A 115,343-nucleotide genomic window follows, 5' to 3' on the forward strand; every position below is an offset into this window, starting at 1 on the left:
TACTCCACCTTGCGGACTACCTATCTCGGTATGCTGCCACTCTCCATCAACCATTACGCCACTTTTCAGGAACTGTTTGATGAGCTCCAGTACGCTACTGTCTGTGACTCGTTTCTTAATGCTTTTTAGAATAAGCTCATGATCGAGCTTATCGAAGCACTTCGATAAGTCCATATCTACGACGTGTTGCATTCCGTATCGACGGATGAACATCGTCGCTTTGTTTATAGCATCGTGACAACTTCGATTCGGTCTATACCCAAAGCTGGATGGGTGAAACTGCTCTTCGAAGATTGGGGTTAATAGATCATTTAGAGCTTGTTGGACAACTCTATCCCGTACTGTTGGGATCCCAAGTAATCGCACCCCACCATCATCTTTCGGTATTTCTACCCGTCTGACGGGTTGAGGGGTGTATCGCTTGGTTTTGAGTTCCAGAAGAAGTTGATCTAGGTTATCACTCAGATTTTGGGCGTAGTCGCTTAGGCTCTGCCTATCTATTCCGGCCGCGCCTTTCGCTTTCCACACTTTTTTAAATCCTTTATAGAGTCGCTCTTTGTGGAGCAAGTGACCATATAAACTGTAGTAAACTCTCAACTTTTTCCTTTAGATTGTGTGCCGTGTGGGGACAAATGCTCTCTCACAGTGTTGGTGTATTTCACTCCACTCTCTAGCCTTCTAGCTCAATGGCAATTTACTAGAGTGAGTCAGAGTTACTCCCTTGTACGGTTTCTCGCTTCAGTGCTTTACTTTCACAAAGACCGAGACGGAATACCTCGATAGCTAATCAATTTGTATACCACTGAAAAAAAACATCTGCTCATCACAGACTTAAAATGTACTTCATCCCTTCGCAACACCAGATTGCTTTTGGCAAAATGTTGTCCCATCAGACGTGTTACTGATGGTCAGCTCAGTTTTATCCTCCACACCATTACTGGGCTTCACAGGCTGGGCTTTACTCACTACTACGGATTCATCTGCCACCTCGCACCAACATAGATCTTGGCTCTCGCCTTGAGTTTATGCTTCCGACGTTTGCTCGGATGTGGTGTCAGGCTTCCCCAGTTACTGCACTGGCTCCCTGTTAACAATGCCACCCTCAAGCACAACCTAGGTCTGATTGAGTATCGGGCTTCACGCTATTTTGCACGCTTACCCACCTAAATTGCCGAATCAGGTTCACTTTCGTTGTGTACTGTTAACTTCCTATCGCTTCCTTCAGACCCTGCCGTTGGCCAGCAACGCCCTTGCGATTCGGATTATCTTCCCCTCAATCAGGGTGATTTAGGCTTCTTTCAGCCTAATGGGTTTGCCAGCTTCGCTGGGCAAACAAAAAAGGCCGCCACTAGGGCGACCCTTTTACTAGTGTTACGGATATTACTCCGTGTTATCTGGTGTTCTATAAATCTGTAACCAATGTCTACCCGCAGTACTTGTCGGTGGTGCTAATTCGTGGTCACGAATAGTACAGTATCGACCATATTTAGTTACAACCGTATGACTTGTCGTGTTCATTTTACACTCTTGAAAAGAGCCCCCATCTCGCCCGACTTTATTGCCAGGCGCTACATAAATAGCCATATCAAAACCCAACCAGTTAAATAGCAACATTGCTCATATGAGATATAGGGGCAACCCAAAGTAAAACAAGGCTATACCCTTTAAAATACGGTAGTCATTATTCCTATTATGGTAAATCTGTGAGTTTACGCTCAGAAACAGCCCTTATAGCAAGTCAAACGCTCCTAGCGGAGATTGGGATACTTAAGCAAAGAGGTTACTTTCATAGTACCTTGTAAGTTTGTGATGCTTTAAGAGCAATTTACAGGGCAAGACTCAGTGTATTCATTTGAAGTAAGAACCGCTTAATAGTACCCACTTTTCACACTTTGTAAAAAATGGGTATCAGATTAGTTATTTTAGTTCAAGATTCACCCAAGCACGCCCGTAGGCTTTTTGACGAAACCAATAAAGGGGTATTTTCGTGTTTCATATCCCGTCAGCACGCCTCTGGACAAATCCTTCTTAGAGTAATCACGTAAAATAGAAAAACTCGGATAACTTTTGCTATCGGAAAGTCGCTCAGTGAGGTGTCCAGTTCTACTGGTTCAGATCAAATTTCAGACCTATGAAGCCTCTGGACAGAACCTTGTTAGGGGAACTGCTGAGTTACCCATCAATTCATGAGTAGAAGTCCGTCAACATTGTTAATCTATAGCGCCTTTAATCATCAAGTAGTTCACGCATACGTTCCTTTATTAAATCTACTAGGTGACTGGCGCCTTTCGATTTCGCATCGCGAAGATCTTCAGCTAAAACCATCATTTCATCAGGCTCAAGATAGCCAAAGTCGATAGAACGTTGATTCAATTTACACAACCCAATAGTGAAGTGCCCTTTTTTAGTTTTGTCCACATACCAACGGTCACGAAAAATATCGATATGCTCTGCATAATCATCGAAGTGAGGATGGACTAACAAGAAAGCCCCTGACGAAGATGGATACCTTTTCCGCTCTCCGTTGCTAAGTGGCTTTATGGTGTCACGATTCCATTTGATGGAATTACAATCTGCACAAGCAACGCATAAATTTTTAGGATAAAACATATACTTCTTATACATTTCTTTGGGCGCAATGTGCTCGACATGGCAATTTGAAGCAGATTGAACACTGACGTCTTTTCTACAATAAGCACATTTTGCCTTCTGCTCGATTCTGTAATGCTTACGAATATGTGATCTTATAGCTTGTAATGATTCTTTTGCTCTTCCTTGGTCCAATCATGGTGGGAGAAGTTTTCATCCCCAACTATTTCCTTGATTAGTTGTTTCTGTTCCTTGGAAAATACTACCTCTTTTTCAATGTCAGCCATATTTACAATAAACCTCATTGAGCATTTCTACCAACTCTATAACGGGGTCATCCTCGTGCAGCATAGATAATTGATCGTTAAGCATTTTTAGTTTTTCTAGATCTTGATTATCGAATTTTTTTTCTGACTTTACCTTTGAGAATACATAAATAGCTGTTTTTATTAGATACTCATTGCTATGGCCAGGGTTGTGAAAGAGAGTGGCAAGATGATAGTCGGATGAACGTAAGCTATGCTTTGAAGCACTTGTAAGTACTTGTTCAGTCATGTCCAATATTTCACAATTTTTAACCGCAATATCTGAAACTATAAGCGGTGAATGAGTTGCAATTATGAAGTGGCACCCAGAATATTCACTAAGGGACTCATTTAAAATTTCAACAAATCTTTGCTGCCAAGAAGGGTGTAAACTAATTTCTGGCTCATCTATTAATATTAAAGAATTATCATCAATAGATGAAATGATGCCTAGAAACAACAAGAACAGACATTGTTCGCCAGAACTTCTAGAAGCTAGAGGTCGTAGTTTTGCACTCTCTGATAACCCTGGTTCGAGAAAACATTGCCCGTTAACTGTTTCAATGTTGGCAACACTTACTAGCCCAGACATGAGCAAATCTGCAAGTTCTCTTGAATTGTATGGGATGGGCTTTTCTTTACATACAGAATCGAGAAGAACACCAGAGTCACTGAAATAAAGCAAAACCTCTGGTTTATCAATGATAAATTCCATTAGAAGAATCAACTCACTGATATCCTCTATCTCATAATATTCATTTGCTTTTCGCAACGCTATTTGAGTTTCAGGAGCAACATCAGGATCACCACTTTTTGCTTTATTCAGTTCATCGAAGGAAAATATAGGTTCTAAGCTAATCTTCAGAACATCATCAAATCCAAAACTTAAAAGAAATTTGCGGAGGGATTGTATTTTTCGAGCATCATAAGTATCCCTCGCTAATAGCTGGTTCAAAGCCGTTGATGCTATGCGAGTAGAAGGTAGTCGGTCAGGAGCAAATGGCTTTGAACCAATGTAGGCATAGTATCCACCTTGTACAAAGTCATTCTTTAACTTCCAGTTTTCGGCAAATTTTTCAAACTGGCTAGTTGATGCACATATAAGTTTTTGAGGAATTTGATGCTCAAAAGCTTTTTCGATCGCGCCCCATTTGAAGTCCTGTTTAAAGTAATCTCGACGTATGACGCGAATATCAGCAGACTTTGAACTCAACAATTCACCAAATAGCATTTGGTAGTAGTTGCAGATATCAAGTAACAACTGGGTTTTTCCGCAACCGTTGTCTCCAATAACTATTGTGAAAGCATTCTCCGCCGAGCTTTCACCTTTAAATAGAGAAGTATCGCCGATTATTCGAGCTCTAAACGCCATCAATCTACCTTTGGTAATACACTGGATTTAATGAGCGATTCTATCATATTAAGAAAAATCAGATGGTTACTAATGCATTTTTTGATGAACTCAGTTGATGAAAGGGCTGTATGACGACGATTACCAGAGTTGTCTGGGGCATTTCTGATTTGGAAATGGCAGGATCGCCTATACGATCACTGCCATGTTAGTTTGATACTTTAATGCTCGGTGAATGACCTCTATCACTCTCTCGCAGGTGACAACACTACATTTTGCGTAGCAATTAGCTTATTTGATTATTTCGAGAGAAAACGGTGACAGTTTTTGCTCCACGAGAAAGTGCAACGTACAGGTGTTTATTGTCCATTTCTCTTTCATTAGCATCGAGAATTAAGCAATGATCGGCTTCCAGTCCTTTAAGTAGCAATGTTGAGCCAATTGCTCGTTTAGGGATTCGGGTATCACCTTTTTGTCTTATTTGCTCCCTTATAATCATTGCAGACTCTGACATAGTTTTATCCGGTGAACTAACCGACAATGATACTGAGTCTTTCAATGCAGTATATGCGCTTCTACGGTATATCCTGGTGCCATTTTTACTCTCAACTTCTTGGAGAGCCGTCAAAATGTCAGAGCGTTCATTGCTACTGGCAACGTTAGATAGAGCATGTTCAAAGGTGGTTGGTGGTTGCCTGTTTCTTCCACCAAGAATACTTTTAACACGGGTTAGTGTTCGTGCCATTTCAACATTAGTAGCCATTGTACTCGCTGTAGTAAGAATACTTTCCACCAGATTTATACCGTTTAAACGATCAAACTCGCTAGCTGCAGTAATAACCTGAGCTAATTGGACTTGCTCAACGACTTGAGTCGTACGACTACTTTGCGCGTATCTATGTCGAGACCTTTCGTTCATTGAACTACCAATGACAAGAAAAGAATCAGTCTGATTTTGATTGATTATCCTTTGTTGAGCATTGTGCTGATTAATAAGGTCAGTCTGAGCGTTACCTGTTAGTGGACGCCACAGCACGTGGTTCGGGCAGTCAGTAAGATCTAAGCTCTCTCTTCGTAGTAGTGTTTCTCTGGCATCAAGTATCCATTCACCAAGGTCAGGCGCTCCTGCATTGTTCCAACGCCATGGTGTACCTAAGGTACCAAGCAATGGGAACCTTTGCTGCACTTCTTGCTGCCAGTCAGGCATTGGGCCTGCAAAACTGAATATGCATTGCATCGGGTCACCAAAAACCACCGTTGGCAGCACTTGTGAAAGGGAGGCGATGATATTATGTTGGTTGTTGTCACAATCTTGGTATTCATCGACTAGCAGTCTTGAATATGAAGCCTTTATGATTTCGTGAAGTCCCCCTGAATTAAGAGAACTAAGCACCGATCGCCTGAGTTCCGGATAAAACTGTCGAGGATTATCGGGGGATGCGCTTATTGGGCAAGATGTCGGAAAACTATTAGCTATTCGAAGCGCCCAACCATCAATAGTTGTCACTACATAATAAGAAGTAGGAACTGATAGTCGGCGTAAGCGCTTCTTAAGAGCGGATACACCAGCAGTTGTATGTGTTAGAACCAATATTGGTTTTTGCGCCCTAATCGACAAAGCTTCCGTAATCAGGTGTGTCTTACCACAACCTGCAGGCGCAACAATTGAACCTAATTCGCTATCGAGCACAGCTTCAATATTCATTAATTATTCGCCCAGCTAAACAGATTATGTACAGGTGTAGTTAACTCTTCGGTGAAAGAACCGTAATTAGGGCCAATAATATATCTACCAACATTTTCTGCGGGTTCTATATCTTTAAACCAGCTCTTTTTATTGGCAGCTCTTGCGAGGGTTGCTCGTTGGTCATCTGTAAATCGGCTAAGGCAATCTTCTAGAGTTACCGACTGATTTGAATAGGCTTGAATATGAGCGTTTATTGAGTCGGCTCCCTTCCTTTCGGCGGCCATATTCAATAGTTCTGGGATAACGCCCGCTGGACAAGCAGTAAAGATAACATCCTCTGTTGCTCTATTATGATCCCATTCAAATACAGAAATACCAGCTGCTATAGCATTTTCTCTGTGCTCTCGATGCTGTTCAGCTTTATCTGAATCCTTAAAAATTGCTGTAGGGTAACCTAGTGACGAAAAAACTTGCGCCCTTGCAAACATGGAATCACCACCGCCGTCCGCGCAATGGACGCCTTTGGATGTAATCGTCTGACCGAAATGAAGGTCTATTCCTCTTACTATTCCAATTTCCGTTTTTCCTTCACATACGATAACACTTTTGCTGAAGAAAGATTCGGCGCAAGCGCGTAACGTTGCTTGTTGTAGACCTTCTCCGTTTAGACTGTATATCGTATGTTGAATACGTTCAGGGTCAAAAGCTTCCTGAGCCGGTGTAGGTCTGCGCATTACGTGAAGTTGTTGAGCCTGCAATTCACGAAGTACGTAAGGCGAGTGAGTTGTGATGAATACTTGCTGCGTTGGCTCAGCATCTTTAGAGCCTAGCTCGTTAAGTAAACGAGTAATTCGATATGGCTCTAATCCGTATTCAGCTTCATCAACAATGATTACTTTAGAGTTACTGGCCGCTTTCTGCAGGCCGCTAATTAGAAGTCTGGACGAACCTGTTCCTAATTGTCTAAGAGGAGTATTATCACTGTTGTGAAGACTTATAGCACCATTAGATAAGGAGATCCCATTTACATCTAATAATGCTTTCAGTTCGCCAACAGGAACACCTAAGCCATTGGATATATTCTGGACTTGTTGCAAAACGCCAGCAACCCCTTCAACTTGCTGTTGTGCGAAGGCTTCACGAGTTTGCCTTCCTAACTGCGCAAGAGTGCTTGATACATCCAATGTCTCTTCAGAAAGCTTGTTAAGGATTGAACGGCTTCCCCAGGCAAGGTTCTGGTGCGCAGTTGTTCCTAAGCGAGCAGGAGATAAAAGCTCTCTATGTTTCCATGGTAATCTACGTTCTAATCCATCCGCTTCAGCCCTTTCCGAATACAGTCGCCAATCTGGGTCTAAGTCAGAATCTACAGTTAATTTTATGGTTAGAACAGGTTCAGTACCTTGCTGAGGCTCATCAAGGATTTCTTGAGTAGTAGCATTGTACCCCCTTAAGAAGAATCCATAGCTTTCGATATTCTTCAGATCATCATGCAGGTCACCTAGGGTGATTGTTATCGATAGTGGAGACTGGATATTAAGTTGGTAAAAATCAGCATCGTTGAATGTATAAGAACGTCGAGCACCGAGCGTAAGATCGATAGCATCTAACAATGTAGATTTACCTGAATCACCGGGGCCAATTAGGCAATTTAATCCTGGCTTTGGGTGCCATGATAATTTCTTGATTGTTCGAAAGTTTTGTATTTCTATATGGCGTATAACTGACATGAGTAATTCTCTAAGTATCAAACTGACGCTAGTATACGCCTGACATATGCTAGGGAATAAGATCACCAGCACTGATTTGATATTTTTATGATACTACGCACTTAAAGCTGGCGTCTCAATAAATGAGGATTGATTGCGGTGCAACAAAAACTGAGTAGAAGTGCAGCAGCCACGATTAGTCCATTTCCACCCTGGTTGAGGGTAGGTGAAGCTCGTACTAGCTATGGAATGGGGTAACTGCTTGTTACCCAAATTAATTTTATGGCTGCTAGCGCTTCGTCCAGCACGTTTTGGGGCAAAAGTTTGTAGCAACAAAGCTCACGAAAACACTCCATGCTCTAAACGGCCAATCAAGTTGAGTACAGCCTTGGTATCTTCGGCTGTCGAAAGCATATCAATTGGTCGTTTGTTACCAAGTCCTCGAACTGGGTGCTTAAGCCAGTGATTAGCAGCTTCTTCACTACCACACAGTGCTAACGCAGCCTGAAATACTTTATCAAAATTCTTTTTGGTTTCTTTATTCACCTTAAACTCCGCCCAAATTTATATGATAAGTCCTATACACCATACCTATATCAGGAAAAGTTGGTCAAATAATGATTAGCGAACGGATAGATAGTAATGAGCTCAGCAATAATTGGGCAAAGACGATTTACGAAACAACTTCTTTCGCATTTTTGCAGACCCTCTTGCAAAACTTAGGTATTAAAATTTATCCAACAGGCTGTTGGACAATTGGGGCATGTAGGGGTTGTTGCAAATTTTGCAACTACTGAGGATTCCTCGGTAGTTGTTAATTAGCTAATCCTATGGGTTTTACTGTGGCTCCTGAAACGTTTTGGGGTGTTTTTTGAGCTAGCAGGATTTACTAGCTCTTTCGGGCCAGAAGCAATACAGGGTCGAAATGCTGAATTTATATTGAATCAAACGAGTTGGTAAAACAATAGGCCTACTCAAGAAGCCAAAAATGCCGATATTACCCGCTGTCTAAAAGCTCCGAGTCGAAGCTCATCAAACGCGCCAAGTGCGACATCAATACTCTCTGTATTCCTTGTCGTGCTATTCCATACCAGCTTAGAGCTAAGTCCTCCTCGCTCTTCTAGCAGCCCCTTTTCGCTAAGACGGTTGCGCTTAGTATCTGGCTCGGCTTCTACAAACTTTTCCCACTTTGCATATATACACGACTCAGGAATATCTTGTTCAATCCTTTCTGCATAGTCAATCAAGCTTTGTTCAGCAAAGGTGAATAACCACGCTTGTTGATTTGTTGCGCCGTTCACACGAAGAATTCGCCCGAGCACCTGTCTGAAGTACAATTCGGTTTTGACTGAACTCATGTGACAACACACTTGAAGGCGCGGAATATCGGTCCCCTCACTAATCATTCCAACGCTAACAATCCATTGAGTATAGCTTCGTCTATAACGTTCAATCTCTGCTAAAGGCTCTTCATGCCGATAGGTCACTATTGAGACCGATTGAGCATACTTTTCAAAAAGTACCTTTTTAATTGTTTGTGCGTGCTGAACTGATGCAGCAACAATTAACCCTCCAGCCGTCGGGGATCGTGAACGGATTTCTTCAAGCTTTTTGCAACCCAATCCAAGTAAGTACTCCATTGCATCTTCATTATGAATGATGCTTTGATATGAGGCCTTAGTTTGCTTAATCATTTCCAATATTGAAGAAAAAGACTCCACTTTCTCATCGTTCGTCACGGTCAAATGTTCATTATCAACCAAAACAATCTTAGGGGCTCTGCAAACCTTATCGCCGATTGCTTGTTTTAACGTGTATTGATAATCAACCAAAAGTATTCCGTCAGGATCGCTGTACTGTCCCAATACTATCGGCAAAGAGTCTGAACGCCACGGAGTCCCTGAAAGAGCAAGGGTATACGTTGCGAGCCCTTGAATCTTTGCAAGGACTTGTTGCCCCCAAACATTCGCATTTTCAATCTCTGTACCAGAGCAGTGGTGTATCTCATCAAAGACCACAAAAACTCGATGATTTCTTAGCGTCAGCCAAAACTCCTCATTTAGAAATTGAATCGACTGATAAGTGAGAGATCGTCCAATAGAACCTAACCCTCCATTAAAGGTACAATTAAGAATCTGTGAAAAGGTTTTCTTTATTCCGCTTGAAACCGTTAAAGAAGGTGAGAAACATAATACAAGGTCGATCTTGCCCTCTTGCATCAACCTTGAAGCAACCGTCGCAGCCAGTACCGTTTTTCCAGCCCCTGGAGTTGCTTGGCAGAAGAAGTGCTGCTGGTTTGAGCTGTATTTCTGTAATGCCTTCTCTGAGCATTCTGCCTGCCATGGCCTTAGCACGATTGGTTGTCCTCACAAAGTGTTTTGAGAACACTGGTGAGTACATTCACTCTTCCTAACAACTGCGCTGAATGCTCTCTTGCTTGCTCAAGAAGTGGAAGCAACCTCGGCTCGAGTTCAGGAAAGCGGCTACAGAGAGATTGATACTCATTAATCTCCCCAAAAACAATCTCTAGCTCACCTTTGTACTGATTGCGTTCGTGTCTTAATACCGAGTAATCAGACGAGGTGGAAAAAGTAACCTTAGTTTTGTCTGATGCAGTATCGATTTGAAGGCCTTTAAATAAGTCTGTTTGAAAGTATCGTTTCTGCTGCCCCGTCCCTTCAACTCGAAGCCAATTGTTCTTCACCAAACGAAGGAGCTGTCGATAAACCTTACGACGAGCATCATCCAAATCAACATAGGAGTCATCAATCGAAACAAATGCATCTCTTAGCTCAACAACTAAAAAACCATCCATCTCTTTTTTAATCAATAGGTTGTGCATTTCATCACTGATTTTCAAAGAACGCTTCATGTACCGCATATACCACTAAAATACTAAGGATTGCTTAGTATACAGAAATCAGTAAAACTAAGAAAATCTTAGTTACCGTGAGATCAGAGAAATGAAACTTAAGTGCCATTCGAAAACCCAATTCCAGTGCGGCTCAAAGAAGCCCGCAAAAAAGCAAACCTCTCTCAAAAAGCATTGGGAGTACGTATAGGTATGGATGAAAGCTCTGCTAGCCCAAGAATGAATCAATACGAGAAGGGTAAACACACCCCAGACGTACAAACCTTAAAGCTATTGGCCGATGAACTAGGTGTGCCTTTAAGTTACTTTTTCTGTGAAGATGCAAGCGCCGCAGAACTAGCATGTATTGTTTCTCAAATGACAGAGAGTGAGAGGAAAGAATTAATTTCATCATTGCTAGCCAACAGTAAACGTGAAGTCTAGTTGCATATCCAGACTTAGATTTGGTCTGCGGCCTGACTAAATAGGTACTATTTAGGATCTTACTGTACTGCTTCTTGTTGACGGAGTTCAAAAGCGTAATTACCGAGTACGTCCACACATTACGCCCACTCCCTAGCAAGGGTCTGGACAATAGCGTGATAGAACTATTTCATTATCAAACTTCGAACTGATTAATAAGAATTATCTTGTTAGCATACCGATAATAGACGAAAGAGAGGCTAGAACAAGCAAAAGGATGCAAATGAGAGTTATTTGCAGTAACTAAGATTGTAGGACAAGCCTGCTGGATCGATCATAGAGTAAGAAAGTGGGGAAACAAAATCTGAACTGTTTGCTCAGCTCAGAATTGAAAGAGACTTTTGTTAGACAGGGAAGAGTATGGTGAGGTGAGGCTTTTATACCTCACCAAAAGAGAGACTATTCGTCATCAGGTTTAACGATTGTACGTTTCTTTTTTACCATAATCTTAACTTCTTTTTTATGAGCATCTAACTCATCATGATAGTTTTGTAGTGTGCTACGGTAAAATTGTTGTTTATATGGCAGATCCTTCTGATGCGCACGAACATATGAGTTCACATACCTCTTAAACTGCTTTAGGATTTCATATTCATTATCGTTAATGGTTGTTTTTTGTTTATTATCCGACAAAGGATACTCATTACCGAAATCCGACTCTTTATCAGAGATAAGTAGCGCCTTTTGAAAGTCCAATCCTCGGTGGAACTTTTCACCATTCTCACCAATCTGGATATCTGCTACAAAGGAAGTAGGAGCGCCGCCAATTTTTTTAGGCTTACCCTTACTATCTACTTCTAGGTTAGAGCGCAAAGGAACCGCAAAGGTAAGGTCGTTATATGTAATCTCTGCTACTGAGTAGCCACGCCCTTTATCCTCTAGAACCTCTTGTAAATCTCTTGTCTTCTCTACAAAGTCATTGCTTAATTTGTTAAACTTCAAAACTATCTTCCTTTGGATACAAAAAACCCACCGATTAAGGTGGGTTTAATGAGAATAGATATTCATTCAAAAAGTACTTTTTTATTTTACGAGGAGGATACTTGCCACCTGCGAAACATTCAAAGGATACTTATTCGTTCATACGAGGAGCACATCCGACACCACGAGTATCTACTCTGTCCTAATAATAAATTAAAGATTTACTAAAAGCAAGAATTTTAGTGAATTGTCGTTGGCTGTCCTGAGAAGTCGTCGCTCTCGTAGCACCAGTCTAAACCAAGCCTTGCCATACGCTGTGGAATGTTTATTGCGACACTTATCGCGGATTCTATTCAAGGCCTTAACTTTTCAACATATCCGATCAATAACAGAAACAATTGTAAGAAATTGACCTACTGATGCTCATAAATATGATTAATGTTACCTCCTCGATTGGACACTTCAACAACGCAATTATAAGGTGTTATTGACACTTTTCACTAAAACACTTTGGGGCAAAAGTAAGCTTGTTCAATTCGGTTCATGGCTGTAAACTATCCCTGAGAGCCTCGGGTATCTCTGCTTTTTCATTGAGCTGCTATTTACTGTCTGGCCAGAAGTAATAGCATCAATTTGAACTTGGCGTAATTGCAAAGCAGACCACCGAGGACATACGATAAGCCTAGGTGCATTTCCCTCCCATATTTGGTGATAAAACACCCGGCACTGCACACAGAATGCGTTCCCTCTTCAAACCGAATGACAAACATTCTGTAGCTGTAATACAAAGCCATAGGCATCGCCTGTGGCTTTGTCGTATCTGATAAACAATACCATTTTTGCAAGAGCCTCTTGCAAAATTTGGGACTAGGTTTGTCCAACAGCCTGTTGGACAATTTGGGAAACAACGTGTTTCACTAATCACGGTTCCCAAGTGGTCAATAGCCTGTTGACCAAATTATACTCATGAAAGTTTATGGCTATCTGAACCGTTGGGGCAGAAAAGTGTTACGTCCCTCACCTTATCCCATTGCACTTTGCGCGTGAGAGCGCTTTACTTGATTGGGGTCATAACTGAATTTTCATCCAATAGCTCTTGTTGGAGGTCAAACACCCTAAACCGGAGCCTCGCATTTTCAGCCTCTAACTGCTTTCGGGCCTCAATTGCATTGTTTCGTTGCACCCTGTATTTATCTTTAAGCTCATTAGCTTTCTTCAACTGATGTTTTAGCCCATCAAGCTCAGACAAAGGAACATCTAGCTCAATATCTAAACCTGTTGTCATTGCCTTATCGCGGTTGAAGTTGTATTCGTCAATAACAGGTTTGGCGTAGGCCACAAACTCCTTGAACTTATGGACATAGCTATTGCCAAGCCGAGCTTCATTATTGATTCGGTTCAACGTGAGCTTACCCGTCGCCTTAACATGAAGGGGCTTACCATCTAGTAGTCGCTGAAATGCGTTGACCAGTAACCCTTCTGCCTTGCAAGTTGTCTTATACTCAACTTTCATGACCATACCGCCTTAATATCATCATTAAAGCCATCAAATGGGATACTGTGTTTGACCAATGTAGGTTCAATGGACTGAATCTTCTTTTTTCTGGCATCCAGAATCAATTCATTGGCATAATCACCCATGTCATTTATTGCCCTGAATGAAGCAATGAGGTTATCCCGCTCCCTTGAAAGCCTCTTGGCCGCCTTATCAGTGACAATCTTATGCTCACAGGGGGCTTCAACAATATTCATCAGAGAGCAAAGGCGTTCACAGTTACGGTTGGTGCAGTAACCCCCTGTAGGAAGTAACACAATGGCTTTGTCACCAGACCTTACCAATGCCTTCAGTTCACTTCGAGACATCACTATTTCTTCACCCTGTGCTAGCCGCTCTGCTTTATTCTGGGCTATGCGCTCACCTTCTGCTCCGCTTAAGGTGTCAGATACATTGTAAATTTCATCCCATGCGTCCACAGTAGATGCTTCAATAGCCGTATCAAATTCACTCATTAGCTGAGTATCCATCAACAGTTGGTTGGTACGCACAAGTTCAGAATAATTAGCGTACCAGTTCGACATATTTATATTGCGGTGTTTAAGCTGATATTTTACTGTGAGTGCGTTGCCCAATCGGTTTTTCACCATAAAGACCACAAAACTCCGTCGTAAATCATGAGGGCTAAGCTTAGGTAAACCGCCTCCAACCTTTAAATTTCCTGCTCGTTCTGGATTTAACAGGTCAAATTCGTCAACGTCTTCGGCGGTCGCAGTAATGTTGAACTCTTTCATGTTCAATGCATCATAACTACCGTCAACCTTGTATTTTAGCGACGATTTATTTATGAGCGCTTCACTGTCAAAAGAGATGTCAGAAGAAATAAAGGCACTCTCAAGGTCTTGTTTCTTTGCATTGTATTGATCTTGGGTTAGCTGACCATTTTGATAGCCGTCATCCAGTCGCTCTAACTGATATTTCCTTGCGGCTTGCGTGGCATCAAAAGCTAGTTCCAGCGCCAACTTTGCAATAGGTGCAGTATTCCACGTCGTGTAAATCTTTTCGCCCTTATTTCCCTTTGTCGAAAACCCTGAAACCTTGGGCACAGCAGCTAACGTATCATCATAGCTCTCTTTGTTCATGGAGAGTAGCTCTTCCTTGCGGGCTGCGGAGAACAAACCGACACAGATAAAACACATCCTGAGCAATGTGCCTAACCAATCTCCACGTCTGTAAAACAAAAAATTAGGAATGGCTTTTCGTTCAGGCCACTTACTGGTTCGGCGAGATATCCTTACGTTGAATATCTTCATGTGCTTCTCGTTAAGGGCGCTCACACCTAGCGCTTTAAGCTCAGCGTTTAACATTTCATCCTGATAGGCGTAAAACTTTTCCATCGCCGCTGAAATTTGGTGGCGATAGGGGTGATAGGTTTCAACAAACTCTACAACTGTTTTTAATATACTGACATGAATCGCTTCAGGAAACGCAATTGCCTGACCTTCACCAGCATCAGGTTTAACCCACTGGCTATATTCTCGTTTGTTGACATAACGCGTTACAAGGCCAGCTTTATTCAGTGCATTAATCGTAGACGCAATGTTTCTGCACGAGCTTCCTATGCCAACCCCATGTAATGCTTTAGTGCATTTTTTCCACTCTCGCTCGCTCGAAAGTAAGCTGAAGTCACTTTTACCCCAACGTGTGGCGATGGCATTTAAATTACTCCTATTACGTCTCAGCGAACTAACAGCGACATGGGAGTTAGAGCTTGAGTTCTTCTTTTGCCACTGTATCAACCCATAAAGATAAGACTGAATATCTCGGCGATATTTATCAGTAATATGCCCAAAAGAGATTGTTTTTTGGTTCTGGTTCAGGGCGTGGAAGTCCCATTCTACATCGAAGACACGCGACACTCCGTTACCGTTAGAGTCAAACGTCACATACGAATTTTCAGCAAGTTCTTGGCGAAGCTGTATAAGCTGTTTAAACATAGGTTACCCCTTAAGGAACTGGCTTGCGCTAGCTCGGTCTTGGTAAAGTGGATGGTAATCGCCATCATCCACTTTTTGTTTTGCTTGAGCATAGTTTTTTGGTGCTTTTTGTTTCAGCCTAACAAGGACTTTTTTCAACATACCTTCCACCACGAAATACTCATCCTTAGGTGCGGAGTTACTTGCCACCATCTCTTTAAGGTCTTCGATTTGTTCTAAAAATGACAGCATCAACCAGATATCATTTTCTGACGCCACCAATTTATGGCTGTCACAATCAAAGCAGGCAAGAAAATCCGTACAGCGACCTGTATCTTTGGAAAAATCAACCCCCAACTGCTTCATGCGCCTTGCTTCTGCAAAAAGTCTCTCTGGTGTTGGTCCTGCGCATTTGATGCCACTGGGCGTGGTCATTAATGGCTGTTCTTGGCTTTCATGGTGACGCAATTTCTTATAATCATAATCAGACAAAATATCGCTGTGCATTACCTTGGAGCCTTCGATGGCTTTACCAACCTCCTCACCCTTGGCAATAGCGCTTAACGCGCCAAACGTAGCATTTAGGTTATTATCATGATCTACCTGAACGCCGCTAGAGTAGCGTTTGGCGACAACATTCACGGTATTATTCAGTCCCTGTGACACAAGGAAGATATCTTCAGTCACTCGCATCAGCACATCGGATTTTGTTGCCCTGAATCTACTTGTCGTAACCTTTAACCCTGTTATTTTCTCAAGCTGTAAATTGATGCAGCCAATATTTGAGCCTCTGATATTAAATGTCCAGACCTCACCGCTAGCACTAAAGAAAGGGCAAAGTGGTAGCTCATTTGACAGCGGGATACCCAGTGATTGGTACATCTCTTTAGAGGTTTTTAGCCATCGGGTAATCAACTCTTTAGTTCTCTGACTAAAGCCAGCACTATTATCCAAGCCCTTATAGCCCGCCCTGGGCTTTTCACCGTCAAAAACAAACCGTCCACTGCCAATACTTTTAAATGCAATGTCCTTGTGACGCAAATTAGCGAGCACCGAACTATTCATACCTGTCAGCATTGAGAACACGAAAAACCAATTGCGTGATGCTTGATTATAGAAAACGTGCCGATGTAGGCGATCAAATGAAAGTGGGCTACTCTTTACTGTCCCAGGTTGAGGGTTCATGCACTTCTTAAAACCATGTTTCCTAGAACCAATTTGATTTGGTGTCCATCCAAGACGCTTTGCTTGGTCATCAAACAGCTCTTCATCAAAGAACGGATGAACATCTAATAATTCTTTTCTCTCAATCGCCTCCTGAAAGGCCAGTGCCCCTTTAACCAATATCTTGGATAATGGTTTTAGCTCTGTTTCCACATGGAACGCTTTGTTCGCAACCAAAGGGCGTGCTGCCACCTCTGGCAGCGTCTTAAGGTCAGACTCTCTATTCCACAGCCTTAACAGGAAAGACAAGCTGTTTTTAATCTGTTCTACTTTCGATACCTGCACACCTTTCACGCGTAATTAATTGAAGTGTTTAATGCAATCTCCCATGATGGCATTACTGAAAAGATCACCGTGATAACCCATGCCGTCAATATATCGGAAGTAGCTTACAAGCCCTGAAAAATATCCCTCCTTTGATTTGTTTGCAGGTAAGGGGGTTAGCATTTGGTGAATGTCCCTGACGATATCATCCCGATTCGCCAACACCACATCCCCTGACTTTATTTGCTTTACTATCGGGACGTAGCGGTAGCGCAGGCGGTGGGTGTAGGCTTTAATTCCACTGCCACTGTCTAAAACCATATCTTCAAAACGAAGTGGGATGATAGGTGCGCTGATCTTCTTTGTTGTAATTTTAGTACGCTTACGTCCTTGATTCATAGTGCTACCTCTAAATCATCAAAAGCGCCAATATAGTCCAGTACATCCTCGTAGATTTCATCGGCAGAGGGCAGATCCTGTGCTATTTTCAGGTACTCTATCGTCGTAGCCCTATCTTCATGCCCTAGCAACGCTGACACCCTATCCAATGCCTCATCGGGTGTGATTGACGGGTTACCATACTCATCCTTTTTATTTAAAAGGTGGCGGAAGATATTTACGGCAAACGTTGAGCGCAAATTATGTATGGAGCCGACAATAGGGTGATCAAGACCTTGGGTTAGATTCGCAGTATTACGTATTTCCACCCAGCGGCCAGTGAAGTCTTGTAGCCGCGTAAACATGGGTTTCCCAGACTGGGTAATAAATAGGTACTCAAGTTCAGGGTTAATCGCATCGTCACCCTCAAAAAGGTGCGTGTTCCCTGCCTCAGACAGCTCCTTGCACCATACTTTGAATTTCTCAAGTCGCTTTTGATACCTGTCGGACTGCGAGTAATCGTAAAGCATCTTCATCAATGGGGCGGGGATTATGGTTTCACGGCTTTTATTCTTCTCTGCGGAACCCTCTGCGGTTTTTGTGAGTGATTGGTACATATCACCGACACCCAAATCCAGCACAGGCTTTTTAAACACCTCCTTGCCGTCCTGAATCATGGTTTCGGGGTTAACAATCTGCCCCAAATGAAGGCTTGCTGCTTCCTCACGCCGCAATCCAGTATTACGGCAAATCATGGGGTGCAGGCAAAATTCAATCGGAAGTGAGTGCAATTTACTGTGATCACCATGACGAGCCACCCTGCGAGACTTCATTAATATGTTTTGCAGAATCTTCCATTCATTATTGGTAAACGGTTTTAGGTCACGGCGTAGGTTGCTGAGGTTTGTGCCACCACTGCGCGATGATTTAGAAAACTTAATTCGCATATCCGTCGTATGCACCTGCTTACGTTGGTAAGCTTTCATACTAGATGCAGACGCCTCGAAATGTATATTAACTGTCTCAAACTGGAAGGGAGGGTTATTAAAGCGGATGCCTTGGCGAAGACAGTGTTTATAGAAACCAACAACACTGCTCATGTATTGCCTAGCCGTAGTTTTAGCCAATACACCATCAATAGCGAGCTGCTTTATGCCATCCCGATACTGGTAGGTTAACCGTTCTTGCTTGTTGCGAGGAAAGCTACTCCATTCTGGACGAGGGTCATCATAAAGAGGGTCAAAGTCCTCTTCATCGTATTCAGCATCCCACTCTGCATGCTTGTCCAATACAAAACTGAAGTAATGAGCAAGCCCCTGCGCATCGGTGCCAAGCTCTAGCACACCATCATCGATTGCTTTCGACAATAAGAACTCATTGACCATATCTAATGGTTGGTAGCTGATTAGGTTGTCTTTGTCGTCATACTCAGCAATATTGAGTAAGGGGAGTTTCTTGATGGGGATCTTATTGCCATTGGCTCGGTATGTAACCTGAGGTTCACCATTCTCATCAATGGACACCAATGGACACCAATGGTTTGTTGTAAACGAAGTTAGGGATAGTCGAAATTTCTATCTCTCTTCGTATGACCTTTTTCTGATTTTTATCGTTATCTGACATACTAAACCTCATGCTGTACATATAAACAGCACATACAGCATTCTCAACTTTGAAAGTTAATTATGAGGCTTTAGTCTATCAGGTAAGTTTTGGATGTGGTCTTCCCAATCGACCACGTCTACTTCATATACCACTTTATTGCGAACGCTTTCGCCGGCTGCGTGCATGGCGGATTTCGAACCGGTGATCAATGGGTGCCATACAGGGATCTGTCCACCTTCAGACAATACGCGATAAGCACAGGTGTCTGGTAACCAATGAAATTCATGGATTTTCTCTCGGCTGAGTTTAAGGCACTCTTCACCAGAGGAGAATCGATTTGGGTAATCTTTACATGAACAGGTTTTGCTGTTGAGCCAGCTGCAAGCAACATTGGTGTAATACACCTCGTCGCTGTCTTCATCCATCAATTTATGCAGGCAACATTTACCACAACCATCACATAATGACTCCCACTCTGTCTCGGTCATTTGTTCTAGTTTTTTAGTTTGCCAAAATTGCTCTGTCATGGAATTTACTTCGTTTAAATAGTGGGGGGCGTTTTATACCCCTGTAGCGCCCAAAATTCAAGCAAGATTATTTTTCACCCGTATGTACTCCGGTTAATAATCTGCTATTATCGCGCCCCAATTCAAGATTCGGTTAGGTATAAAAGATGGAATGTAGACTGTATTGCGGTGCATGTTGTATTGCCCCAAGTATCTCTTCATCAATTCCGGGTATGGAAAATGGAAAGCCTGCTGGGGTTCGTTGTATTCAGTTAAATGAAGACAACCTGTGTAAGCTGTTTGGAAAGCCCGAGCGACCAAAGGTCTGCCATATGTTCAAAGCCTGTCCGACCATCTGCGGCAGTACCAATGAGCATGCTATGAAGGTGATCACTGAACTGGAGTTAATGACTTAATCTCTAGCGGCTGCATCTTCTATTCCTTCCACTTACATCTATTGATATCATCTATCACCACTTTATAAAACCCGCTAAAGATACACGATATGAATAAACCCCTAATAGGAGTGCTCCTCCTTAGCAGCGCATTTTTGTCTGGCTGCACCAGTATGAGCCCAGAAGAGTGCCAAGTCGCTAATTGGCAAACCATCGGATACAACGATGGTAAAGCGGGCTTCGATCAATCACCACTTAATGACTACATCAAGGATTGTGGCGACGCTGGATTTTCGGTAAACAAAGAGGCGTGGCAACATGGACAACAGCTAGGCAATAAAGTCTATTGTGCGCCTGAAAATGGTTATCGTGTTGGTGTGGCCGGTGAAACGTACCGAGGGGTATGTGCCAACGAGCAATTCGTCAAACAATATACGCTTGGTTATGAAGTCTATGAGCGAAAACAACGCTTAAAAGAGATTAAAACTGAGTTAGATGATATAGATAGGCAACTCAAAAATAGCGACAATCTCGACAGCGATACGCGCAAATACTTGCAAGAAAAGCGTAAGCAATTAGCGAACGAACGAACCACTCTCCTTCGCAAACCAAGTAACACTTACCAGTTTTCGTTTGAGTTATAAAATTTTGATAGAAAAAAGCTGCGGTTTACTCATAGAGTTAGCCGCAGCTTTTTTTATAGCTTTTGTCGACCAAGTAACGAGTGGGACAGAGTCGTCCCATCTACTAAATCAAGCTCGCCCCCCATTGGTACACCATGAGCAATACGCGTCGCATTAACTTCATGGGCGTGGCACAACTCGGCAATGTAATGCGCCGTTGCTTCGCCCTCTACCGTGGGGTTGGTTGCTAAAATCACTTCTGTAATATCACCATGACGTAATCGGTAATCGAGTACATCCAATCCGATATCACTTGGGCCAATGCCATCTAATGGCGATAAATGCCCCATTAACACAAAATAACGACCAGAAAACTGACCTGTTGCTTCAACAGCCGCGATGTCTGACGGGCTTTCCACCACACATAATTGGCCATTAGTTTGTCTTTTAGGATTCAAACAAATATTGCAGGTTTCTTCTTCAGTAAACGTGCGGCATTCACTGCAATGGCCGATTTCAGTCATTGCTTGTGCTAAGGCTTCCGCTAGTTGAAGACCACCTTTTCTGTCTCGCTGTAACAAATGAAAGGCCATACGCTGAGCCGACTTGGGGCCAACCCCAGGTAAGCAACGTAAGGCCTCCATCAATTGTTCCAGCATATGGCTGGTACGCATTGTTTATCTACTTAGTTGAGTTTTAATATCATCCACTAAGGATTAGAAAGGCATCTTCATACCCGGTGGTAGTTGCATACCGCCAGTTACAGAGCCCATCTTTTCTTTTTGCGTTTCTTCAATGCGACGAGAAGCGTCGTTGAATGCTGCAGCAATCAAGTCTTCTAGCATTTCTTTGTCGTCTTCCATCAAGCTTTCATCAATGTCGACACGACGAACGCTGTGGCTGCCAGTAATCGTCACTTTAACAAGGCCAGCACCAGACTCGCCAGTGACTTCCATTGTTGCGATTTCTTCTTGCATTTTCTGCATACGATCTTGCATTTGCTGGGCTTGCTTCATCAAGTTGCCCATACCGCCTTTACCAAACATTGCTATTCTCTCTGGTCTATATTGGGTTACGAGTTATTTATGGGGTTAAAAGCATCCGCTTTCAACCTCATACTCTATTAAGTTGAATCACTATTGACTTGTTATCTAATAAAATCAAACGTAACTCACCACATTAACGATCATTTTACCGCGACTAAATTGGCCTTACGCTGTCTCTATCCAACTCTGCAGCAAAACGTCTTTGTATAAATTGTACATGATGATCGTCATTTAAGCTCTGGTGAGCTTGCTGAAGTTTACCTTGATACAGGGCTTCTCTTAACTCCAGCGGCGTTTGGCCATCTTCACCGATGCTCACAGTCAGCTCACATGCTTCGCCCAATACATCACTTAGGCTCTGCGCTAAATCTTGCTGAGCTTTCTCTGTATTCAGGTGTGCATGGCTTTGGCGCAACGTTAATTGAACCTGACTGCCTTGCTGCTTAAACGATGAATTAAGCGCTAGCTGCTCAACCATTTTTGCGGTCTCTAGCTTATTAGCAAGGGCTGCCCAATGATCTTGAGCGAGTGACTCTTCGGCTAATTTCAACGCCATCTCTGGGGTTTTAATATGCTCTAGGGCTCGCTTTAATTCACTTGGTGTCAGCTCTTTTTTTACTTCAACCGGTACTTCTTTGATCGCTTTCCATTGATAAGGTTCATTATCTTTTACAACCTCATCGACAGGGCCTGGTAACTGAGGACGCGACGCCTGCCCAGATGGCGCTCGTTGAGCAATACGCTCAATGGCCGTCTGCTTTTTGTTTGCGGGAGTCGCGCTAGCCTTTTTTGAACCACCAGTTGTTGGAGAGCCTGTGCTGCTAGGAGCAGAAGCACCGCTGCCTCTTTTACTTCGTAACTGATGACGCAACCCCGACATTGGCGCTTTGTTCTCAGGAGCCGGAGCACTTGGTTGAGCTTGTGGTTCTGCTGCATGCGCCTCTGTATTGTTTTGTTGTTCATAACCCATCATCTGAGGCTCATAGCCCATAGGTGGCGCTGATTGTGCTCCCTGCTCATCATATTGAGCGTATTCAGGAGGCATCATGTCATGAGCTGCAGGTGGCCTTTCGTAAGAAGGCTGTTGAGCTTGTGATGGATGACGAGACTTCGGCATGCTCTCGGTAGCCTGAGAGGCTTGAGCGTGGCCCTGAGTTGCTCTTGGGTTAATCACAGGTATCGACGGTGCTGGCTGAATAGGCGGCGCTTGAGCGATGGCCTGTTGCGATATAGCAGGCTGCGCAGTTTGCTGTTGAGTGGCACGCGGCGCCACAGGTTCAGCGGGCGCTGTAGAAACGTTAATTTCAAGTGATTGAGCTTGTACAGGCGCTGGTTTAAACGCCATCATTCGCAACACGACCATCTCGACACCCATTTTTGCTGTCGGTGCGAGTGGAATATCTTGTCGGCCTTTTAATGCAATTTGGTAGTAAAGTTGCACATCTTGAGCCGACAAAACCTGCGAGAGCATTTCGATTTGTTCTGCATCTGGCTGTGCCTTATCAAGCGTGGCAGGCAGTGCTTGATACATAGCAATACGATGTAACTGAGCCGCTAACTGTTGCAGTAAGCCATCCCACTCAACTCCATTTTTTGCTAATAGATCCAGCTTATCCATTGCGACTGTCGCACTTTTTTTGCTAATCGCCTCTAATAGATGAATCGCTTGATCCGTATCGAGAGTCCCAAGCATATTCGCAACGGTTTCGACATTTACCACGCCATTACCAAGCGCAATGGCTTGATCCGTTAAACTGAGTGCATCACGCATACTGCCGTCTGCAGCATGAGAAATCATCCCTAAAGCACGGGATTCTGTCGTCACTTGTTCATGCGCTAAAATGTGGTCAAGCTGCTCATGAATTTGGTCAACACCAATGGGTTTTAGGTGGAACTGCAAGCAGCGCGACAAAATGGTAACGGGTAGCTTTTGAGGATCCGTAGTAGCAAGCAAAAACTTAACGTACTCCGGTGGTTCTTCCAGTGTTTTTAACAGCGCATTAAAACTGTGACGAGACAGCATATGTACTTCATCAATCAGATAAACTTTAAATCGGCCACGAGCAGGTTTGTACTGCACATTATCTAGCAGCTCTCGCGTGTCTTCGACTTTTGTTCGTGATGCGGCATCTATTTCCAATAAATCAACGAAGCGACCTTCATCAATTTCTCGGCAGGTAGCGCACTCACCACAGGGGGTCGCGGTAATCCCTGTTTCACAGTTAAGTCCCTTAGCAAAAAGGCGTCCAATCGAGGTTTTCCCCACCCCACGAGTACCACTGAATAGATACGCATGGTGAAGGCGATTTTGCTTAAGTGCATTCTCTAATGCCGTAAGAACGTGAGCCTGACCAACAACTTGATCGAACTGGTTCGGGCGCCACTTGCGCGCTAAGGCTAAATAGCTCATTTAAAATATCCGATTGGGGGAGATGGTGCTAAAAGCTAAGAGCTAAAAGCTAAGAGGTCTGTGCGAAGCTTTTCACTTCGCACATCTAGCTGAGGCAATTAGTGACCGTCAAACTCACAAATGCTGTAAACCGTTAGACCCATTTCTTGCAAACGAGTTTCACCACCGATTTCCGGCAGATTGATAACAAACGCTGCGTGCTCCACTTCACCACCTAACTGGCGGATAAGCAGAGTTGTCGCTTCAATTGTACCGCCTGTTGCTAGCAAGTCATCAACTACTAGCACTTTATCGCCCGCATCAATAGCGTCCGTATGAATTTCCAGCGTATCAGTGCCGTATTCTAAGTCATAAGTCTGTGCAATGGTGTTACGAGGCAGTTTACCTGGCTTACGTACTGGTACAAAACCAACCCCTAACTCCAATGCCAAAGGAGCACCGAACAAGAAACCACGAGCTTCCGTTCCAACAATTTTTGTAAAACCCATACCTTGGTACTTCTCAACCAATAGCTTAATGGTCGCGCGATAAGCTGCCGGATCTTCCATTAAGCTGGTCACATCTCTAAATAGAATGCCTGCTTTTGGGTAATCAGGAATGCTTTTGATGCTAGCTTTAATTTGGGCGATGGTTTGTTCAGTCATAATAGTCGTCTTTATATCTCGGTTGATCGACGTCAGGTAGCAGATTGAATGCCGACAACACGGTGGCGCCTGTACGTAATCTACAGACAATAAAAAATAACGCCCACTAAATCGAGCGGGCACAGTTCTCTTTAATGTTAGTGATTTTCTTGATGGTCAGCAACCGGATCGTGAATGGGTACACGACGAAACCAAGTGATCAAGACCACAAGCACGACAACTAAGAATATCTTCACCCAATACAATGGGGCTAACACAATAGAAAAAGAGAAACTGATTGCTATAAACCAATACGCACGATGTTTGACCGCTTTCGTGACGGCCCCATGTTGATGCCAATTAGTAAGAATAGGGCCAAATGAAGGGTGGCTGTGCAGCCAATGGTGAAATTTAGGGCTACCGCGCATAAAGCAGGCACTAGCCAATAATAAAAAGGGAGTCGTCGGTAAAACAGGTAATGGGATGCCTATAATACCGAGTAACAACGCAAGGCAACCTATCAGGTTGAAAAAAGCACGTTTAATTGCAATAACCGACTCCGTTTATTAATTAATGTCCGTTAATCACTTGCAGCAGCGTCAATGTTGCTGGAAGTGTAGGTATTAATAACACGGCAATAAAACCGATAAAATAAAAAATGTTATATGGGTCTTTATGAGCTTTGTTTGATTCCATGACTTCCTCACTATTTATGATTATATTGCTTCATCAAGGCTGACATCATGTAAGCCCGCAAAGCTTTATTATTAGTTAAGAATATAGCTCAATCTTTCGTGGGCAAAAACCCAACAACATCATGGTTATTAACACTATTTTAACCAAAAACAAACCCAGACAAACACTTACACGAGTATCTGCCTGGGTTAATTAGTTATTTAATGTTATTTCTCAGCCGTCAATTCACATTATTTGGGGATATATTCAAACTAAAACTGACGCTGCCTAGTCTGTTCAAGTTCAGTTGCCCTCCCCCTAACATGTTCAATTGCTGAAACAGAGCCGTTTTAGCGCATCCATCTCCCATTAAAGTACCTGGCAGTATATGCGTGCTCATGCTTCCGTTAGCCCAAACACATTCAAGACCGGTCGATGCTATCGTAATCGACCCATCAGTCATATCAGCAACGCCAAACAGCCCTTTTATAGGCTCAGCATAGTCTGAACAAGCAATGCCTTTTTCAATAGCGCTTAACATTTGCTTTAAGTCGATAAGTTCGTGCGCTTTGTTACGAAGATAATCATTGAACAAGGCACGAATCAGTAATGTTGTCGCAACAGATGACTCACCGCCAGACGAAGCGTCAACCATGTAGAAAACGAACTGACCTTCCATGACCCAGGCATAGTCAATAACAAACGGGAGTTGCTCTGAAGACTGCAACAAACGATAGCTGCACTTCCAACCACCTTGTGTGGTATCTCGGTCTGGAAGTAAGGCCTCTAACAGTTGTCGAGCCATATTTGGATTTTCTTGCAACTCACCCAAGTGCCAATGCAGTTCTTGTTCTTCTGGTAACTGTCCATTGGAATCGACTCTAAACCATTGGCTTGCGAAGTCCCTTTGCTCTGCATCGATATCTTCTGCATCTGACATCGTGTTCTCAATCGCTCCTTTTAAGTGATTGAGATCAGTAATAGGTTTGGTTAGGAAATCCTTAATACCGAAACGCAGTGCTCGTGCCACATCAGACATCTCTTCGGTAGCAGACACAACAATCATAGGCAAGGATGGGTACTCCCAACACACCTCTTCGGCAAATTCGATTCCATTTAATATCGGCATAGATAAATCACAGATGACCAGATCAGGCACCTGCAATCTCAGTTTCTGTAATCCATCTAAGCCGTTAACTGCTTCCATTACTTCATAGCCTAGTTTGGCCAAAAAACCGCTGATCATTGTACGAAAAACGGCATCGTCATCAACAATCATAACTACAGGCTGTTGCATACTCACATTTGTAACCATTTGATGTTCTGTAAAATTTTGCTTTACTAAAGACTTCATAATAAACCAACCTCAAAGACCGTGACTCATTTTTATTATTATTGTTCTACTCTAAAAAGTAGTTCCTATTTACTAATTTCTCAACCTCTGTTGGACAAGCAAATTCAGACCTACGCCTCAAAGTGATAAATTTATCGCTAAGTTCTTGATACAGACAGGGACAAAAATCTTGACTTGAAACAACACCAATATGGAAACATAGGTTACACTTCTAAGTTCCGCACCCATTCTGTGTCTTTATAATGAAACTAGATGATCTAAATCTATTCCGCCTTGTTATTGAAAACGGTAGCTATACGGCAACCTCCCGGAAAACTCTAATACCGGTAGCAACAATCACTCGGCGTATTCAAGCATTAGAAAATTCGCTAAATTTGCGACTTCTTAATCGTCATGCAAGAAAGCTGGCACTCACAGAAGCGGGAGAACGCTTTTATGAAGAGTGTTCACCTTTGTTACAACAACTTGCGAATACCGCTGAGTTCATCACGGATGATTGTAAAGGGGCATCGGGAAAACTCAGAATTTCCGCTCCGTCCAACATTACCAAGCGCATGATCATGCCCATTCTCAATGAATTCATGGTTGCGTACCCAGATATTCGTCTTGAGCTTACGATGACAAACCGGGCGGATGAGCTAGACGCAACAGAGTGGGACGTGATTTTTCGCGTTGGTCCACAGCGCGATTCAAGTTTGATCGCTCGTAAAATCAACTCTGTCGAAGACGTACTTGTTGCAAGCCCTGACTACCTCAAGCAAAGCAGACCTCTCAACCATGCAGAAGATCTTCGCGAGCACGCACTGTTAAAAGGTAGTCCATTAATGCGTTGGCAGCTTTCAAATAATGAAGGGGAAACGGTAACAATTAATGAACGTGGCCGACTAGAAGCCAGTGAATTGAACGTCGTTCGTCGAGCGTGTGCCGCAGGGTTAGGAATAACACTGATGCCAAATGTCATGGTTGACAACTATATAGAAAACGGCGAATTAGTGCGTGTATTAAGCAGTTGGGTTTCCAATCAACGAGAAGTGTACATGCTGTACAATCACAAAGATCACCAACCTGAAAAAGTTCGCTTACTGATTGATTTCTTTAGCCAGCACTCCATCAAGTAACATTCTAGGTAACCCAGACACGAAAAAGCCAGAGCAACTGCTCTGGCTTTTTAATGCGTCGACTATACAATCGGCTTAGTCCATAAGACTTAAGCGCCTTCGTTGTGCATTTCTAATGAGGCAAGGTCTTGCTGAATATCACGTTGAAATTTCGCATCGTCGTTACGTAGTGATTCAAGGAATTCTAAGTACTCTTGATTAACATCACCTGTTACGTACTCACCGTTGAATACAGACGTTTCAAAACGAGCGATATCCGGGTTACCGGTACCGACTGCCGCAACGAGGTCGTCCAACGATTGATACATCAGTGCATCAGCACCAATCATCTTACAAATTTCTTCGTTATCGCGACCATGAGCAATCAGCTCATTAGCACTTGGCATGTCAATGCCGTAAACGTTAGGGAAGCGTACTTCAGGAGCCGCTGACACCATATAAACATTTTTAGCACCCGAATCACGAGCCATTTCAATGATTTGCTCAGACGTGGTACCACGTACGATGGAGTCATCGACCAACAACACGTTTTTGCCTTTGAATTCAGAGCGAATAGCATTGAGCTTACGACGAACTGATTTCTTACGCTGTTGCTGACCTGGCATGATAAACGTACGGCCAACATAACGGTTTTTCACAAAACCTTGGCGGTATGGTTTGTCGATGATTTGAGAAATTTCTAGTGCGATATCACAAGACGTTTCAGGAATTGGGATAACAACATCGATATCCAAATCTTCCCATTCCGTTTTAATTCTCTCGCCCAATTTTTTACCCATTTCGCCACGAGCACTGTAAACAGAAACTTTATCGATGAACGAATCTGGACGAGCAAAGTAAACAAACTCAAAAATACACGGGTTCACTTGTGGGTTCTCAGCACACTGCTGTGTATACAGTTCACCTTCAAATGTCGCGTAGACCGCTTCACCTGGAGCAACATCGCGAACGAAGTCAAAACCAACCGCATCAAGAGCAACAGATTCTGAAGCAACCATATATTCCGTACGGCCACCTTCAACTTCACGCTTACCAAGGCAAAGAGGACGAATGCCGTTAGGGTCGCGAAAAGCCACCATACCGTGACCAATGATCATTGCTGTAACCGCGTAAGCACCACGAATTTGCTTATGCACGTGTGAGATTGCAGTGAAAACTGAATCTTTTGTCACTTCTTTCGTTAGGTCGATTTCGTGCGCCAAGATATTCAACAACACTTCTGAGTCAGAAGTGGTATTTACGTGGCGGCGTGCAGTCTCAAACAAAGTTTCACGAAGTTCATGAGCATTGGTCAAGTTACCATTATGCGCAAGCGTAATACCGTAAGGCGAGTTTACGTAAAATGGCTGCGCTTCAGAAGCACTTGAACTGCCTGCCGTTGGGTAACGAACATGGCCAATACCAACCGTACCCTGAAGACGTTGCATATGCTTAGCTTCAAATACATCTTTTACTAAACCGTTCGCCTTTCTCAGACGAAAACGATTGCTTTCGATGGTAATTATACCAGCGGCATCCTGGCCACGATGCTGTAACACAGTCAAGGCGTCATAAATCGACTGATTTACAGGAGTTGTACCCACGATTCCAACAATACCACACATGCATTAAACCCTCGGTTTGCGGCTAAGCTGGCGCTATACCGCGCCAGACAAAAAACTAGATGTTTGCTGTAAGTGCTCGAAAAACGGCGCTATGATTCGACTAAATTCCGGAATCAGTTGCGAGCCTTTCCACCACTCTGAACTTGGTAATGCAGTAAATGCATCCATAAAAAACAAGATTGCCGAAACAATTAACACGCCTCTTAGCCCGCCAAACACAACGCCTAAAATACGGTCCGTTCCTGACAAACCCGTTTTTTGCACCAACTGACCTATCACATAGTTCACAATGGAACCAACCACTAGGGTTGCGATAAACAGTGCTGCAATCGCCGCTCCGTTTCGAAACATGTCGTCTTGAATATTAGTGAAGTACACGGCTAATTTTGCGTAGTACTGGCTGGCAATGAAAAACGCACCAAACCAAATCACCAATGACAATGCTTCTTTAACAAAGCCACGAACTAAACTGATCAAAGCCGAAAGGCCGATCACCCCTAAAATGACAAAATCTATCCAAATCATCTGATACACATCTTAAGTTGGCGCGCATTTTAACAGAAAAATGCGCGACGCAAACGTTTTCTTATGGGTTAAGTGGTTTAAATTTGAGCAACTGGCCTTTTGCACCGGTGATTTTTTGTAACTCTTTCACTTGTCGCTCAAGTTTGGGCTTAGATACATCAGGACCAATGATGACTCGAGAGTATCCGTTTTCTTGCTTTATGTGCGCTTGATAGCCACGCTTTTGTAAATCGGCAACGAGCTTCTTGGCGTTATCGACATTTTTAAGCGCCATCAATTGAATAATCCATGCACTGTCTTGATACTGGTTTTTCTCTGGGACCGTTTTTTCAACCACAACAAGCTGTTCGGCTTTTGACGATTCACCCGCAGCTTCTGGCTGAATCGTGATCTCAACTGGCGACTCAGGTAAAGAGACGTCGTCTTCTATCGGATCAAGTACCTCGAAAGACTCGACCTCACTTTCTTGTACCGGCTTAATCGGAATGCTCGCCAGATCTTCTTGGTAATGCTCTTTTTTACCATCCAATACGTCGGGCAGCACGATGACGCCGACAGCGACAAGAATAATTGTTCCGACAAGTCGACTTTGAAATTTACTGGCCATCCGTCTCCCTTTTATTTTCCCAGTGCTCTAACACCGCACCAACGGTATGAAATGAACCTACTACAACAACAAGATCGTTTTCATCTGCCGCTTCAATAGCAGAGTTAAATGCCTCGACTGGATTTGTAAACTTGCCTGCAAACTGAGTCAGGTGTGGAATCAGTTCTTCAACAGTTGCCGCTCTTGGCCCCTCTAATGACGCTGGATACCAAATAGGCGAAAGCTGAGATAAGGTCGCTAACGTTGCTTCAATGTCTTTGTCATGCAGCATAGCGACAACCAGATGCAGTTTAATGTCTGTATAACGCTTTTGCAGTTGATCAACCAAATATTGCGCAGAGTGCGGGTTATGCGCAACGTCCAACAACACTTTTGGTCTGTCACTCAATTGCTGCATTCGACCGGATAATTTTGCCTGCTTTAGTCCATTGACAATATTCATGTCTGTTAGTTCTAGCTCAGCACATCCTAGCGCCATAATTGCCGTTGCGGCATTAGGAAGTGGTAAGCCCGGTACAGGAAGATCATCCAACGTAAAGTTGCCTGATTTCCACGTCCACTTATCACCCTGCTGCAAATAGCTAAACTGGATACCTACTTGATGTAATTGAGCACCGATGTCGTCTGCGTGACCAGCAACCGTTGCCGGCGCTTTAGGTTGACCACATATGGCCGGTTTACCCGAACGGAAGATACCCGCTTTTTCGTAACCGATAACGTTAATGTCATCGCCTAACCAATCGACATGATCAACCGCTAAACTGGTGATCACCGAGACATCATGGTCAACCACGTTCGTCGCATCTAGGCGGCCACCTAAGCCTACTTCCAATAATACGACTTCTACTTGCTCCGTTTGAAATAATCTCAAAGCAGCTAAAGTGCCATATTCAAAGAAACTTAAACTAATTTCACCACGTTGCTGTTCGATAAAATCGAATGCTTGGCTGTGTTTTTCTTCAGGCAGTTCTTCACCGTTTATTCGAACTCGTTCTGTATAACGAATGAGGTGAGGAGAGCTATAAACTCCAACTGAGTAACCCGCGTCGAGCAATATTGCTTCCATTAACGCGCAGGTTGAACCTTTGCCATTCGTTCCGGCAACGGTAATAACGATAGGAGCAGGCTTAATTAGGGAGGCTCGCTGTGCAACAGCTTGAGAACGCTCCAATCCGAGATCGATAGCGCTAGTATGGATATTTTCTAAATAATGAAGCCACATCGAAAGAGGTGATGTGGCTTTAGGTACTGTAATTTGACTCATTAAAACGTTAACCAATCCGAAAGGGTTGTTTTATGAGTACTTTACTCTTTTTCTTCGACAACTGGTACTTCGTATTCTTCCTTAGCTGGAGAATCGTTAACCGAAACCACCATAGGAGAATCAACACCCGTCATTTTAGCCAATAAGCCACCAATGCGTTGACGCATTTCACGACGGTCTACAATCATGTCAATTGCGCCGTGATCAAGTAAAAACTCACTGCGCTGGAAACCTTCAGGAAGGTCTTCGCGAACGGTTTGTTCAATAACTCGACGACCAGCAAAACCAATCAGCGCTTTAGGTTCACCAATGTTGATATCACCCAACATTGCTAAACTGGCTGAAACACCACCCATCGTTGGATCGGTCATTACTGAGAAGAATGGCAAGCCCTTTTGAGACAAACGCTCTAGTGCCGCACTGGTTTTCGCCATTTGCATCAGAGACATCAATGCCTCTTGCATACGAGCACCACCACTGGCAGAAAAACAAACCAAACCACAGTTATTTTCAATGGCTGCTTCAACCGCACGCACGAATCGTGCGCCGACAACAGAACCCATTGAGCCACCCATGAAGGAGAATTCAAATGCACAAGCAACAACCGGAATTCCAAGCAATTCGCCTTGCATTACAACCAAAGCGTCTTTCTCGCCACTTTTCTTTTGTGCAACAGAAATACGCTCTTTGTAACGCTTAGTATCTTTGAATTTCAGTTTATCTCTAGGTTCTAGCTCATTAGCCAGTTCCACGCGATTATCTTGATCCAAGAAACCTTCTAAACGGCGACGTGCTCCTACTCGCATGTGATGATCACATTTCGGACACACTTCTAGGTTACGCTCTAATTCAGCGTAATAAAGTACCTGCTCGCAAGAGGTACATTTTGTCCACACACCCTCTGGGATGGATGCTTTACGTGAACTCGCAATACTGCTTTTATTAAAAATCTTTTCAAGCCAACTCATCGAAGACCTTTTCTCTCAACTCTTTCGCCTCATTGCAAAAGATATAAATTTAGAATCTGCGTCAGGATTAAACCACAATATTGGGCTACTGTGGATCAAAAACTGGTTGTACCTATTTTAGGACAGCGATAATGTCGATAAATTGCACCTTTTCAACTGCTTTGGTTCACAGTTTTGTGTCAAATTATCGCACTACAGGGTCTCAGGAAGAAACAGAGGTCCAATAGGTTCCGAAGGCAGGTCAAAATGTTCGGGATAGTCGACGTCAACTAAGTACAAACCTTCGGCTTTAGCCGTTGCACTTGCTAGCTTTCGATCTTTCGATTCTAATAACCATTTGAACCATTCCGGCTCTTGTTCACCCCGACCTACCGTGATCAAACTGCCTGTTATATTTCTCACCATGTGATGAACGAAAGCATTCGCCTTGATATCAATTACCACATAATGACCATGACGTGTCACGTTCAAATGAATCATATTCCGCCAAGGGCTTCGGGACTGGCAATGAATCGCTCGAAACGAAGTGAAATCATTTTCACCAAGTAAGTACTGCCCCGCTAATTGCATTCTTTCTACATCGAGTTCGCCATGATAATGGCTGATGCCTTTTGATAGAATACCCGGACGAAATGCATGATTATAGATCACGTAACGATAACGCCTGGCGGTTGCTGTAAATCGAGCGTGAAACTCATCAGGAACTTCTTTTGCCCATCGCACCGCGATATCTTTTGGCATGTTGGTGTTTGCACCCATGGTCCACGAGGTAAGCTTCCTTACTGCTGTGGTATCAAAGTGTACTACTTGCCCTGTTCCATGAACTCCAGCGTCTGTACGCCCCGCACACTGCACTTCTACAGGATGATTTGCCACAATAGACAAAGCTTTTTCCAACTTTTCCTGCACACTTACTACGTCGCGCTGCTTCTGCCAGCCGTAATATTTTGCACCATCGTACTCTATGCCTAATGCTATGCGCATCTTTATCATCCTCTTTACCAAAACGGGGTGAGTATAATACCAACCAATAAAAATGCCAGCTTGCTTTCGCTCACTGGCACTTGTTTATCTGGCTAAAGGCACTCTATGACTTATTCAATTTGTCGATAAGTGCTTTAGCTTCTCTGCGAACCTCATCATCACCGTAAACAATCGATTCTTCTAATAGCTTAATCGCACCTTCAGTATCGTTCATTTCGACGTATATTTTGGCTAAGTCTAGCTTTCCAGCGGCTTCACTGTTGTCATCAACATCAAAGGGTTCTACTTCTCCGAGCACGTCTGGGAACTCATTCAAGCCAACGTCTAATTCAAGCTCTTGAGCATCTAGATCTGGCTTTTCAACTTCCGCTTCTTCTCGTTCAACCTGAGCCATTAGCTCGTCTACACTCATGAACGAAGGTTCTTCTTCTTGTTGATTTGAAACATCAGGTTGGTTCGACCAATCTTCGGCATCAAGCTGTGGCTCGTCAAACGCGTCGGTATTGCCCCAAACTTCTTGATCTTCTTCCGGCACATCTTCAGATATAGAGGCTTGTTGTTCAGGAGTCAGGTTGAAGCCGTTCCAATCTTCACCACCGACATCAAGCATGGCTTCAATATCGAGTCCTGCACTGTCTATCGTTTTACTGTCTAGCGGCTGATCGAAGGCTGGGAAATCACTCGTTGATGGTTCAGATAACAGTTCGGCTACTGTTGCTGATTCATCAAACTGCTCAATTTCTTGCGCACTGATGGTACGCTCTGAAGCAGCAGGCACCTCACTCGCTGGCGCGTCTGGAGCTGCTGTTTCTGAGCTATCTAGTTCAAGGTCAATAGCATCTAATGCTGACTCTTCATCGAACACTCCTAGCTCATCATCACCAATTTCAGGTAATTCTAGCTCTGGCGATGCAACCTCTTCAGGTGCGAGCTCTGCGGGTTCAAGGTCAATGGCGTCTAACGCCGACTCTTCATCGAACACTCCTAGCTCATCATCACCAATTTCTGGTAATTCTAGCTCTGACGACGCGACCTCTTCATGTGCGGTTTCAGGCGCTTGCTGAGTTTCAATTTCTGGCTGTGGTGTTTCAGTGGCGGTCGTCTCTTCTTCAGAGATCTCCGCATCAAACGTTTCCGCCTCTGGTTGAGCGAACTCTTCTGGTGCGAGCTCTGCGGGTTCAAGGTCAATGGCGTCTAACGCCGACTCTTCATCGAACACTCCTAGCTCATCATCACCAATTTCTGGTAATTCTAGCTCTGACGACGCGACCTCTTCAGGTGTGGTTTCAGGCGCTTGCTGAGTTTCAATTTCTGGCTGTGGTGTTTCAGTGGCTGCAGTCTCTTCTTCAGAGATCTCCGCATCAAACGTTTCCGCGTCTGGTTGAGCGAACTCTTCTGGTGTCAGCTCTGCGGGTTCAAGGTCAATGGCGTCTAACGCCGACTCTTCATCGAACACCCCTAGCTCATCATCACCAATTTCTGGTAACTCTAGCTCTGGCGACGCGACTTCTTCAGGTTCTGTTTCAGGCGTTTGCTGAGTGTCAGCTTCAGTAGAAGACGCTAAAGCTTCCTCTACTGGAGTACTGTCTACGACATCATCCAGTTCGTCTAAATTTACATCATCAAAATCCCAATCATCATCTTGAGGCATACCAAATTCATTTTGTATGGCTTCAGGCATTGGATCTGTAGGGACATTTGATTCTGATTCAGCCGCTTCAGGAGTTGCTGGCTCTGGCGTTTCTTCTAACGGCGCAGGTTCAGCTGCTTCAGGAACCACTGGGTCTGGCGCTTCTTCTACCGGCACAGGTTCAGCCGCTTCAGGAGCCGATGGCTCTGGCGTTTCTTCTAACGGCGCAGGTTCAGCCGCTTCAGGAACCGCTGGCTCTGGCGTTTCTTCTAACGACGCGGGTTCAGCCGCTTCAGGAGCTGCTGGCTCTGGCGTTTCTTCTAACGGCGCAGGTTCAGCCGCTTCAGGAACCGCTGGCTCTGGCGTTTCTTCTACCGATGCAGATTCAGCCGCTTCAGGAGCTGCTGGCTCTGGCGTTTCTTCTAACGGCGCAGGTTCAGCTGCTTCAGGAACCACTGGCTCTGGCGCTTCTTCTACCGGCACAGGTTCAGCCGCTTCAGGAGCCGATGGCTCTGGCGTTTCTTCTACTGGTGCTGGCTCAGCGACGTCAGGCTCTGGAGATGCTTGTTCTTGGGCTTCCAGTTGCGCTTCTTCAAACCCAGGTAGCACCAGCTCTTCATCATCACCGTCATCGTCTTGTTCTGTGAACGCTTCGGCTTGCCAATCCTCGACTGGTTCTGACAATTCAGATTCAGGGGACATTGAAGTCTGCAATGCACTTTCATCTAAAGACTTAGTAGCGACATCACTAACATCTGAGTTAAATTCACTCGTTTCAGATGCATCGTTATTTTCGACACCTTGATTCGCGGGCTCTTCAGTAATGAAACTGTTGACTTCATCTTCATCAGATTCAGCCGTTTCTGGCTCAGGTAAAGGCTCTTGTTCTAACGAGTTTGATGAATCCAGATCATGATTCTCTCCCATCAATGCATCAAGCGGCTCGTCTTCATGACCTTTTAGAGAGAAAGCCGAACTAGGATCATCAATAGGAGCTGGCTGATAATCACTGGCGTCATCTAGTGCTGTCGTTTCATCTGAAATATCGCCTTCAGGTTCAGTCTGCTCTTTCGCTTGATCTAATTGCTGCTCAAATGATGGCGCCTGCTCGAGCGAAGAGGATTCATCTTGAGGGGCTAATTGATCTTGAGGGTCTAATTGACCTTCCGATTCAAAACTTATTTCGTCTAAATCGTTTTCCAAATCAGAGGCAGAGTCGAGAAGTTCCTCTTCGAGCCCATCAAACACATCATCCAACAAGTCAGTACTATCGGAATCAACGACAGATTTGTTGTCTTCGCCCAACACATCTTCCAGTAGATCGGTACTGTCTTGAGCAAGTTCGGGAATATCGTCGTGCTCATCTAATACGTCATCTAGTAAATCGATGCTGTTCTGATCAAGCACTGGGGTATCTTCGCTTTCGCCTAAGACATCATCCAGTAAGTCGATGCTGTTCTGATCAAGCTCTGGCGTATCCTCGCTTTCGCCTAAGACATCATCCAGTAAGTCGATGCTATTCTGATCAAGCTCTGGGGTATCTTCGCTTTCGCCCAAGACGTCATCCAGTAAATCGATGCTGTTCTGATCAAGCTCTGGGGTATCTTCGCTTTCGCCTAAGACGTCATCCAGCAAATCGATGCTGTTCTGATCAAGCTCTGGCGTATCTTCACTTTCGCCTAAGACGTCATCCAGTAAGTCGATGCTGTTCTGGTCAAGCTCTGGGGTATCTTCGCTTTCGCCTAAGACGTCATCCAGTAAGTCGATGCTGTTCTGGTCAAGCTCTGGGGTATCTTCGCTTTCGCCTAAGACGTCATCAAGCAAGTCGATGCTGTTCTGGTCAAGCTCTGGGGTATCTTCGCTTTCGCCTAAGACGTCATCCAGTAAGTCAATGCTGTTCTGATCAAGCTCTGGGGTATCGCTTTCACCTAAGACGTCATCCAGTAAGTCGATACTGTTTTGGTCAAGTTCAGAGCTTGACTCAGAACCCGCCTCTGTAATTAGATCGTCAATTGAGTCTTGATCATCACTCAAATCGAAATCGGTACCCATCAGTTCATTGATTAAATCATCATCTGATTGTTCAGCGCTCGAGTTCTCAGCCAATAGATCATCAATTTCCGACGCATCAGCTTCTGAACTATCAGAATCGCCGTCAGATAGTAATGTACCAAAATCTAGATCGTCTTCGCCTTCTGTCGAATCTATTCCAGAGAAAAGATCGTCAAGCATTGATTGGTCAAGACTTTCAGCTTCAAGTTCTTCCGTTGGTGCATCTCCAGCAAGCAAGGCATCGATATCGTCATTCGACATACCCATGTCTTCGTCAGACAAATCAAACTCGCTATTAAGAAGATCGTCTCCCTGCTCAATTTCAGGTTCTATACCGTCAAGTGCGCGTTCCATTTCATCAAGGCCAAGTGCTTGCTCATCGCCATCAACGCTGATGCCCGTCGCACTTGTATCCAAGTCAGAAACCTCTGAACCCAGATCACCATCATCACCAATGCCCGCAAAGGGATCATCACCGTCTTCATCGTCTAAGTTGAAATCTAGATCGCCGTCATCTAAATTACCGAATATGTCATCATCAGCCGCTTTATCCTCAGCAAGCTCCGATTCGTCACCGAATAATTCATCATCCAAATTCAGTTCAGAATCTTCGATTTCACCAATGAGTTCATCTTCTAAGTTAATTTCTTCGAGTTCATCAGTTGGCTCAGGTACTGGTTGTACAGGCACCTCTTTTTGTTCGACATCTTCGTCAGCATCATCACGTTTACGATTAAGCAGCAGAACAACAAGTAAACCGATCAACAAACCAGGAATTAAGGCTAACGCCCCCAACAGCAGTGGATTAGACATGATGCGTTCCATCATAGAAGGCGCATTCTGCTGCATTTCAAGCTGCTTCATTCTTTCCGCAGCGAGCAGTTTCTCGACTTCTAGACGAATTCTATCTTCATCGCTAAGCTCTTCTTTGAGGTTCTCGACTTCATTTTGAACATCGGAAAGCATCAGTCTCAACTGGTGATTTTTTTCTTCCAGTGACATGAGCTCAGCTTCAGACATATCAAGTTTGTCTTTTAAAACGCCGGGAGCTGCATTGGTGTTGTTCTGTTTAACTGCCGACTCGGGCTTTGATGGCTCGACTTTAGCGGTCTGGCCTTTCGTAGAGTCAACTTGTGGTTTATCTGATGTTGATTTTTGCACTGCTGGCTTAGCAGCGGCATTTGATGTGGCTGGCTTAGTAACCGTGGTTGGCGTTTTGTTCAAGCGCGCCTGATGAGCAGCCATGACTTTGACGGCATCTGCCGTCGACTCAGACTGAACTTGCTCTAATGAAGGTATTCTTAATGTACTGCTAGGAACCAGAGTATGAATATTCTGATTTTCAAAAGCTTGTGGGTTTAAGCGATAAATAGCCAGCAAGGTTTGTTGGACAGAAAGACTATTAGCTGGCCTTAATTGGGTCGCGATACTCCATAAAGTTTCATTGCCACCGGTTGGGCCATAAAACAAAGACGGTTCATTGGCCGAAGCACTCGGATTAAATTGCTCAGAAAATCGTGGCGAAGTGGTAACTTCACCATTGGTACCAATTATTCTGATAGCTTCAGCTTGGACTACTGAAATTTGAGTCGAGACTATCAGAAGCAAGGGCGTTAAAAAACGCTTAAGAAAATGATGCATATAAGGTCAGCTTTCTTGCTCTGTATGACTGAATAATAATGTGATCTACTAAATATATCGGATAAATACTGTAAAACTATAGGGTCAGACGTAAAAAATGTGTGTCTAGCTTGATATTCGTACCATTCTGATTCAAAAAAAAGCCATTAGTACAAATATCCAGCACAAAAAAACCTTACATACAGAGTGTATGTAAGGCCTACCCATTTATCTATTCTTCTTTAAGCTAAGTTCTACTCGACTCAAATTAGAAATAATCGCGGATCAGAACTTCCGCAATTTGCACTGCATTTGTTGCCGCGCCTTTACGGACGTTATCCGCAACCACCCACATGTTAACGCCACTGTGATGGCTGATATCGGCACGAATTCGTCCAACCATGACGTGATCTTTACCACCAGCATCTCGTACTTGTGTTGGGAAGTCGTTGTCTTTAAACACTTCCACACCGTCCGCATCAGTCAAAAGCTGAATCACGTGATCTGCACCAATTGGCATGCGTGTTTCAATGTGTAAGGACTCTGAATGACCGTAAAATACTGGAACTCGAACACAGGTTGGGTTCACCATGATAGAGTCATCGTTCAGAATTTTTTGCGTTTCCCAAACCATTTTCATTTCTTCTCGGGTGTAACCATTCTCAACAAATTCATCAATTTGCGGAATGCAGTTAAACGCGATTTGTTGGTTAAAGGCATTTTGCTCCGCTGGGCGGCCGTTCAACAAGCTTGCCGTTTGGCCTGCTAGTTCATCGATACCTGCCTTTCCTGCGCCAGAAACTGACTGGTAAGTAGATACGTTAATACGCTCAATTCCTACTTCATCATGAATAGGCTTAAGAGCCACTAACATTTGGATAGTTGAACAATTCGGGTTGGCAATGATATTACGGTTACGAAATTCAGCAATCGCTTCAGGGTTCACTTCCGGAATAACCAGCGGTACATCGTAGTCGTAACGGAACTTAGAGGTGTTATCGATAACCACAACGCCTTCATCGGCTGCAATGGGCGCCCATTTCTCTGACAGATCACCGCCTGCGGAAAACAATGCTATGTGAACTTGAGACCAGTCGAAATCTTCAACATTCTGAACTTGCACAGTTTTACCATTAAAGCGCGCAGTTTTGCCTTCGCTTCGCTCACTTGCTAGCAAGAAAATTTCACCTACAGGGAAGTTTCTTTCTTGCAGAACTTCAAGGATAGTTTCACCGACTGCGCCTGTTGCACCTAATACTGCAACGTTAAATTCTTGGCTCATTTCTCACCTCAATTTGAAAACCTAATTTAGCCAGCGGTTCAAGATTACACTCTCGATTGCCAACTAATGTGATTGCACTGTACTCGCGTCTGTCCCAGTATTGCTTACGCATTTCATCAAACGCGCCTGGATTTTCTATCTGACGACGAAAAAGTGCATCGTCTTGGCGCACATCATAAATCAACTGAGTTAAATTGTGCAGTGTTGTGTGATCCCACTCTCGTTCTAATTGCACCATTGGCACTGGGGCGACGGGCAATAAATCAGCTGCATCCGCCCTTTCTGAGCGATTCAAAAACTGGCAATAAGTGTTATAAATCATGGTTGTACCACGTGCTTTCCCTTCTAATCCGTAACCTGCCACGTGAGGCGTTGCAAAAGAAAGTAGCGGTAATAAATTCATGTCAACTTCTGGCTCAAATTCAAACACATCAAGGGCTGCACAAAACCCATCTTTCATTGAGAGGCGTTTTTTTAACGCTTGATTGTCCACTACCGGACCACGAGCCGCATTAATAAGGATCTGATTTGCTCTTAATTTTGTTAAGCGAGTTTCATCCATCAAGTGATGGGTCGGATAGTCGCTTTGCTTAGTAATCGGCGTATGCAGGGTGACCACGTCGGATTGTTCAAGCAGTTCATCAAGATCCGTAAATTCACGCTTATCACCTTCAGCCTGCTTAGGGGGATCGTTTAGCAATACTGAAATCCCCATACCTTGCAGACATTCAGCAAGATAGCTTCCAACTTGACCCGCACCAACAATCCCAACGGTTTTATCAAAGATTGAAAAGCCTTTTTGCTGCGCTAATACCATCAGTACACTGATCACGTATTCAGCTACACCAACTTTGTTGCAGCCAGGAGCCGCACTAAAGGCAATGTTTCTTTCAGCTAACAACGCTTGGTCAACATGATCCATTCCCGCGGTTGCTGTGCCGACAAACTTCAGTTTATTGGCTTTAGCAAGTAAGGCTGAATTCACTTTAGTGACAGAGCGGATCATCAAGGCGTCAACGTCAATTAGGTCATTGCACGTTAAGCTTCGCCCCGGTTTTAAAACAACGTCGCCTAAATTGCTGAATAGTTTTTCCGCATAAGGCATATTTTCATCAATGATAATTTTCATTAGCGATCAAATTGTTAGTGGTGGTGTTTAAGGTTGGTTAAATTGTGCAGCAATCACGATAGAAAAGAAATGGATTTGTATAGATATAAAAAAACGGCCTCAAATGAGGCCGCTAAACTCCAGAACAAAAGGACTGTGCCCCGCTCTCCTGGGGCAGTGTCTGGTGGATCAGCTTCGCTAATCCGCTCTAGAAATCGTTAGTCTTGGTATTTTTTAATAACAAGCGTCGCGTTTGTGCCACCGAAGCCAAAGCTGTTCGACATAACGGTTGTTAGCTCTTGCTCGCGCATTTCGGTAACGATGTCTAGGCCTTCTGCTGCTTCATCAAGGTTATCTACGTTGATGCTTGGTGCAACAAAGTTGTTTTCTAGCATTAATGTCGAGTAGATAGCTTCATGAACACCCGCCGCACCTAATGCGTGGCCAGTCATTGCTTTGGTTGCCGAAATTGCTGGACTGTTACCACCAAAAACTTCTTGGATAGCACCAAGCTCTTTCACATCGCCAACAGGTGTAGAAGTACCGTGTGTATTCACGTAGTCAACACCGTCTACTTCTTGCATTGCCATCTTCATACAACGTACTGCGCCTTCACCAGACGGTGCTACCATATCGTAGCCATCCGATGTCGCGCCGTAACCTACGATTTCACCGTAGATTTTCGCGCCACGCGCCAGTGCGTGCTCTAGTTCTTCAATAACTAGCATGCCGCCGCCACCAGAGATAACGAAACCGTCACGGTTTGCATCATAAGTACGTGAAGCCAATTCAGGCGTTTCGTTGTACTTAGTAGACAATGCGCCCATTGCATCGAACATCATGGTAAGTGTCCAATCTAGCTCTTCGCCGCCACCTGCAAATACAACATCTTGTTTGCCAAGCTGGATAAGTTCCATTGCATGACCAATACAGTGTGCAGACGTTGCACATGCAGAACTCATTGAGTAGTTCACACCACGAATTTTAAACGGTGTCGCAAGACATGCAGAAACGGTAGAAGACATGGTACGCGGCACCATGTATGGACCTACGCGCTTAACGCCTTTCTCGCGCAGTATGTCTACAGCTGCAGCTTGGTTTAGAGAAGATGCTCCGCCAGAACCGGCTACGATGCCAGTGCGGTCATTTGAAACTTGATCTTCAGAAAGGCCAGAGTCAGCAATGGCTTGCTCCATAGATAGATAAGCGTATGCAGCAGCTTCACCCATAAAACGCATTTTTTTGCGGTCAATGTGCTCAGCAGGGTTCATTTTCAGATCGCCCCAAACTTGAGAACGCAGTCCTTTTTCTTTGAACTGCTCAGAGGCACTAATACCTGATTTACCTGCTTTCAGGGACGCTAGTACTTCTTCAACGTTATTACCAATACTGGACACAATACCCATACCAGTGATCACGACTCGTTTCATGTGACATTCCTATAATTCAAAAATCCGTAAGATGATAACTAAGTTACCGAACAAAAGTGGTCAGCTTTCCCAGAAATCCGTACAATCTCGACTACTTTAAGCCAAATAACCCCAAGATCAAACCTATTATGACGACGATAAAGAACGCAGTACTTGACTGGAATGAAGCCGGAACCCCTGTTTCCGATCAATTTGATGATGTGTACTTTTCTAACGTTAACGGCCTTGAAGAAACCCGTTATGTGTTCCTTAAACAAAATCACCTGCCTGAACGCTGGCTCGACTTTGACCAACGACGATTTGTCATCGCAGAAACAGGATTTGGCACCGGCCTAAACTTTCTAGCGGCCTGGCACGAGTTTGAGGCATTTAGACAAAACAATCCGGATACAAAACTCAAGCAACTGCATTTCATCAGTTTTGAAAAATTCCCGGTAAGTAAAGCCGATTTAGTCAAAGCCCACCAAGCGTGGCCAGAGCTTGCAAGTTATGCAGAGCAACTTCATCAACACTATCCAATTGCGGTGCCAGATTGCCACCGTATTATATTGGCCGATGGCGCTATTACGCTCGATTTATGGTTTGGTGATATTAAAGATTGCATGCCAAGTGTGCCAACCAATCAAGATGGTATTGTCGATGCTTGGTTCCTGGATGGTTTCGCGCCCAGTAAAAATCCTGAGATGTGGAACCAAACCCTATTCAATGGCATGGCCAAATTAGCAAAGCAAGATTGTAGCTGCGCCACTTTTACGGCAGCCGGGTTTGTTCGTAGGGGGTTGATTGAGTCCGGTTTTGACATGAAAAAAGTCAAAGGCTTTGGCACAAAGCGAGAAATGATTGCCGGTACACTGAGTAATAAAAAACCTCATACCAATATTAAGCCGTGGTTCTACCGAAGCTCTCCGAGTAATATTGATGATGTCGCGATTATTGGTGGTGGCGTTGCCAGCGCAGCGTTGGCTGCTTGTTTGGCCAAGCGTGGCATTAAAGTCAGCTTGTATTGTGAAGATGATCAAGCAGCACAAGGGGCTTCTGGTAACCGACAAGGCGCGGTTTACCCACTGATTAACCGTTCTCATTCGGGCGCGTCTCGCGTTTTTGCTCCGGCTTTTTTGTTTGCTCGACAGTTTGTAAACCAAGCCTCTCAGTATCTTGATTTCGACTACGATTGGTGTGGTGTCACTCAATTAGGCTGGGATGAAAAAGCGCAAACAAAACTCGATAATATGATGGAGTCGGGTCTTGATGCTGAACTTCTTCACGCGCTCACACCACAACAGACCAATGAAAAGCTGGGGTTAAATGTCGACGTTGCCAGTGTTCACTACCCTCTAGGGGGCTGGCTAAGCCCTGCCCAGTTAACACAAGGATTGGTGGAAGATCTCACAAACAAAAAGCAGCTAACCGCCTATTTTAACCGCTCGATTACGAACATCAGTAAAGTAGACAATGGCTGGCAGCTTTTAAGCACCAATGAACAAGGCCAAGAGATCCATCATCAACATCAATGCGTTGTGGTCGCCAATGGCCATCAGTTTACTCGATTTGAGCAAACTCAACCCATTCCTGCTACGGCAGTAAAGGGGCAAGTAAGCCACATTCCAACCACCGACACCCTTAAGCAATTAAAAACGGTATTGTGCTACGACGGCTACATGACACCACAGAACCCGAATAACCAGCATCACTGTATCGGTGCAAGCTACGACAAAGACAATATTGACCAAGAATTTGATCCGGCTGCTCACGCCGATAACAGCGCCAAACTGGCCAAATGCTTACCTCATCAAGCATGGACGAAAGACGTCGATGTTAGCGCAAACTTGGCTCGTCAGGGCGTCCGCTGTGTAACGCGAGATCACCTACCGTTTGTTGGTCAAGTCGCCAATTTCGACAAATTGTGTAACGCGTATTGGGATTTAGCTTCATTGGCTGAAGAAGAAGCGGTACCCGTTCCAAGCTATGACAACCTCTACTGCTTCGTTGGCCTAGGTTCACGTGGTTTAAGCTCTGCTCCCTTAATGGCTGAAACCTTAGCTTCGCAAATATGTGGTGATCCGCTACCTATGTCGACAGAAAGCCTAGAAAAGATACATCCCGCTAAAATGTGGGTACGAAAACTACGTAAAGGGAAAGCGTTAGTAGAGCGAAAAGCGTAATCGCCACTTAACACCGATTCGTTAAGGCGCGGTACGCTTTTTTAGCACAAATGAAAAATCAGCCAGCTCGAAAATTCATTCGCACTGGCTGATTGTTTAGCGTTAATTTGCTAGATCGCTTTAATTCACATCAATCACTATTTTACCGCGAGTACGGCCAGACTGGCTTTGTAAATGTGCATCTGCAATTTGTTCTAGAGGAAAGCGATGCTCAATCAACGGCGTAAGTTGATCCGATTCAACCAGCTTGTTGAGTTCGTTTAGAATACGGCTGCTAGGCTCAATAAACACAAATGCAGAACGAGCATTGTGCGATTTCGCAATCGTTTCATCCGGTTGGTCCACCACTGAAACTAAAATACCACCTTCTTTAAGTAACGACCAAGATTGCTTCTGTACGTCGCCACCCATGGTATCCACAACAATATCAACGGCCTCTATCTGCTCACTCAAAGGAGCCTTCGCATAATCCACCGCTTGATCAGCACCAAATTCAACCAACAAATCTTGGTTGGCTGCTGACGCTGTTGCAACAACGATTGCGCCTTTTGCTTTTGCAATTTGGATAGCCAAGTGCCCTACGCCACCCGCCCCTGCGTGAACTAATACTCGTTGACCGGCCTGAACATCAGCCACATCAACCAAGCACTGCCACGCCGTAATGCCTGCTAACGGTAATGCTGCCGCTTGTGCGAAATCGAGCTTGGTTGATTTCAACACAGCTTCGTCCGCTTTGACTGCAATATAATCCGCATAGCTGCCATTACGATTGATAGCAGGACGACTGAATATTTCATCACCGACGTTAAACTCAGTAACGTTGGCACCGACTTCTGCCACCACGCCTGAAACATCCCAGCCCAAAGTGAATGGCATTTCGTAAGGAATAAACGCCTGTAGATACCCTTCGCGGATTTTCCAATCAACCGGGTTAATAGCCGCTGATTTTACCAGTACTAGAATGTCATCAGCATTGATCGCTGGCTTTTCCACTTGTTGCAACTGTAGCTTTTCAACGCCACCGTATTGCTGAATTTGAATTGCGCGCATAGGTTTCTCCAAAGATTTATTATTTATATCGTCGTATGACTAGGCTTGAGTTTTTGCCTTAAAGATCAACGCCATTTACGCTGAGTTTTACATCAATGTTGCCGCGAACTGCATTTGAGTACGGGCACACTTGGTGAGCAGTACGCACAAGCTGTACCGCTTGGTCTTGCTCTATATCCAATTCAACAGACAAGCTGACTGATAAAGCAAAGCCGCCCGTTTCATTTGGACCAATACCAACGGTTGATGTTGTTGGCGCAGACTTGATTGCAACCTTAGTTTCACGAGCTACGTGCAAAATCGCATTAGAAAAACACGCCGCATAACCCGCAGCAAACAATTGTTCTGGGTTAGTCGCTTCACCCGAACCCCCCATTTCCTTTGGATAACTAAGATCAACTGACAACTTATTATCATCAGTAGAAACTTGACCATTACGACCCGCGAGCGCTTTTGCTGATGTAGTGTAGAGTGCTTTCATGATTCGTTCCTTTTGGTATTCGATTGTTATTCGATAATCGGTTGCTAGCCATTTAATTGCGCGCAATCTTATTTTCAATAATAGTAATTGAATCTAATCGAGCGTGCAAGTATATTGTGCACAATTAGTTTGAATTAAGTGATACCGTCTATGAAAGATTCTTCAAAAGATGCTCATCTACTATTAGATAACCAAGTGTGTTTTTCGCTCTATAGCGCATCAAACGCCATGAGCCGAGCCTATCAACCGATATTGAAAGCTCTCGATTTAACATACCTTCAGTACATTGTGATGATGATATTGTGGGAAGAGAAATCGATGAACGTTAAGGAACTAGGGCAAAAAACCCGATTAGACTCAGGAACATTAACCCCATTACTTAAACGTTTAGAAGTGAAAGGTTTCGTAACTCGAACTCGTAGCCAAGAAGATGAGCGTATTCGAATCATTGCCCTGACTGAGCAAGGCTTACTCCTGCGTGAACAAGCGCAAGACATCCCGTCGAATATGTTGTGCATGTCAAAAATGGATATTGAACAGCTTAAGCAACTTAAACAAGATTGCGATCAGTTACTGAATAACCTGACAAACTAACGAATTTAAGTAAAAAAAAGAACGCATATCGCGTTCTTTTTTTATAATTTTGAAAAACTCATTTTAACGTTAATAAATTCGAAATAGGCGTTTTCTACTTGAGAGGGTCATTATCTGGTAACGCTTTGTGAATCCACATCGCTAAGCGTTTTTTAACGCTAGGTCCATCGAGTTTATCCTCAGGAAGTGGCGCGATTTGATTCACTCCAACTAAAAATAAATACACCGCTTCTGTCTTTAACGGTGGCGGGGACATAGGCAAATCAAACCCTTGTAGTTTCGCCATTTTACAACCGACTTCTAGAGCCTTCTTCACTAACTTATCTTCGTTGCGCAGCTTAGTCGTTTTCGACATATCATCGCCTTCCTTTATATCGATTGAATCATCAGTATATCAAACAGGGAATCCGATATGGCTATGTTACTCTCAAAATTTACGCTTATTCTTATCTCGACTTCCCAGACGTGTACTGACTCACACTGCGAAAAAAAAAGAGCGCATCAGCGCCCTTCTAAATTCTTTTGTTAACCACCCGCTAAGCTTGGGCTGACTGCATTAACTGCTGCCAAATATCCATGACAATAACACTATCAGCCGGAGTTAACTCAGACTTTGCCTGCTCAATGCTATCTTCAACGCGAGCTTGAAGTTGGGCAATCTCAGTCTCACCTTCGGTTTCACATGCAGCGGCTGCTAATGAAATATGGCCACGTAAGTAACCACCAGCAAACAGTTCGTCGTCCGATGCCGTTGCGACTGTTGCATCAATTAAAGTCAGTAATTTTTCTTCAAACTCAATAATCATCATGGTCTCTAATTTATTTACTTTATTTCACTTTAAACTGCGTCACATCCAAAGGAGCGACATGGTAAAACGATCTTAGCGCTTCAGACAGCTGTTTCACACGAGTCGGCATGCCTTGCGATAAGATCTGCTCGACTTCATTGTGAACTTTCTGCATGAAAGCGATTCTATCTGGCTCAAAATCGCCGTGTAGATTGTCACAGCTAACGTTAAATGGAAAGCCCGCACTGACAGACAATATCCACTCATAGGCTTGTGGCCGAATTTCCACTTTCTCAAATTCGGATTGTATCTGCTCAGTACGCCCATCAGGCTCATACCAATAACCGAAGTCTTCCAGCAGACGTCGCTTCGGACCAGCAACACACCAATGAGCAATTTCATGCAGTGCTGACGCGTAAAAACCACGAGCAAAAATAATGCGATGATTCGGGTTTTCGTCATCCGCTGGTAAATAGATGGGTTCATCACCACCGAGCTCTAGCTTGGTATTGTATTCGTTTAAAAAGGAGTGATTAAACACCTCAATTAAGTCTTGATATTGGAAATTCATTTTGGGTAACAATCAATAATCTTAGGGTGTATTTTCCTTGCTTTCACGCATTTGTAAAGTCATGGAATTTCTCGCCATAATAGCATTAGATTTTCTAATGCAAAGTTACTGTGATTTTGCTCGCATTATTATCTTAACCCCACTAGAATTGCGTTTTTCTAGCAGCTTGGTGTATTAAGAAATGTTGTTAAGTGTTCTCTACGTCATAGGAATCACAGCGGAAGCGATGACTGGAGCGCTCAGTGCTGGGCGTAAAAACATGGATTGGTTCGGAGTAATGTTTGTCGCAAGTGCAACGGCAATCGGTGGTGGTACTGTGCGTGATATTTTACTTGGTCACTACCCGCTTACATGGGTTAAGCATCCCGAGTTTTTAGTCATTACTTGTGTGGCTGGTGTGCTCACCACCGGTGTCGCTAAATGGGTAATCAAATTCAAAGGATTATTCATTCGATTAGATGCATTAGGCTTGATTGTGTTTAGTATCATTGGCACTCAAGTTGCCATTAATATGGAACTGCACCCTGTAATATGCGTAGTATCAGCCATTGTTACTGGGGTATTCGGAGGCCTGCTGCGTGATCTAATTTGCCGTCAATCACCATTGGTGTTACACCACGAACTTTATGCATCCGTCGCCATGATCGCATCGATCATGTACCTCACACTATTGCATTTTGAAGTCGATGACGTGACCAGTACCCTTGTGACCCTTGTCGTGGGTTATCTGCTTCGTATGGCTGCTGTTAGATTCAAATGGCGATTACCTTCATTCCAATTGGAAGGCGAAGGTTCGTTGCATTGAGAGTTGAAGTTCTAAAAGCTAAGTACTAGAAGCTAAGTTCTAAAAGCTAGAGTTAAGAGCGACATGTAAAAGGTTAAATGAATAAAAAATCCCCAACGGCTTAGGCGGTTGGGGATTTTTATTTTAAAGCTATAAAACAGGCGGCGTACTAGATCTTAGGGGTTTCGGTTGTTACGCCGAAGTTTTGGCCACGATGACGCAGTAAGTGATCGAGCAGTACAATCGCGAGCATGGCTTCGGCGATAGGCACGGCACGAATGCCTACGCATGGGTCGTGACGTCCCTTAGTGATCAATTGCGTTGATTCACCAGAGCGAGTAATGGTTTCGCCCGGAACCGTAATGCTTGATGTTGGCTTAAGCGCAATACTGGCAACAATGTCTTGCCCAGTTGAAATGCCACCTAGAATGCCACCAGCGTGGTTACTGCTAAAGCCTTCAGGCGTTAATGGATCACGATGCTCACTGCCTTTTTGGTTTACAACATCAAAACCATCGCCGACTTCTACGCCTTTTACTGCATTGATACTCATCAGAGCATGAGCAATATCCGCATCAAGGCGATCAAAGATTGGCTCTCCAAGACCGACAGGCACATTAGTTGCTACAACACACAGTTTTGCCCCAATAGAGTCGCCTTCTTTTTTAAGGCCACGGATAAGCTCATCCAATGCATCGACTTTATCGACGTCTGGGCAGAAAAATGCGTTGTTCTCAATTTCATCCCAATCGACTTTATCAATACAGACATCGCCCATTTGAGATAAGTAAGCGCGCACTTCCACACCAAACTCTTGTTTCAAGTACTTCTTAGCAATCGCACCTGCGGCAACACGCATCGCCGTTTCACGAGCAGATGAACGGCCACCACCTCGGTAGTCACGTACACCGTATTTTTGATGGTAGGTATAATCAGCATGTCCTGGACGGAACTTGTCTTTAATCTCAGAGTAATCTTTAGAACGCTGATCGGTATTTTCAATCAACAAACCAATTGAGGTTCCTGTCGTTTGGCCTTCAAATACGCCCGCTAAGATTTTCACTTCATCGGCTTCGCGACGCTGCGTGGTGTATTTTGATGTTCCTGGTCGACGGCGATCTAAATCTATTTGCAGATCGGCCTCGGTAAGAGCTAGCCCTGGTGGGCAACCATCAACAACGCAACCCAGTGCGATACCGTGGCTTTCACCGAATGTCGTTACACGAAAATGTTGTCCAATGCTGTTTCCTGCCATTACTTCCTCTGTGCGTATCAAGAATGAGGATAGCCGTGCTCACTCAATCTCGATTACGTTTAATTCAATTTTTCGTGCTTTCATAGTGTCGTTATACGGTTTGCTTGTAAAGCCCCTAAAAACAAAAAACGCCAGCAAATTAGGCTGGCGTTTAGTATTTCTGCTGTTGGGCTTCGTTGATAACCGCTACTTAGTCGATATACAGCGCAAACTCAGCGGCATGCTCAACAAGTTGTGCTCGTGTGAGCATAAACACACCGTGGCCACCGTTAGAGAATTCAATCCAAGTAAACGGAATATCTGGGTATTGATCCATCATGTGTACCATGGAGTTACCCACTTCACAGATCAAGATACCGTCATCGGTTAAATAGTTTGGTGCATTCGCTAAAATACGACGAACTAACTTAAGACCATCGGTACCCGCAGCAAGGCCCAGTGCAGGCTCATGAGTGAATTCTTCAGGCAAGCTATTCATATCTTCTTCGTCTACATAAGGCGGGTTTGATACGATCAGGTTGTATTTATCTTTTGGTAAATCGCGGAACAAATCAGAACGGATAGGGAAAACTTGTTGTTCCATGCCGTGGTCTTGAATGTTTTGCTCGGCAACTTCTAACGCATCAGTAGAAATATCGATAGCATCGACTTCCGCTTCTGGGAATGCGTGAGCACAAGCAATCGCAATACACGCACTGCCCGTGCACAAATCCATAATGCGAGTTGGCTCTTCCACTAACCAAGGTTGAAATTGAGCTTCGATTAGTTCACCGATAGGTGAACGAGGCACAAGTACACGCTCATCTACGAAGAATTCTAAGCCACAGAACCACGCTTTATTAGTTAAGTAAGCCGTTGGTGTGCGTTCGTTTATACGGCGAACAACACGCTCTACAATACGTAAACGCTCACTGCTGGTTAGGCGAGAATTTAGAACATGCGGTAGCACATCAATAGGAAGATACAAGGTCGGCAAGATTAGTTGAACCGCCTCATCCCACGCATTATCAGTACCGTGGCCATAAAAAAGTCCGGCCGCGTTAAAGCGACTTACAGTCCAACGAATCATATCTTGAAGCGAATGTAGCTCAGAAACCGCTTCTTCTACAAAAATCTTATCCAAATTTGCCTCCGAATAGCGTTACAATGGTGCTATTCCTATTTGTTTTAGAACCCCATGAGCAAGAAAGACACCGACATAGACGATGACTTCGCCTTATTTAAAGGCGCCGTACAGGGCGTAAAAAAGTTGACACAGGATACCATAATCCAGCAACCAAACCGAAACCCGATACAAAAAGAAGTCCAACGCACAAAAAAAGAAGCCTCAGACAACGAGTTTTTCTTCTCTGATGAGTTTGTCCCGCACCTTAGCGAAGACGGACCGACCCGCTACGCTCGCTCAGATGTGTCTAAATTTGAAGTAAAGCGACTGCGCCGCGGTGTTTACGTGCCTGATGTCTACCTAGATATGCATGGCATGACCCAACAGGAAGCAAAACGAGAATTAGGCGCGATGATCGCCCATTGTATTAAGGAGAGTGTCGATTGTGCTTGCGTCATGCATGGCATTGGCAAACACATCTTAAAACAAAAAGTACCACTCTGGCTGGCACAACACCCAGACGTCATGGCCTACCATCAAGCTCCGTTAGAGTTCGGTGGCAATGGCGCATTGTTAGTGTTGCTAAGTATTCCGGATAGGTAGTGGAGCTAAGTTCTAAAAGCTAGGTGCGAAAAGCTAAGTAGAGCTAAGTACAAATAAAGAACGCACAATCGCGCTTCTAGTACTTAGCTTTTAGTACTTCGCTTTTAGCACTTCCCCACCTTACGGATGAATATGCCATGCAAATTCACCCTTACCACTTTGGGCGTCAAAGTTCGCGCAGACTAGCCCTGAGGTTGGGAACATTGGTGGTGGCATATCAGTGACGAACTCTGAGGTTAAATAGCCAACCAAAGGTAGGTGTGAAACCAACAAGATAGACTCTAGTGACTGAGTTTCCGCTAACGCGCATACATAATCGTATACGTCTTCTGAGTCTCCGTAGGGCGTAATATCGTCACACGTTTCTACTCGACCATCTTTGGCAGAAAATACTTGCGAGATTGTTTTCCAAGTTTGCTGCGCTCGAATGTATGGGCTAACAAGCACTAAATCAAACGCTTGATGCCCTTGCTTTGCACAGGCTTTAGCCACGAGTAAAGACTGATCTATACCCCGCTGAGTGAGCTCTCGCTCTGAGTCACTGTTTGCAAACATTTCTGCTTCGCCGTGACGCATAATAAATACTTTCATATTGTGTTCCCGTAATGAATCCAAGCCAATAATGATTCAACTAGTATCTGGCTCAGTACTGGTTACTACTGCTGACGGGAGAGTGTAAGTGCCCGACAATACGGCTTTCAAACCATACACTCACTTTTACTAAGTATATCCCATTCGGTGTACAAGACTCTGACTGTGTTAACAAACCATTAAAAAAAACAGCTTTCAGTTTGCAGCACGTCATAACCTAGTCATAATTAAAGCAATTGCATTTTCGGAGACCTTCTCGTGCATCTCAGCCCTAATGACAATAATCAATACCGCTACATAACACTAGATAACGCATTACGCGTACTGCTGGTTCAAGATGATCATGCACAAAAATCTGCGGCGGCACTAGCGGTAAATGTTGGCCATTTCGACGATCCGTCCGACCGTGAAGGTCTGGCCCATTTTCTAGAGCATATGCTATTTTTGGGTACAGAAAAATACCCGAAGACAGGAGAATTTCAAGCTTTTATTAGCCAACATGGCGGTAATAACAATGCTTGGACTGGCACAGAGCACACCTGTTTCTTTTTTGATATTACTCCTACGGCCTTCGAACGTGGTTTAAAACGCTTTAGCCAATTTTTTGTCAGCCCTCTTTTTAATGAAGAAGCCCTGGATAAAGAAAGAGAAGCGGTCGACTCTGAGTATCGCCTCAAACTAAAAGACGACATGCGTCGCCTATATCAAGTTCATAAAGAAGTCGCGAACCCCGAACACCCTTTTTCGAAATTTTCTGTTGGCAATTTCGAAACCCTTGGCGATAGAAATGGCCAATCAATTCGTGCAGAAATCATCGATTTTTATCAGCAGCAATACTCGGCAGATTTAATGACGCTGACCTTAGTCGGCTCGCACTCTTTAGATGAAATGCAACAATGGGTAGAGTCCTTATTCAACCCTATCGCCAACCGCAATAAACAAGGTAAAGCCACCTTAGTTACGCTCACCCGCCCAGAGCAAAAAGGTTGCTACATTCAAATTGAACCTGAAAAAGACAGCCGAAAACTGTTACTTGCGTTCGCTTTACCCAGTATGGATGCACATTATGGCAGCAAACCTTTGTCGTATTTTGCTCACTTGCTCGGCGATGAAGCCCAAGGCAGCTTGATGCTCTATTTAAAAGAGCTTGGTTGGATCAACAGCTTAGGCGCCGGTGGTGGTATGAGCGGCAACAACTACCGAGAATTCACGGTAAGTTGCACACTCACCCCTGAAGGTCTTAACCACGTTGATGATATTGTTGAAGCGGTATTTTCCTACCTTCAGTTGATCAGAGAGTCTGGCTTTCAGCAATGGCGCTATCACGAAAAACAAGCGGTTCTCGAATCGGCCTTTCGTTTCCAAGAATCCACTCGGCCGCTCGACTTAGCTAGCCATTTGGTGATGAATATTCATCACTTCCCTGAAGAAGACGTCATTTATGGCGACTACAAAATGGCAGATTTTAACGAAGACCTATTAAGCGAAGTTTTTAGTTATTTTAATGTTGAAAATCTAAAGCTGTCGGTCATCGCCAAGGGCTTAGAATACGATACCCTCGCCAAATGGTATGATGCGCCTTACTCCGTGTCTCCTTTCAATGAGCAGCAATTAGCGCGCTGGAATAATGCATCACTTAATACAGAACTGACGTTACCTAAAGAAAATCCTTATATTTGCTACGATCTAGACCCTATGCCATTGGAAGGTGATATCACGATCCCAACGATGCTAGAAGAGCTATCAGGCTTTCGCTTATGGCACTTACAAGAACCGGAGTTTCGTGTTCCTAAAGGCGTGGTTTACTTAGCCATAGACAGTCCTCATGCGGTGTCTACACCAAGAAACATTGTCAAAACTCGCCTGTGCGTAGAACTGTTTTTAGACTCTTTAGTAAAAGAGACGTATCAAGCGGAAATTGCGGGTATGAGCTACAACATGTACGCTCACCAAGGTGGAGTAACGCTAACGCTAAGCGGCTTTAGTCAAAAACAATCTCAATTACTTGATGTGATTTTAACTCGGTTTGCCACCCGAGAGTTTAACCCTCAGCGATTTGAAATCATCAAACAACAAATGCTGCGTAACTGGAAAAATGCGGCTAAAGATCGTCCTGTTTCTCAACTATTCAATAGCTTAACAGGGCTACTTCAACCTAATAACCCTCCGTTCCCGGTGTTAATAGAAGCCTTAGAATCCATTGAAGTAGACGAATTACCTTCATTTGTAGACAGTATTTTAGCGGAGCTGCATGTTGAGCTATTTGTGTATGGTGACTGGCAAACAGAACAAGCTCTTACCCTAGCTCAAACAATTAAGTCAGCACTACGTGTGGAAGACCAGCGTTATGAGGAATCATTACGCCCGCTCATTATGCTGGGAGAGCATGGCACATATCAACGCGAAGTTTTCTGTCATCAAGCGGATTCTGCGATTGTTATTTACTACCAATGTCCAGAGGTAAACCCTCGCAACATTGCACTTTACTCACTTGCTAACCACTTAATGTCGGCCACGTTTTTTCACGAAATTCGCACGAAGCAACAGCTAGGTTATATGGTCGGAACCGGTAACATGCCGCTCAACCGCCACCCAGGTATTGTGCTTTACGTGCAATCTCCTAAAGCCGCTCCAATTGAACTTTTAGCGGCTATAGATGAGTTTCTCAACGCTTTTTATATGATTTTGTTAGAGCTCAATGAATACCAATGGCAAAGCAGTAAAAAAGGCCTCTGGAACCAAGTCGCTACGCCAGATAACAATTTGCGCGGCCGCGCTCAACGCTTGTGGGTAGCCATAGGTAACAAGGACGAAGAATTCCGTCAAAGGGAGCAGGTTTTAGAAGAGCTTAAAGGACTTACTCGCTCAGAGATGATTCGATTCGTCGTCAGTATCCTTAAGCCACGAACAGCAAACCGCTTGATCATGCATAGTCAAGGCAGTGAACACGGTGAAGAGGCAACCCTCAATGTAGGGCAGGAAATTGGTTCTGTAGAAGAGTTTCAGCTCAGACCGAAAGATGTTGATTTAGGTTAAAAGCGGAAGATAATTAGGGCTACCAATGGTAGCCCTAATTTCATTTTAATCGCTGTATTCTATGCAGGTTTAATCGTAGAAACGTGCATCACTGCCCGCTCTCGTTAATAAGCCATCGCAAGGTGCGAACCTATCGCCGTATTTCTCGGCAAAATTGTTCATGATGTTGACTAACTCTTTAGTGCCGATTTGGTCCATGTAACGGAACGGGCCACCTAAGAATGGTGGGAAACCAATACCAAAAATAGCCCCGATGTCGCCATCTCTTGCACTGCGGATAATCCCCTCATCTAAACAGCGTACCGCCTCGTTCAGCATTGGCAATACACAACGTAGCGCGATGTCTTTTTCTGGCAGTTTCGCTTCTGGCTGAAGTTTCAATAGCTTATAAACGCTTTTATCCACTTCTTTCTTTTTGCCGTTATAGCTGTAAAAACCTTTGCCTACTTTACGCCCTTTACGGCCATCATTCAGCAAAACATCAAACACTTCCGGAGCCTTAAATCGCGCCCCTAACTCTTCGACCAAAATTGGCATTATCTTCGCGCCAATATCAACGCCAACTTCATCAAGCAGCGCTATTGGCCCTACAGGGAAACCGAAATTAAGCAAAGCATTATCAAGTTGCTCGATAGGCTCACCACCTAACAACACTTGCGCAGACTCATTCATGTAAGGCGCTAAAATTCGGTTGACATAGAAGCCCGCTTTATCCGCCACAACGATGGGGGTCTTACCTTGCTTACGAGCCAATTCCACTGTAGTTGAGATAACTTCATCAGAAGTCCCTTCATGTGGAATGACTTCCACCAACGGCATTTTCTCAACCGGGCTAAAGTAGTGCAAACCTATAACGTTTTCGGGCCGTTGCGCTTCGGCCGCAATTTGATGAATGGGCAAAGAAGACGTATTAGTAGCAAAAATAGTGCGCTCGTTTCCGTATTGCTCTATTTCTTTTACCATGCCCTGCTTTAATGCAAGATCTTCAAATACCGCTTCAATCACCATATCTGTATTTTTAAAGGCGGTGTAATCCGTACCACCAGACAACTGGGACATACGATATTGCAGTTCTGCTTTAGTTAAAATACGGCGCTTTTTCTGCTTACTAAGCAGTTTGTAATTGTAATTCATTGCTCCTAACACACCATCGTTAGAAACATCTTTGATTCGTACTGGCACTTTGGCTTTAGAAACAGACACATGACTAATGCCCGCCCCCATAAGGCCACCACCAAGTACACCAACACGCGAAACTAACCGAGGCTTTTCATCAGTGCCGTTTTCTTTTTTCATTTCCGTTGTCGCAAAGAAAATAGAACGCAATGCTTTGGATTCGTTACTCATGCACAACACACCAAAACGTTTAGCCTCGTTTTCTAAACCTTTTTCGATACCGTGTTCTAAACCATAAGCAATAACGTCTAAGATAGCGTCCGCCGCTGGATAATTACCGCGAGTTTTGGCAAGTGTCTTCTTGCTCGCTTGGTCAAACACAAAATTTCGGCCAAACTTCACACCAGAAAGCAGGCGTTCTTTGGTCGCCAATTTACGCTTTGCCTTATTACCAGAGGCATACTTCTTGGCTACCTCCAGTAAAATAGATTCAGGTACACAAGCATCAACCACACCCAACTTATTTGCTTTTTTAGCTCTCAACTGCTTACCAGTCAAAATTAAGTCTAAGCTTGGCAGTAAACCAATTAAGCGAGGCAGCCTTTGTGTACCGCCGGAACCTGGCAGTAAACCGAGCTGAACTTCAGGTAAACCCAAACGCGTTTTGTCTGAGTCGCTGCATACACGGTAATCACAAGCCAGTGCAAGCTCTAAGCCACCACCTAAACAAGGGCCATGGATTGCAGAAACCACGGGGAAAGGCAATGCTTCAAGCTGGTTAAACATTTGTTGACCTTGTGCGGCCAAACCTTGTGCCTCTTCCGCTGTAGTACACGCGTCGAGCATGCGTACATCAGCCCCCGCAACAAAGTTGTCAGGTTTCAAGGAATGAATGATTAAACCAGATACTTCATGCTTTTTAGCTTCAAGTTCCATCAAGATGGTTTGCATCTCTTCAGTAAACTGAGCTTGAAGGGTATTCATTTTTTCGCCAGGGACATCAATAGCAAGCCATGCAAGGCCTTGGTCATCAATGGTTAATTGAAATGCGTTTTGATTGCTCATTATTCTACCTCCAATACCATTGCTGCACCTAAACCACCAGCAGCACAGGCCGTGTTCAACGCCAGACCACCACCGCGTCTTTTTAGCTCACGCAATGTTTGGGTCATCATACGTGCGCCAGTCGCAGCAAACGGATGCCCGTAAGCCAAGGAGCCGCCTAACACGTTAAATTTCTCCATGTCGATTTCGCCAATCGCCTTATCACGCCCTAATACCTGCTGGGCAAATTCATCACTGGCGAACATTTTCACATTAGCCAGGGTTTGCGCTGCAAACGCTTCGTGCATATCAATGAGTGTTAGGTCATCTAATGTAATTCCGGCTCTGTCTAATGCGATAGGCGTTGCATGAGATGGCCCCATTAGCATGTCTTCATGCACATCAATGGCAGAAAATGCATACGAACGAATATAACCTAATATTTCAAGACCAAGTTCTTTCGCTTTGCCTTCTCTCATCATAAGAACGGCCGCCGCACCATCAGTCAATGGCGTACTGTTTGCCGCCGTTACACTGCCGTGTTTTCGGTCAAATGCTGGTCGTAACTTAGCGTAACCCTCTACCGTAGAATCGGTACGGATGTTGTTATCCGTATCAATCCATTTTTTGTAAGGTTCTGGAAAAGCGGTCATCACTTCATCACGTATCTTCCCATCAGCCCAAGCTTGCGCCGCCAATGTATGAGAACGGTGAGCTAAAGCATCTTGCTCTTCTCGTGATATACCATGAGTTTTGGCCATTTGCTCCGCCGTTTGCCCCATAGAAATACCCGTAGAATACTCGGCAACAGCAGGAGGTACAGGCATCAAATCTTTGAAAGACAACTTACTTAAAATAGACAGCTTTTGGCCTGACTTTCGAGCTTTACTCAGAGCCAACAATGAGGAAGCCAGCTTTTTTGAAACGCCAATAGGTAAAACAGAAGAAGAATCTGCACCACCAGCAATACCCACATCAATCGTACCGGCAATAATGCTCTCTGCTACGTTTGCAGCCGCTTGGAAGCTCGTCGCACAGGCTCGAGTCACACTATAAGCATCAGTTTTTACGTCCATACCAGTGCCCAAAACAATCTCGCGAGCGATATTTGGTGCTTCAGGCATTTGCACAACCTGACCAAACACAACTTGGTCGACAATAGCGGGATCAACATCCGCCCGTGTTAGCATTTCACTAACCACCATTTTGCCTAGATCAACGGCTGGTACATGACCAAACTCTGTGCTTTGGCGTGCGAATGGAGTACGTAAACCTGCGACGATCGCAATGCGTTCACCCGATCGTGTGGTTAAATCCTGTATGCCCATTGTGTCTCCTTGATTGAGAGGTCAGACCTGTATATGTAGCAAAAATGTTATCAGATTAAAACGTATGTTTAAATCACTTTTTACTTCAGAGCGTGACCAACTGCAAGAATAGGAAGAATATGCGAACGTTTTTTGGGCTGTATCGTTTAATTTGTCGCTTTTGTCAGACAACGTATAACAAGAAAGGATGCTAGAATGGGAAATAATGTGACTGATAAAAAAAAACCACACATATCTGTGTGGTTGGAATCGATATATAGCGTATCGCCAAAATTCAAAAATCAGTTTCCTGATTAGGAGAAAGTAAAGTCAGCCTTCAAAAGGAAGTGTCATCTTGCTCAACATGTCGATAATAAATACCAACGAGATGACACCTGTACTATAGCGCTTTCACATTGCTAGAAATTGAACTAGATCAATTTATTGGTGGTTTTACCCATACTGCCGCAAGGATAAGCTTTTCTCGTTAATCGCTCGAGAAAATGGAGCCGCATGTGTCAATACTAAATTTATTTGGAAAGAAAAAGCCACAGAGCCCGGTCAACTCTGATATGGACAAACAAAAACGATACGAAGCCCTCGTGCGGGCTTACCATCGCGACCTTTATCGCTATGCATATTGGTTATGCAAAGATGGACATATAGCTGAAGACTTAGTGCAAGAAACCTGCTTAAGAGCTTGGAAAGCAATAGACAGCTTACAAGATGAAAAAGCAGCCAAGTCTTGGTTGATCACCATATTGCGCCGCGAAAACGCACGAAGATTTGAAAGGAAACAGTTAGAATTAGTCGATATTGACGATCATGGTGCGGAAGCAAAAACCAGTGACGATCCGAAACATCAACAAGAATGGCTACAAAATCAAATCATGAAGCTGGATATTGACTATCGTGAGCCACTGTTTCTGCAAGTTATTGGTGGTTTCAGCGGTGAAGAGATCGGCGATATATTAGATCTTAATAAAAATACGGTGATGACTCGACTTTTCCGAGCGAGAAATCAACTCAAAGACATGTTAGATGAATCTGATCTAGATAAGGGGGTACATAATGGATGATTTAGAACTTCGCCGTCGAATTATGTCCGATCCCAAAAACAAGGAATCTGATAGCGAACTTACAAGAGAACAATGTGAGTTAAACGCTAAGTTTATCGATGACATTCTAAAGCTTGATAATCAAATCGAGCAAGCAATGAAAGTTGATGTCCCAGATGGCCTTGCGGATCGGATTCTATTTAATCAAAGTGCTGAGATTGAAGAGACCCCATTCACACGCTCTGTAATGAAACGAACGATGGCACTGGCTGCCTCTGTCGCATTTGCCGCTGGGTTGTTGGTAGGGCAAATAAATTGGACACCACTTGTTATTAGCCCTGCTCATGCTTCTTTAGCCGATACCGCAATGCAGCATGTTGTTGACGAATCACCGTTTATAAACCCGTTAGATGAGAAAGTATCTTCTAAGCAAATCAACATGAAGTTAAAACCTTTTGATTTTGCATTTACTGATAACTTTCCGTACCAAGTGTATTACTTAAATCACTGTGGTTTTGGTGATTCGAACGCTATGCACATGGTATTCCAAGGTGAAAAAGGACGAGTGACGATGTTCGTTACGCGTGTTAATAGCGACTCAACTCAGTCTTTCCAGAAAAATGGCATGAACGGTACAATTACTCCTCTTGAAGGGGCCAGTATGGTACTCGTAGGCGAGGCAGGTGAAGATGTCGCCAAAATCGCCGAAGTACTGATGCCAATCATCAAACCAATCGGTTAATACTTCAAATGCTCCCAGGTGGGAGCATTTATCATTCAGCTCAATTACCCTCACCCCAAATAGAGTATAAACTCTAAAATACACACATTTCGCCGAACTTACTGTTAATTACCGCCCATTTCATGGATTTTATCGCCACTTTTTCCTCTGGTCGGATTTCTCTCGCTCATTTCTACCTTTACTATCTGCGTCACTGAGTATTTGCTCGACAGCCCACGCCAACTTAATCACTTGGCACAAAAAAAGTGGGTAACTAAAAAAATAAATAATTATAGGTAGTCACCAATGAATAGCACGCGTCTGTTTAAAAAAACGGTAATTGCAGCAACCATCGCTCTCGCTTCACAACAAGCGGTTGCCGCTGGATTCCAACTTAACGCTCAATCAGCAACAGGCCTAGGCCGCGCATTTGCTGGTGACGCAGTTATCGCTGATAACGCTTCAGTAATGTCTCGTAACGCAGCAGCAATGGCGCTGTTTGATTCTCACCAGTTTTCTGGTGGCGTCAATGTGATCAGTACTGAGATTAAAGTAACTGATATAGAAACTGCTATTGACAGTGGCAATAGCGCGACAAACAAAAGCGATACTCCAGTTCCAAACATCTACTACGTTCACCGCTTAAACGATAAAATTGCTCTAGGTGCTGGGGTTTACTCTAACTTTGGTACAAAAAACAATTTCGACAAATCATTTGGTGACGGCATTTCAGGAAACTACGGTGGTGAAACTCAAATCACTAGCATTAATTATGCTCTAGCAGCTTCTTACAGAGTCAATGAAAAACTTAGCCTTGGAGCTGGTATTGATATCGTTGAAGGTACTGGTGTATTGAAGCGAAACACTACCGGTAACCTGCTTGATATTGATGCAAAAGGAACTGGTATCGGATTTAATATTGGTACCGTTTACGAAGCCGATGAAAATAACCGTTATGGTCTTTCTTACCACTATAGCCCTCTTATAGAAGCAAAAGGTAAGATAGAGTTAGCAGGTGGCGTACTCGATTACTCTGATGAGAAATTAAAACTACCTTTACCGAGCATGCTTGAGTTCTCTGGTTATCACAAAATTACCGATTCCAAGTTTGCAGTACACTATAGCTTACAATGGATTGGTTGGAGTGCATTCGACAAAATCGAAACTTCTGGCGGTTCTTTTTCTAAAGACTACAAGTGGAAAGATGGATATCACGTTGCTTTAGGTGGTACTTACTACATGAGCCAAGACTGGACGTTCCGTGCAGGCTACATGTTCGACTCTGCAGCTCAAGATGAAATCACATCTATTTCTGTTCCTGACTCAAACCGTCACTGGTTCTCTGCAGGTTTGAGCTACCATATGGACAAACATACTGTTGATTTTGGTGCGACTTACCTACTAGGTGAAGACGTATCAGTAACTGAGGGTTCTGGTCTAAGTAAACTAACAGCAACTACGCACGCAAACGCAATCCTAGCCGGCGTACAGTACAGCTACAGCTTCTAATTCAATTTAGAAACGACAGAAAAACAAAAGGTTGGCTTTCGCCAACCTTTTTTGTGTCTAAAGATATAATACAGAACGAACTTCATTTTCTAGCATCCACAACTCATTCCACTAACACAGAACTATCCCGAGCTCTTACCCTTATAGCCTCTAGAAGGGAGTCCGCTCCGTAATCTGTATTCTAGTGAGCGCAGCGAATTCTATCTCTCGCCCTGAGCCTTATGCCTTAAACCCGCCCCTAAAACCCATCATCCAAATAATCATCCAAATAGTCTTCTTCCTCTTCGTCAATCTCTACTTCTAGCCCTGCCGTATAATCGCGGCGCTGTAAGTAGACTTCACGAGATAACGCATAAGGATCTGGCGAGGCTTCTAACGTCCCTTCTTGCGGTATCAAGACATACCGTTTTTCCATGCCCTCTAGTGCCCATTTACCAGCACTTGCCCAAAAATTGAGCAAAGAAAGAGGCACATACTTACCATCAATAAAGCTTGTGGTTTTACGAGCGGTGATTGGACCGTAACCTGGCACCATAAAGTACGGCCCATGACCGACACCATGGTATCCCAACATATCACCAAACTGGCGTTCATCATGTTTACTGATGCCAGCCGCCGACGCAACATCAATAAAACCAAGTAAACCTAACGTTGAGTTGATCCAAAAGCGATTGAAATGGTCTGCGGCTCTTTCACCTTTCCCCATCAAAAGGTTGTTCACGATACTGGCCGGTTCATCTAAGTTCGCTAAAAAATTGCCAATACCACCGCGTACAGGAACAGGCACTGTTTCAACATACGCAATTGACACCGGACGAACTAAGTATGGGTCGATATAATCGTAGTTTAAATCGAACATCACGCGGTTGACCCCTTCAAAGGGATCATTAGGGTGTTGTTCGTTTTCTGATTCTTTAGGCGCACTGCTGCACCCCAACAAAACGCTGGTCAGTATTATAACTGAGACGATTTTCAACTGCTTAAACGCCATGCATCCTTTCCTAACAACAAAAAACCAGCCGAAGCCGGTTTTTTAATCCTATATCCCCCTTAATCATGATTGATTACGAGGCAATAACAAGCTTTAACTATTAATAACGCTTATCAATCGTTAACGCAACCTGTTCACCCAGTTTGATGACCGGGCTTTCACCGTACCAATCGCCATCTCGGGTTGATACATTACCATCAGTATCAATTCGAGCACGGATCAGAAAGTCAGGCAGATCCGATAAATTCTGGCCTTCAATCATGCTATTTCGGTCGTCAATCACCACCGTGCGAGGGAAACTACCTAGAGGGTATCTCGCCGCAGCTACAGGCATTGGGCTGCCATCAGCGCGATGAGCTGAAACGATCAATGCGGCATTGCTATTAGCTTGTACTTCAGGCGACAGGCTAATGGTAACGGCAACTGATTTTCCGGATACTTGCTGAGCATCACCCATTTTCAATCGTGCATTTTCAATACTGCGTTGAAGCATGGTGTAACGACTGTCTTCAGGACCAATCATTTTTTGCATCATACTCCAATACTGAACCGCTGCTGGGTAGTCTTGCTGCTCAAATGCATCAAAAGCCAATAAAGAGAACACACGTAAGTCTACATAATCTTCCTTAATAAGGCCGGCTAAGATAGCCCGTGCGTTATTCAAGTCTGACTCATCCGAAGAGAGCATCAGCGCCTGCGCATAGCCTAATTGAATGTCCGTATCTTCAGGTTCAAGGCGATAGGCTTTTTTCATCGATCCAATAGCGGTCGTGATATCGCGATTCGCCAAGGCAATTCTTCCCAATAACAACCAACCTGTCGAGTCTTCGGGTTGATGATGCAAGCGAGTTCGAAGCGCAAGGGTGAGATCGTCCATCTCATCGTCAGCTAATGGTTCATTACCTGGCGACATCAGCTTTTTCGTTAACTCGGGTAAGTTATTAGAAACTTGCTGCCAGCTTTCAACGTCATTGGATGCGCCATACTTGAAGTACGTTCCGTACGACAATACTGCCATAAACACGATAGACGCACCCACAACCAATGGCATAGACACTTGAGTTTCAGTGTTTACTTTTTGATTAGGGATGTCATCAAGCAACGTCTGCTTTAAATCAGAAACCAATTCTTGCTGGTCATCAACCAAGCCTTCATCTGTTTCTTCTTCAAGCTCAGCTAGGCGATCTTTATAAAACGCTTTATTGAGTTCATCACGACGTGCTTCGTCATCGACGTCTTTTTTTACTAATAACGGCCACAGAATGAAAACACTCGAAAGTACCACCAAAGCCAGCGTAGCTATCCAAAACATCATCATTGTTTTTTGTCTCCTTGGTCACTTTCTTCCAGTAGCGATTTTAGCTTCGCTTCTTTATCTGCATCCCAGTCGTCGGTGGATGTTGCCGTTGATTTACGCTTACGACTTCTTAAGAAAATAAAACCAAAGCCAAAAACAATGACTGAAAGTGGACCTAACCATAACACCGACGTTACCGGTGTTACTGGTGGATTGTAAGTGACGAAGTTACCGTAACGAGCAATCATATAATCAACGATTTCATCTTCCGATTTGCCGGCTTTCAGCATTTCATACACTTTCTGACGCAAGTCTTGAGCCAGTATTGCGTTTGAATCGCCAATGGAATTGTTCTGACATTTAGGGCAACGCAGTGTCGCGCTCAATTCTTTGAACTTTTGTTCTTGCTCTACACTATCAAATTCGTGTAGATCAATCGTTGCCAATACAGGCATTGAAAATGCAAAGAGAGCTAATAATAAGACGCGAATAGTTCGAATCATTTCGCTTCCTCCAAGAATTGCTGATACATAGGCTGTAGCGTTTCATGCCAGTTTTTAGTATTTACATCACCAACATGGCGATAACGGATCACGCCATTTGCATCGACCAAATAGGTTTCAGGTGCACCGTAAACGCCAAGATCAAGCCCTAGCATGCCGTCACCATCAAACAGGCTAATCAAGTATGGGTTACCCAACTCGGTAAGCCACTGCACTGCTTTATTCCTGTCATCTTTGTAGTTGAGGCCAATGATCTTAACGCCTTCTTTTGAAAGCTCATTCAGATATTGGTGCTCTGCATAACATGTTGGACACCATGTTGCCCATACATTGATCAGCAAAGGCTCACCAACAAAAATTGTTTGATCGTACAGTTTTCCTGGTTGCGCCAAATCTTCTAAACGAAACTCTGGCACCGTTTTACCTACTAATACGGATTCAAGCTTGGTTGGATCATCACCATCAGCGTTACGAGTTAACTGCGTGCCAAATACCGCCACCAAGATGAGGAAAAAGGCCAAAGGAGCGAACATTACATTTAGATTCATCTTATTGCTCCTTTACCACAGCATTAGTGTTCTTTCTAAAACGGTAACGTTTATCACTGATTGCAATCGCGCCACCTAGCGACATGAAAATACTGCCTAACCAGATCCAGCGTACAAATGGTTTGTAATAAATACGTACAGCCCACGCGTCGCCATCATCTAAGCGTTCACCCAGAGCAATATACAGATCGCGAGTCACACCACGATCGATCGCCGCTTCCGTCATCATAGACTTTGCTGTGCTATAAAAACGTTTTTCAGCGTGTAACGTATTGACATAACTACCATCTAAGGTGATTTCAAAGTCAGCGGTATAACCATCATAGTTAGGGCCATCTGTATCACGTAGACCTTTGAAGTAAAAGTCATAACCTTGAATTTCAAACCTTTCACCGGGCGCTAAACGAACATCACGCTCTATTGAGTAGTTCTGTACCATTGCAATACCGATTACGGTAACCGCCATGCCGAAGTGAGCAAACATCATTGCCCAGTGGCTACGTTGCAATTTCTTAACACCCACCAGAAAAGTATGGCGATGAGTGGCACGTTGATGAAGCTCAAAAGCGTGCATAAACACAATCCACAGCGCCATTACCCAACCTAAATAAGCAAGGCCGGTAAAACGGTCTGCCAAGGCAAAAATGGCGACGGCAGCAAGTGCGAACGCAGCAACACCAGAGACCAACATTGGCTTAACTAAGCCTGATAAGTCATCTTTTTTCCAGCGAATCAGCGGGCCTACACCCAGCAAGAATGCAAATGGAACCATTAACCATGTAAACAGCATATTAAAGAATGGCGCACCAATAGAAACGGAGCCCAAACCTAACTGTTTGTGAACAAGAGGCAACAAAGTACCCACTAGCACCACGACTAATGCCGCGACTAAAATAATGTTATTACCTAATAGTGCGTTTTCACGAGAAAACAGCTCATAATTGCCACGAACACGTACTGAAGAGCCTTTCATTGCGAACAACAGCAATGAGCCGCCAATAACAAAGACTAAGAACGCGAGAATGAACATGCCACGCGCTGGATCAGAAGCAAACGCATGCACAGAAACCAGAATCCCTGAACGCACGAGGAAAGTACCAAGCAAGCTCAAAGAGAACGCAGAGATAGCAAGTAATACTGTCCAAGCTTTAAATGTACCGCGTTTTTCAGTTACCGCCAGTGAGTGCATCAGCGCTGTACCAGCCAGCCAAGGCATAAATGAGGCGTTTTCTACTGGATCCCAGAACCACCAACCACCCCAGCCAAGTTCGTAGTACGCCCACCAAGAACCTAGTGCGATACCTAGCGTTAGGAATAGCCATGCCGCCGTTGTCCACGGACGAGACCAACGAGCCCACGCGGTGTCTAAGCGGCCTGTCATCAATGACGCAATAGCAAATGAGAACGCAACAGAGAAACCAACGTAGCCCATATAAAGCATAGGAGGGTGAATGATCAGCCCTGGATCTTGCAGTAATGGGTTTAAGTCTCGTCCGTCAATCGGGAAAAATGGCAGAGTACGTAAGAACGGGTTTGATGTCATGATAATGAACAACAAGAATCCGACCGTAATCAAGCCCATCACCGCCAACACTCGCGCGACTGACTCTTGTGGCATTCCCCGGCTAAAGGTAGCAACGGCAACGGTCCAACCCGCTTGTATCAACACCCAGAGCAACAAAGAACCCTCGTGAGCGCCCCATACTGCGGTGAGTCGATAATACCAAGGCAGCAAGGTATTCGAGTTGGTTGCAACATAAGTGATGGTAAAATCATTCGTGTAAAATGCCCACAGCAAAATACAGAACGACAAACCCAAGAGTAAGAACATGCCCCACGAAAGCGGGCGAGCAAAATTCATCAAGGTGGTGTTATTTTGGCTTGCTCCATATAAGGGCAATACACTCAATAGCACGGCAAACCCTAATGAAATTATCAGGGCAAAGTGGCCTATTTCAGCGATCATTTAGAGCTTCCTTGTTTTTGCTCATCTGAATATTGTAACGGTTCGTGAGTTTTCTTCATTGCTTCCGCAATTTCCGGCGGCATGTATTCTTCATCATGCTTCGCTAGTACTTCAAACGCTTCAATGGTCGTTGCATCAATGAGGACACCCTGAGCAACGATACCCTGCCCTTCACGGAATAAATCAGGCAAAATACCATCATACACAACCGTTACTTTTGGGCCGACATCGGCAAGGTCAAAAGAAACTCTTAGTGATTCTTGATTACGCGAAACCGAGCCTTCAACAACCATGCCACCGATACGTAAACGCTGGCCAACGTAAGGTTTCGAGCCATCAGGCTTACCCATAACCAGTTCGGTCGGGGTATAGAATAGATCCATGTTTTGATTGAGAGCATAGAGCATCAAGCCAACAGTAGTCGAAATGCCGACTATTAAAGCGAGAACGAGACCGAGCCTCTTCTTACGTCTTGGGTTCATAGTGTGTTCTCCATATCTTTCGCCGCGTCAATTCGCGCTTGTCTGTCTATTTTGGCCTGAACGCCTTTAAAAAGTTCACGATTACGTTTAACACTTAATACAAGTAAAAGCAGCATAGAGCCAAATGTAATACCAAATGCTCCCCATACGTAACCGGCGTAGCCGCCCATCGCGAGTAAATCTGAAAAAGAGTCAAAATGCATACGAGTTACCTCTTATTCGCGTGAGATGAATTAGATGCACGAGATGCTGCAATGGCTTGCACCCATGGTCGATGGCTTTCTTTGGCTATTATTTCGTTTCTAAATCTCACCAAGGTTAAGCTGGCAAAGAAAAAAGCGAAACCAAAAATGTTCAGCAATAATGGCCATAACATGTCACCAGAGATAGATGGCTTCTCAAACTTAGTTATGGTTGCCCCTTGATGCAAGGTGTTCCACCACTCAACCGAGAAGTGAATAATAGGTAAGTTGATGACACCAACCATAGCCAAAATACCGGCCGCTTTCGCTGCGGTTTTCTGGTCATCGAATGCATGGTAAAGCGCAATCACACCCAGGTATAAGAAAAGAAGAATGAGTTCTGAGGTTAAGCGTGCGTCCCATACCCACCATGTGCCCCACATAGGTTTGCCCCATATAGCACCGGTGACTAAAGCAATAAACGTAAATACAGCGCCAATTGGAGCCATGGCAGCGGCGGCCATATCCGAAAGGCGTACTTGCCAAACGATACCAATAAAGGCTGCGATTGCCATCGACATATAAGCACCCATCGACCAAATAGCAGAAGGCACGTGAATATAGATGATTCTAAAACTGTCACCTTGCTGGTAATCAGAAGGAGCAAAAGCAAGCCCCCAAATAGAGCCCGTCAATAAACAACCTAGGGCTAAAATTGAAAACCAAGGTAATAAGGTGCCACTAAGCTGATACGCTTTTTCAGGCTTTGCGTACGGATGAAGCCATTTCCACATCGTCTGTCTCACTCTTGCTTCTAGTGTCTTCTTTCAGCCTTTGCTGTAGAAGCCCTATTATAAATATGAATACACGACATCTATGCATCGCGTTTATTGTAATAAAGTGGTGCTAGTTTACGCTGACTCTCAATGATGCACTGATTGCAAATGGCGTTAATGTCGCGGCACCTGCTAGCATTGCTCCTAACACAGCAAGTTGACCGTTATACGCCATCCCTAAACTGGCTGCATCAATTGCCGAGGTAGCAAAAATCAAAATTGGGATATAAAGCGGCAAAATCAACAGGCTCAATAATACACCGCCCTTTTGCAGCCCTACCGTTAAGGCCACGCCAATCGCACCGATGAAGCTTAATGTTGGTGTGCCAACTAGCAGAGTCAGCACAACCGCTAACCAAGTATTGAAATCTAATGACAGTAATATTGCGAGTAACGGGCTGATGAGAATCAAAGGTAACCCAGTGAGTAGCCAGTGTGCGATAACTTTGCTCATCACAGCCAGTGGCAATGGGATAGGCATCAGCATCATTTGTTCCAGTGCGCCGTCTTGATAATCATCTCGAAAAAGACGTTCTAATGACAACAAGGCAGAAAGTAAAGCCGCAACCCAAACAATACCCGCCGCTATGCGTGCCAAAAGGTTTGGTTCAGGCCCAATACTCAGTGGAAACAGCGTGACCACAATGATAAAGAACCATAACGGGTTTAAAATGTCAGCCTGTCGTCTGAATGCAATGAGCAGTTCACGACGAACAATTGTCAGCATAGAAGAAACCATTTAGTCTCCTAATCGAATTTTACGAAGTAATGGGTTGTCGGCAAACATGTCTTGATGCGTCGTCAACAAAACCATTCCCCCTGAATTAGCGTGTTTTAGAAATAAAGTTTCTAGTACTTTTACGCCCTGCTTATCAATTGCAGTTAACGGCTCGTCTAGTATCCACAGAGGGTGATTACTTAGCCATAACCGAGCTAACGCCACACGACGTTGTTGCCCTGCGGATAATTGCCCAACAGGCACCTCTTCACGCCCTGCGAGCCCGACTAGTGTCAGTGCATCCCATATGGCTTGTTGATCATTTTTCTGCTGATGTAATTGAAGATAGAAGGCGAGGTTTTCATACGCGTTAAGTTCGCGCTTGATGCCTGGTTGATGCCCTAAAAATAGCAAATCTTGATGGTAGGCATCACGGCTATCAAAAATGCTCTCTTTTTTCCAAGAAATGCTTCCCTCTTCGCAATCTCCGAGGCCAGCAATGATCCTCAATAACGTCGTTTTTCCGGTGCCATTTCGCCCTTCAACTTGTATCAATTCACCCGGTTGCACGGAAAATGATAGGGACTCAAACAGTACGCGTTCATCTCGAATTGCAGTCAGGTTTGATACTTCAAGCATGGTCTTAATTATTAAAGTAAGTGAATCCGTATCTTAACACACAGGATTGACCACAAAATAGAACTAGAAGTTAAGGAAACGCGAATCTCACCAGAAATCTGTTAACTAATTGCCACATTTTTGAAAAAGGACACATAACGCAGATTTTTCAGTCTATAAATTGAAAGTAAATGATACAAAAAAGAGAAGGCCTCTCGGCCTTCTCTTAATAAACAGCAGAAAATTTCCATCCATCTGTTACAACCAACAATAATCTAGCGCTTTAAATCCACTATTTCATTTTATGCTGCGGTCTTCGAGAAGGGGCTGGTGATCTCATTGCCTTTCTTTCTGGATGGTCATTCAAAGGTGGGACTTTTTCTTTGCCAGCAATTTTACTCTGTAAAGACATCATCAACTCTGCTTCTGCTTTCGGCAGTTCGCATTCTTCAATCAATTCGTTGATTCCTGCGCCGAGCTGTACCATCTTATTGGCACGAGAATACATGCGACCATCTGAATCGGTATGCTCCAATTCCGTCACACGCTCGATAAGATGTTGAATAATGTCCTGTTGTTCAGCAACTTTTTGCCCTAAACCAACCATAACTGAGCGTACTTCTAGCACCTGTTTGTTGGTTTTTTGCAGTTCCTTTTCCAAACTGCGCACCTGCTGCCTTTGTACATCTAACCGTTTTGCACCCGTTCGTTTAACGCGCACAAACACTAAGATAATACAAAGCGCAACAAACACAGCTACCCCTATTAAAAGAGGTAACATTGTTGATAACTCATTCATCATTATAGATGAGCCATGTCATCCCACTCTTCATCAGTAAGCAGCTTGTTTAAATCAACAAGAATCAGAAGTTTACCTTCTCTGTTGCTTACACCTTGGATGAACTTAGCACTTTCATCGGTACCAACACTTGGCGTGGTATCAATTTCAGAAGAACGTAAGTAAACCACTTCAGCAACGCTATCGACCAAAATACCAATCACTTGATGCTCAGATTCAATCACAATAATACGCGTATTATCTGTAATTTCGCCTTGCATTAAGCCGAAGCGAGAACGTGTATCAATAACGGTTACAACGTTACCACGAAGGTTGATGATACCCAGAACGTAATCAGGCGCTCCTGGAACGGGTGCAATCTCTGTATAACGCAATACTTCACGTACTTGCATTACATTGATGCCATAGGTCTCGTCTTCAAGTTGGAATGTTACCCACTGAAGAACTTCATCGTTTGCTTGGTCTTTTCTTACTTCTACTTCATTCGTTTGAGACATGTTTTATCCTCATTTTTGCCGCTAACGACAATTCTACTTCTAACTGTCCAACGCTTTGACATCGAGCCCTGCATCCAGCATTGTGATCATCGCATCGACATGGATCAGAGCGCACATTTTTTCTTTAACCATCCCGGCTAACCAAGGACGTTTCCCGGCACTTTTGCGCCAGCGGATTTTTTCAGGGCTAAGCCATTCGGTTCCCATTAATTGGTTCGATGCTAACCCCCAATGACTTTCATCTAACATCACAATATATTGATAACTATCGCGATGTGTGTCATCGATCAATTTTTCTGACATTGCCCACCTTGCGGTGTCAACAACGTCTAACTGATCGTTCTTATTGGTTTGTAAACCTAAATACCAATCAGGACGGCCAATTAAGTGATTCAGTTCTTCAGCTTTTTGATGTATACCGCCAAGCTCATCTAAAGGAACCGCGAATACGACGCTATTTACTTCAAAATAAAGGACTTGGAACGCATCATTTCTTGCGACTGTTGTCCACTCTTTAGTAAATCCTGCTCCCGACTCTGTTTGGGCTTCAGTCTCGGCTTGTTGCTCAATAACGTCTTCTGTATGAGTTTCAGGTATTGCAACAGGCTCTATAACCTCGGCAATTGCTTGTTCAGGTTCTGTTATCGTTTCAAGCTTAACTTCTGGAGAATCCACCAGAGTTTCGGCATAACTGCTTTCCCACTCTTGAATTTCTGCACTGAGCAAAGCTGGCTCTTCTTGAGCAACCTCAGTGACAACCGCAATATCAACGTTATTTTGATTAATGAGATCGTCAATTTCTGGTTCATCAGCAGCATTGGTTGACTCTAACTGACTAAGAAGGCGTTGCACGTCATCTAAGTCAGGAAGCTCAAATTCGTTGTAACCTACTTCAGTATAGGACGAACTCGACTCACTTTGTAACTTAGCTTGAGGTTCAAGCTCAAATTCATCAGAGACACGTTGCTGCGTATCATCCTGAGATGCGATTTCTCGTTCAGCAGAAATGCTAACGTCATCAACCTCAGTAGATTTAACAACTTTTTTTACGACAATGACTTCTTCTGCCGAGTAATCTTGTTCACTGACTTCAAGCTCACTAGCCTCGTCGGCAAAGAATGTGTCTTCACCTAACAAGGCCGTAAAATAGTCATCTAATGCCTGCTCACTCGATAATACCGCTTCAGGTTCTTTAATCATCGAAAGACAACCTCTCGAGATAGATTAAAAGCTGTTTATAAGCGAATACGCCACGGCTACCAGGAGCAAAATACGACGCTGGTAAGTGCTTTAAGCTGGCATCACGAAATTTAGTATCGATAGGAACAGCAGATGGCCACACCTGATTAGGGTAACCTTTCTTTAACTGTGTTAGCGTCTGAAGCGAAGCATTCGTTCGCTTATCATACATAGTTGGCACTATCGTTGTTTTAAACGGAGACGTTCGTGATTTCTGCATGATCGCTAAAGTTCGAACCATTCGCTCAAGACCTTTCATGGCCAAGAATTCGGTTTGAACTGGTATCAAAATTCGATCACTCGCAGCCAATGCATTCACCATCATTACCCCTAAAATTGGCGGGCAATCAATCAATACATAATCGTATTTTTCAGATATTGCAGTCAGAGCCTTATTTAATATCAGCCCCATACCACTTCGGTTACCCATCACGCGATCAAGTGTCGCTAACGACATATGAGCAGGAATGATGTCGATATTTTCAATATCGGTACCCAAAATTAACGAACTCACGCTACTTTCATCAATCTGCCTCAATTGAAACAGATCAAATAAGCTGCAAGGTACTTCGTCAGAGTCATATCCGAGATAAGTAGTAAGAGACGCATGGGGGTCGGTATCAACCAATAACACTCGTTTACCACGCAGACTTAACAACCCCGCCAGTGTTACTGTCGTGGTTGTTTTGCCTACACCGCCCTTTTGGTTAGCGACACTCCAAACTATCACATTGACTCCTTAAGATATGCCAACTTCAACTAGCATACGTTCAGCGATACGCTCTAGCGGTAAATCTTCGCTTGAGATCCCTGCTTTAGCAACGGCTTGTGGCATACCATATACCACACAGCTTTCTTCATCTTGTGCCCAAATAGTCGCACCCGCTGTTTTCAGCATTCTTGCGCCTTCACGCCCGTCAGCTCCCATGCCAGTCAATACCATGGATAACACTTTATCTTGGTATATTTTTGCAGCAGAACCAAAGGTTACATCGACACAAGGTTTGTAGTTCATTCGCTCACCACCATCAATGATGCGGAGCTTAGCAGAACCGGGACGACCATCTATCATCATCTGTTTGCCACCTGGTGCCAAATAGGCATGGCCAGGCTTTAGAACATCACCATCTTCCGCTTCTTTCACCTGAATTTTGCATAAAGAGTTCAATCTCGATGCAAATGCAGCGGTGAAGGTTGCAGGCATATGCTGTATCAACACAATCGGATGTGGGTAATTTGCTGGTAACTTAGTCAGCACCTTTTGTAATGCTACAGGCCCCCCAGTTGAGGTACCAATAGCCGTTAACTGATATTTTTTGCCACTCGCTTTATACTTACCAGCAAAACTTCGTGCTGGAGGAGCCGCTGCGGGTGTTGAAGGTGCAGACCTTAATTGAGAAGACGCTGCATTCCTCGTTGCGGAAGTCGACGGCGCTGTCCGTGCTGGTGCAGCAGGAGCGCTTGTGGTCGTTCTGCGCATAAACACTCGTTTACGCGCTATTTCACTGACTCGTTGTTGCAGCAAACTAACCGCTTCGTCTCTGTTTCGTGCTATATCTTCAAATTTCTTCGGTAAGAAATCTAATGCACCCGCATCCAGAGCATCTAACGTTGCTTTTGCACCATCGTGAGTTAACGATGAAAACATCAAAATAGGAGTAGGCTGCACTTTCATGATTTCACGTACAGCCGTAATGCCATCCATTACTGGCATTTCGATGTCCATAGTGATCACATCCGGTTTAATTCGGAGTGCTTTTTCAACGGCATCTTTACCGTTAACCGCCATGTCTACTACTTCAAGACGCGGATCTGAGTTGATGATTTCACTGACGCGACGTCTGAAAAAACTTGAATCATCAACAACTAGTACTCTAACCGCCATACTATTCCTTCAATTAAATGTGCGAACGCATCGCATATTTTTTCAATAAGTTTGGTACATCAAGAATCAACGCAATGTGGCCATCACTGGTAATTGTTGCCCCAGCCATGCCTGGTGTACCCTGCAATAATTCATCTAACGGTTTGATAACCACTTCTTCTTGTCCGATCAAGGTGTCTACAACAAAACCGACACGCTGCCCGCCAAGTTGAACAATGACAACATGACCTAGGTTACTCTTATTCGTATCATAAGCTTTGTTTGGCACCAGCCATTGCTGCAAGTAAAACAGTGGGATAGATTTCTCACGAACGATAATCGTAAGTTGACCGTCAACCGTATTGGTTTTGCTTAAATCCAAGTGGAATATTTCATTGACACTCGCCAGTGGCAATGCAAATGGCTGACCTGATACACCAACCATTAATGTAGGCAAAATAGCCAGCGTCAATGGTACTTTGATCGTAATCTTGGTGCCTTTGCCCATTTCCGAATCGATATCTATCGAACCATTAAGTGTATTGATGGCCGTTTTCACTACGTCCATACCTACACCACGACCCGAAATATCAGAAATCTCAGTTTTGGTTGAGAATCCAGGAGCAAAAATCAGGTTATAACACTCTTTTGGCGTCAACCTTGCGGCTGCGTCTTGGTCCATAATACCGCGATCTACTGCGATACCTCGTAGTTTGTCTGCATCCATACCCCCACCGTCATCAACGATGCTAAGTTGGATATGATCACCTTCTTGAGAAGCTGCCAAGATAACTTTACCGGTTCGCGATTTACCATTGGCAACACGAACATCAGGCATCTCAACGCCGTGGTCCACTGAGTTACGAACCAAGTGAATCAGTGGATCGGCAAGTGCCTCAACGAGGTTTTTATCTAAATCGGTATCTTCTCCGCGCATTTCAAGCACGATGTCTTTTTCTAAGCTACGCGCCAAATCACGAACAACGCGAGGGAAACGACCAAATACTTTCTTAATTGGCTGCATGCGCGTTTTCATTACTGCGCCTTGCAAATCTGCTGTGACAACATCTAAGTTAGATACAGCCTTTGCCATTTCTTCATCGTTGCTATTCAAACCCAAGCTAACTAAGCGGTTACGAACCAATACAAGTTCACCAACCATGTTCATAATGTCGTCCAATGTTGACGTATCAACACGCACGGTTGCTTCTGCTTGAGGCTTTTTCTCTTTCGTTGCTGGTGGTTTTGCAGCAGCAGGCGCTGGCGCTTTTTCTGCAGGAGCAGCCTTCGCTGGAGCCGGTGCAGGTTTTGCAACTGGAGCAGGGGCTGGCGCTACCGGTTTAGCCGCCGGTTCCGGTGTCGAGGCAGCCACAGGGTTAGTCGCTGCTTCAAGTTCTTCCGGGGACGGCCCTTTGCCAGAACCATGCAGTTGGTCGAGCAGTTTTTCGAATTCATCATCAGACATGATATCGCTATCACCACCCATAGTAGGTGATGCGGCTGGCGTCGGAGCCGGGGCTGCCGGAGCGGGCGCCGAAGTGCCAGCGGTCGGGCTCTGTCCTGAACCATGCAGCTCATCAAGTAATTTTTCAAATTCATCATCGGTGATATCATCACCGCTTGCAGCAATTGATGGCGCCGCACTTGGTGCTGGAGCACTCGCAGCGGAAGGCGCAGTACCTTTACCATGCAATTCATCAAGCAATTTTTCGAATTCATCTTGAGAAATATCATCAATTGAAGCGCTATCTATCGCGGTAGGTGCCACAACTGGCTCAGGAGCGGCTACTGGAGCCTCTACGACTGGAGCCGCAGGAGCTTCTGGTGCTGGTGCTCCCGGGTTGCACAAGCGATGCAGTTCTTCAATTAGAGCAGGGGCGGCTGGAACGAGAGGCTCTCGATCTTGCACTGCTACAAACATAACGTTTATTTCATCTAGTGCTTTTAAAATGGTGTCCATAAACTCAGCACTTAAGCTAAGTTGGCCATTTCTCAATAGATCAAATAGGTTTTCCGCACCATGGCAAACATCAACCAGTTCACCAAGCGACAAGAATCCCGCACCGCCTTTTACAGTATGGAACCCTCGGAAAATTGCGTTCAACAAGTCCCTATCTTCAGGGTTATTTTCTAGCTCAATCAACTGCTCGGATAGCAGTTCTAGGATCTCTCCAGCTTCAACTAAAAAATCCTGTAGAATGTCTTCGTCTAATTCGTAGCTCATATATTACCCCTAAAAACCAAGACTTGATAACAAATCATCAACATCATCCTGTGAAGCCACCGTATCTTCCCGCTCATGCGGATTGAGAATCGGCCCCTCAGGTGCTATTGCGTCTGCCGTTGGCTTAGCTTCTTGCTGCTCTTCTTTTTGCTGTTCAACACCAAAGGCCGTCAAAATCTCGACAAGTCTATCTTCTACTTCGCGAACCAAAGTGATCACGCGTTTTATAATTTGGCCAGTTAGATCTTGAAAGTCTTGAGCCATTAATATCTCAGTCAATTGACTTCGAAGCTCAGAACTGTCGCCTTCCACTTGAACCATCAACTCGTCAATTCGATGGCAAAGGGCTTTAAACTCACTGAGTTCAATGCGCCCTTTCATTAAGCGATTCCATTCAGGGCGAACTTGCATTAAATGCTCATGGAGGTTATCTGCCATAGGCAAAGAACGCTCAACGGCATCCATAGTGCGGTTAGCTGCTGTCTCTGTCTTTGCAATCACGTATTCGAGCCTATCCCTTGCATCGGGGATTTCGTCGGTCGCGATTTCGCTCATACGTTGGTCCATGTGAAATTGATGAAGTGAATCATGCAAATCACGTGTTAGTGAACCAATCTCTTGAAAAACAGGATTGTTTGCAGGCTTTGCCAAGCTGCAGACAAGGTCATCCGCTTCTGCTTGCTGACCATTTTCTAGCAACTGAACCAGCTCTTTCGCTTGCTCTAAAGAAATCATTCCAATAATGCCCTTTGACGCCTCTGTGTGTTTAATAATTATCTAAGCGTTACGTGGCTTATAAACGCTCAAAGATCTTATCTAGTTTTTCTTTTAGCGTAGCGGCCGTGAATGGCTTAACGATGTAACCATTCACACCAGCTTGTGCAGCTTCGATGATTTGTTCACGTTTCGCTTCAGCTGTGATCATTAAAACAGGCAAGTGTTTGAGTTCATCATCAGCACGAATATTTTTTAGAAGGTCAATCCCTTGCATACCAGGCATATTCCAGTCTGTTACAACGAAATCAAACTCACCTTTTTTAAGCATAGGTAACGCAGTTAAACCATCATCAGCTTCTTGAGTGTTATTAAAGCCCAAGTCACGAAGTAGGTTTTTTACAATACGGCGCATTGTTGAGAAATCGTCAACAATGAGGATCTTCATGTTTTTATTCAAAATTGCCTCCACTGAGGTCAAAGTCAGTGTTATTACTCATTGATTGTCCACGCACTAAGTTTGGCACGTAAACGTTGCATTGATTGGCTATGTATTTGACTTACGCGAGATTCACTTACGTCTAATACTTCCCCAATTTCTTTTAAATTTAGCTCTTCATCATAATAGAGAGAAAGAACTAGAGCTTCTCTTTCTGGGAGCGTCTTAATCGAATCAACCAAAGCTTGTCGAAACGACTCATCGGCTACCCCCTTGAATGGTAAGTTATCTTCCGATGCTTCGTGTGGTGAAATGGCATCTTCTGATACACCTAGGTCCTCAATTCCTACTAGTCTTGAACAGTTTATATCAGTTAACGCATTATGATACTGTTCTAACGACATATTTAAGTGTTTGGCTACTTCTGCATCAGTTGGATCACGCGTCAATTTTGATTCTAGCTCATTTATCGCCTGACTGATGGTTCTATTGCTTTTATGCACTGATCGTGGCACCCAATCGCCTCGACGCATTTCATCTAACATGGCACCACGAATCCGGATACCAGCATAGGTTTCAAAGCTGGCACCTTTGGTTCCATCGTAATTTTGCTGAGCTTCGATTAGACCAATCATGCCTGATTGAATCAGGTCATCGACAAGTACATTCGGTGGTAATCGACCAATGAGGTGGTGCGCAATCCTTTTGACTAAACCTGAATAACGCTCAAGAAACGCAGACTGGTTTCCTGGGTTCCCAAATTGATCATATGTTAGCGCCTTATTCACCAAACGGCTCTCCTGAAACTTCTGCGTTATTTAATAGCCGCTCTACAAAAAACTCTAAGTGTCCACTTGGAGTTTTAGGGATTGGCCATGTCAACGCTTTATTGGCTAATGAACTTAATGCTAGTGCAGCAGGCGAGCGAGGGAAAGCATCCACCACTATTTTTTGCTTTTTAACTGCTTGTCTAACCTTATCATCTAGTGGGATACATGCTACGAGCTCGAGGCTCACATTGAGAAATCGCTCTGTGACCAAGGTCAACTTTGCGAATAATTCTCGGCCTTCACGGTAGCTTCTCACCATATTAGCAACAATTTTAAAGCGTTGTACCTGATGTTCACGGCTTAATAGCTTAATTAAAGCATACGCATCAGTAATTGACGTGGGTTCATCACAAACCACAACTAAAACGTCCTGAGCTGCTCGCGAAAAGCTGATAACCATATCAGAAATACCCGCTGCTGTATCGACCAAAAGAATATCAATTTCTTCTTCGATACTGCCAAATGCGCGAATTAACCCAGCGTGTTGCGCTGGGCTAAGTTCCGTCATGCCTTTTGAGCCCGATGTCGCAGGAATAATTTTCACCCCATGCGGGCCTTCAACCATCGCATCTTGAAGATCACATTCGCCTGCCAATACGTGGCTTAAGTTTCTTTTTGGTCGAATACCAAGCATAACGTCGACATTTGCTAGCCCGAGATCCGCATCAAGTACGACCACTTTTTTACCCGCTCTCGCCATCGAAATAGCCAGCCCGAGCGTTACATTTGTTTTACCTACGCCGCCTTTACCACCAGTAACCGAAATCACCTTAGTTTGTGTTGGCTTCGTTAAGCGACGGAGGCCGCTTGCTTGGTCATGTATCATATCTTTATTCATAATCATCCGCCGCCTAGAGTTCTTCCGAGTCGCTGTTCCAGTAGTGAGGTTCATCTTCTGCTGACTTCTCAAGCAACTCATTTGCCTTAGCAAGCATATACTTAGGTTGAGCTATCACAATGTCTTCAGGCACGCGCTGCCCGTTCGCAATATACGCAATCGGCATCGCATTTTCGATCACGACACTGATCACCTCACCTAAGCTGAGAGATTCATCTAATTTCGTTAATATACAACCAGATAACGGAATCCGTTTAAAATGATCGATGGTTTCTTGTAGCACTTTACGCTGTGCGGTTGTCGGCAACACTAAATAGCTACTGATCACCTCACCGCTTTCTTGCATCAATGTGTCTAATTGCTCCGACAGTCTGACATCACGCTGCCCCATTCCGGCGGTATCAATTAAGATAAGTCTTCGATTTCTAAGCTGATATATTACTTCGGCCAGTTGCGTAGAATCTTTAGCAACTCTTACTGGGCACCCCATAATTCTGCCGTAAATCGACAATTGTTCATGTGCCCCGATACGATAAGTGTCTGTTGTGACCAAAGCGACGTTATCTGCGCCATATTCCATTGCCGCTCTTGCTGCAAGTTTTGCTATGGTCGTCGTTTTACCGACTCCGGTAGGGCCAAGTAACGCAACGACACCACCGCGACGTAATATATCGTCTTTTGGGGTGTTAATTTGGTCTGCAATAAGGCTAAGCAGTGCTTTCCACGCATGAATAGGCGGCGTTTCTTCAGGGATATAGCACGCCATTTGATCCGCTAAACCTTGGGAGACACCCATCCGCTCCAGTCGCTTAATCAACATCGCACGTAATGGCTCACGACGTTCGACTTCTTGCCACATCAAACCTGATACTTGATGCTCCAACAAACGTCTTATTGAGGTCATCTCTTCACGCATTGTTTCTAGCTCTTCATCAGAGCGTTTACTTGCTGCAGGTGCGTTTTTATCATAACGAGTAGGATCGAGACGTGGAGCTCCTCGTTGCTGACTTGATTCACTTTGCCCTAATAACCGAGCTAAACCTGATTCTTCAGCTAACGACTGACCACCAGCGTTACCTCTATTTTGACCATAACCTTTATTGTCACGTTGGTCCGGAGACTGGCGTTTCAATAGTGCCTGCAAAGAATCAGCCTCTGTGCCTCTGCTGGTTTCATTGTCTTCGTCTGCACCTTGGCTATATTGCTTCAACATGTTGGCAAAGCGTTTTGTCATTGAGCCTGAAGCTTGCCCACCAATACTGACTCTATCGTCTTGAAGGTCACGGCGACCGCCTGATGCTTTAACTTGATTGGAAGGCTGAGAACTTGAATAACGGTTCGTCTCATTAGGACGTTTTCCCGCAGGAGCGGCGGTATCACCATCAACTGCCGCTACGATCTCTACACCGCCAGTAACTTTTTTATTCGACATGATCACCGCTTCAGATCCAAGCTCTTCTTTCACTTGCATCAACGCGCTTCGCATATCTTTGGCAAAAAATCGTTTAATTTTCAAAATCGTATTCCACAGTTACGGGATGTTCTGGTTGCATTAGTTACCAACCGCTTGAACGATCCGAATTTGTTTTTCGTCCGGAATTTCCTGGTAAGACAACACTCGTAAATTTGGAATGGTGTTCTTCACAAACTTAGCCAGTGTGGTTCTCAATACGCCTGATGTGAGCAATACCGCTGGCTCACCTTTTAATTCTTGATCGTGAGTTGCTTGGCTCAATGAAGACTGTAGTCTTTCAGCCAAACCAGGTTCAATACCTGCAGATTCACCACCAGACGCTTGCATTGTTTGATGCAAGATTTGTTCCAGCTCAGGAATCAATGTAATAACCGGAAGCTCAGGCTCTATACCATTGATTTCCTGGACAATAAGTCTCTTCAATGAAATACGAACCGCAGCGGTAAGGATGTCAGGTTCTTGACTCTTTGATGAATATTCCGACAATGTTTGTACTATGGTTCGAACATCTCGAATTGGGATCGCTTCATTCAATAGGTTTTGCAGCACTTTCACCACAACCCCTAATTGGAGTTGCTCAGGCACAAAACCCTCTACTAGCTTAGGCACTGAACGCGACAGCATTTCAAGTAAATTCTGTACTTCTTCATGGCCGATCAGCTGAGACGCATTGTTCGTTAATAACTGGCTAAGATGCGTAGCAAGTACGGTGGATGAGTCGACCACCGTGTACCCAAGCGCTTGCGCCGTTTCTCTTTGTTCGTCTTTCACCCATACCGCTTCAAGACCAAAAGCAGGATCTATGGTCGCCTCACCTTCTACCATGCCGTAAACTTGACCTGGGTTAATCGCCAGTTCTTGATCGGCTCTGATTTCAGCTTCACCAACCGCAACTCCCATGAGTGTGATTCGATAGCTGTTGGGTGGCAGTTCTAAATTGTCTCGAATATGTACTGCTGGTATTAAAAATCCAAAGTCTTGAGATAACTTTTTACGTACGCCTTTGACCCTCTCAAGCAATTCGCCCCCTTGCTCCCTATCAACTAACGGGATCAGGCGGTAACCCACTTCTAGACCGATGACATCGACGGGTTGAACATCATCCCAAGAGAGCTCTTTTTGCGAAACAGGCTCTGAATCTTGAGTGGTCGGTAATTTAGGATTACTGGCTTCTTCTTTCTTCTTTTTGGTCATGTAATACGCACCACCACCGGCAATCGCTGCCAGTAATAAAAACGCAAAGTGAGGCATGCCAGGAACGATGCCCATGACACCGAGTATTGCAGCGGTAATCATGAGAGCTTTCGGGTTATCGAACAGTTGAAAAACCAACTGCTGCCCCATGTCCTCATCGGTATTTTGACGCGTTACCATCATGGCAGCACCAATCGACAAGAGTAATGATGGTATTTGAGCAACCAAGCCATCACCAATGGTCAACAAGGTATAGATCTCAATCGCATCTCTAAAGGATAAGTCGTATTGCACCATACCAATAGCGAAGCCACCGATAATATTGATGAAAAGGATTAAAATACCGGCGATTGCATCTCCTTTTACAAACTTAGAAGCACCATCCATAGAACCATAAAAATCGGCTTCTTTTGTGACTTCGAAACGACGAGTTCTTGCTTGCTCTTGATCAATCAGCCCGGCATTCAAGTCGGCATCGATCGCCATTTGTTTACCCGGTAAGGCATCAAGGGTAAAGCGAGCACTTACCTCTGAAATACGACCAGCACCTTTAGTAACAACCATGAAGTTAATGATCATTAATATGAGGAAGACAATTAGACCAACGGCATAGTTACCACCAATAACGACGTTGCCGAATGCTTCAATTACGTTCCCTGCAGCTCCTGAACCTTCATGACCATACAACAGCACCACACGAGTGGACGCCACATTCAATGCCAGTCTCATCAAGGTCGCTATCAACAGGACAGTCGGAAACGCTGCAAAATCTAACGGCCTACGTGTGTAAATGGTTACAAGTAACACAACCATTGCCAGCGCAATGTTAAAGGTAAATGCTAAGTCGAGAACAATTGCAGGTATAGGAAGCACTACCATTGCCAACGTCGATAGAACCAATACCGGAGCCCCAATAGCAGGCATAGTTCGGCTCGTCAATTTTGGCAGTTTATCTGCAAAAGGTAGGTTAATTTTCATACGTTTTCGTTATCATACCAATCTAGATTCTATTTTGATTTACAAGTACAAATAGGCAAAATGTATTCTATTCGTTTTTAATGGTTAAGCAATTATTGAGCCTTGTTAATTCGTCAAAAATTCGGCGAGTCGTTATAGCCATTACTTACGTAAATCTTTGGGAATATCCATCGCCTCTTTGCGCAGGATGGGCCTTTCTCCACCACGTCTACGATATTGCTTAAGCTGAAATACGTAAGCGAGTATCTGCGCTACAGCAGTAAATAGACCGTCGGGTATTTGCTGTTCCAGTTCGGTTGAATGGTATAAAGCTCGAGCTAACGGTGGAGCCGGAATCACATACACATCGTGAGCTCTTGCGACTTCTCTGATTTTGAGCGCCATATGGTCAACACCTTTAGCCACAACCACCGGGGCTTTGTCTTTACCTTGATCGTAGCGCAAAGCGACGGAGAAGTGCTCAGGGTTAGTCACGACAACGTCAGCTTGTGGCACATCGGCCATCATACGACGTTGGGCGGCCTCCCTTTGCAACATTCGGATTCGACCTTTAACTTCGGGCTTACCTTCTGTTTCTTTAAATTCGTCTTTTATTTCTTGTTTCGTCATTTTTAACTGATCAGCGTGTTGCCATATCTGAAACGGGATATCTATCGCGACCACAATTAATAATGAACAACTGATCAGCAAAATGAAATTAAGTAAAATGTCCAACGCGTGAAAGATGTTGGCAGGATACAAATCTAAACTGAGTTGAAACAAATCTTCTCTGCCCGATTGGATCAAGAAGAATGCGACACCGGCAACTAATGACACTTTTAAAATGGACTTTAACAACTCAACCCAGCTCTGTAAGCCGACCATACGTTTTAAGCCGCTTAATGGGTTCATTTTTGATGCCTTAGGCATCGCCGCTTCAACAGAGAAACTGATCCCACCTAACCCAGCCGCGCCAGCAACCGCAGCCACGAACAATGTCAGCAGTATCAGGAGCAGAGGAAGGATTAAGTGAACTAAAGCGCCAGCGATGATTTCCATCAACTTGCCTTGATCGTATATCTCCTCTCGGCTCAAGCTAAAAAAACGGCCCATGATTTTAAACAAACCAGTGGCAAGCCCATCGCCGAACATCATTAAGGCGAGCGCACCTACAATTAAAACAGACACGGAAGCCAGCTCTTTTGAGCGAGCGACCTGGCCTTTATCTCTTGCCTGTTTTAAGCGCCTGGGCGTGGCGTCTTCTGTACGTTCTTGACCGTCTGAATCTGCCAATTCAGCCTCCTAACACTCTAGATCAATGAGCCGACATATTTGCAGGAATCCGGTATTCCAGTGCATGTCATAATGAGTATAGATCCCTGAAATAATGTACCAACATATCAGTAAGCCAACCAAGAGAGCGAAAGAAAAACCTAAAGCGAATATGTTCAATTGAGGCGCGGCTCTGGTCATCACACCAAAAGATAAGTTAATGGTTAACAAAGCAATAATGCCGGACAAAGACATACTCAGTGCCGTTTTAAAAATAATTCCGAACCAAGTGGCCATTTCTCGATAGTCTGCGCTTTGTAAGGAACCCGAGCCAATGGGCAACGTTTTGAAGCTCATCACGACCAGCTGGAGCATTTGGAGATGCCCGTCTGTTGCTAAAAAGAACATGGTGGCGAGAAACATGAACAATTGACCAAGCAAAGGCGTACTTTGCCCATTTGCAGGGTCAACCATTGAAGCAAAACCCAAACTGGCTTGCATACCAAGAATTTGTCCTAGCACCACAAACGATTGCAACACAAATTGAGTCACTGTGCCCATTGCAACTCCGATCACCAACTGCTCAAAAGTAACTAAAAAACCTTGAAAAGAAAGTAATTCGATATCTTGCGGAACCGCAGGGATAGAAGGCATAACCGCTAAGGTCACCGCCAAGCCGAAATAGAGTCTTATACTAGTAGAGACGAATCTTGCACCCGTTACCATCATAACCATTAGCATGGCTGAGATGCGCGCATAAGGCCAAAAGTAGTTGGCTAACCAATCAAGAGCGAGAGAGGCAGGAAATTCCATAAATGCCCCTAATAGAGCATGGATGGCATGCGCGCGATGAGTTCAAAAAAGAAATCCATCAACATACGAGTCATCCAATGTCCAAACAGCATCAATGCCAGTAATGTCACAACCAAACGAGGCAAAAAACTTAAGGTTTGTTCGTTAATTGATGTCGCCGCTTGGAAAATAGCCACCACCAAACCTATCAGCAAGCTGGGTATAATGATGGCACATACCATGATAAGCACCATCCAAAGTGCTTCTCTAAATAGGTCGACAAATAGCTCAGGAGTCATGTCGTTCCTCGCTATATGGCAAAACTGCCGGCGAGTGTTGAGAGGATCAAATTCCACCCGTCCACTAACACAAACAGCATTAACTTAAATGGCAATGAAACGATCATAGGAGAAAGCATCATCATACCCATGGCCATCAATACCGATGCCACCACCAAATCTATAATCAAAAAGGGTAGAAAGAGCATAAAGCCAATTTGGAAGGCCGTTTTTAGCTCTGATGTAATGAAAGCTGGGATCAAGACATTAAGAGGTACTTCTTCAGGGCTGGTGACTTGTATATCCGCCATATTTACAAACGTTTCGAGATCTTTTACCCGTGTTTGCTTCAACATAAACGCTTTCATCGGCTCTTGAGCCAGAGAAAATGCCTCTCTAGCAGTAACCTGTTCATTTACATAGGGTTGAATAGCGGTTTGGTTCACTTCTTCTATCACTGGCGACATAATAAAAAAAGTCAGGAAAATGGCGATGCCAATGATCACTTGATTAGAAGGTGTCTGTTGCAAACCCATGGCTTGACGAAGTATCGACATCACGACAACGATTCGTGTAAATGACGTCATTAAAATAACCATTGCAGGCAAAAAGCCTAACAAGGTCATTAACGCTAAGATCTGTAGATTAATCGAATAATCTTCACCACCATTCGCGTTTGTCGTCACCGTCAAGGCTGGAATTCCACTTCCCGGACCCGTAGTACTGAGTAAAGAACTCGACGAACCTCCTTCTTTTTCCATCGCAGACACAGTCAGTTGCTCAGCTCCCGCTATTGAGGCTGCGATGGGTGTTTCCAATTCTTGTTGTGCAAAGGCCGCTGGCGTCCACACACAAAACAGAAACGCTGCCAAACAGGCAGCGAGGATATTATTTCGTTTCATCTTTTTTCAACAATTGACTGAGTTGGGATGCAAATGGAAGTGGCGCGCTTTCTTCATCTTTTAATGGTTTTTCTAACCGCGACAGCATATTGATCGACTGTGCGGTTATTCCAATGAGAAACTGCTCTTCACCTGCTTGAACAATCATGAGCCTCTCTTTTGTACCAACAGGTAACTGACGCACGATTTTAAGACCATCTCGGCCTGTCATACTCGGAAGCCGCATCCGTTTCAACAACCAAGCTAAGAACAAGATAAATATAATGACAAACACCAAGGAGCCAAATGTTGCTGCGAGATCCAACTGGCTCGCACTGCTTGATCCAACGTCACCTAACGTAGAAGAACGACCAAGTGACGAACTCGCCGCACTGGTATTTTCAGCGGCGACCACGGGAGAAGTTAACAACAGTAAGCTCAAAAATTTGCTCATTGCTTACCTAAGCTTTTTAATTCGTTCTGTTTGACTGATTACATCGGTCAAACGAATACCGAACTTGTCATTGACGACAACCACTTCACCATGGGCAATCAAGGTTCCATTAACCAGAACATCCAGCGATTCGCCAGCCACTCGGTCAAGTTCTACAACCGAACCTTGGTTTAATTGCAGAAGGTTACGTATGCTGATCTTTGAACGACCAACTTCCATAGAAATGGTCACTGGGATATCCATAATGGTATCCAGCTTACGCCTTTCATCGTCTGTTATCGGTTGGCCTTCATCGCGTAGCTCTTCTAATGGCGCGGTTTCAGCTTCAACAGTTTCTGCCGCCAAAGGATCTTCGCCTAAAGCTGCGGCCCATTCATCGGCCAGTTTTTGGTCTTCACTTGGATCCATGCTCTATTTACCTATTCGTCTGATTGATTGATGGGCTGTCCATCATCGTTATCAAGTTCTGAAATCATGTCGTTGCCTAAAAATGCCAGATCGGTTTTCACAACATCTGGACGCTTAATTTTCTCGGAAACCTGAACCGCGAGTTTATCTCCTGAGCGCCCCATTTTAACTCGGTATGTTGGCAACTCTTCCACAAACATGGTTGCGTTTTCTGGCATAACCATTGGGATAATATCACCAGGGCGCAGTTCCATTAAATCTCTAAGCGATATGTCTTGCTCTAGTAGGTTCACTCGGAAGTTAACAGGCACATCCATGATTTCTTCTTTCAGTGCCGAGCTCCAACGAACGTCAGTTTCCATTTTGTCTGATTGCACACCAGCATCAAGCAACTCTCGAATAGGCTCTACCATTGAATAAGGCATCACCACATGGAAATCGCCACCGCCACCATCCACTTCGATGTGAAAGCTGCTCACGACGATCACTTCCGTCGGGCTAACGATGTTGGCCATGCTTGGATTCACTTCTGAGTCTAAGTATTCAAACTCAACGCCCATAACGGGTGACCAGGCTTCTTTGTAGTCTTCAAAGACAATTTTCAATAATAACTGAATGATTCGTCTTTCTGTTGGCGTAAATTCTCGACCTTCAATTTTTGCATGGAAACGGCCATCCCCACCAAAAAAGTTTTCAACCAAAATAAACACTAGGCGAGCTTCCATCGTCACCAAGGCTGTGCCTTTAAGTGGACGGAATCTCACCATGTTCAAACTTGTTGGTACATACAATGTATTTTGGTATTCACCAAATTTCATCATTTGTACGCCATTGATCGACACTTCCGCAGTTTTCCTCAGCATGTTAAACAAGCTAATACGCAGGTGACGAGCAAAACGCTCGTTAATCAGTTCCAAGGTCGGCATGCGACCACGGACTATTCTGTCTTGAGATGAAAAATCGAAACTGACGGCATCCTCGGGGACGGCGTCTACCTCATCAATATCATCCTCTTCAACATCATCCACCCCGTGTAAGAGTGCATCGATCTCGTCTTGGCTTAATAGATCTGTCACGGTATTCCTATTGCATCACAAAGTCTGTAAACAGAACTTTCTCAATGACCGGTTGGCCAACCAACTCGCTTAAGGCCGCTTTAACGTCCTCTGTTGACTGGTCTCGAAGCTCTGTGCGCCCTAATGGGGTACGTAACTGGTCGACGGTTGCGACACCAAGTGAAGCCAGTAGTGTACTTTCGATCAGTGGTGAATGGTATTTTGCCAGTTCTTCATTGGCAGAACCTCGCACCATAAGCTGTACTTTTATTTGCACGAGTCGCCCACGCTTTTTGTCTCCAGCATTAAAGACAAACGGCTGGGCAATATTGACGTAGGAAGCCGGCTCAGCAACCATCACTGCTGTTTGGGATTCTTCTTTGGATTCTTCGTCATCACTAGAGCCCATCATAAAGAATGCTGCACCACCGCCGACAGCCAGTAATACTACGACGGCAATAATGATAATAAGCATCTTTTTACTTTTAGGGGGTGCTTCTGTTTGCTCTTCAGCCATATACCAACGTCTCTATTTTATTTATCTATAATCTTAAGCGTAAAAACTGATTCCATCACGGTTAGATGTCACATCCACATTAACTTCTGACGGATTATCTAATCCTAGCTCACCATCAGCGTCATTATCGCCGTTTTTCCGACCCTGTTGACCGTTTTGTCCCGCAACATATTGACTTTGCTGTTGTTGACCAGCATTTTGCTGCTGAACGGACGTATCTGCAAGCTGTAAACCTTGTTGAGCTAACATTTCTCTTAATCTTGGCATCGCCTGCTCAACAATGTCGCGGGTTTGCTGATTAGCGACGGTAAACTGAACAGAAGCAACATCGTTATTCATGGTCATTCGAATTTGCATGCGCCCTAACTCTGGCGGATCTAACCTGATGTCTATGTTCTTTAAATTCTTAGAAAGCATCATTTGTACGCGTTCAGCTAATTGCTCCCCTGCTGCGTCTCTTGTTAACTGTAAAGGGGGTTGCTGAGCTGCATTCACCGTTTGAGCCTCAAGCCCTCGAGCTTGTGCGACTGTGAGACCTTGCTGTCCTGCAACGCCTGCTAGCTGATGAGCCAAATCACTTTTATCTTCAGTCCCTGGCCCAGGTTTCGTTCCTTGTCCTTTGCCTTCACCGAGTACAAGCGCAGAAGCCGCCGCAGCACTGATCACTTTTGCTTGTTCTGTTGCGGCGACGGGGGTGCTAACCGCGTTTGCCGCCGCTAAGCTTTGAGTTTGGGCACTCTGCATGGCAATGTCTTGACTAAGAGCACCACTACTTACCAAGGATGCCGCCGCTTTGTCCGTTGGCAATTGAGCGGCTGTAGGGTTATGCAACTGAGCAGCCAGTGCAGCTGATGTGGCCACTTTTGCGGCCGTTGAAGCTTCAATGCTTTTCTTACCGCCTTCTGCAGCCGCTAGCTCTGCATTAGTCGATGCCCACATGGGTTCACCGTAAGTGACACTTGCCTCTTCAGCTTCAGCCGCGACTAATGGCTGGCCTTCAAAAGTGGAAGCGGGAACGCTTTGAGTGGTTGCGACGCCATTAACTTTAGCCTCACCGTCTACCATCATCGCGGCAGTACCTGCCATACCGACAACGGCACCAGCTTGAGCAACATCAACTTGACTAGCACCAACGCCAACCTGGGAAGCATCAACACCCGCACCTTGCTTCGTGGCGGCAGATGCCGACTGGGTAGCGCTATCTGGCGCGCCCCATTTAATTTGTTCGCTTGTCGGCGATTCTACAGCTTTATCAGCCTTACCTGCTGTCGAAACCACACCCAACGTTCCAGCGGCAAGCATGGCAACTGCATTTTCATCAACCTCACCATCGACACTTGGGTCTGAATCAACAGATGCCTTATTTGCCGAGCCACTTTCGGGACTAACAGGTTCAGCGCTGGCTTGACTAGCAATAGCGCCACCAGCACCGATAGCGGCAAATTGGCCAACCGGATTGCTGCTTGATTCTGTTGCAACAGCCGTTACTTTGTCTTCAGATGTTCCGGCTAAAGAATCCGCCACTGCTTGCTTACTGCCAGAGGCCTCACTTGCAACAACTGCATTATTACCGACAACGGCTTTTGTCTTACCGGAAGCATTCTCGGCTTGGCTTACTGCTACCCCTGCAGATGCCGCGGCTTCTGGTGGCAAGCCTTTGCCTTCAGTGCCAGCTTGAGCATTTTCCGCTAACGCTTTATTTGATTCGTCTAAGCGCTCTAAAAGTTTATTGCCTTCGCTCATTGTTTTATCAACATCAGCAGTACCCTCTTTGCCACTTTCAGATTGGCTACTCTCTTGTTTTAAAAGGGAATCTGACGTTTCTTCACTGCCTGTTTTTGCGCTCACTTTTGATGACGAACCTTCGGTCTCTGCTCCTTGGGTATCGACATTGTCGCTATCGGCGACCTCGCCAGTGGTGGCTTTGCCCTTCACGCTCTCTGATGACTCTGCGTCTTCACCTGAGGACTGAGACACCTTACCCTCGGTATCCGATGTGATCTTTGAGTCACCACCCTCTGTTTCGCTACTCGACGAATCAGAACTAAATGCTGACTTTAGGATATCAATAAACCCTTCAGATTCAGAATCTTGTGGTGATGATGTATTTGCTTTCCCAAGCAAAGATGAGGACTTACTAACCTCAGATACGGACAGAGAACCATGGCTCATAAAATCACTCTCGCAGTAAAGTGAAGATGCCTTTAAGAAGAGACATCGCAGGACAAACGCTAATAGCGCTACAAATCAAATGATACTGCTAAGATTAATGCAAAAATTAAGCCACTATGGTGGTGCGATGCATTTAGAAAATGGATTTCTTACGAGCAAACTGCAAAGTGGAAAATTCATCCATTTGTTGCTGCTCTTGCTTATCAAGTTTTCGCTGTTTCTCTGACGCTTTTTTTTCCAGCATCCATTCGTATGAGCGCCTTTGTTTACGCGTGCTCATCCAATGCTCTTGGCAATTTTCTACCTGAGATTTAAAATGGTCTTCCGCTGATTTTTGTTTAGTTAAGGTTTCATCTAACTGGGTCAAAAATCGATTTAAGTGACCATACTGACTGGCAGTGAGTCCTTGCTTACCTCGATCGACCAGTTGATTACAATAATCGAGTCGGTATTGCTCTATTTGTTGGATCTGTAGGTAATAACCATCAAGCTCACTGCGAGCCTTGTTTAGAGCCAACACCGCTTGTGATTCATTGTCTTTTGCCTGATCGAGTAAAAAATCTAACGCATTATCCATCGTTTATTACCCCTTAAGATGGCTGTAATATACTCTTGAGCATATTGATACACATATCGTACGGTACAGCATCTTTCATGCCTTGTTGGGTAAACATGTCTAGCTTCGGTTTCAGTGTGAAGGCTGCATCAATCGCGGGATCGGTGCCCGGTTTGTACGCGCCTATAGACACCAAATCTTGGTTTTTTCGACATAAAGACAGAACCTGACGAACGGCTTTTGACATCAGCATATGTTCATCGGTGGTGATTTGAGGCATAACACGACTGACTGATTTTTCAACATCAATCGCAGGGTAATGCCCCGCATCCGCCATTTCTCGAGACAGGACTATGTGGCCATCTAAAATGGCTCTTGATGCATCAGCGATGGGATCTTGAAGATCATCGCCTTCGGTTAACACCGTGAAAAAAGCGGTAATAGAGCCTTGATCTTCACTGCCATTGCCTGCCCTTTCTACCAATGCGGGTAGCTTAGCAAATACCGATGGCGGATAGCCTTTGGTTGCCGGTGGCTCGCCAACCGATAACGCGATTTCACGTTGAGCTTGAGCAAAGCGGGTTAATGAATCCATCAACAATAGAACATCAAGCCCTTGGTCTCGAAAATACTCCGCAATAGTTAACGCCGTTTGGCAGCCTTTTAAACGCATCAGAGGTGATGAATCAGCGGGAGCAGCCACCACGACAGAACGTTTTCGACCTTCGGTTCCTAGTATTTCTTCAATGAATTCTTTTACTTCTCGTCCACGCTCACCGATCAGCCCTACCACCACGACTTGTGCGGTTGTTCCTCGGGTCATCATGCCCAAAGTGACCGATTTACCAACACCTGAGCCTGCAAACAAACCGATACGCTGGCCTTTACCCACAGTCAGCAACCCATTTACGGCCTTTAACCCCACGTCGAGTGGTTCAGAAATCGGCTTGCGTGATAAAGGGTTGATCGGATCGGCGTTAAACTTGGCGCGTTTTTCTGTATAGATTTCGCCAAGCCCATCAATGGGATTTCCGGTGCCGTCAATAACTCGCCCGAGTAATTCCATGCCAACAGACAAGCCGTTTTCTGTGGTGATCGGCGTCACTTTGGCACCGGGCATCACCCCTGTCACTTGCTCACTTGGCATTAAATACAGGTTATCGCCTGAAAAGCCGACGACTTCAGCATCCATTTCACCCTGTAAGGTTTCAACCTTACATAAGCTGCCGATTGGCGCTTTGCATCCCGTCGCTTCAAGTGTCAACCCAACAACTCGCACCAGCTTACCTGAAGCAATAGCACGCGTCGTTAACCCTTGAGTCTGATAATTTGATAACCGCTCTTCAAGCGCTAACATCAGTCTTGCCCTTGATGGCGGTTAACACCACAAAATGATTGCAGTACGGTTCGAATTCGGTCTTCCATTTTATAACTAACGCTCGACTCACCCGCTTCAATATGTACATCCCCACGATTTAATGAAGGTTCGCCAGCCAATGTCCAACTGCGACTTTCGATGTCTTCTTCACCATGAGCTGAGCGTATAACTTCGATGTCTTCTGGGTGCAGTTTTATGATGATGGCATGACCTGCTATCGGCAAGGCTTCAACACTTTCACGAACGGTATCGAGAATCACTTGAGGGTTAGTTTGCACTTCAACATGGACCACTTCTTTGGTCAAGGTTAGGACCATTTCAATCAATTGTTTTTCAACTTGAGCATTCATAAGCTCAAGAGGCTGGGCAAATTGACTGGCTAGCGCCATAAAATGTTCGACTTGTTGCTGAATGAACTCTTGACCGGCGGTGACACCTTCAGCTTTACCTAATGCTAAGCCTTCTTCATGACCGGCAGCCAAACCTTCTTCTTTGCCTTTTTCGAAACCTTGCTTAAAGCCGACTTCTTGACCTTGGGTTAACCCCTCTTGGTGAGCCGCTTGCTTGATTTGTTCGATTTCTTCTTCGGTTAGATTCACCGGTTCTTCTGGTTCGGGCTCGCTAAAATCAGGCACCCAAGTAGGGTCGTAATTTAGAGCGGTTTCTTTTGCATTGGGTTGCGCTTGTGAGGTGTAATCTGGCAGGCCCCACTTTTGGGTGGTGTGCTCAACTGAGTCATCTTCAGGACGTAAAAAACCGCGTTTTCTCTCTTGAGACATAATACTACCCAGTTGGTAATAAGCGGCTTACTAAAAAGCCAAGCCGCTATTAAGTTAATAATTTTTGTTATTTATAAGAACTCGTCCGCACCGCCAGATAACATTAATTCACCGTTATCAGCTAAACGACGAGCGATTGACAAGATCTCTTTCTGTGCCGTTTCTACGTCAGCAACACGCACAGGAGGCATGGCTTCGATATCATCACGCATCATGTCAGCAGCACGCTTGGACATGTTTTTGAATATCTTCTCTTGTAAGCCGTCATCAGCACCTTTAAGTGCTTTTTGCAGTACATCTTGTGGCACGTCACGCAGCAGCTTTTGAATGCCGTTATCGTCAACTTCAGCCAAGTTCTCAAATACAAACATCAGATCTTGAATTTGAGTCGCCATGTCTTCATCTTGCTCTCGGATTTGATCCATCAAGATGCCTTCTACGCTGTTATCCATGAAGTTCATGATTTCAGCCGCAGCTTTAGTACCACCAATTTTGGCCGCTTGTGCACCAGCTTGACCCGCAAACTGTTTCTCCATGATTTCATTCAACTCAGCCAAGGCTGACGGTTGAACTTCTTCAAGGTTAGCAATACGCATCATTAAATCTAAGCGCACACGCTCTGGGAACTGAGACAAGATTTCAGCCGATTGATCAGACTCCAAATAAGACAATACGATGGTCTGAATTTGGGGGTGCTCATTAATAATAATGCTAGCAACTTGGCGAGGATCCATCCATTTAAGAGAATCCAAACCTTTGGAGCCTGTACCCAATAGTATTTGATCAACAAGGTTGTTCGCTTTGTCTTCACCAAGAGCGGCAACAAGCGCATTTCGCATGAAGTCTTCGCTGCCCATACCAATATTGGTGTACTTTTGAATATCTTCTAAAAAGGCGCGATGTACCACGCTGACTTTGTCTGAATTCAAATCCGCCGCTTTCGCCATCGCACTACCCACACGCTGGACCTGCTTCGGCTCTAAGTGACGAATAATACCCGCCGCATCGGCTTCGCTTAGACTCAGCAGCAATATGGCTGCACGCTCTTCTCCGGGAATGCTCGATACGTCAATCGCCGGTTGTTCACCACCTTCAGTGGTCGCAATTTCATTAGCCATCGGTCACCCAATTCTTCACAACTTGTGCCGCGAGTTCTGGTTCATTAGCAACAAGCGCTCGAACCGCTTTCAGCACGTCTTCGTCTTTATGTAAGTTAGGTAAATCTATACCTGAACCAAATTCAAAGCTATCGGTACCGTCAATATCACTACCGATTAAGCTCGTATCTCCGTCGGCACTAAGTGGTAATCCATCTTGGCCAAACTCTCCATCTTCGTCGTCATCGCTATGAGGGTTAAGCAGTTTCTTCATTGCTGGACGAACAAGGATCAAAATAATGGCAATAATAACAAGCGCACTGGCAAGCCATCTCACCCATTCATTGAAGTTTGGATGATCCCAAATCGGCACGTCAGCCATGACTTCCATTTCAGGTTCTGCAAACTTCACGCTAAGCACATTGAGTAAATCGCCGCGAGCTTGATTAAAGCCAACCGAGCCAATCAATACCGTGCGTATCGCTTCGATTTCAGATTGTGCCAACGGCTGATAAGTCACTTCGCCCGTTTCTGCGTTAACACTTGGTTTATGCCTAATAGCAACAGAAACGGTTTGACGATTAACCACACCGGTTTGCTTACGTTCATGACTGATCGTGGTATCAAGCTCAAAATTACGGGTCGCTTCTTTGTGTACTGAACCTTGCCCCATTGTGCTGCCATCTTTCATCTGCTTCACATCTTGTGGGATGGATGCATCTGCTGGCGGCTGATTACTCAACGCACCAGGTACACCAGCAACAACATTGCCGTTGTTGTAATCTTCAAGCGTGTATTCGCTTCGAGTTGCCGGCGTATTCGGATCGAATCGTTTACGCGTTTGTTCTACTGCGCTGAAATCCAGTTCAATATCAACTTGCGACGTATAATTACCAAGCCCTAAAATCGGGATCAATACTGAGTCAATTTTTTCTCTTAAAGCTTGTTCTTGTCGGCGCTCTAATTCATGTTCTTTACGTCTTGCTGTTGCCAATGGATCTTGTGAACCTGAACTCAATAAACGACCATGTTGGTCTGTTACAGTAATTCGAGTTGGCTTCATTCCTGGAACCGCGCTCGCTACCATATCAACAATTGAATCAACTTCTTCTTGATCGAGGTTTTTACCTGTCGCTAGCGTCAAAAAAACGGTCGCCGATGCTTCTTGGTTATGACGTACAAAGACACTTTGTTTTGGTAGTGCCAGTAATACTTGAGCTTTCCGCACCAAACGAATTTGTTCTATCGCTTTGGCAATTTGACGCTCACGGCTGAGTTTGAGTCTTTCTTGCTCTAAACGCTGAGATACACCAAAACCCATGTCGTTGAGCAAAATGTCGTCACCGGCTTGATCCGGTTGATTCATTCCTGCACGGGTCATGTTCAATTTGATGGTGCTGTATTCACTGACCGGTACGTGAACGGTATTTCCTTCAAGTTTATATTCTATTTTTTGTTGGTCTAAATAGTCGAGAACGGGAATGAGCTCTGCGGTTTCATAAGAACCTAGTGGGCGTACTTCTGGTTCTCTTACCCAAAAGAACACCATAACGATTAAAGCAACACAAATGGATATAGCAACGACTAATACAACCTGACGAAGCAGGTCGAGATCGCCCATGGCCATATCAAATTTGGATGAACTTTTTTCATCCAAATCAAGATTTTGCCCTTCAGAATCCAAACCTGATTCCATCGGCATATTGCTACCGCCGTCGGCCACTGCCAGATCTGTTGTATGTTTTTCTTCAGCCACAATCAGTTACTCACATTAAACCGGCATGTTCATCAGCTGTTTATAAGCTTCGACTAATTTATTTCGGACTTGAATCGTCGCATCGAATGCCACGCTGGATTTATTACGTGCAATCATGACGTCGGATAAAGATACGTTAGGATCACCTTGATCGAAACGAGTCGCCATTTCACCCGATTGCTTTTGCAGTGCATTCACGTTATTCACTGCATTATTTAATAGAGCACCAAAGTCAGAGGAGACTTGCTGGCCCGTTGCTGGACGACTGGTGTTGGTCGCCTGTAGCATCATGGCCTGCATTTCTTGATTTAAACTGTCAATTTTCATTCTCTCTCCAACAGTCAATTAATTGACCCGCTAACTAAAACTTATTCTTAATGGTAGCAATTAACATGCCATCACGCTGGGGCGCTAAGTATGACTGGGATCAGTTAGGAATATCAATACCTGCATCGCGCATTTTTGCTAACTTGTAACGCAATGTACGTGGGCTGATGCCTAATTTCTCGGCCATCTCTTTACGACGGCCGTTGCATTCGATCATGGTCTCTAAAATAATAGCGTATTCTTGCTCTCTCAGTTCAGAACCTAAACCATCATTACTTGAGATTGCTTTTGCTAAAGGATTATTAGGCTCTGCAATCGGCTTAACACTTGGTGTTGCCACTTCGCCACTTTGGACTACAGACTGTAAGCTGCTCGCATCGTCCCAGTCGATCCCTTCTAACAAAATGTGTTCTGAGCCAATGTTGTTATGTTCACTTAAGATCAATGCTCGCTGAATGACATTATCCAGTTCTCGTACATTGCCTGGCCATGGGTAGTGAAGCAATTTATTCAATGCGCCTTCAGAGATACTCGGGACTGGCAAACCCAACTTTTGACAGTTACGCTCAACAAGGTGGATAGCCAACGGGCTAATATCCCCTTGTCTTTGGCTTAGTGGCGGCCAAGAGATTGGGAAAACATTCAATCGGTAATACAAATCTTCACGGAAATTACCTTCTGATACGTACTTTTTTAGATCTCGATTACTGGTCGCCAAAACTCTGACGTCAAGCTTAATGCTTTTCCGACCACCCAAGCGTTCTACTTCGCGCTCTTGCAATACACGTAGCAATTTTGCCTGTAAGTTAAGATCCATTTCACTGATTTCATCCAGTAAAATGGTACCACCTTGAGCTTGTTCAAATTTACCAGGACAAGCTTGTACGGCGCCAGTAAAGGCACCTTTTTCATAACCGAACAATGTGGCTTCTAACATGTTGTCTGGGATTGCCGCGCAGTTAATCGCAACAAAAGGGCCATCTTTACGCAGTGAGGCATTGTGGATGTAACGAGACATCACTTCTTTACCGCTTCCGCTCGGGCCAAGCACCATCACGTTGGCGTCAGTTTTAGCGACCTTATCTGCCAAGGCTAACAATTTAAGACTCTTTTCATCAGCCACGATGGCATCACCGCCGTCGTCACTTTTTACTGGTGCATAGCGGCTCACCATATTGAGCAAAACTTCAGGTGCAAAAGGTTTCGCCATGTAATCGATGGCACCTTCTTTCATTGCCGCAACAGCATCTTCGATATTCGCATACGCGGTCATTAACAAAACGGGCAGTTTTGGCCAGTGAAGTTTTATGTTTCGTAACAGCGCAAGGCCACCCATACCGGCCATTTGAACATCCGAAATGACGATATCAACTTCTTGAGATTTTAGGATGAGCAAAGCTTGCTCAGCACAATCTGCTTCAACCCACTCATAGCCAGCTAAGGCTAGGGTATCAACTAACGCTTCGCGTAGGCCTTCGTCATCTTCTACGATTAACACTTTGCTTTGCGCCATTATTCTTCTCCAGAGTTTTGGTTTGCAAGGGGCAGACAGACGGTAAAACATGCACCGTCTCCCGGCTCTGAAATCAGTTCTAAACGCCCTTTATGAGCGCGAGTCACCATTTGTACAACCGCGAGGCCAAGTCCTGTACCTTGAGAGCGTGTGGTAAAAAAGGGTTCCATTATTTTCTGTTGCAGCTCTGCAGGAACTCCTGGGCCACTGTCTTGTATCGAAATTTTCAATTCGCCAGCCACAACGCGGGCGAACACATCAATCTGTGAATTCTTACCTGCTATTTGAATCGCATTAATAACCAAATTACTGACCGCGGAAGCAATGGCGTTTGTATTACCCATTAAACACGCGTCGTGATCTTCCACTTCTAAACAAAAGTCGATTTGGTTATTTTTAATGGCGGCCTCAACCATAGGTTGAAACTCGTTTATCAGGTCATTGGTTGTAAAAGGTTGAATAACTTTATTATCTCCCCCCTTAGCAAACAGTAGCATGTCGTTAACTTGCTTTTCCAAATCGCGTAATCTATCGAGCAATTTATTTTGAAATCGTGATCGAGTTGTCGCAGGTAGGTTAGGCGCACCTAGGTTTGCAGCGTACAGCATAGCGCTAGATAATGGCGTTCTCACTTGGTGAGCCAAAGAAGCTACCATTCGACCCAGTGATGACAGTCGCTGTAAATCGCCAACTCGAGATTGCAATAAGCGTGTTTCAGTTAAATCGGTGACCAAAATTAACTGACCCGTATTAGAGGCCGAAATGGCCAAGCGTACTTTACGGCCATTACGCAACGATATCTCGTGCCCATCATCTTCTTGCGGAGCAAAAGCCGCTTGAATCACTTCAAACCATTTTTGACCAAGAAGCTGGACGTCAAGTAATCGTTCTGCTTCAGGGTTGGCTTCACAAATTACCCCTTGCGTATCAAGCAAGATCACACCAGCGGGCATGACGTCTAACACTTGCTTGTAACGGGTAACTTGCTCTTCCAAACTACCCAATAGTGGGTTTGAATCTGATTGTTCTGCTGATGACATGACCGATTTCCGACTAAAAACAACAATAGCCTGGCATGCACGTAACATGCCAGGCTATTTATAATTAATTTACAAAGAGTTACGACAATTCCGTCATAACAATGTGTTAGTCAAATGTTTGACCATCTAACGGTTCAAATTATACTTCCGCATTTTTTCAACCAAGGTTGTTCTGCGCATACCGAGCATATCGGCGGCTCTCGCCACCACACCATTTTGTGCTTCTAAGGCTTGATTGATCATGTTGATTTCAACATCCGCTAGCAACTCTTTAAGGTTAACGCCTTCAGCGGGAAGCTCTTGAGGGTGATCAACCCCTTCTTCGATATCCATAGGTACGTCATCTAAGCTGAAATCTTCAGAAAAAATGTCGGCCAAAATATCGCGTTCCTGCTCTTCAATACTCTTATTTTGAGTTTGATTTTCAGGATGAAATTCAGGAATATCACTATATCGATATTTAGTCGGTAAATGATTCACATCAACCAAACTATTTGGGAACAAGATCACCATTCGCTCAATTAAGTTCGCAAGTTCTCGAACGTTCCCTGGCCAATCATGCTCCATTAAAGAGTTGATAGCACGAGGCGTGAAACAAAATGGCTGTCCGCCTTCTGCTTCCATACGCGTCATCAGCTCTTTTAATAAAAGAGGGATATCTTCGTTTCTATCTTTTAACGCAGGCATATCAATAGGGAAAACATTCAAACGATAAAAGAGATCTTCACGGAAGCTTTCATCATCAATCATGCGTTCTAAGTTACGGTGTGTTGCCGCAACCACGCGGACATTCGCTTTAACCGTTACATTTCCACCGACACGCTCAAAGCTACGTTCTTGCAGTACTCGCAACAACTTCACTTGCATAGGCATTGGCATATCGCCAATCTCATCTAAAAACAGCGTGCCACCTTCAGCAAGTTCAAAACGACCTTTACGTGAAGTAATTGCACCAGTAAATGCGCCTTTTTCGTGGCCAAATAACTCACTTTCCAATAAGTCAGGTGGGATCGCACCACAGTTAATGGGTACAAAAGGACCTTTGCGTCTTGGGGAGTGGTAATGAATATTACGTGCCACTACTTCTTTGCCCGTGCCTGATTCACCAAGAATAAGAACATTGGCTTCAGTTGTGGCAACTTGCTCAATGAGATGGCGAACATCTTGAATACTTTGGCTTTGACCTACCAGGCTGCGAAATAACGTATTTTTACGGGATAAAGCGGGAAGAGGGCGACCTTTTTTACCTAAAAAATCTTGGCAATGACGAAGAGCATCACTGAGCTGTGGGTAATTTAGAGGCAGCTGAAGCTCTCCTACGAAATGAGGAAACTCTTCAACTTGGATTGCATTAGTGCCTAAAGCCAATAAGGGAATGTGGTTCGCCTGCTGAAGCTTCTTTGTAATAGAAGCGATATCAGCGGTAGAATTCAATGAACCTAAAATGCAGCTAGCCCACTCGCCAGACCAATCAATTTGATCAATTTGATGTGAGCCAAAAACGTTCCCTTGCTCGCCTATAAAGTCGAGGATAATGCTTAAATCGTGTCTAACCTGTTGATCATCTTCAATGACCAGCATTTGTGCTAAGCCTTGCATAGAAATAAAGTATTGCCTTCATAATTTAATCATTATCGTACATACCGAGTATGGCCACCGTGTTTTTTTGCTTTTGTTTATAATTTTGCACAAAAAACAATCTATCGGAACGACTCAGAGGACAAAAAACAAAAAGCCACTAAAGAAATGGGCTCTTTAATGACTCTATTCTAAGATAATAAAAAAATAAGGCAACCAAGCTGGTTATCTATGTGAGATTTATTCTAAAACTAAACCAATGATTTATTGGCCGATCTCAGCTGCTGTTAGGTTATGGAACTCAGCTGGGATTTGATCCCAAGCAGATTTTATCTCACGAATGATATCGATTACGTCATCAATGGGTTGAGGATCGTTTTTCTGATTCGCGATGGTAATTTGCGTAATCATGAATTCGTACAACTGATCCAAGTTCTTGGCAATGTCTCCACCATCGTCCATTGAAAGGCATGTGCGTAGACTGATAATGATATCTAGCCCTTTACCCAAGCGCTCGCCTTTAATGGCAATGTTGCCTTGTTGCATGGCTGCTTTACCTTGGATCAATCGCTCAATCGCACCCGCCATGAGCATCTGAATGATCTTGTGCGGAGAGGCTGCAGACAGTTGACTGTCTACTGAAACCTTCTTGTAAGCCTGTAAAGAACCTCGCATGGTAATCCTCTCTTTATAAAAACTGCTTATATAACTGAACGGATTTGTTACCGTGTCGATATTTTTTTAAATATCCAGCTATCTTATCGGTATTTGCTTGCATCAACAGAACGACTTTCTTAGTGCGCTCAATGGCCGCTTGCCATTCATCTTTATCGACGACTTCTGGCGTTTGTTCGATCTGCTGCAAAATGCTTTTCAGCAACTGTTCTCTTTTATCGACCTGATGAACGATTTCTTCAGCATTTATTTCATCTTTTTCTAAAAAAGACACTAATAGTCGATCAAGTTCACGAAGTTGCGTCAATTCATTGAACATATATTAACCTAATGCATTCATCATGCCAGAAAGCTGCGCCTGCATTTTGCCCGTTGCTTCTTGCATCGCAGAAAATTTGTCATGAGTTCGCTGTTGCAACCCGTCCATACGACGATCAAGTTGAGTTTGTTGATCATTTAAACGATAGTTTTGTTCAAACAAGCTTTTTTCACGCGTTCTGATGGAACCCGTCACGCCCGTCATTGAGTGTATCGCATCTTCAACTTTTTTAGCGAAACCATTGTTTCCACCAAAAAACTCTTCCAGTTTATTGAAGTTGCCATTTAACTGACGGTCAAGCATGTCGTAGTTAATTTCTAGCGAGCCTTGCCTTGTCGTTGTAATACCAAACTCGGTTAAGGTTTTGAGATCTTCGGGGGCTTGATCAATTTTTGAGGTAAACACGTTTTTAAGCCGCGATTCCGCAGACCGAACGATGCTGTCGCCAGCAAGTGGTCCGGATGTACCTCGAGAAGGGTCAGAGCCTGATAGTTCTTTGGTTGTTTGATAGAACTGATTATAGGCTGCAACAAATTGCTCTATGTCACCACGTACTCGCTGGCGGTCATAGTCGATACCTATCTCTGTATTTTTCTTCGGGTCAGAAACCCCTTTTAGCGTTAAATCAATGCCATCAATGGCGTTTTCGATAACGTTGTTGTCGCTACTCACCTGAGCAATACCATCAAGCATGGCTAACGAGTCTTGACCCTTTTGCAGCTCATTCATGCCACTATAGCCATTGAACGACCGTTGTGCAGAGTCGACGCCGGCTTTTGCATTGGCTAGGTCTTGCTCACGTTGAGCTTTGGCGTTTGCTATCAATATTGCATCGCGTTCACGATCAGTCACGTACGAATCATCGAGTGTACCGGATGCTTTCGGAGAGTAGCCCGGAATTTCTGAGGCTTTGAGTTCTTCGTCTTCGCTTAACTTATCCTTTGAGCCCGGCTTTTCATACGAGTCAAATAACGTGCCTGCGGCGGCCTCAGAGAAACCAGGAATTTCATCTTCCGGTTGAGGTATAGGTTCTCCTGCACCGTCTTTTAGCCCGATGTCATTTTCTTGGCCTGGCAGGTTAACCACATAAACAGGAGTAACGCCATCTGGCGCTTTAGGGAAGCGCTCTAAGGCTTCGTCTATTTCTTGTGGGGAATACTTACTTTCCAGATCGGCAACACTTTGCCCATCTTCAGTTAAAATTGGGGAGGCTTGCAGCTTTGCGAAATCCGATTGTGCAATTTCGAGATCCGCCACTCGCTCTTCAAGAGTTTTGTATTCAAGCTCCATCAGCTTGTTATTAGGAGAGGAGGAAGTAGCAGATACGTAAATCTGATTTTCGACCCCTGATTTCTCGGATGCCAAAACAATGCGCTGGCCATTAACATCGTTAATGACAGCAGCGCGAACACCGGGATTATCCGCAGCACCGTTAATGCTTTTAATTACATCAATCAGTTTTGCGTCCTGTTTTATATCAACGGTAAAGTCACTTTTTCCTAAACGGATTTGCAGCTCACCAGAACCAAATTTAGTGTCCTCAGCAATCACGTTAGACCCTAACTTATGATTCTGAGCAAGCTGCAACACATCGACAGCATACCTGCCTGCGATTGCGTCCGTTGTGGCTGTAGCAGAAACTACGTCTTCATCGGAAGACTCTACTGATCGAACAGCAAAAGCCTTCTCCTGACGAAACTGAGCCATCAGTGCCTTCATAGTATCCAGTGATTCTCTGAGCCGCCCGTAAGCGCTGATACTGGTCTCAACTTTGGCGCGCTCATTATCGAGACGTTGCTGCTTTGGTATGCGCTCCGAATCGACAATTTTGCTAACCATGGAGTTGATGTCCATGCCAGATCCACCCATAGGGTTTAAACTCATTTAAATCACCTTCATGCCATTACACCTTTTCCACGATTAAACCGGAGGAATTGGCGGCTAGGCGCCGTAAAATTTCAAGCATTTCTTCGCTAGGTATCTGTTTGATAATGTCGCCAGTATTTGCATCAAATATCGTTACTACATCTCGCCCTGATCCCTCATCGAATCTGAAAGATAAACCTTTATTAATAGAAGAAACAAAATCATTTACTTCATCTATTCGTTTGTCCAACTCATCTGCAGTAAGTTTAGTCCGCTCTTCAGCGAATTCCTGTGCTGATTCGTTTCGCACGACTTCTCGTGTGTCTATCTGTTCAACTGCTCTATTTTGCGCATTAACACTGGATGCACGTTCAGTTTCAGAAGCAATATTTATGCCACCACCATAAGGCTGGGGAATCGATGTGTAGGATGTTATGTCCATACGATCACACCTCCACCTTGTTTAGTGTGTTTCCGGTTGCCCGTCCACATGCTTCATTATGTGAAGTATACCAGATTAACCCAACAAACTCAGTGCCGCGGATGGTGTCTGTTTCGCTTGAGCCAGGATAGACGTACTTGCCTGCCCTAGGATCTGAGACTTGGTCATTTCCGTTGTCTCTTTTGCAAAATCAGTGTCGCGTATGCGACTCATCGAAGCATTTACGTTTTCGTTGATGCTATCAAGGTTATTAATAGCGTGGTCAAATCTGCTTTGGAATGCACCAAGCTCTGCGCGCTTACTGTCAACATTTTTTAATGCACCATCAATGATGGATACGGCTTGCTGGGAACCCGCTACAGTTGTAACGTTAACATTGTTTACCGTTACATCTTGCTCGTTCGCCAGGTCTAATTCTCCGGCTAACCCGCCGCTGAACGAAACACTGCCGTCTATTTTTTGGCTATGAGCAAAAACACCCATTTTGCCTTCTTCGCCGACGTAAGCTTTTAGGTAATCCTGCTGACCATTAATGTAAGTCGCCACTTCCTCTACATCATCACCAGCGATGGCATTGATGGAGATTGTTTGGTCGTTACCCTCTTTGTCTTTAAACTCAAAGGTCAAGTCATTAGAACCGCTCTCTACTCGCCAATCCGCGGCTTTGCCGTTGTTTGCCGTGTAATTTTTACCACCCATGTCAGCATGGTCTGAGCGTACATTACCCATTTGTAGCGTTACAGCTTCACCTGAAGAAGCACCTATTTGGAACGATTGTGCCCCATAAGTACCATTCAGGAGCTTGTTGCCACCAAACGAAGTGGTTTCTGCAATACGATTTAACTCATCGTTTAGAGCGGAAACTTCTTCTTGAATCGCAACGCGCTCGGAGCGGCTATTCGAACCATTAGACGATTGAAGTGAAAGGTCTCTCATGCGTTGAAGAAGATTGGTGGTCTCGTTCATCGCCCCTTCAGCTGTTTGCGCTATCGAAATACCATCATTTGCATTACGCACTGCCACGTCTAAACCGCGACTTTGCGAATTCAAGCGGTTGGATACTTGAAGGCCCGCAGCATCATCTTTCGCACTGTTTATCCGGTAACCCGAAGATAAACGCTCCATTGATCTACCCATGTCCGTCGAAGCGTTGTTTAAATTACGCTGAGCCGTCATAGCAGACACATTTGTGTTCACTGTAATTGTCATAGTTGATCTCCTTTGACATTAAGGATGATGGCTTCGCGACTCTCACCTCGCTAGACCATCTCATTTCTCGCATACCTTATAACGGCCTATAACTGGAGATCTTTAGTAAAAAAAGGGAGTTTTTTGAAAATAAATGAAGAAATAACTTGACGATAAGTTTTTGCTTAAACGTAGAAATTCGGCGAATACAACGGACGTTGTCGCCTCTAGGAACTGCAAGCTAAACCCAGCGTTTTAAGGCTGGGGTATCGCTAAAAGTGGTGCAAAAATTCTCGACTCTAAGTTCTCTTAAGAAAGAACACTTACAGCTAAAAACTCATTTCCATTTGCTATTGTAACCTTTGCTATCGTGACCATTACTGCACGATGACTTTACACATAGCCGACCAAAACTCTCGCTTTCAATTTAGTGCAGCAAGCTAGTCGCTGCTGATGGTAACTGATTGGCTTGAGCCAGTACCGCTGAAGACGATTGTTGCAATATTTGCGCTTTAGTCAGTGATGTCGTGACTTTGGCATAATCGGTATCACGTAATTGACCTTTAGAGTCATTTAAATTGATACTCATGTTGCCTAAATTAGAAACGGCACGTTCAAATCGATTGTGCATTGCCCCTAATTGACCTCGCTCACTGTCTACATATTTAATGGCCGTATCCAGTAAAGTGATCGCTTGCTGCGAGCCCCCAACTGTTGTGATATCAATATTATTAACGGTGAACTCTTTCTCTTTATTCAGGCCCAACTCAGCGGCTAAAGAGCCGCTAAAATTAAGTTCTGATGTGACATCATTGTGAGCTGCAAACAATTGGAGCTGCCCATGCTCATTAGCAGAGGCACTCAATTCTCTCGTTTGGCCATTAATGTAAGTGGCCAACTCTTCAACGTTGTCACCCGCTTTTGCTTTAATTTGCAAGTTCACGGGCTTTCCTGAGAGATCTTCAAACTGGATATTGAGCATGTTACCTGTATCAGGTACAACCCAATCCTTGTCTTTTATGTTATTTCCTAAATAGCTTACTCCACCCATTTGCTTTTCATCTGAGCGCATGTCTGTCATCGATACCATAATGGCGTCGGTGTTTGGCCCAATGTGAAAAGACTTTGTTCCATAAGTCCCATTAATCAGTTGATCACCAGCAAATGTGGTGGTTTCAGCAATTCGATTCAATTCATCACTTAGCGCTCTAACTTCCGATTGCAAAGCGACTCTATCGTCACGATTGTTATTGCCGTTCGCTGATTGAATGGCAAGGTCACGCATACGAGTCATTATGTCAGTAGACTCATCAAGAGCGCCTTCAGCAGTCGCAACTATCGACATACCTTCATTGGCGTTTCTTACCGCAACATCTATTCCGCGAGTTTGTACATGTAATCTATTGGCTATTTGCAGACCAGCTGCATCATCTTTCGCAGTATTAATTTTACTGCCTGAGGCTAAGCGTTCCATGGCTGTATTTGCATCGCTTACCACACCATTAAGTTGATGGCGGATAGACATAGCATTTACATTGGTGTTAACCGTTAGTGCCACAGTAAACTCCTTTAATACGTCTCAGGTTTAAAGATGAGTGAGAGAGTGCTCCACATCGATGCACTAAATCATGACTGATTAGCGCGGGCGATGGGGATAGACGATTTACTTACCAGGTTAACCGTCGATACCCAGTGGAGTGGAGGTGACCATGCCGATGACCACCTTTAATCCGCCCTTTTCCTAATCCAGTGCTAGCCTAGTAGCATTAACGCTGAATTTGGAGATTGCTTTGCTTGAGCAAGTACCGAAGTCGATGCTTGTTGAAGAATTTGCGACTTAGTCATAGCCGTTGTTTCTTTCGCGAAGTCCGTGTCTTTGATACGACTCTTAGATGCATTAACGTTTTCGTTGATGTTATCTAAGTTGCTGATGGCATGGTCAAAACGGTTCTGGAATGCACCAAGCTCTGCACGGTGACTATCCACGTATTTCAACGCTGCATCCACAACAGCTACAGATTGTTGAGCACCGGCTACTGATGTAACGTCGATGTCTTTAACCGTAGTTGCTTGAGCTGTACTCATTGAAAGGTCGCCGCCTAGACCGCCACCGAAAGTCACTGCACCTTCGATTTTGTTGTTGTCGGCGAACACTTGCAATGCACCATCATCACCTACAGACGCTTTTACCATGTCTGTCTGGCCATTGATGTAAGTTGCTAGCTCTTCGATATCATCGCCAGTCTTTGCTGTGATATTCAAAGTTTGCGCAGTACCTTCTTTATCAGTAAAACCGATAGTTAGGTCGGCCGTACCAGCATCTACAGTCCAGTTAGCGTCTTTTGCATTGGCTGCAACATAAGAGCTTCCACCCATTTCTTTTGTATCTGAACGCATGCTCTTAATGCCGAGCATTACTGCTTCACCGCTATCCGCACCAATTTGGAACGAAGCATCGCCGAACGTACCGTTTAGCAGTTTGTTACCACCAAATGATGTTGTTTCTGCAATACGGTTAAGCTCATCATCCAATGCTGTGATTTCTTCTTGAATCGCCACACGGTCAGACTTGCTGTTTGAACCGTTAGATGATTGAAGCGAAAGATCACGCATACGTTGCAGGATGTTGGTTGTTTCGTTCATTGCCCCTTCTGCAGTTTGTGCCATCGAAATACCGTCGTTTGCATTTCGAACTGCGACATCTAAACCGCGGCTTTGTACGTTTAAACGGTTAGAGATCTGTAGACCTGCTGCATCGTCTTTTGCGCTATTGATTTTATAGCCAGAAGACAAACGTTCCATTGAAGAAGATACGTCGCTTGCTGCATTGCCTAAGTGGCGTTGGGCTGTCATAGCCGAAACATTGGTATTAACTGTCATGCTCATGGTGTTTCTCCCATTGATTTTCCTATAAGGGCGGTTTCCGACGTCTCGGAAAACCAATTAGTTCTCTCAAAGTCATATTTTGTATCGACTTAGTATTTAAATTCTTTAGTCTTTTTTGATTAAAAATTAAAATAATTTCAATTGGAGCGTTAAAATCAATTTAAATCATCAACTTATGAAATTAACTGATTTAAAACTTTTTAAAACAATGAGTTAAAATTATATAAAATACAATTTTCTATAATTTTATTGTGGGTAGGAGTAAACCCTACCCGAGGGGGCAGTAAGGGGCATAACTAGGTAATAATTCAACATATAACAATGACCTACCAAGCCATTGGTGAATTATCCCTAAACAACGATCAAGTACATTGCCTTAGCAATACTTGAGTTTCAGGTAAACCATATTGTGGTCATCTGCTATTTTCTTTGTGGTATAGACGTTCCGTCTAACGTTAAGGTGACTAGCGCCTTGGGCATCTAGCTTGGCGTACACATAAACCTATTCAAAAAAACTGTTCCCTCATTTGCGTATCGCAAACGTAAGCGTCAGATTCGTTAGTTAGATCTATCCATATAAACCCAAATACACGTCGGCAACCTGTACCATTCGCACTCGATATAACGACTATATTTCGGCTCTCCCGTTAAGGAGTTTGCTCACCTTCTACAAAGAAAAAGAGGCGTTCCGTTGATTAATTCACCTGTGTTCTCCCAATTTGATGGTTGTTTTGAATAAAAAGAGCCGAGACTCATGACCCAAAAGGATCCGGTGGCTTCCTTATAAAGCGTGTTTGTTATTTGAGCCATTTAGCACAAATAACAAACATTCCTTTGTCTCTGTCATCACAGGTGCACCCAAATTCGTTGAATGCACCGGTTTAGCGTTTGTTCAACTTACTATCATCGCCAAGCTATTAACCCAATAAGCTCATTGCTGCGTTTGGCGCTTGTTTTGCTTGAGCCAATATAGACGTCGACGCTTGTTGCAATATCTGAGATTTCGTCATAGACGTAGTTTCAGAGGCAAAATCAGTACCTTTGATTCGGCTCTTAGAGGCGTTCACGTTTTCGTTAATGTTATCTAGGTTGCTGATCGCGTGCTCGAAACGGTTTTGGAAAGCACCCAACTCGGCGCGATGGCTATCCACGTACTTAAGCGCGGCATCAACGATGGCAACAGATTCTTGTGCACCCGCTACTGATGTCACATCGATGGTATCGACGGTGACATCTTGGCCTGGGTTCATGCTTAACTCACCAGCCAAACCGCCCGCAAAGCTAACATCGCCTTGTACTTTGTTATTGCCAGCAAACACTTGTAAGCTGCCATCATCACCTACAGAGGCTTTCACCAGATCTGTTTGGCCGTTGATGTAGGTTGCTAGCTCTTCTATGTCGTCACCTTGCTTGGCGGTGATATTAAGCGTCTGATCCACACCTGCGCTGTCTTTTAATGTGATGGTCAGGTCAGAAGCGGCTGGGACTGTCCAGTCTTTATCTTTTGCATTCGCTGCCTGGTAACTTTTACCGCCCATCATGGTGTTGTCACTGCGCATGTCTTTTAGGCTCAGCATTACCGCTTCACCGTTATCTGCGCCGATCTGGAAGGATGCAGTACCAAACGTGCCGTTAAGAAGGCGGTTACCACCAAACGAGGTCGTTTCTGCAATTCGATTCAACTCATCATTTAGAGCCGTTACTTCTTCTTGAATTGCGGTACGCTCTGATTTTGAGTTTGAACCATTCGATGATTGCAACGACAAATCACGCATACGTTGTAGGATATTGGTGGTTTCATTCATCGCACCTTCAGCCGTTTGGGCGATAGAAACACCATCATTTGCATTTCGTACTGCGACATCAAGACCACGACTTTGTACATTCAAGCGATTCGAAATTTGCAAACCAGCAGCGTCATCTTTTGCACTGTTGATCTTAGAACCCGATGAAAGACGTTCCATTGAAGTGGTTAAATCGCTCGATGCGTTATTCAAGTGACGTTGTGCTGTCATTGCTGAAACGTTTGTATTTACTGTCATGCCCATAATGAATTCTCCAATTGATTTTCCGTTGTAGCGGCTCCCGCTCATTGCGGAAAACCAAGTTGCTGTGTTTGTCTTCGTTAATTAACTTAACAGCTCACAACGGTTTTTCTTTAATGAAAATGCTACTTTTTTAGGCACAATAACGCCCTAACAACAAAAGTGTTAGCCAAGGCTTATTTATACAAGTTAATAACAACAATAACTCAAGATTATTGACACATTGCCGATGAGTTTTGTCTTTAACTATTTCGTCATACGATCAGAAAAACTCACCCATAATGGTGAGTCAGACTGATTTATCGTTAACCTAACAGGCTCATTGCTGCATTAGGGGCTTGCTTCGCTTGCGCCAAAATAGACGTCGACGCTTGTTGTAGAATTTGAGATTTCGTCATCGATGTGGTTTCTGATGCAAAATCGGTATCTTTGATACGACTCTTAGAGGCATTCACGTTTTCATTGATGTTATCTAAGTTGCTGATTGCGTGATCGAAACGGTTTTGGAAAGCACCCAATTCTGCACGATGGCTGTCTACATATTTTAATGCAGCATCAACGATGGCGACCGACTCTTGAGCTCCACCAACAGACGTAACATCAATGGTGTCGACAGTAACGTTACCGCTCTTTGCCAGGCCTAAGTCTGAAGATAGCGAACCGGTAAACTCTACGTCGCCGGCCACTTTGTTATTGCCCGCAAAAACTTGCAGTTTACCTTCTTCATTGACTGACGCTTTTACCATGTCAGTTTGACCGTTAATGTAGGTTGCTAGCTCTTCTACGTCATCACCTTCTTTGGCCGTAATAGAGAAAGTTTGCTCGACACCTGTGTTGTCTGTCAGCTTAACGTCCAATTGGTTTTTACCCGTTTCAACGGTCCAATCTTTGTCTTTTGCATTAGCGGCTTGATAGCTGGTGCCACCCATTTTAGAGTTATCACTGCGCATATCTTTCAGGCTAAGCATAACTGCTTCACCGTTATCTGCGCCGATTTGGAACGAAGCAGTACCGAACGTGCCGTTAAGTAACTTATTGCCACCAAAAGAGGTAGTTTCAGCAATTCGATTTAATTCATCGTTTAGTGCCGTTACTTCTTCTTGTATTGCCGTACGCTCTGATTTTGAATTTGAACCATTTGATGATTGCAAAGACAAGTCACGCATACGTTGTAGGATATTCGTTGTTTCATTCATTGCACCTTCAGCAGTCTGTGCAATGGAAATACCATCATTGGCATTTCGAACAGCAACATCAAGGCCACGACTTTGAACGTTTAAACGATTGGAAATTTGCAGACCGGCCGCATCATCTTTTGCGCTGTTGATTTTCGACCCAGATGACAAACGCTCCATTGAAGTCGTTAGATCACTTGATGCGTTGTTAAGGTGGCGCTGTGCCGTCATTGCCGATACGTTTGTGTTTACTGTCATGCCCATTGTATTGCTCCAATTGATTTTCTGTGTTGCGCTTTCCGCCGTCACGGAAAACCAAGTAGTTGTGTCTCTCTCAGTTACTTAATTTAACGGCACCACTTTCTAGATCTTTAGTACTTTTATACAAAAAAGTTAACTTTTTAATTAGAATATCAATTTATTCTAGTTAATTAGGCCATATACGTAAAAAAGGGACGCGTAAGCATCCCCTTTTGATATTTTAATAATTAGCTCAGTAGGTTTTATCCTAATAGACTCATTGCTGCATTTGGTGCTTGTTTCGCTTGCGCCAAAATTGACGTTGATGCTTGTTGTAGAATCTGTGATTTCGTCATTGAGGTTGTCTCAGAAGCAAAGTCGGTATCTTTGATTCGGCTCTTAGAGGCATTCACATTCTCGTTAATGTTATCTAAGTTGCTTATCGCATGGTCGAACCTGTTTTGGAATGCACCTAACTCTGCTCGGTGACTATCTACATACTTAAGTGCCGCATCAACAATCGCAACCGACTCTTGAGCACCTGCAACACTGGTTACGTCAATAGTATCAACCGTAACGGCTTTGCCCGTTCCAATACTCAGGTCTCCAGCGAGCGCCCCCCCAAAGGTTACGTCGCCTGTCACTTTATTATTACCCGCAAAAACTTGCAGAGCTCCATCATCACCAACAGACGCTTTCACCAGATCAGTCTGACCGTTAATGTAAGTAGCAAGTTCTTCGATATCATCACCGCCTTTCGCGTTGATGGTTAAATTCTGAGCTGCGCCAGAGGTATCAGTAAGTGCGATAGTTAAGTCTGATGCCGCAGGGTCTACTGTCCAATCTTTGTCTTTCGCATTAGCAGCTTGGTAACTTTTACCACCCATCATTTCATTATCAGAGCGCATGTCTTTTATGCTCAACATAACGGCTTCACCGTTATCTGCACCGATTTGGAATGATGATGTACCGAATGTGCCGTTAAGTAGGCGATTACCACCAAAAGAGGTTGTTTCTGCAATACGATTCAATTCATCGTTTAATGCCGTCACTTCTTCTTGAATCGCGGTACGCTCAGATTTCGAGTTAGAACCATTCGCTGATTGCAAAGACAAGTCACGCATACGTTGTAGTATGTTGGTGGTCTCATTCATTGCACCTTCAGCGGTTTGTGCCATAGAGATACCATCGTTGGCGTTACGTACTGCTACACCCAAACCACGGCTTTGTACGTTCAAGCGGTTAGAAATTTGTAAACCCGCTGCGTCGTCTTTAGCACTGTTGATTTTAGAGCCCGAAGACAAACGCTCCATAGAAGTCGTTAGGTCACTCGATGCGTTATTTAAATGACGCTGTGCTGTCATTGCTGATACGTTTGTGTTTACTGTCATACCCATGATGATATCTCCAATTGATTTTCCGATGTTGCGGTTTCCGCCGTCGCGGAAAACCAAATTGTTGTTTCTCTCTCTGTTACTTAATGTAACGGCGCACCCTAATAAACCTTTAACTAAACGGGCCACTTTTTTAATAAAAAACACATATTCAAACGCTTAAATGATCCTCGTCACCCTATTCGTAAAAGTTTGCATTTTTACGCTAAAGTTCCGTAATAAAGCGCCGATACATTTTCTTCGTTCAAAAAAAAGAGCCCAAATAAGGCTCTTTCTCTATTCAAAATTTTGTCTTTATAAGGCGTTATATCTAGCCTAACAAGCTCATTGCAGCATTCGGTGCTTGCTTCGCTTGAGCCAAAATAGAAGTAGACGCTTGCTGTAGAATTTGAGACTTAGTCATCGATGTAGTTTCTTTAGCAAAGTCAGTGTCTTTAATGCGGCTCTTAGAGGCATTCACATTTTCATTAATGTTATCTAAGTTGCTGATCGCATGTTCGAAACGGTTTTGGAAAGCACCTAATTCAGCACGATGGCTATCTACGTACTTGAGTGCGGCATCAACGATAGCCACGGATTCTTGTGCTCCACCAAAACTTGAGGGTGTTGCGCATTTGTAGCAGGTTGTAAGTAGACGGTTCTCTGCTACTGTTAAACTTTGAGGTATTGTCTTGTGTAGGAGAGTGTATGCAGAGAATCAGCGACAAAGTTTTTAATGGTCACTGGATTTATTTGGATGATTCTAATACACCTATACTCTTGCCTTCTTTGTATGCTCGCTATACAACTCATAAGGGTGTGTCTATAGAGTTGAAGTCAAAATTTGATCGAATTTTATCCAAAACTGAACACTGTTTTGAAGAAGTTGAAATAGGCACAAATGGACAATATGTACGATCTAATCAAATAGGATTATTTTTGGAGTGGGTTGAAGAACAAAATATTTCTGGAAGTCAATTATCCTTGACGAATCATACTGCAATGCCCAGTGAACTTATTAATAGCTACATTAACGATTACCTGATTTGTAGCCAAGGTAAGAGTGAGGTTGTTGTAAACAGAGCTGTTTACTCGTTAAGGAGTTACTACAACTGGTTGCATTATTTTTTTGGGAATGCCTATAAAAATATTTTTATATTCTCTTCTCACAGAGAACTAGCGAGATCTAACAATAAAGAAAACCTATTGGTTAAGTACCTCTTGCCGGCAACAAGAGAGCTGCTCTATCGTCGAGCCGCGACGTTGCTTGAAGAAGTTGTTTTACGAAATGGTGGGGAATTAGGTTGTAGGGCTAGTGAGAATAGAGGATTTTTATTGGAGGACTTCATAACCAATAAAAACAAACATAGCGGTCTTTTGACTTTGTTCTCCCAATTGGAAAAAAAAACAGAGAAGGATGAATTTGAATATCATTTGTCCTCCATATACACCAAAAATGGGCGCTCTAGAACATTATACATACCAAGAATATTATTGATTAAGATGAAACGTTATTATGATACAGAGAGGCCAGAAAGTGATTCTAATCACCTTTTTGTATCAAATTCTAATAATGGTTCCAAAGGTAACTGTATATCATCGAGATTTCCGTCAGATACATTTCATGCAATATTGAA

101 protein-coding genes and 6 pseudogenes (2 of these 107 only partly in view) are annotated in these 115,343 nt (G+C 44.2%); 13 read left to right on the top strand and 94 right to left on the bottom strand.

Annotated features, from left to right (window positions below; translation table 11 throughout):
* From ltrA to VTAP4600_RS09980, 10 genes and pseudogenes are all read right to left on the bottom strand, one after another.
* A protein-coding gene (gene ltrA / locus VTAP4600_RS09940) for a group II intron reverse transcriptase/maturase (RefSeq protein ID WP_102522654.1) crosses the window boundary here: on the bottom strand, window positions 1–597 show its beginning. It extends 618 nt beyond the left edge of the window; only the first 597 of its 1,215 coding nucleotides appear in the window; its start codon is at window positions 595–597; its stop codon lies off the left edge, out of view.
* Window positions 598–1,380: 783 nt separating this feature from the next.
* On the bottom strand, window positions 1,381–1,584 hold the full coding sequence (locus VTAP4600_RS09945) for a hypothetical protein (RefSeq protein WP_102523959.1): 204 nt from the start codon (window positions 1,582–1,584) through the stop codon (window positions 1,381–1,383).
* A 642-nt stretch (window positions 1,585–2,226) separates the two neighbouring features.
* The gene (locus VTAP4600_RS26225; protein WP_231897925.1) at window positions 2,227–2,484 is read right to left on the bottom strand and encodes a hypothetical protein; all 258 of its coding nucleotides are present in this window, start codon (window positions 2,482–2,484) and stop codon (window positions 2,227–2,229) included.
* A gap of 126 nt (window positions 2,485–2,610) precedes the next feature.
* Window positions 2,611–2,784 (bottom strand): annotated as a pseudogene (locus VTAP4600_RS26230) (hypothetical protein); the annotation flags it as partial.
* 84 nt (window positions 2,785–2,868) lie between these two features.
* Window positions 2,869–4,266 carry an ATP-binding protein gene (locus VTAP4600_RS09955; RefSeq protein ID WP_102522656.1) on the bottom strand — a complete coding sequence of 466 codons (1,398 nt, stop codon included), beginning with the start codon at window positions 4,264–4,266 and terminating at the stop codon, window positions 2,869–2,871.
* A 265-nt stretch (window positions 4,267–4,531) separates the two neighbouring features.
* A complete protein-coding gene (locus VTAP4600_RS09960) occupies window positions 4,532–5,950 on the bottom strand; it encodes a UvrD-helicase domain-containing protein (protein WP_102522657.1) in 1,419 nt (472 codons plus the stop codon).
* The gene (locus VTAP4600_RS09965) at window positions 5,950–7,659 is read right to left on the bottom strand and encodes an ATP-dependent nuclease (RefSeq protein ID WP_102522658.1); all 1,710 of its coding nucleotides are present in this window, start codon (window positions 7,657–7,659) and stop codon (window positions 5,950–5,952) included. Before VTAP4600_RS09965 ends, VTAP4600_RS09960 begins: the two co-directional genes overlap by 1 nt.
* A gap of 318 nt (window positions 7,660–7,977) precedes the next feature.
* The gene (locus VTAP4600_RS09970; RefSeq protein ID WP_065612732.1) at window positions 7,978–8,184 is read right to left on the bottom strand and encodes an antitoxin Xre/MbcA/ParS toxin-binding domain-containing protein; all 207 of its coding nucleotides are present in this window, start codon (window positions 8,182–8,184) and stop codon (window positions 7,978–7,980) included.
* Between the two features lie 428 nt (window positions 8,185–8,612).
* Window positions 8,613–9,992, bottom strand: coding sequence for a DEAD/DEAH box helicase (locus VTAP4600_RS09975; protein ID WP_102522659.1), 1,380 nt, complete (start codon window positions 9,990–9,992; stop codon window positions 8,613–8,615).
* Window positions 9,986–10,498, bottom strand: a complete 513-nt coding sequence (locus tag VTAP4600_RS09980) for a VspR family transcription factor (protein ID WP_269459948.1) — start codon at window positions 10,496–10,498, stop codon at window positions 9,986–9,988. Before VTAP4600_RS09980 ends, VTAP4600_RS09975 begins: the two co-directional genes overlap by 7 nt.
* A 114-nt stretch (window positions 10,499–10,612) precedes the next feature.
* Here VTAP4600_RS09980 and VTAP4600_RS09985 point away from each other — a divergent pair, with 114 nt between their 5' ends.
* On the top strand, window positions 10,613–10,933 hold the full coding sequence (locus tag VTAP4600_RS09985; protein ID WP_065612735.1) for a helix-turn-helix domain-containing protein: 321 nt from the start codon (window positions 10,613–10,615) through the stop codon (window positions 10,931–10,933).
* 438 nt (window positions 10,934–11,371) lie between these two features.
* Here the strand turns inward: VTAP4600_RS09985 and tenpIN are convergent, their stop codons facing one another.
* The 6 genes and pseudogenes from tenpIN to VTAP4600_RS10015 all read right to left on the bottom strand — a co-directional run bounded on the left by tenpIN (window position 11,372) and on the right by VTAP4600_RS10015 (window position 19,362).
* Window positions 11,372–11,914 carry a type III toxin-antitoxin system TenpIN family toxin gene (gene tenpIN / locus VTAP4600_RS09990; protein WP_102522661.1) on the bottom strand — a complete coding sequence of 181 codons (543 nt, stop codon included), beginning with the start codon at window positions 11,912–11,914 and terminating at the stop codon, window positions 11,372–11,374.
* Between the two features lie 1,033 nt (window positions 11,915–12,947).
* Window positions 12,948–13,406: a hypothetical protein gene (locus tag VTAP4600_RS09995; protein ID WP_102522662.1), complete on the bottom strand. Its 459-nt coding sequence runs from the start codon at window positions 13,404–13,406 to the stop codon at window positions 12,948–12,950.
* Entirely contained in the window at window positions 13,403–15,385 is a 1,983-nt protein-coding gene (locus tag VTAP4600_RS10000; RefSeq protein ID WP_102522663.1) for a site-specific integrase, read from the bottom strand. Before VTAP4600_RS10000 ends, VTAP4600_RS09995 begins: the two co-directional genes overlap by 4 nt.
* 3 nt (window positions 15,386–15,388) lie before the next feature.
* A pseudogene (locus VTAP4600_RS10005) lies at window positions 15,389–17,251 on the bottom strand (hypothetical protein).
* Window positions 17,248–18,853: pseudogene (locus tag VTAP4600_RS10010) on the bottom strand (site-specific integrase). The pseudogenes VTAP4600_RS10005 and VTAP4600_RS10010 overlap by 4 nt, the downstream one beginning before the upstream one ends.
* A 56-nt stretch (window positions 18,854–18,909) precedes the next feature.
* Window positions 18,910–19,362: a YcgN family cysteine cluster protein gene (locus VTAP4600_RS10015; protein WP_102522664.1), complete on the bottom strand. Its 453-nt coding sequence runs from the start codon at window positions 19,360–19,362 to the stop codon at window positions 18,910–18,912.
* A gap of 146 nt (window positions 19,363–19,508) precedes the next feature.
* Here VTAP4600_RS10015 and VTAP4600_RS10020 point away from each other — a divergent pair, with 146 nt between their 5' ends.
* Both VTAP4600_RS10020 and VTAP4600_RS10025 read left to right on the top strand, forming a co-directional pair.
* Window positions 19,509–19,757 (top strand): YkgJ family cysteine cluster protein, encoded by a 249-nt coding sequence (locus tag VTAP4600_RS10020; protein ID WP_102522665.1) that lies wholly within the window; start codon window positions 19,509–19,511, stop codon window positions 19,755–19,757.
* An 89-nt stretch (window positions 19,758–19,846) separates the two neighbouring features.
* Complete coding sequence (locus VTAP4600_RS10025; RefSeq protein WP_102522666.1) at window positions 19,847–20,380, top strand: DUF2799 domain-containing protein; 534 nt, start codon at window positions 19,847–19,849, stop codon at window positions 20,378–20,380.
* Between the two features lie 53 nt (window positions 20,381–20,433).
* Here the strand turns inward: VTAP4600_RS10025 and recR are convergent, their stop codons facing one another.
* The 6 genes from recR to VTAP4600_RS10055 all read right to left on the bottom strand — a co-directional run bounded on the left by recR (window position 20,434) and on the right by VTAP4600_RS10055 (window position 26,410).
* Window positions 20,434–21,033: a recombination mediator RecR gene (gene recR / locus VTAP4600_RS10030; RefSeq protein WP_102522667.1), complete on the bottom strand. Its 600-nt coding sequence runs from the start codon at window positions 21,031–21,033 to the stop codon at window positions 20,434–20,436.
* 42 nt (window positions 21,034–21,075) lie between these two features.
* Window positions 21,076–21,405 carry a YbaB/EbfC family nucleoid-associated protein gene (locus tag VTAP4600_RS10035; protein WP_102522668.1) on the bottom strand — a complete coding sequence of 110 codons (330 nt, stop codon included), beginning with the start codon at window positions 21,403–21,405 and terminating at the stop codon, window positions 21,076–21,078.
* Window positions 21,406–21,559: 154 nt separating this feature from the next.
* A complete protein-coding gene (gene dnaX / locus VTAP4600_RS10040) occupies window positions 21,560–23,815 on the bottom strand; it encodes a DNA polymerase III subunit gamma/tau (protein ID WP_102522669.1) in 2,256 nt (751 codons plus the stop codon).
* Between the two features lie 98 nt (window positions 23,816–23,913).
* Complete coding sequence (gene apt, locus VTAP4600_RS10045; RefSeq protein WP_102522670.1) at window positions 23,914–24,459, bottom strand: adenine phosphoribosyltransferase; 546 nt, start codon at window positions 24,457–24,459, stop codon at window positions 23,914–23,916.
* A 137-nt stretch (window positions 24,460–24,596) separates the two neighbouring features.
* Window positions 24,597–24,962, bottom strand: coding sequence for a YbaN family protein (locus VTAP4600_RS10050; protein WP_102522671.1), 366 nt, complete (start codon window positions 24,960–24,962; stop codon window positions 24,597–24,599).
* Between the two features lie 392 nt (window positions 24,963–25,354).
* Window positions 25,355–26,410 carry a response regulator gene (locus tag VTAP4600_RS10055; protein ID WP_231897785.1) on the bottom strand — a complete coding sequence of 352 codons (1,056 nt, stop codon included), beginning with the start codon at window positions 26,408–26,410 and terminating at the stop codon, window positions 25,355–25,357.
* Between the two features lie 299 nt (window positions 26,411–26,709).
* On the opposite strand from VTAP4600_RS10055, the gene VTAP4600_RS10060 reads away from it, so the two are divergent.
* Complete coding sequence (locus tag VTAP4600_RS10060; RefSeq protein ID WP_102522672.1) at window positions 26,710–27,585, top strand: LysR family transcriptional regulator; 876 nt, start codon at window positions 26,710–26,712, stop codon at window positions 27,583–27,585.
* An 89-nt stretch (window positions 27,586–27,674) separates the two neighbouring features.
* Here the strand turns inward: VTAP4600_RS10060 and purF are convergent, their stop codons facing one another.
* The 11 genes and pseudogenes from purF to fabB form a co-directional block, all read right to left on the bottom strand.
* Window positions 27,675–29,189 (bottom strand): amidophosphoribosyltransferase, encoded by a 1,515-nt coding sequence (purF, locus tag VTAP4600_RS10065; protein ID WP_102522673.1) that lies wholly within the window; start codon window positions 29,187–29,189, stop codon window positions 27,675–27,677.
* Window positions 29,190–29,222: 33 nt separating this feature from the next.
* Window positions 29,223–29,714 carry a CvpA family protein gene (locus VTAP4600_RS10070; RefSeq protein ID WP_102522674.1) on the bottom strand — a complete coding sequence of 164 codons (492 nt, stop codon included), beginning with the start codon at window positions 29,712–29,714 and terminating at the stop codon, window positions 29,223–29,225.
* A 61-nt stretch (window positions 29,715–29,775) separates the two neighbouring features.
* Window positions 29,776–30,051 (bottom strand): annotated as a pseudogene (locus tag VTAP4600_RS26685) (SPOR domain-containing protein); the annotation flags it as partial.
* Between the two features lie 50 nt (window positions 30,052–30,101).
* Window positions 30,102–30,321, bottom strand: a pseudogene (locus tag VTAP4600_RS26690) (cell division protein DedD); the annotation flags it as partial.
* Window positions 30,311–31,585: a bifunctional tetrahydrofolate synthase/dihydrofolate synthase gene (gene folC / locus VTAP4600_RS10080; RefSeq protein ID WP_102522676.1), complete on the bottom strand. Its 1,275-nt coding sequence runs from the start codon at window positions 31,583–31,585 to the stop codon at window positions 30,311–30,313. The gene folC and the pseudogene VTAP4600_RS26690, both read right to left, overlap by 11 nt.
* Before the next feature lie 41 nt (window positions 31,586–31,626).
* Complete coding sequence (gene accD, locus VTAP4600_RS10085) at window positions 31,627–32,553, bottom strand: acetyl-CoA carboxylase, carboxyltransferase subunit beta (protein ID WP_102522677.1); 927 nt, start codon at window positions 32,551–32,553, stop codon at window positions 31,627–31,629.
* Window positions 32,554–32,745: 192 nt separating this feature from the next.
* Entirely contained in the window at window positions 32,746–33,537 is a 792-nt protein-coding gene (gene truA / locus VTAP4600_RS10090; RefSeq protein WP_102522678.1) for a tRNA pseudouridine(38-40) synthase TruA, read from the bottom strand.
* A gap of 103 nt (window positions 33,538–33,640) precedes the next feature.
* A complete protein-coding gene (locus tag VTAP4600_RS10095; RefSeq protein ID WP_102522679.1) occupies window positions 33,641–38,860 on the bottom strand; it encodes a FimV/HubP family polar landmark protein in 5,220 nt (1,739 codons plus the stop codon).
* A gap of 247 nt (window positions 38,861–39,107) precedes the next feature.
* Window positions 39,108–40,121 carry an aspartate-semialdehyde dehydrogenase gene (locus VTAP4600_RS10100; RefSeq protein WP_102522680.1) on the bottom strand — a complete coding sequence of 338 codons (1,014 nt, stop codon included), beginning with the start codon at window positions 40,119–40,121 and terminating at the stop codon, window positions 39,108–39,110.
* Window positions 40,105–41,250, bottom strand: coding sequence for a 4-phosphoerythronate dehydrogenase (locus tag VTAP4600_RS10105; RefSeq protein WP_102522681.1), 1,146 nt, complete (start codon window positions 41,248–41,250; stop codon window positions 40,105–40,107). Before VTAP4600_RS10105 ends, VTAP4600_RS10100 begins: the two co-directional genes overlap by 17 nt.
* Before the next feature lie 197 nt (window positions 41,251–41,447).
* Window positions 41,448–42,659, bottom strand: a complete 1,212-nt coding sequence (gene fabB / locus VTAP4600_RS10110; RefSeq protein ID WP_102522682.1) for a beta-ketoacyl-ACP synthase I — start codon at window positions 42,657–42,659, stop codon at window positions 41,448–41,450.
* Between the two features lie 56 nt (window positions 42,660–42,715).
* Between fabB and mnmC the strand changes: the two genes are divergently transcribed.
* Window positions 42,716–44,821, top strand: a complete 2,106-nt coding sequence (gene mnmC / locus VTAP4600_RS10115) for a bifunctional tRNA (5-methylaminomethyl-2-thiouridine)(34)-methyltransferase MnmC2/FAD-dependent 5-carboxymethylaminomethyl-2-thiouridine(34) oxidoreductase MnmC1 (RefSeq protein WP_102522683.1) — start codon at window positions 42,716–42,718, stop codon at window positions 44,819–44,821.
* A gap of 120 nt (window positions 44,822–44,941) precedes the next feature.
* On the opposite strand, the gene VTAP4600_RS10120 is transcribed toward mnmC, so the two are convergent.
* Window positions 44,942–45,871, bottom strand: coding sequence for an NADP-dependent oxidoreductase (locus tag VTAP4600_RS10120; RefSeq protein ID WP_102522684.1), 930 nt, complete (start codon window positions 45,869–45,871; stop codon window positions 44,942–44,944).
* A gap of 58 nt (window positions 45,872–45,929) precedes the next feature.
* Window positions 45,930–46,352: an organic hydroperoxide reductase Ohr gene (gene ohr / locus VTAP4600_RS10125; protein ID WP_102522685.1), complete on the bottom strand. Its 423-nt coding sequence runs from the start codon at window positions 46,350–46,352 to the stop codon at window positions 45,930–45,932.
* Between the two features lie 150 nt (window positions 46,353–46,502).
* Between ohr and ohrR the strand changes: the two genes are divergently transcribed.
* Window positions 46,503–46,946, top strand: coding sequence for a transcriptional regulator OhrR (gene ohrR, locus VTAP4600_RS10130; RefSeq protein ID WP_102522686.1), 444 nt, complete (start codon window positions 46,503–46,505; stop codon window positions 46,944–46,946).
* A 94-nt stretch (window positions 46,947–47,040) separates the two neighbouring features.
* Here ohrR and VTAP4600_RS10135 read toward each other — a convergent pair whose 3' ends face one another.
* From VTAP4600_RS10135 to VTAP4600_RS10145, 3 genes are all read right to left on the bottom strand, one after another.
* Window positions 47,041–47,301, bottom strand: a complete 261-nt coding sequence (locus tag VTAP4600_RS10135) for a DUF5062 family protein (RefSeq protein WP_102522687.1) — start codon at window positions 47,299–47,301, stop codon at window positions 47,041–47,043.
* Window positions 47,302–47,482: 181 nt separating this feature from the next.
* Complete coding sequence (locus tag VTAP4600_RS10140) at window positions 47,483–47,752, bottom strand: YfcL family protein (protein ID WP_102522688.1); 270 nt, start codon at window positions 47,750–47,752, stop codon at window positions 47,483–47,485.
* A 22-nt stretch (window positions 47,753–47,774) separates the two neighbouring features.
* Window positions 47,775–48,305: an elongation factor P hydroxylase gene (locus tag VTAP4600_RS10145; RefSeq protein WP_102522689.1), complete on the bottom strand. Its 531-nt coding sequence runs from the start codon at window positions 48,303–48,305 to the stop codon at window positions 47,775–47,777.
* A gap of 181 nt (window positions 48,306–48,486) precedes the next feature.
* Between VTAP4600_RS10145 and VTAP4600_RS10150 the strand changes: the two genes are divergently transcribed.
* Window positions 48,487–49,110, top strand: coding sequence for a trimeric intracellular cation channel family protein (locus tag VTAP4600_RS10150; RefSeq protein ID WP_102522690.1), 624 nt, complete (start codon window positions 48,487–48,489; stop codon window positions 49,108–49,110).
* Between the two features lie 148 nt (window positions 49,111–49,258).
* Here VTAP4600_RS10150 and aroC read toward each other — a convergent pair whose 3' ends face one another.
* Together aroC and prmB are read right to left on the bottom strand one after the other, a co-directional pair.
* Window positions 49,259–50,344: a chorismate synthase gene (gene aroC / locus VTAP4600_RS10155; RefSeq protein ID WP_102522691.1), complete on the bottom strand. Its 1,086-nt coding sequence runs from the start codon at window positions 50,342–50,344 to the stop codon at window positions 49,259–49,261.
* 190 nt (window positions 50,345–50,534) lie between these two features.
* The gene (gene prmB, locus VTAP4600_RS10160) at window positions 50,535–51,467 is read right to left on the bottom strand and encodes a 50S ribosomal protein L3 N(5)-glutamine methyltransferase (protein WP_102522692.1); all 933 of its coding nucleotides are present in this window, start codon (window positions 51,465–51,467) and stop codon (window positions 50,535–50,537) included.
* A gap of 54 nt (window positions 51,468–51,521) precedes the next feature.
* Here prmB and smrB point away from each other — a divergent pair, with 54 nt between their 5' ends.
* A complete protein-coding gene (gene smrB / locus VTAP4600_RS10165) occupies window positions 51,522–52,052 on the top strand; it encodes an endonuclease SmrB (RefSeq protein WP_102522693.1) in 531 nt (176 codons plus the stop codon).
* Between the two features lie 120 nt (window positions 52,053–52,172).
* On the opposite strand, the gene sixA is transcribed toward smrB, so the two are convergent.
* Window positions 52,173–52,643 (bottom strand): phosphohistidine phosphatase SixA, encoded by a 471-nt coding sequence (gene sixA, locus VTAP4600_RS10170; RefSeq protein WP_102522694.1) that lies wholly within the window; start codon window positions 52,641–52,643, stop codon window positions 52,173–52,175.
* Window positions 52,644–52,901: 258 nt separating this feature from the next.
* Between sixA and VTAP4600_RS10175 the strand changes: the two genes are divergently transcribed.
* Window positions 52,902–55,679, top strand: coding sequence for an insulinase family protein (locus VTAP4600_RS10175; RefSeq protein ID WP_102522695.1), 2,778 nt, complete (start codon window positions 52,902–52,904; stop codon window positions 55,677–55,679).
* Between the two features lie 69 nt (window positions 55,680–55,748).
* Here VTAP4600_RS10175 and fadJ read toward each other — a convergent pair whose 3' ends face one another.
* A complete protein-coding gene (gene fadJ / locus VTAP4600_RS10180; RefSeq protein ID WP_102522696.1) occupies window positions 55,749–57,860 on the bottom strand; it encodes a fatty acid oxidation complex subunit alpha FadJ in 2,112 nt (703 codons plus the stop codon).
* The gene (gene fadI / locus VTAP4600_RS10185) at window positions 57,860–59,167 is read right to left on the bottom strand and encodes an acetyl-CoA C-acyltransferase FadI (RefSeq protein ID WP_102522697.1); all 1,308 of its coding nucleotides are present in this window, start codon (window positions 59,165–59,167) and stop codon (window positions 57,860–57,862) included. Before fadI ends, fadJ begins: the two co-directional genes overlap by 1 nt.
* A gap of 482 nt (window positions 59,168–59,649) precedes the next feature.
* Here fadI and VTAP4600_RS10190 point away from each other — a divergent pair, with 482 nt between their 5' ends.
* The 3 genes from VTAP4600_RS10190 (at window position 59,650) to VTAP4600_RS10200 (ending at window position 62,434) form a co-directional block, all read left to right on the top strand.
* Window positions 59,650–60,225, top strand: coding sequence for a sigma-70 family RNA polymerase sigma factor (locus VTAP4600_RS10190; protein ID WP_102522698.1), 576 nt, complete (start codon window positions 59,650–59,652; stop codon window positions 60,223–60,225).
* A complete protein-coding gene (locus VTAP4600_RS10195) occupies window positions 60,218–60,946 on the top strand; it encodes a DUF3379 family protein (RefSeq protein WP_102522699.1) in 729 nt (242 codons plus the stop codon). The genes VTAP4600_RS10190 and VTAP4600_RS10195 overlap by 8 nt, the downstream gene beginning before the upstream one ends.
* Window positions 60,947–61,231: 285 nt before the next feature.
* Window positions 61,232–62,434 carry an OmpP1/FadL family transporter gene (locus VTAP4600_RS10200; protein WP_102522700.1) on the top strand — a complete coding sequence of 401 codons (1,203 nt, stop codon included), beginning with the start codon at window positions 61,232–61,234 and terminating at the stop codon, window positions 62,432–62,434.
* 238 nt (window positions 62,435–62,672) lie between these two features.
* On the opposite strand, the gene VTAP4600_RS10205 is transcribed toward VTAP4600_RS10200, so the two are convergent.
* From VTAP4600_RS10205 to VTAP4600_RS10455, 51 genes and pseudogenes are all read right to left on the bottom strand, one after another.
* On the bottom strand, window positions 62,673–63,425 hold the full coding sequence (locus tag VTAP4600_RS10205) for an MlaA family lipoprotein (protein WP_102522701.1): 753 nt from the start codon (window positions 63,423–63,425) through the stop codon (window positions 62,673–62,675).
* A 100-nt stretch (window positions 63,426–63,525) separates the two neighbouring features.
* Entirely contained in the window at window positions 63,526–64,743 is a 1,218-nt protein-coding gene (gene ccmI, locus VTAP4600_RS10210) for a c-type cytochrome biogenesis protein CcmI (protein ID WP_102522702.1), read from the bottom strand.
* Window positions 64,740–65,225: a cytochrome c-type biogenesis protein gene (locus tag VTAP4600_RS10215; protein ID WP_102522703.1), complete on the bottom strand. Its 486-nt coding sequence runs from the start codon at window positions 65,223–65,225 to the stop codon at window positions 64,740–64,742. Before VTAP4600_RS10215 ends, ccmI begins: the two co-directional genes overlap by 4 nt.
* Window positions 65,222–65,773, bottom strand: coding sequence for a DsbE family thiol:disulfide interchange protein (locus tag VTAP4600_RS10220; RefSeq protein ID WP_102522704.1), 552 nt, complete (start codon window positions 65,771–65,773; stop codon window positions 65,222–65,224). Before VTAP4600_RS10220 ends, VTAP4600_RS10215 begins: the two co-directional genes overlap by 4 nt.
* Before the next feature lies 1 nt (window position 65,774).
* Window positions 65,775–67,739: a heme lyase CcmF/NrfE family subunit gene (locus tag VTAP4600_RS10225; RefSeq protein ID WP_102522705.1), complete on the bottom strand. Its 1,965-nt coding sequence runs from the start codon at window positions 67,737–67,739 to the stop codon at window positions 65,775–65,777.
* Window positions 67,736–68,221, bottom strand: coding sequence for a cytochrome c maturation protein CcmE (gene ccmE, locus VTAP4600_RS10230; protein WP_102522706.1), 486 nt, complete (start codon window positions 68,219–68,221; stop codon window positions 67,736–67,738). Before ccmE ends, VTAP4600_RS10225 begins: the two co-directional genes overlap by 4 nt.
* A complete protein-coding gene (gene ccmD, locus VTAP4600_RS10235; RefSeq protein ID WP_102522707.1) occupies window positions 68,218–68,424 on the bottom strand; it encodes a heme exporter protein CcmD in 207 nt (68 codons plus the stop codon). Before ccmD ends, ccmE begins: the two co-directional genes overlap by 4 nt.
* Before the next feature lie 5 nt (window positions 68,425–68,429).
* Complete coding sequence (locus VTAP4600_RS10240) at window positions 68,430–69,197, bottom strand: heme ABC transporter permease (RefSeq protein ID WP_102522708.1); 768 nt, start codon at window positions 69,195–69,197, stop codon at window positions 68,430–68,432.
* Between the two features lie 112 nt (window positions 69,198–69,309).
* Window positions 69,310–69,978, bottom strand: a complete 669-nt coding sequence (gene ccmB, locus VTAP4600_RS10245) for a heme exporter protein CcmB (RefSeq protein WP_102522709.1) — start codon at window positions 69,976–69,978, stop codon at window positions 69,310–69,312.
* On the bottom strand, window positions 69,979–70,596 hold the full coding sequence (ccmA, locus tag VTAP4600_RS10250; protein WP_102522710.1) for a cytochrome c biogenesis heme-transporting ATPase CcmA: 618 nt from the start codon (window positions 70,594–70,596) through the stop codon (window positions 69,979–69,981).
* A 271-nt stretch (window positions 70,597–70,867) separates the two neighbouring features.
* Window positions 70,868–71,377, bottom strand: coding sequence for a DUF2802 domain-containing protein (locus VTAP4600_RS10255; RefSeq protein WP_172443114.1), 510 nt, complete (start codon window positions 71,375–71,377; stop codon window positions 70,868–70,870).
* Complete coding sequence (locus VTAP4600_RS10260; protein ID WP_102522711.1) at window positions 71,377–71,871, bottom strand: chemotaxis protein CheW; 495 nt, start codon at window positions 71,869–71,871, stop codon at window positions 71,377–71,379. The genes VTAP4600_RS10255 and VTAP4600_RS10260 overlap by 1 nt, the downstream gene beginning before the upstream one ends.
* 39 nt (window positions 71,872–71,910) lie before the next feature.
* Window positions 71,911–73,071, bottom strand: coding sequence for a chemotaxis protein CheW (locus VTAP4600_RS10265; RefSeq protein ID WP_102522712.1), 1,161 nt, complete (start codon window positions 73,069–73,071; stop codon window positions 71,911–71,913).
* Entirely contained in the window at window positions 73,064–73,840 is a 777-nt protein-coding gene (locus tag VTAP4600_RS10270; protein ID WP_102522713.1) for a ParA family protein, read from the bottom strand. The genes VTAP4600_RS10265 and VTAP4600_RS10270 overlap by 8 nt, the downstream gene beginning before the upstream one ends.
* Window positions 73,841–73,849: 9 nt before the next feature.
* A complete protein-coding gene (locus VTAP4600_RS10275) occupies window positions 73,850–74,995 on the bottom strand; it encodes a protein-glutamate methylesterase/protein-glutamine glutaminase (RefSeq protein WP_102522714.1) in 1,146 nt (381 codons plus the stop codon).
* A gap of 13 nt (window positions 74,996–75,008) precedes the next feature.
* Window positions 75,009–77,198: a chemotaxis protein CheA gene (locus VTAP4600_RS10280; RefSeq protein ID WP_102522715.1), complete on the bottom strand. Its 2,190-nt coding sequence runs from the start codon at window positions 77,196–77,198 to the stop codon at window positions 75,009–75,011.
* A 9-nt stretch (window positions 77,199–77,207) separates the two neighbouring features.
* Entirely contained in the window at window positions 77,208–77,933 is a 726-nt protein-coding gene (locus tag VTAP4600_RS10285; protein WP_102522716.1) for a protein phosphatase CheZ, read from the bottom strand.
* A 58-nt stretch (window positions 77,934–77,991) separates the two neighbouring features.
* On the bottom strand, window positions 77,992–78,360 hold the full coding sequence (gene cheY, locus VTAP4600_RS10290; RefSeq protein ID WP_000697871.1) for a chemotaxis response regulator CheY: 369 nt from the start codon (window positions 78,358–78,360) through the stop codon (window positions 77,992–77,994).
* Window positions 78,361–78,404: 44 nt separating this feature from the next.
* On the bottom strand, window positions 78,405–79,139 hold the full coding sequence (locus VTAP4600_RS10295) for an RNA polymerase sigma factor FliA (protein WP_102522717.1): 735 nt from the start codon (window positions 79,137–79,139) through the stop codon (window positions 78,405–78,407).
* Window positions 79,132–80,019 carry a MinD/ParA family protein gene (locus VTAP4600_RS10300; RefSeq protein ID WP_172443115.1) on the bottom strand — a complete coding sequence of 296 codons (888 nt, stop codon included), beginning with the start codon at window positions 80,017–80,019 and terminating at the stop codon, window positions 79,132–79,134. Before VTAP4600_RS10300 ends, VTAP4600_RS10295 begins: the two co-directional genes overlap by 8 nt.
* A gap of 13 nt (window positions 80,020–80,032) precedes the next feature.
* Window positions 80,033–81,535 (bottom strand): flagellar biosynthesis GTPase FlhF, encoded by a 1,503-nt coding sequence (gene flhF / locus VTAP4600_RS10305; protein WP_102522719.1) that lies wholly within the window; start codon window positions 81,533–81,535, stop codon window positions 80,033–80,035.
* Window positions 81,536–81,571: 36 nt separating this feature from the next.
* Entirely contained in the window at window positions 81,572–83,665 is a 2,094-nt protein-coding gene (gene flhA / locus VTAP4600_RS10310) for a flagellar biosynthesis protein FlhA (RefSeq protein WP_102522720.1), read from the bottom strand.
* Between the two features lie 141 nt (window positions 83,666–83,806).
* On the bottom strand, window positions 83,807–84,937 hold the full coding sequence (flhB, locus tag VTAP4600_RS10315; RefSeq protein WP_102522721.1) for a flagellar biosynthesis protein FlhB: 1,131 nt from the start codon (window positions 84,935–84,937) through the stop codon (window positions 83,807–83,809).
* Window positions 84,938–84,946: 9 nt separating this feature from the next.
* Window positions 84,947–85,729, bottom strand: coding sequence for a flagellar biosynthetic protein FliR (gene fliR / locus VTAP4600_RS10320; RefSeq protein WP_102522722.1), 783 nt, complete (start codon window positions 85,727–85,729; stop codon window positions 84,947–84,949).
* Window positions 85,730–85,737: 8 nt separating this feature from the next.
* Window positions 85,738–86,007, bottom strand: a complete 270-nt coding sequence (gene fliQ, locus VTAP4600_RS10325) for a flagellar biosynthesis protein FliQ (protein ID WP_102522723.1) — start codon at window positions 86,005–86,007, stop codon at window positions 85,738–85,740.
* 11 nt (window positions 86,008–86,018) lie between these two features.
* The gene (gene fliP / locus VTAP4600_RS10330) at window positions 86,019–86,888 is read right to left on the bottom strand and encodes a flagellar type III secretion system pore protein FliP (protein WP_102522724.1); all 870 of its coding nucleotides are present in this window, start codon (window positions 86,886–86,888) and stop codon (window positions 86,019–86,021) included.
* Window positions 86,875–87,321 (bottom strand): flagellar biosynthetic protein FliO, encoded by a 447-nt coding sequence (gene fliO / locus VTAP4600_RS10335; protein ID WP_102522725.1) that lies wholly within the window; start codon window positions 87,319–87,321, stop codon window positions 86,875–86,877. The genes fliP and fliO overlap by 14 nt, the downstream gene beginning before the upstream one ends.
* A gap of 3 nt (window positions 87,322–87,324) precedes the next feature.
* Window positions 87,325–87,729 carry a flagellar motor switch protein FliN gene (gene fliN / locus VTAP4600_RS10340; protein ID WP_102522726.1) on the bottom strand — a complete coding sequence of 135 codons (405 nt, stop codon included), beginning with the start codon at window positions 87,727–87,729 and terminating at the stop codon, window positions 87,325–87,327.
* A gap of 11 nt (window positions 87,730–87,740) precedes the next feature.
* A complete protein-coding gene (fliM, locus tag VTAP4600_RS10345) occupies window positions 87,741–88,805 on the bottom strand; it encodes a flagellar motor switch protein FliM (RefSeq protein WP_102522727.1) in 1,065 nt (354 codons plus the stop codon).
* 7 nt (window positions 88,806–88,812) lie between these two features.
* A complete protein-coding gene (fliL, locus tag VTAP4600_RS10350; RefSeq protein ID WP_102522728.1) occupies window positions 88,813–89,301 on the bottom strand; it encodes a flagellar basal body-associated protein FliL in 489 nt (162 codons plus the stop codon).
* Window positions 89,302–89,334: 33 nt separating this feature from the next.
* Window positions 89,335–91,473, bottom strand: a complete 2,139-nt coding sequence (locus VTAP4600_RS10355; RefSeq protein ID WP_102522729.1) for a flagellar hook-length control protein FliK — start codon at window positions 91,471–91,473, stop codon at window positions 89,335–89,337.
* 133 nt (window positions 91,474–91,606) lie between these two features.
* Complete coding sequence (gene fliJ, locus VTAP4600_RS10360) at window positions 91,607–92,050, bottom strand: flagellar export protein FliJ (RefSeq protein ID WP_102522730.1); 444 nt, start codon at window positions 92,048–92,050, stop codon at window positions 91,607–91,609.
* A 13-nt stretch (window positions 92,051–92,063) separates the two neighbouring features.
* A complete protein-coding gene (gene fliI, locus VTAP4600_RS10365) occupies window positions 92,064–93,386 on the bottom strand; it encodes a flagellar protein export ATPase FliI (RefSeq protein ID WP_102522731.1) in 1,323 nt (440 codons plus the stop codon).
* Entirely contained in the window at window positions 93,386–94,186 is an 801-nt protein-coding gene (gene fliH, locus VTAP4600_RS10370; protein ID WP_102522732.1) for a flagellar assembly protein FliH, read from the bottom strand. The genes fliI and fliH overlap by 1 nt, the downstream gene beginning before the upstream one ends.
* A 71-nt stretch (window positions 94,187–94,257) precedes the next feature.
* Window positions 94,258–95,304, bottom strand: a complete 1,047-nt coding sequence (gene fliG / locus VTAP4600_RS10375; protein WP_102522733.1) for a flagellar motor switch protein FliG — start codon at window positions 95,302–95,304, stop codon at window positions 94,258–94,260.
* Window positions 95,297–97,039, bottom strand: a complete 1,743-nt coding sequence (gene fliF / locus VTAP4600_RS10380) for a flagellar basal-body MS-ring/collar protein FliF (RefSeq protein ID WP_102522734.1) — start codon at window positions 97,037–97,039, stop codon at window positions 95,297–95,299. Before fliF ends, fliG begins: the two co-directional genes overlap by 8 nt.
* Window positions 97,040–97,054: 15 nt before the next feature.
* Window positions 97,055–97,366, bottom strand: coding sequence for a flagellar hook-basal body complex protein FliE (fliE, locus tag VTAP4600_RS10385; protein ID WP_102522735.1), 312 nt, complete (start codon window positions 97,364–97,366; stop codon window positions 97,055–97,057).
* A 100-nt stretch (window positions 97,367–97,466) separates the two neighbouring features.
* A complete protein-coding gene (locus VTAP4600_RS10390) occupies window positions 97,467–98,879 on the bottom strand; it encodes a sigma-54-dependent transcriptional regulator (protein ID WP_102522736.1) in 1,413 nt (470 codons plus the stop codon).
* Window positions 98,879–99,919: a sensor histidine kinase gene (locus tag VTAP4600_RS10395; RefSeq protein ID WP_102522737.1), complete on the bottom strand. Its 1,041-nt coding sequence runs from the start codon at window positions 99,917–99,919 to the stop codon at window positions 98,879–98,881. The genes VTAP4600_RS10390 and VTAP4600_RS10395 overlap by 1 nt, the downstream gene beginning before the upstream one ends.
* A gap of 126 nt (window positions 99,920–100,045) precedes the next feature.
* A complete protein-coding gene (locus VTAP4600_RS10400) occupies window positions 100,046–101,518 on the bottom strand; it encodes a sigma-54 dependent transcriptional regulator (RefSeq protein WP_102522738.1) in 1,473 nt (490 codons plus the stop codon).
* Window positions 101,519–101,761: 243 nt separating this feature from the next.
* Window positions 101,762–102,172: a flagellar export chaperone FliS gene (gene fliS / locus VTAP4600_RS10405; RefSeq protein WP_102522739.1), complete on the bottom strand. Its 411-nt coding sequence runs from the start codon at window positions 102,170–102,172 to the stop codon at window positions 101,762–101,764.
* 13 nt (window positions 102,173–102,185) lie between these two features.
* The gene (locus tag VTAP4600_RS10410; protein ID WP_102522740.1) at window positions 102,186–102,491 is read right to left on the bottom strand and encodes a flagellar protein FliT; all 306 of its coding nucleotides are present in this window, start codon (window positions 102,489–102,491) and stop codon (window positions 102,186–102,188) included.
* Window positions 102,492–102,494: 3 nt separating this feature from the next.
* Window positions 102,495–104,375: a flagellar filament capping protein FliD gene (gene fliD / locus VTAP4600_RS10415; protein ID WP_102522741.1), complete on the bottom strand. Its 1,881-nt coding sequence runs from the start codon at window positions 104,373–104,375 to the stop codon at window positions 102,495–102,497.
* 19 nt (window positions 104,376–104,394) lie between these two features.
* Complete coding sequence (locus VTAP4600_RS10420) at window positions 104,395–104,799, bottom strand: flagellar protein FlaG (protein ID WP_102522742.1); 405 nt, start codon at window positions 104,797–104,799, stop codon at window positions 104,395–104,397.
* A 75-nt stretch (window positions 104,800–104,874) separates the two neighbouring features.
* Entirely contained in the window at window positions 104,875–106,008 is a 1,134-nt protein-coding gene (locus VTAP4600_RS10425) for a flagellin (RefSeq protein ID WP_102522743.1), read from the bottom strand.
* Window positions 106,009–106,414: 406 nt separating this feature from the next.
* Complete coding sequence (locus VTAP4600_RS10430; RefSeq protein WP_102522744.1) at window positions 106,415–107,545, bottom strand: flagellin; 1,131 nt, start codon at window positions 107,543–107,545, stop codon at window positions 106,415–106,417.
* 194 nt (window positions 107,546–107,739) lie between these two features.
* Window positions 107,740–108,873, bottom strand: a complete 1,134-nt coding sequence (locus VTAP4600_RS10435; RefSeq protein WP_102522745.1) for a flagellin — start codon at window positions 108,871–108,873, stop codon at window positions 107,740–107,742.
* Between the two features lie 917 nt (window positions 108,874–109,790).
* Entirely contained in the window at window positions 109,791–110,921 is a 1,131-nt protein-coding gene (locus tag VTAP4600_RS10440; protein WP_102522746.1) for a flagellin, read from the bottom strand.
* A gap of 302 nt (window positions 110,922–111,223) precedes the next feature.
* On the bottom strand, window positions 111,224–112,357 hold the full coding sequence (locus tag VTAP4600_RS10445) for a flagellin (RefSeq protein ID WP_102522747.1): 1,134 nt from the start codon (window positions 112,355–112,357) through the stop codon (window positions 111,224–111,226).
* A 239-nt stretch (window positions 112,358–112,596) separates the two neighbouring features.
* Window positions 112,597–113,730, bottom strand: a complete 1,134-nt coding sequence (locus VTAP4600_RS10450; RefSeq protein ID WP_102522748.1) for a flagellin — start codon at window positions 113,728–113,730, stop codon at window positions 112,597–112,599.
* 307 nt (window positions 113,731–114,037) lie between these two features.
* Window positions 114,038–114,328: pseudogene (locus tag VTAP4600_RS10455) on the bottom strand (flagellin); the annotation flags it as partial.
* 86 nt (window positions 114,329–114,414) lie between these two features.
* Between VTAP4600_RS10455 and VTAP4600_RS10460 the strand changes: the two are divergent.
* Window positions 114,415–115,343, top strand: partial view of a site-specific integrase gene (locus VTAP4600_RS10460; protein ID WP_102522749.1) — the 5' portion only. It continues 298 nt past the right edge of the window; the window shows 929 of its 1,227 coding nt (coding positions 1–929); its start codon is at window positions 114,415–114,417; its stop codon lies off the right edge, out of view.

The sequence above is a fragment of the Vibrio tapetis subsp. tapetis genome (assembly GCF_900233005.1).
In the GTDB taxonomy this organism is placed as follows: domain Bacteria; phylum Pseudomonadota; class Gammaproteobacteria; order Enterobacterales; family Vibrionaceae; genus Vibrio; species Vibrio tapetis.

Excerpts from the sequence above, each read along its gene's own strand:
- VTAP4600_RS09945 (WP_102523959.1), bottom strand. The coding sequence starts at position 1,584 with ATGGCTATTTATGTAGCGCCTGGCAATAAAGTCGGGCGAGATGGGGGC.
- VTAP4600_RS09955 (WP_102522656.1), bottom strand. The coding sequence starts at position 4,266 with ATGGCGTTTAGAGCTCGAATAATCGGCGATACTTCTCTATTTAAAGGT.
- VTAP4600_RS09960 (WP_102522657.1), bottom strand. The coding sequence starts at position 5,950 with ATGAATATTGAAGCTGTGCTCGATAGCGAATTAGGTTCAATTGTTGCG.
- VTAP4600_RS09965 (WP_102522658.1), bottom strand. The coding sequence starts at position 7,659 with ATGTCAGTTATACGCCATATAGAAATACAAAACTTTCGAACAATCAAG.
- VTAP4600_RS09995 (WP_102522662.1), bottom strand. The coding sequence starts at position 13,406 with ATGAAAGTTGAGTATAAGACAACTTGCAAGGCAGAAGGGTTACTGGTC.
- VTAP4600_RS10000 (WP_102522663.1), bottom strand. The coding sequence starts at position 15,385 with ATGTTTAAACAGCTTATACAGCTTCGCCAAGAACTTGCTGAAAATTCG.
- VTAP4600_RS10015 (WP_102522664.1), bottom strand. The coding sequence starts at position 19,362 with ATGACAGAGCAATTTTGGCAAACTAAAAAACTAGAACAAATGACCGAG.
- VTAP4600_RS10020 (WP_102522665.1), top strand. The coding sequence starts at position 19,509 with ATGGAATGTAGACTGTATTGCGGTGCATGTTGTATTGCCCCAAGTATC.
- VTAP4600_RS10025 (WP_102522666.1), top strand. The coding sequence starts at position 19,847 with ATGAATAAACCCCTAATAGGAGTGCTCCTCCTTAGCAGCGCATTTTTG.
- recR (WP_102522667.1), bottom strand. The coding sequence starts at position 21,033 with ATGCGTACCAGCCATATGCTGGAACAATTGATGGAGGCCTTACGTTGC.
- VTAP4600_RS10035 (WP_102522668.1), bottom strand. The coding sequence starts at position 21,405 with ATGTTTGGTAAAGGCGGTATGGGCAACTTGATGAAGCAAGCCCAGCAA.
- dnaX (WP_102522669.1), bottom strand. The coding sequence starts at position 23,815 with ATGAGCTATTTAGCCTTAGCGCGCAAGTGGCGCCCGAACCAGTTCGAT.
- apt (WP_102522670.1), bottom strand. The coding sequence starts at position 24,459 with ATGACTGAACAAACCATCGCCCAAATTAAAGCTAGCATCAAAAGCATT.
- VTAP4600_RS10055 (WP_231897785.1), bottom strand. The coding sequence starts at position 26,410 with ATGCAACAGCCTGTAGTTATGATTGTTGATGACGATGCCGTTTTTCGT.
- VTAP4600_RS10060 (WP_102522672.1), top strand. The coding sequence starts at position 26,710 with ATGAAACTAGATGATCTAAATCTATTCCGCCTTGTTATTGAAAACGGT.
- purF (WP_102522673.1), bottom strand. The coding sequence starts at position 29,189 with ATGTGTGGTATTGTTGGAATCGTGGGTACAACTCCTGTAAATCAGTCG.
- VTAP4600_RS10070 (WP_102522674.1), bottom strand. The coding sequence starts at position 29,714 with ATGATTTGGATAGATTTTGTCATTTTAGGGGTGATCGGCCTTTCGGCT.
- folC (WP_102522676.1), bottom strand. The coding sequence starts at position 31,585 with ATGAGTCAAATTACAGTACCTAAAGCCACATCACCTCTTTCGATGTGG.
- accD (WP_102522677.1), bottom strand. The coding sequence starts at position 32,553 with ATGAGTTGGCTTGAAAAGATTTTTAATAAAAGCAGTATTGCGAGTTCA.
- truA (WP_102522678.1), bottom strand. The coding sequence starts at position 33,537 with ATGCGCATAGCATTAGGCATAGAGTACGATGGTGCAAAATATTACGGC.
- VTAP4600_RS10095 (WP_102522679.1), bottom strand. The coding sequence starts at position 38,860 with ATGCATCATTTTCTTAAGCGTTTTTTAACGCCCTTGCTTCTGATAGTC.
- VTAP4600_RS10100 (WP_102522680.1), bottom strand. The coding sequence starts at position 40,121 with ATGAGCCAAGAATTTAACGTTGCAGTATTAGGTGCAACAGGCGCAGTC.
- VTAP4600_RS10105 (WP_102522681.1), bottom strand. The coding sequence starts at position 41,250 with ATGAAAATTATCATTGATGAAAATATGCCTTATGCGGAAAAACTATTC.
- fabB (WP_102522682.1), bottom strand. The coding sequence starts at position 42,659 with ATGAAACGAGTCGTGATCACTGGTATGGGTATTGTGTCCAGTATTGGT.
- VTAP4600_RS10120 (WP_102522684.1), bottom strand. The coding sequence starts at position 45,871 with ATGCGCGCAATTCAAATTCAGCAATACGGTGGCGTTGAAAAGCTACAG.
- ohr (WP_102522685.1), bottom strand. The coding sequence starts at position 46,352 with ATGAAAGCACTCTACACTACATCAGCAAAAGCGCTCGCGGGTCGTAAT.
- ohrR (WP_102522686.1), top strand. The coding sequence starts at position 46,503 with ATGAAAGATTCTTCAAAAGATGCTCATCTACTATTAGATAACCAAGTG.
- VTAP4600_RS10135 (WP_102522687.1), bottom strand. The coding sequence starts at position 47,301 with ATGTCGAAAACGACTAAGCTGCGCAACGAAGATAAGTTAGTGAAGAAG.
- VTAP4600_RS10140 (WP_102522688.1), bottom strand. The coding sequence starts at position 47,752 with ATGATTATTGAGTTTGAAGAAAAATTACTGACTTTAATTGATGCAACA.
- VTAP4600_RS10145 (WP_102522689.1), bottom strand. The coding sequence starts at position 48,305 with ATGAATTTCCAATATCAAGACTTAATTGAGGTGTTTAATCACTCCTTT.
- VTAP4600_RS10150 (WP_102522690.1), top strand. The coding sequence starts at position 48,487 with ATGTTGTTAAGTGTTCTCTACGTCATAGGAATCACAGCGGAAGCGATG.
- aroC (WP_102522691.1), bottom strand. The coding sequence starts at position 50,344 with ATGGCAGGAAACAGCATTGGACAACATTTTCGTGTAACGACATTCGGT.
- smrB (WP_102522693.1), top strand. The coding sequence starts at position 51,522 with ATGAGCAAGAAAGACACCGACATAGACGATGACTTCGCCTTATTTAAA.
- sixA (WP_102522694.1), bottom strand. The coding sequence starts at position 52,643 with ATGAAAGTATTTATTATGCGTCACGGCGAAGCAGAAATGTTTGCAAAC.
- fadJ (WP_102522696.1), bottom strand. The coding sequence starts at position 57,860 with ATGAGCAATCAAAACGCATTTCAATTAACCATTGATGACCAAGGCCTT.
- fadI (WP_102522697.1), bottom strand. The coding sequence starts at position 59,167 with ATGGGCATACAGGATTTAACCACACGATCGGGTGAACGCATTGCGATC.
- VTAP4600_RS10190 (WP_102522698.1), top strand. The coding sequence starts at position 59,650 with ATGGAGCCGCATGTGTCAATACTAAATTTATTTGGAAAGAAAAAGCCA.
- VTAP4600_RS10195 (WP_102522699.1), top strand. The coding sequence starts at position 60,218 with ATGGATGATTTAGAACTTCGCCGTCGAATTATGTCCGATCCCAAAAAC.
- VTAP4600_RS10200 (WP_102522700.1), top strand. The coding sequence starts at position 61,232 with ATGAATAGCACGCGTCTGTTTAAAAAAACGGTAATTGCAGCAACCATC.
- VTAP4600_RS10205 (WP_102522701.1), bottom strand. The coding sequence starts at position 63,425 with ATGGCGTTTAAGCAGTTGAAAATCGTCTCAGTTATAATACTGACCAGC.
- ccmI (WP_102522702.1), bottom strand. The coding sequence starts at position 64,743 with ATGATGATGTTTTGGATAGCTACGCTGGCTTTGGTGGTACTTTCGAGT.
- VTAP4600_RS10215 (WP_102522703.1), bottom strand. The coding sequence starts at position 65,225 with ATGATTCGAACTATTCGCGTCTTATTATTAGCTCTCTTTGCATTTTCA.
- VTAP4600_RS10220 (WP_102522704.1), bottom strand. The coding sequence starts at position 65,773 with ATGAATCTAAATGTAATGTTCGCTCCTTTGGCCTTTTTCCTCATCTTG.
- VTAP4600_RS10225 (WP_102522705.1), bottom strand. The coding sequence starts at position 67,739 with ATGATCGCTGAAATAGGCCACTTTGCCCTGATAATTTCATTAGGGTTT.
- ccmE (WP_102522706.1), bottom strand. The coding sequence starts at position 68,221 with ATGAACCCAAGACGTAAGAAGAGGCTCGGTCTCGTTCTCGCTTTAATA.
- ccmD (WP_102522707.1), bottom strand. The coding sequence starts at position 68,424 with ATGCATTTTGACTCTTTTTCAGATTTACTCGCGATGGGCGGCTACGCC.
- VTAP4600_RS10240 (WP_102522708.1), bottom strand. The coding sequence starts at position 69,197 with ATGTGGAAATGGCTTCATCCGTACGCAAAGCCTGAAAAAGCGTATCAG.
- ccmB (WP_102522709.1), bottom strand. The coding sequence starts at position 69,978 with ATGGTTTCTTCTATGCTGACAATTGTTCGTCGTGAACTGCTCATTGCA.
- ccmA (WP_102522710.1), bottom strand. The coding sequence starts at position 70,596 with ATGCTTGAAGTATCAAACCTGACTGCAATTCGAGATGAACGCGTACTG.
- VTAP4600_RS10255 (WP_172443114.1), bottom strand. The coding sequence starts at position 71,377 with ATGATGAATGAGTTATCAACAATGTTACCTCTTTTAATAGGGGTAGCT.
- VTAP4600_RS10260 (WP_102522711.1), bottom strand. The coding sequence starts at position 71,871 with ATGTCTCAAACGAATGAAGTAGAAGTAAGAAAAGACCAAGCAAACGAT.
- VTAP4600_RS10265 (WP_102522712.1), bottom strand. The coding sequence starts at position 73,071 with ATGATTAAAGAACCTGAAGCGGTATTATCGAGTGAGCAGGCATTAGAT.
- VTAP4600_RS10275 (WP_102522714.1), bottom strand. The coding sequence starts at position 74,995 with ATGGCGGTTAGAGTACTAGTTGTTGATGATTCAAGTTTTTTCAGACGT.
- VTAP4600_RS10280 (WP_102522715.1), bottom strand. The coding sequence starts at position 77,198 with ATGAGCTACGAATTAGACGAAGACATTCTACAGGATTTTTTAGTTGAA.
- VTAP4600_RS10285 (WP_102522716.1), bottom strand. The coding sequence starts at position 77,933 with ATGATTTCTTTAGAGCAAGCGAAAGAGCTGGTTCAGTTGCTAGAAAAT.
- cheY (WP_000697871.1), bottom strand. The coding sequence starts at position 78,360 with ATGAAGATCCTCATTGTTGACGATTTCTCAACAATGCGCCGTATTGTA.
- VTAP4600_RS10300 (WP_172443115.1), bottom strand. The coding sequence starts at position 80,019 with ATGAATAAAGATATGATACATGACCAAGCAAGCGGCCTCCGTCGCTTA.
- flhA (WP_102522720.1), bottom strand. The coding sequence starts at position 83,665 with ATGAAAATTAACCTACCTTTTGCAGATAAACTGCCAAAATTGACGAGC.
- fliR (WP_102522722.1), bottom strand. The coding sequence starts at position 85,729 with ATGGAATTTCCTGCCTCTCTCGCTCTTGATTGGTTAGCCAACTACTTT.
- fliQ (WP_102522723.1), bottom strand. The coding sequence starts at position 86,007 with ATGACTCCTGAGCTATTTGTCGACCTATTTAGAGAAGCACTTTGGATG.
- fliP (WP_102522724.1), bottom strand. The coding sequence starts at position 86,888 with ATGAAACGAAATAATATCCTCGCTGCCTGTTTGGCAGCGTTTCTGTTT.
- fliO (WP_102522725.1), bottom strand. The coding sequence starts at position 87,321 with ATGAGCAAATTTTTGAGCTTACTGTTGTTAACTTCTCCCGTGGTCGCC.
- fliN (WP_102522726.1), bottom strand. The coding sequence starts at position 87,729 with ATGGATCCAAGTGAAGACCAAAAACTGGCCGATGAATGGGCCGCAGCT.
- fliL (WP_102522728.1), bottom strand. The coding sequence starts at position 89,301 with ATGGCTGAAGAGCAAACAGAAGCACCCCCTAAAAGTAAAAAGATGCTT.
- VTAP4600_RS10355 (WP_102522729.1), bottom strand. The coding sequence starts at position 91,473 with ATGAGCCATGGTTCTCTGTCCGTATCTGAGGTTAGTAAGTCCTCATCT.
- fliJ (WP_102522730.1), bottom strand. The coding sequence starts at position 92,050 with ATGGATAATGCGTTAGATTTTTTACTCGATCAGGCAAAAGACAATGAA.
- fliI (WP_102522731.1), bottom strand. The coding sequence starts at position 93,386 with ATGTTAGCGCTTGAAGAGCGGTTATCAAATTATCAGACTCAAGGGTTA.
- fliH (WP_102522732.1), bottom strand. The coding sequence starts at position 94,186 with ATGTCTCAAGAGAGAAAACGCGGTTTTTTACGTCCTGAAGATGACTCA.
- fliG (WP_102522733.1), bottom strand. The coding sequence starts at position 95,304 with ATGGCTAATGAAATTGCGACCACTGAAGGTGGTGAACAACCGGCGATT.
- fliE (WP_102522735.1), bottom strand. The coding sequence starts at position 97,366 with ATGAAAATTGACAGTTTAAATCAAGAAATGCAGGCCATGATGCTACAG.
- VTAP4600_RS10390 (WP_102522736.1), bottom strand. The coding sequence starts at position 98,879 with ATGGCGCAAAGCAAAGTGTTAATCGTAGAAGATGACGAAGGCCTACGC.
- VTAP4600_RS10395 (WP_102522737.1), bottom strand. The coding sequence starts at position 99,919 with ATGTCATCAGCAGAACAATCAGATTCAAACCCACTATTGGGTAGTTTG.
- VTAP4600_RS10400 (WP_102522738.1), bottom strand. The coding sequence starts at position 101,518 with ATGCAAGGCTTAGCACAAATGCTGGTCATTGAAGATGATCAACAGGTT.
- fliS (WP_102522739.1), bottom strand. The coding sequence starts at position 102,172 with ATGCGAGGTTCTTTACAGGCTTACAAGAAGGTTTCAGTAGACAGTCAA.
- VTAP4600_RS10410 (WP_102522740.1), bottom strand. The coding sequence starts at position 102,491 with ATGTTCAATGAATTGACGCAACTTCGTGAACTTGATCGACTATTAGTG.
- fliD (WP_102522741.1), bottom strand. The coding sequence starts at position 104,375 with ATGAGTTTAAACCCTATGGGTGGATCTGGCATGGACATCAACTCCATG.
- VTAP4600_RS10420 (WP_102522742.1), bottom strand. The coding sequence starts at position 104,799 with ATGGACATAACATCCTACACATCGATTCCCCAGCCTTATGGTGGTGGC.
- VTAP4600_RS10425 (WP_102522743.1), bottom strand. The coding sequence starts at position 106,008 with ATGACAATTACAGTGAACACAAATGTGTCTGCTATGACGGCTCAGCGT.
- VTAP4600_RS10435 (WP_102522745.1), bottom strand. The coding sequence starts at position 108,873 with ATGAGCATGACAGTTAATACCAATGTTTCGGCTATGACAGCCCAACGC.
- VTAP4600_RS10440 (WP_102522746.1), bottom strand. The coding sequence starts at position 110,921 with ATGGGCATGACAGTAAATACAAACGTTTCAGCAATGACAGCACAACGT.
- VTAP4600_RS10445 (WP_102522747.1), bottom strand. The coding sequence starts at position 112,357 with ATGGGCATGACAGTAAACACAAACGTATCGGCAATGACGGCACAGCGC.
- VTAP4600_RS10450 (WP_102522748.1), bottom strand. The coding sequence starts at position 113,730 with ATGGGTATGACAGTAAACACAAACGTATCAGCAATGACAGCACAGCGT.